Here is an 83,349-nt window from a genome sequence, read left to right on the forward strand (position 1 = left end):
AGAGAACTCCATGATCTACAAGCGCCGTGCCCGCTCTGCGTCCGGAGCCCACCACATGATCAAATCGGGCGAACGCGACTCTCCCCGGGGCCTTGGTCGGAGCTCGCAGACCGATCCCATGGTCTTGGTGACTTCGGCCGGTGTTGTAGTGCTCGATAGAGGTCTGCAGCACGTGGCCGCGAAGCAGCTTGGGTATGACCCGACTTGGGCCGTGATGTGGATCTTGGAGGATGCGGGTAGCGTTGACCTGCGGTTCTGCGTCCGAGACGTGCGAAATCTGCGCACTAAATCCGGGGCTCGTAGGGTGAGTCGGTGTCTCCGTACCTGCGCATAGTGAAGACCGCCTCGGGCGCGCGGGCGGTGCAGATCGTGCACTCGTCGCGGCGCGGCTCGCGCGATATCGAGCACATCGGTTCGGCGCACGACGACGCTGAACTGGGGGTGCTCAAGGCAGTCGCCCGGCAGCGCCTGGCTGCCGGGCAGGGTGAGCTGGACCTCGATCTGGCGCCCGCCGGCGACGCCGGTGGCGGGCCGCTGCCGATCATGTCGTCGAGGATGAATCACTGTGGGACGCCTTGACGGATGCCTACGACGTACTGGGCCTGCGCGACGCCGCACGCGGAGATGACGTGTTCCGGCAGTTGTTGCTCGCACGGATCATCGAGCCGACCAGCAAGCTGGATTCGTTGCGGGTGCTGGAAGAAGCCGGCATCAACCCACCGGCCTACCGCACCCTGAAGCGGCGGCTGCCGGTCTTCGCCAAGGACGCGGATGGCAGCTCTCGGCTGGACGCGGTGCGAAGGGGCAGCGGTTCTACGACTGGGCCGTCATCGATCTCACCGAGGCGGCGCCCGGCAGCCGCCAACTCCTGATCCGCCGCAACAGCACCACCGGCGAACTCGCCTACTACCGCTGCTTCTCGCCCCAGCCGGTGCCGCTGACCGAGCTGGTGCGGATCGCCGGATCCAGATGGCGTGTGGAAGAGACCTTCCAGAGTGAGACAGGGCTGGCCGGACTCGATGAGCACCAAGTCCGCCGCTACCACTCCTGGACCCGCTGGGTCACCCTCGCGATGCTCGCCCACGCTTTCCTGGCCGTCGTCCGCGCTGACGAACACGCCCGCAACCCCGCCCCGGACGCGCTGGTCCCGCTGTCCTGCAACGAGATCCAGCGCCTGTTCATCACGCTCGTCGTCCAGCCCCTCCACGACATCGCCCACCGACTCGGCTGGTCCGACTGGCGACGCCGCCATCAGCAGCGATCACGCACCAGCCATTACCAGCGACAAGCCGCATCCCAGACATGAAGATCACGATCTACAGCTGGAGTATTAGCCATGTTCGCCACCCGCACACCGACGTACTGGGCAGTGGGCGAGTCTCGTGCTGGGTGGTGAACTACCAGCCGCACGCGGCGTGCCCCGCGGACAGACCCGCACCATAGTCCGCGACGGACGCGGGTCCGGCTGGCCGGGCTTGGGCAGCCTGCGGCCCTGGCTGAGCGCCGGGCCGGCGAGGTGCGGGTGTCGACGTGGAGGGCGACATCGCCCGCGCCGCCCTCGCCCTCAACGGCCAGTAAAAATGATCCCCGGTCAGAGACCCTCACCGGCTGGCCCGTTCTTCCCAAGCCTCGGCGGACGAGCCGGCTAGCGCGCCACGCGGTAGCGGAGGTAGACGACTCTCGAGCTGAAGGTGCGGGTCTCGACGAGTTCGAGATCCACCCGGCGCTCGCGCTGGGGAAAGAACGGAATGCCACCGCCAACCAGCACCGGGTAGACCCTGGCCCGGTACTCGTCGATCAGCCCCAACGCGGCCGCCTCGGCGGCGAGAGTCGCGCCGCCGATCGCGATGTCGCCCTCCCCCGGCTCGGCTCGCAACCGCTCGATCTCCTCCGCCAGGCCGCCGGAGGCCAGGCGGGCATGGCCCTGTACCGCCGACAGCGTGGTGGAGAACACCACCCTCGGAAGCGGCTTCCAGAGCGCGGTCCACTCGAGCATTGAGTTGTCGAGCGAGGGATCCTGGTCGGCGGTCTCCCAGTACAGCATCGTCTCGTACAGCCGTCGTCCCAACAGGTGGACGTCGACCTCTCGGATCTCGTCGATCCAGGAGCGAAAGACCTCCTCGCCGGGCGCCGTCCAGTCGAAGCCGCCGTCCGGCCCGACGATGTAGCCGTCAAGGGAGACGCTCATCGAATAGGTCACGCTGCGCATCCGAAGTCCTCCTCAGTAACGGGTTCGACAGTACGACCGCCGCACGCCGCAGGACTCATCGCGACTCGCGGGATCCCCTGGGCCGAGTCACCTCATGAGATTCCCGCGGCGCTTCGCGGTTTGCCGCACGCGACGGACGTATCAGCGTGACGCCGCCGGCGGTCGAGGATGTCCGGAAACCGACTCGGTCACGTGGAGCCGGTGCCCGTACGAGCGTGCGACGACGTCCTGCGGCCCCCGTCCGGCGCCGGGTCGGCCGGTCCGGGTAGCCCGCTGGGACCGGCTTCTGGGACCGGGCGTCCGAGGGCCGACTCGGTGCTCTCGCCGAGGAAGCCGCCCGACTGATGCTGCCACAGTTTGGCGTAGGCACCGTCCGCCGCGAGCAGTTCCTCGTGGGCGCCCTGCTCGACGACGCTTCCGCGGTCGAGGACGACGAGACGGTCCATGCCGGCGACGGTACTCAGGCGGTGGGCGACCACGAGGGCCGTACGTCCGTCCATCAACCGCCACAGTGCGTCCTGGACGAGGAGCTCACTCTCCGAGTCCAGCGCACTGGTCGCCTCGTCGAGCAGCAGGATGGGGGCGTCGCGCAGGATGGCCCTGGCGAGGGCGACGCGCTGGCGCTGGCCGCCCGAGAGTTTGACTCCCCGCTCCCCCACCAGAGTGCTGAAGCCGTCGGGGAGTTGGTCGGCGAACTCCGTGACGTGCGCTGCCGCGGCCGCCACGTGGATCTCCTCGTCGGTGGCGCTGGGCCGGGCGAAGGCGATGTTGTCCCGCAGGCTGCGGTGGAACATGGCGGGTTCCTGCGGGACGTAGGCAATCAGTGAGCGCAGGTCGGTCTGGCGCAGCCGGCTGATGTCCTGACCACCGATCAGGATGCGTCCGTCGTCAATGTCCGACATCCGCAGCAGGAGCCGGGTGAGCGTGGTCTTGCCGCCGCCGGACCTGCCGACCAGACCGATCCGTGCGCCGGCGGGCACGTCCAGGTCGAGTCCCTGGAAAATCGGCTTCGCACCCGTGTGGGCGAAGGTCACCGCCTCGAAGCGGATGCCTGTGTCCCGCGGCGCGAGCGGTTCGGGTTTCGTCGGGTCGAGCACAGTGGGCGGATCCAGCAGCAGCTTCGTGAACTGCGCGGCCTCGGTCATCGAGCTTTCCAGACGCCGGTAGATCTGGTTGAACTCGAACATGATCTGTGTGGCGTTGGAGTAGTAGGTGAAAGCGACGACGATCTCCTCGACTCCCTGGCCCGAGCCACCGAAGGCGATGGCGACCAACAGACCCAGCACGTTGGTCAGCACGGACATGGGGGCGACCAGGATGTCGACGCGCAGATTGCCGTAGTCCCATGACCTCAGCGTCAGGCGCCGGGAGTCCGCGACACGGCTGCGGTGTTCGTCGGCCTCCCGCCGCTCGGCCGCGAACGCCCGGATGGTCTCCATGTTCATGAGGCTGTCGGCGACGTGGCCGGAGACCCGGGCGATCGCCGCCTCACGGTCGTTGACGAGCCTCTGCCGACGACGAACCAGAGGCGTCGCGGCCACCACGGTCAGCGCGATCATCACAAGAAGGCCGACGACGAGCATCGGTTCGTAGCTCCACAGCACCACGGCACCGAACACCAGGGGGACGAGACTGCCCACGATCCGGTACGTCACCGTGTCGACGAAGTCCTCGAAGCGCTTGCCGAAGCTGAGCACCCGTTTGGTCAGGGAGCCGGCGAAGTTGTCGTGGAAGAATGCCGCGTCCTTGGCGAGGAGTTCGTCCATGCCGCTCACGTACAGGTGTTCCATGCCGAGAGCGTCCACGCGGTTCAGGCAGTGCTGCCCGATCCGCCACACGGCCTCGGCGAGCAGCAGCGTCACGCCGAAGCCCAGCACGTACGGCAGCGCCGAGTTGAGGGTGAGACCGCCGTTGTCGGCGGCCTGTCCTGCCAGTTTGGCGATCAGCAGGGGAGCGACGTACCGGATGCCGATGTTGCCCACGGCCGGTAACAGCAGCGCGGGCAGGGCCAGCAGTCGTAGTCGCAGCAGTTCCCGACCGTAGCGGCGTAGTGCCAGAACGACCGCGCTCCTGCCCGGCGTCGGCCCTCGCGTATCTGTTGTCCCCATCACACTCCCGGAGGTTCGGAAGTCGGAAGTCTCCCGTCCGCAGGGTTTCTCAGTCCAGGCATTTACCGCGGACTAGCGAGAACCGGACACCGCTGCGTTCAGGACACTGCTCCCGAACTGCTGGAGCGGGGCCGGCGAATTCTGGCACGCCTGCGCACCATCCAACACAGCTCACTCACCTCGGCGACAGGGGGACCTCGTCGAGTGCCACACGGCGCCAGCCGCCACGGCCGGCCCGCAGGATGGCGCCGGCCTGCCGCCCGTGCGCGCGGCCACGGCCGACGATGTCCAGGCCATGACCCGAGGTCCCTCAGGCCCTCAACGATGTTCACCAGGTCGATGAGCGGGCCGTCTCAACCGCCTTCCGTAATCTTGCGCAGTCCCTAACCTATTGCGCATGGGTGCAGGGGGAGACCTGGTGGACGGACGCTTCCAGCTGATCGAACGGCTCGGAAGCGGCGGAATGGGCACGGTGTGGCGGGCAAGGGACACGGTGCTGCAGCGGGAGGTCGCGCTCAAGGCCGTACGGTCGGACGCGGAGGTGTCGGACGTCTCGCGTGAGCGCGTGCTGCGCGAAGCCCGGGCGCTGGCCCGGCTCAATCACCCGAACGTCGTGACCATCCATCACATCGTCGATATGGATCCCCACCCATGGCTCGTGATAGAGCTGGTGCCCGGACCCTCCCTCCAGGAACGGCTCTCGGCCGGCCCGCTGACGCCCGTGGAGGCGGCCGGCCTGGGACGTCAGGTGCTGTCCGCGTTGCGGGCCGCCCATGCGGTCGGTATCCACCACCGGGACGTCAAACCGGCCAACGTTCTGCTGCGCGCCGACGGAACGGCCGTGCTCACCGACTTCGGCATCGCGGGGATGCGGGGCTCGACCTCGCTGACAGCGACGGACGAACTCGTCGGATCACCCGAGTACATCGCTCCTGAGCGCATCCGCGGCCAGGACGACGATCCCGCGTCCGACCTGTGGTCGCTCGGTCTGCTGCTGTATGTGAGCGTCGAGGGCGTCAGCCCGCTGCGGCGTGCCACGACACTCGCCACCCTCGCCGCGGTGCTCGAAGAGCCCGTGCCGCCGCCGGTGCGCTCCGGCGCCCTTGCCCCCGTGCTCCAGGCTCTGCTGGTACGCGACCCGGCGGCCCGGCCGGATGCCGAGCAGCTGGACGCGATGCTCGCGCGGGTGGAGTCCGGCTCGCCGCCTCGCTGGGAGCAGCCGACGGTCACCGCGTCGGTGCAGCCAGCTCCGGCGCTTCCTCCCGGGTATCCGCCCACCCAGGTGGACACCCCGAGATCCGCCCTCGCGCCTGGCCTTCCGCAAAATCGAAAGCCGGCCGTCATCGCGGTGGCCGCGGCGGTGCTGGCGGCCGCCACGGCCGTGACGACCGCGCTGGTGCTCACACTTCGCGGTCCGGGTAACGACGGGGCGAGCAGTGTGGTGGGCACCTCGCCGAGCACGACGCCCACACAGCCGACGACCACCGCGGCGAGTTTCCCGCCCGAGCGGACTGCCGAGGCATCGGCGGCCCCGACAAAGGACGCAACATCGGGCGCGACGACGGATCCGACGGGACAGCCAACCGCTGAAGCGACGCGGTCGGCCACGCCGGTCGAACAGCAGCCTCCCCTGCCTGACGGTCGCTGGATCGCCCAGCTCTACTCCGATCCCGTCAGCGCGGGCATCGCCGACCGTGACAAAAGGCTCGCCACGATTCGGCGGTCGGTGCCCGAAGCGGAGGTGCTCCGCAGCGACGACTATGCGTCGTGTGATGTGGGAGGCCGTTATTGCGGTGCCCCCGACATTGCCCGCAGTCGCCGCGAACAGCGTGCCGTGTGGTGGGGGCGCACCGATTCCCTGATTCGTTACCTGTCGGGGTGTGGGTCTGTCGCGGGTAGCTCCACAGTGACGCGGATCCCGCCGGCGGAGCGCGGGGTGAGGGTGAGTGTTCCGTCGTGCGCGTGGGTGATGGTTTTGACGATGGCCAGGCCGAGGCCGATGCCTGCGTGGTCGGTGCGTATGCGTTCGGTGCCGCGCTGGAATGGTTCGGTGAGCGTCGAGACCAGCTCTGGGGTGAGCTTCTCGCCGGTGTTTTCGACAGTGAGCACCACAGTCTTGGGGCGGACGCTGGTGTTGACCCACACGGTGCCCTGCGCAGGCAGGTTGTGGACGATCGCGTTGTGCACGAGATTCGTGGTCAGCTGCAGGAGGAGCGCTTGCGATCCGCTCGTGGGGGTGATGTCGCCGCAGGTATCGATGGTGACGCCATGCTTTTCCGTGAGGGGGAGGAGTGTTTCGGTGGCTTCTTCCGCCATGAGGGACAGGTCGACGTGTTCTCGGGTGAAGGACCGCTGCTCAGCGCGGCTGAGTAGGAGCAGCGCCTCGGTAAGGTCGATCGCCCGGGTGTTGACGGCGTGGAGGCGGTCGATGACTTCGCCGGTGTCGCAGTTCGGATCGGTGCGGGCCACGTCGAGAAGTGCCTTCGAGATCGCCAGCGGGGTGCGCAGTTCGTGAGAGGCGTTGGCTGCGAATCTCTGCTGTTCGGCGACGTGCGCTTCGAGCCGTGCCAGCATCGTGTCGAAGGCGTCGGCGAGTTCGCGGAACTCGTCTTTGCGGCCCGGTAGCCGGATTCGGTGGGAGAGCGATCCGGTCGAGGCCAGGCGGGTGGCGCCCGTGATGCGAGTCAGCGGGCCGAGCATCCGGCCGGCGAGGATCCACCCTCCCACGGCGCCGAACACCAGCAGGAATGCCAACACTGCGGCTGCCCTCGGGGCGAAAACGTGCAGAAGGTTGGACCGGACGGGAAAAACACCATGAGTGGAGGTGCCAGTGGAGCCGGGGACGATGAGCGCGCGCTCGGGCACGTAACGCAGGAGGAACAACCACACCGCCGCGAGCAGCAGGACGCCGGCAAGCATGAGGAACCCGGTGTAGCTGAGGGTGAGTTTGAGGCGAACGCTCAACCCAGGTGCTCTATCCACGCTCGCCTCCCGAGTGACCGGCCTCTGATTGCGTGTCGATGCGGTAGCCGACGCCTGGCACGGTGGCGATGATCCAGGGTTCTCCGAGACGCTTGCGCAGTGCCGAGACGGTGATGCGTACGGCGTTGGTGAACGGGTCGGCGTTCTCGTCCCACGCGCGTTCCAGGAGTGCTTCGGCACTGACGACACCGCCGTCGGCGGCGACGAGGACTTCGAGCACTGCGAACTGCTTCCTGGTCAGCGCGACGTAATGGCCGCCCCGGTAGACCTGTCTACGGAACGGGTCAAGGCGCAGACCTGCGATCTCTCGCACGGGAGGCGTGCTGTGGGCGCGCCTGCGGTCGAGTGCTCTGAGCCTGAGCGCGAGCTCTTGCAGTTCGAACGGCTTGGTGAGGTAGTCGTCGGCGCCGAGTCCGAACCCGGAGGCCTTGTCGTCGAGACGGTCGGCCGCGGTGAGCATGAGGATCGGCATGCCGCTGCCGGAGGCGACGATGCGTGTGGCGACCTCGTCACCGGACGGTCCGGGGATGTCGCGGTCGAGGACGGCGATGTCGTAGGCGTTGACGCTCAGCAGTTCCAGAGCGGTGTCGCCGTCACCTGCGATGTCGGCCGCGATCGCTTCCAGGCGCAGGCCGTCGCGGATGGCTTCTGCCAGCAAGGGTTCGTCCTCGACGATCAACACGCGCATGCTCTCGATGCTACGAGCCGGCGCATATCGTCGGCGTATCGAAAATCCCATACGTGCCGACAACACCGTGCTGCGTTGACTGGCGGAATGAACCACACCCGCCGACGCCACCCAGGACCCGAGGATGCAGCAGTGACCAGCACTTTTCGTACGGGCAGCACCGACGGTGGGCGAGGACGGACGATGACGCAGGCGGACACGGCGGCGCCTGGACAGGCCGCCGGCCACCGGGATGCCGGCTCCACCACCTGGCGCGCGGGCATCCGCCGGGCGATCCGCATCGCCTCCCGGCCGGGCCCGTGGAAGCGCGGCCCGGTGCTCGCGGCGCTGGCGCTGCTGCTCGGCCTGGTCATGCCGCTGCACGCGCAGATCACGGACCGCGGGGGCCTCGGCAGCCTGGTGGAGACCTTCCTGCCGTGGTTCGGCCTGTTCATCCCGGTGCTGCTGGCCGGGGCGCTGTGGCGCCGCTCCCCCTCCGCGGTGGCCGCGCTGCTGCTGCCGGTCACGGTGTGGCTGAGCCTCTTCGGCGGGCTGCTCGGTGACAAGTCCCACCCGGGCAGCGACCTCACTGTGGTCAGCCACAACGTCGGCGCCGACAACCCCGACCCGGCCGGCACCGCGCGTGACCTGGCCGCCTCCGGGGCGGACGTGCTGGCGCTGCAGGAGCTGACCCAGCAGGCCCGGGGCACGTACGAAAAGGGGCTGGCGAGGGCGTACCCGTACCACACAGTGCAGGGCACGGTCGGGCTGTGGAGCAGGCTGCCGCTGTCGGACACCCGGCCGGTCGACATCAAGATGGACTACGGGCCGCTGGCGGACACCAAGCCGGTCGAGATCAAGATGACCTACACCCGGGCGCTGCGCACCACGGTGGCCACGGACCACGGGCCGCTGACGGTGTATGTGGCCCACCTGGGGTCCGTACGACTGTTGCCCAGGAACGGCTTTTGGACGGCCTCACGGGACAGAGGCGCACAGGCGCTCGGTGAGGCCATCGCCGCCGATCAGAGTGAGCGGGTGGTGCTGCTCGGCGACCTGAACGGCACCGTGGACGACCGCGCGTTCTCCGAGATCACCTCGCGGCTGCACTCGGTCCAGGACGCGGCCGGGGACGGCTTCGGCTTCAGCTGGCCGGCGAAGTTCCCGGTGGCGCGGATCGACCAGATCCTGGTCCGCGGCGTGAAGCCGGAGAGCTCGTGGGTGCTTCCCGCCACCGGCAGCGACCATCTGCCGGTGGCGGCCGGAATCAGCTGGTGAACAGCGTGTCACGCCTGCAGATCCGCCCCCTGCGGGATCTGCTGTCGCAGATCAAGGCGCGTCCCGACAACGTCAGCCCGAACTCGCCGCTGGACGAGATCGCCGTACCTGAGAGGCTCTGCCCGTCAGCGTCGCCCACACGTCAGCCAACGCCCCCCAATAGGTCACTGACCTGCGACAACTCCAGTTTCAGTTCAGTCAACACACCCCGTACCCTCGCAACGCTCTGGTGCACGATCGTGCGTTCGTCCTCGCTCAGGGTGCAGTCCGGCAGACCGGAGACGGTGCGGTTGGCGGCCGCGACGCAGGCGTGGCAAGAGGTGACCAGGTCCAGGAACTCCACCGTCCGGTCGATGTGCCGGACGGCCGGGGCCATGGGGCTGGTACGGTCGGCATCCTCGTCCTCGCGGGCCTGCCGGCTGCGTTCGTCCTGGGCCTGGTTGACCTGGAAGCGGGCGGCATCGTCGGCCATCGCCTGGAACGCGACGTCCGGACGGCGCAGCAGACCCGTGACGGCCGTGGTCGCCACCGACTCGTCCCGGGTGAGGTCCTCCACCACCCAGACCTTCTCCTGCTCCAGCACCTTCGCTGCGACCGTCGGCCGCTTCAGGAAGTCCGAGGTCACCGCCGCGGCGACCTCTTCGGCCCGGGCCAGCGAGTGGATCGCGGTGATCTTCTCCTCCGGCGAGACGGGGTTCGCGACCTGACGTCCGACCCTCCGCCTGGCGTCGTCGACCGTCCACCGGCTCTTGCCCACGGGCAAGGTCTTGATCGCCGCGAACCGCTCTGCCTCGTCAGGAATGCTGCCCAGGACCCGGTGAACGGTGAAGGACACCCCCGCCCGACGATGTTTCTTCGGCCACCGCGCCGCTGTCCAGCGGACGTTCACCACCGTACTGCGGCACAGGCCGATGTCCTCCGCGAGCCGGGCCAGGGTCTGGCGGACGCTGAACAGGTCCCGGCCAGACGGGGCCGCCCCGTCGTCGGGCAGACGCATCGGCTCGATCTCCAGCGCACGGTCACCGATCGTGAACTGCCCCTGCGCCTGCTGTTCAAGGACCTGACGGAGCTCGGTCACAATCTCGTCATAACGGAACCGGCTGACAGCTCCGACTCTCTCGGACTCCTCGGACACGCCTTTCACCCCCCAAGCGCGGGCCGGGCACAGCATTTCAAGCCGTGACAGGACAGGGCCCGCTTCCATCATCCAGAGTCAGACCGAAACTCCGAAGAATGGAGTAAATGGCCACAATTGGCCAATCCATGATCGAAGTTGGATTCCAGGTATGTTCAGTCAGTGGTCATTGTGAATGTTTGGCGCACGATTCCTTCCGGCATCTCCATGCCCGTACCACACATCACACCGGCTACCGCTCCCCCATCCGTTGTCAGCCGGACAGCGTCTTGTGCAGGGCGTCGAGGCCGTCGCGGTAGATCTCGGTGAACAGGTCGACCACCTCGTCATCACTGACGCCGTCGGGGCGAAGCGTCCGGACCACTGCACCTCGGCGATGTCCTCATGGCCGGGAACCGCGTGGACCCGGATGGTGGAGACGTAACCGGTAACGGGGAAGGGTGCTTCGACAATGGCGTGGCTGTAGTGGCGTTCGGTCTCGTTGAAGTCCACCAGGCGCTCGACGATGACCTCGCCGTCCGGGTTCTTCAACTGACGGACCCGGCCGCCTTCGAGCGCGGTGCTCTCAAGGATGTACGGGAGCCAGTCGGGCAGGGCGTCGAAGCCGCCAACGAGGCTCCACACCTTCTGGGGCGAGGCCGGCACTACGCGGCTGACCGAGGTCGATGCCATGGTCGTTCTCCTGATTCTGGGGTGGGGGGTTGGGACGGTCAGGCGCCGTTGGGGAGCGGGGCAGCGGGGCTGACCAGGCCGCTGGCGCGCAGGTCGTGCCAGAACGCGGCCGGGACGGTCTCGTTCAGGGCGGCAGTGTCCTCGGCGATGCGGCTGGGCCGGGTGGCGCCGGGGACGGCGGCGGCGGCCACGGGGTGAGCGAGGGAGAACTGCAGGGCGGCGGCCTTGATGCCGACGCCGTGCTTCTCGGCGAGGGCCTTGAGCTTGCGGACGCGCTCGATGATCTCCGGCGGGGCCTGCTGGTACTCGAAGTGGGCACCGCCGGCGAGGATGCCGGAACTGTAGGGGCCGCCGACGACCATGCCGACGTTCTGCTCTTGGGCCATGGGCAGCAGCCGCTGCAGGGCGTGCTCGTGGTCAAGGAGGGTGTAGCGGCCCGCGAGGAGGAAGCCGTCGGGCTGGGGCTCGTCGAGGGCCAGGGTCAGCTCGATCGGTTCAGTGCGGTTGACGCCCAGGCCCCAGGCCTGGATGACGCCCTCGTCGCGCAGCCGCGACAGCACCCGGAAGGCTCCGGTGCGAGCCTCTTCGAACTTCTGCAGCCACAGGTCGCCGTGGAAGTCCTGGGAGACGTCGTGGACCCAGACGATGTCGAGGCGGTCGACGCCCAGGCGCTTGAGACTGTCCTCGATGGAGCGTTCGGTGGCCGCGGCGGTCCACTCGTGGAGCATCTTGTTGGGGTTGCCGTGCTCGAAGATCCCGCCCTTCTCGCCGAGTTCGCGGACGGCGGTCTCCGGCTCGTCGAGGATGACGCGGCCGACCTTGGTGGACAGCACGTAGGAGTCGCGGGGCTTGACCGAGAGCACCTTGCCCAGGCGCTCCTCGGCGAGGCCGGCTCCGTAGAAGGGGGCGGTGTCGTAGTAGCGGATGCCCTGGTCCCAGGCAGCCTCCACGGTGGCGAGGGCCTCCTCGTCGGGGATCGCGCGGAACATGTTGCCGAGCGGGGCGGTGCCGAAGCCGAGACGGCCGGGGAGGATTTCCTTGAGGGACATGATGATGCCTTCTCGATCGATGTCGCCGCGTCGGGGACATCCCTGACGCAGGGAACGAGGCATGGGACGGCTCTGCCGGCGGAGCCGTGGCACTGGGTGCACGGCGGCACCCCGCCAGAGCCGGAGGCGTAGCACAGGCCGCCGCCGGGCGATCCATCAGATTCAGGTACAGGCGGACGCCGGGGCCCACGAGAAAACGGCCTTCCCTGCTACCAGCCTCACTGCGGTACGCGCGGCCTCGCAAGTCGGGCTGAACCGGAACCAATATGACGTCAACGGCCGTTTTCACCCGGAGGCGTCGCGGGCATCATTCCTTCAGAGTTCCACTCAGCTGCGTCGGCGTGGCGCAGGGCCCGCCGCACGGTGCGGATGACGCGGCGGGTGGTGATGGCGGCGATCTGCGGCCGTCTGGTGTAGGCGCGGGGCAAGGTGTAGGCCCACGCCGAGACCGGCGGTGCCAGGCCGGACATGTCCAGGATGCAGGCAGTGGAAGTGAGCAGCCTGGGAGGTGCGCCATGCACCGTCGCGAGGCATTCGATCAGGCGGCCGGGATACGCGCCGGGGGCCGTCTGTGGCCGGACGAATTACTGGTGGCCGGAGTGCGGGTGGATGCCCTGGGCCGCATCGCTTACTGGGATGCGGGAGCTGAGGCCCTGCTCGGTTACCCGGCGGAGGAGGTGCTGGGCAGCCGGGGGGAGCGGCTCGTCCCGGTGGAGGGCCGTCCAGGGGCCCGGTCGCTGCTGGAGCGGCTCACCCTAGGTCGTGCAGCGACGAGGCCGTGCAGGGTGCGGCACCGGGACGGGCACCTGGTGGACCTCGCAGTGTGCGCCCACCGGGTCCCTGAACCGCCCGGCGCCGACGGTCACGTGCTCGCATTCCTCGTGGACGTTTCCGCAGCGCTGGAGATGCGGGTGTCCCGCGCCATCATGGAAGGCCTGCGCGGCCAGTCGCCGGTCGGGCTGTCCGCCCTCGACAGCGAACTGCGCTTTCTGCGGGTCAACAGCGCCCTGCAAGCGATCAACGGCGTACCCGAGGCCGAGCACCTCGGCCGGCGGGTATCCGACCTGCTGCCCGATATAGACACCGCTGAGGTGGAGTCTGTGATGCAGCGGGTGCTGGACACCGGCGAGCCCGTGGTCGCCCTCCGTGTGACGGGCCGCACCCCGGCGGCCCCGTGTGAGGACCGGGTGTGGTCCTGCTCCTACTTCCGCCTGGAAGACACCCGGGGACGTCCGTTCGGCGTCGGCGCCTCGGTGATCGACGTCACCGCACAGGACCGGGCCGAGCACGCGGCCGCGGAGAGCCACCGGCGGCTCGACCTGCTCAACGAGGCCGGCACCCGTATCGGCACCATCCTGGACATGCGGCAGACCGCGCAGGAACTGGCCGATGTGGCGCTGCGCGGACTCGCCGACATCGCCACCGTGGACCTGTTGGCGGCGGTCGCCGACGACGCCGCGGAGCCCGGCAGCGACCTGACCGACGGCATCGCGGTACGGCGGCTCGGCAAGTCCGCGGCCCCGGGTTCGCCGGCGGCCGAGGTCCTCGCCCCGCTGGGCGCGACCCTGTACTTCCCGCTGGACTCACCGTATGTGCAGGCCATAGCACGTCGGGACCCGTTCGTGGTCGTGGAGGTGGACGAGCGAGCCATCGGCGCCTCCTCCTGCCACACCGACGTCGTCCGGCGGCTTCGCGAGCTGGGGGTGCACTCCCTGCTGATGGTCCCGCTGCTCGCCCGCGGCAGGGTGCTGGGGGCGGCCGGCTTCTTCCGGTCGGTCCCCTCCCGGCCCTTCTCGCCCGACGACGTGACGCTCGCCCGCGACATGGCCTCCCGCGCGGCGGTCTACCTCGACAACGCCCGCCTGTACACCCGCGAGCACGACACCGCCGTGACGCTGCAACGCACCCTGCTGCCGCACCGGCTGACGCCCCCGCCCGGAATCGAGGTCGCCCACTGCTATCGGCCTGCGAGCGACGTCAACGAGGTCGGCGGTGACTGGTACGACGTCGTGGAGATGCCCGGCGGACGGGCCGCCCTGGTGGTCGGGGACGTTATGGGGCACGGCATCGAGGCCGCTGCCGCCATGGGGCAGTTGCGCAGCACCATGCGTGCGCTCACCCGCCTGGCGCTGCCCCCGGAACAGCTGCTGCGGCAGCTCGGCACCAGCCTGCTCGACACCAGTCCGACGGACCTTCCTGACGCACTCCTGGCCACTTGCGTCTACGCGGTCTGCGACCCGGTGGCCGGCCGCTGCTCGATCACCCGGGCAGGCCATCCCCCGCCTGCCGTCGTCCACCCTGACGGCACCGCCGAACTGCTGGAACTGCCCGCCGGGGCGCCGCTGGGAGTCGACGGCACCGACTTCGTACCGACCGAGCTGCCGCTGCCCCCAGGCAGCATTCTCACCCTTTACACCGACGGCCTCGTCGAGACCCGCTACACGGACCTCGACCAGCGCCTGGCCCAGCTTTGCGACGTATTGACCGCCAACTCCACGCTGCCGCTGGAAGCCCTCAGCCGAACCGTAATGAACCAACTCGCGCCCCACCCCGACGACGACGTCGCCCTCCTGCTCGCCCGGATCAACCGCCCGGAGCCGTAGGGTCAGCCGGGCTGCCGCTGGGGACGGCAGCCCGAGATGGACATCCAGCTCACCTCGGTCTCGCGCAGGCCCACGCCGGCACCCGCCGCCGCGACACCCGCGACGGGACCGCCCGGCACGGTGGCGGTGAGCTTACGGCGCGCGAGTGAACACAGTCGGTCACCAACAGCCGAGTAGTGCTTCGTCGAGTTCCAGCTAGACGACTTCGAAGTTGGCCATCATCGCCATGTCCTCGTGCTCCAGGTTGTGACAGTGGAAGACGAAACGCCCCCGGTAGCCGGTGAATCTGGTGATGATCGAGACCGCTTCGCCCGGGCTCAGGTCGATGGTGTCCTTCCAGCCCGCGTCGTAGGGGCCGGGGGCCTCGCCGTTGCGGGAGAGCACCTGGAAGTGCACCAGGTGCAGGTGGACCGGGTGGTGGAAGTCGCTGGTGAATCGCCAGACCTCCAGCCCGCCCAGCCGGGGGGTGGCGTCCGCCCGCATCGGGTCGAAGGGCCGGCCGTTGATCGTCCAGCCCTCGTCGCCCTGGTCACGGAAGGCGAAGGTACGGGTCGCCGTCGCGCGCGCCGGGTCCAGGCGCTCGATGCCCGACAGCAGCGCGGGCACGGTGCTGTCGTCGGTGGCGCGCCGGGCGATCCGGAAGCGCATGACCGCGGCGGTGGTGCCGCTGCCGAGCCGATTGACCAGGGTGACCTCCTCGCCGACCCGGTAGCGGGAGAAGTCGACGACGACGTCGAAGCGTTGCGCGGGCGCCAGCACGATCGCGTCGTGCGCTCTCGGGGCCGCCAGCAGGCCGCCGTCGGAGCCGATCTGCACCAGGGCGCCGCCGCCCGCGGGCTGGGGGTCCAGCTCCAGCCGGTAGCGGCGTGCGTTGGAGGCGTTGAGGATGCGCAGCCGGTAGCGGGCGGCGTCGACTTCCAGGACGGGCCACGGCGCGCCGTTGACCAGGATCACGTCGCCCAGGACCCCTTCGACGTAGTCCGACTGCACGCCCGGGGTGTGCAGCAGGGTCGGGTCGGTCGCGGGGTAACGGAAGGAGCCGTCGGCGTCGAAGGCGCGGTCGGTGATCATGAGGGGGATGTCCCGGTCCCCGCGCGGCAGGGGCAGGGCCTCCTCCTCGTCGTCGTGTACGAGATGAAACCCGGCCAGTCCGCGCCAGACGGCGGCGCCGGTGAAGTCCATGCGGTGGTCGTGATACCAGAGCGTGGCAGCCCGCTGCTGGAGCGGGTACTCGTAGACGCGTGAGCCGTGGGCCAGGCTGGCCCGGTGGTCGTGGTGCGGGAGCGGGCCGGTGAACCCGTCCGGCACGATCAGGTCGGTGGGGTAGCCGTCGCTGGCAGACGGGGTGCGGCCGCCGTGCAGGTGCACGACTGCGGGCACAGGAAGCGCGTTGCGGTGGCGGACGACGGTCCGCCGGCCGCTGCGGGAGACAAGGGTGGGCCCGGGGAAGATCCCCTCGTACCCCCAGATCGCGGTGGTGTGGCCGGGCAGGATCTCCTGGGTGGCGACCTTCTGCGTCACCTCGTAGTAGTCGGTGGTGGCGTCCCGGCGCGGGGTCAGCACCGGCGGTACCGGCAGCGGCACCTGGTACGGGGCGGGCAGCGGCAGCAGGCTGCGGAGCAGTTCCCCGGTCTGGACGCCGGCGGCCAGCCGAGGGATCTGTGTGCCCACCGCCGCCAGGGCGGCCGCGCCGCCCAGGACGCCGAGGAGACGGCGGCGCGGTATCGCCGGCCTCACGAGACCTCCCGCGCGGACCGCGACGCCTCCGGGGACGATCCGGGCGGCGGCACCCTCCCGGACACTGACCCGGCGTCACCGGGCGCGGCCGTGACAGGGCCCGGGGGCAGGGGGCGCCACACCTGGACCAGGAGCAGCAGCCCGGCGGCGATGAGCGTCACGCCCAGCGGGACGTGCACCCCCAGGGTCCGCTGGTAACCGAGGACGGCCTGCCCGGCCTCGGCCACGAGCAGCACGGCGCTGACCACGGCGGGCCAGCCCGGACCGCGGCCCGGGCGCCAGTACAGCACCGCCACCACGACCTGCACGAGGCCGACGGCGACGATGACATTGGCGTTGACCGCGTGCGCGGTGAGCATGTCGTAGTCGCCGGACAAGAACCGCCCGGCGAGGACGGCCTGGGTGAACAGGGTCGCCGCGTGCACCGTCGTCACCGCGCGCAGTGCCCCGCGAGCCCACGCGGGGTGCCGTCGCGGGTCTGGCGACTCACGTGTGCCGGAGCCGCCCGGCTCGTCGGCGGCCAACGACGACTGCATGGACGTCCCCCCTCACCAGTGGATGATCAGCACGCAACCGTAATCGGCCCCCTCATGCGCGTCTACACCTGGACACAAAGGACCGAGCCACCCGCTCCCCGGACCGGCCCCTACGGGGCATACGGCGGGCACGAGCGGTGGCTGCGTGACCGCCGAATCGTCCATCGGTAAGGCCGCGACTTGTGGAGATGAAGGAGCGTGGCCAGAAGCCGGTCAATGAACACCACCGTCAGCGGCAAAAGGAGCGCCCCTCGCCTGCGGGGTTCCTTCACCCCATCGCGGCTTGCGTTGAATCGGAGATCGGAAAAACCTGGTCCAAGCTCGTAACGGTGAAGATCTGCCGGATGTTCGGGTTCACGATGACCAGCCGCAGGGCGCCGGCGCGTGTACGGATCCGCTTGTGGATGCCGACGAGGAGCCCAAGGCCGGTCGAGTCCATGAATGTCGTCCCCGTCAGGTCGACGATGAGGCGGTGCCGGCCCGCCTGAATCCTTTTGCCCAAGTGTTCGCGGATGCGGGGCACGGTGTACACGTCGACCTCTCCGCGGATCTCGACGACGGTCCAGTCGTTCTCGTCATGGTGACAGATGTGGAGCTCGGGATGCATGCCTCACCTAACGGCGCAACCTTGGGGAGAGGTTGCGGGTAGTGCCTGACGCACGCCCGTTCTGCATATGCAGCCCCGGCGAGAGGCGGATGGCCTGAGGCCAGGCCAGGGGAGCTCCCGGAGCGCAGTTTCCCCTTCGCGCAAGAACCCGGGCTCCCAAGCCACGCGATGCTAGAAAAGAAAGATGGTGGGACTTTCGAGGCGATGGCCGGTCTCATGGTCACTGCGCAGGCGGCACGCATGTGCCTCAGCCCCCGGCCCTGAGCTCGCCCATCACGAGTGCCCCCAGGGGTCTCCCCACCGCGCCCCGTCCCTGTGGTCGCGTCTCCGGGGGCTTGGGCGCAGCGTCGCCGGACAGGTGTTCGTGCTGCAGGCGGCGGTCGTGGTCGCCCTGGTCATTGCCGCCGTCGTAGCCTTGGTGCTCCAGGCCCGGCGCGACAGCCTGCAGGACGCCCGTGCTCGCACACTGGCGGTGGCCCACACGTTCGCGAGCGCACCGGGAACGGCGCAGGCGCTGACCAGCCGCAATCCCACCACGATCCTGCAGCCGCGTGCCGAGCAGGTCCGTAAGCAGACCGGCGTCGCCTTCGTCGTCGTCTTCGACCGCGACGGGATCCGTCTCACCCACCCCGATCCCTCCTTGATCGGGAAACGCGTCATCGGCCCGTATCAGCAGCAGACGGTCCAGGGCCTCACCGTCACGAGGACCTTCGCCACCTCCCGCGGTCCGGCCGTGGACTCTGGCGTGCCCGTCATCCGGGCAGACGGGAAGATCGTCGGTGCGGTGTCCGTCGCGATCACCGTCCAGCATGTGAACGCGGTGGTGAACCGGCAGGTGCCGGTGGTATTGGGGGCGGCCGCCGTCGCGCTCGCCCTGGGCACGGGCGGATCGGCGCTGGTGAGCCGACGACTGCGTCGGCAGACTCACGGCCTCGGCCCGACGGAGGTGACTCGCATGTACGAGCACCACGACGCCGTGCTGCACGCCGTCCGGGAAGGCGTGCTGATCACCGCCGGAGACGGGCGGCTGATGCTGGCCAACGACGAGGCCCGGCGGCTGCTGGATCTGCCCCCGGACGTGGAGCGGCGCCCCATCGCCGCCCTGGGCCTGGATCCGGGGATGGTCGACCTGCTGACGGCGGACCGTCCGGTCACCGACCAGATGCACCTCGCGGGGGAACGGCTGCTGGCCGTCAACGTAAGGCCCACCGCTCCCTACAGCGGACAGCCGGGCAGTGCGGTGACGCTGCGGGACGCCACCGAGTTGCGGACGCTCGCGGGCAGGGCCGAGCGGGCCCAGCAGCGGTTGCGGCTGCTGTACGAAGCGGGCATGCGGATAGGCACCACCCTGGACGTGACGCGCACTGCGGAGGAGGTCGCCGAGGTCGCGACGTCCCGCTTCGCCGACTACGCCACCGTCGAGCTGCTGGAACCCGTGCTGCACGGCGCCGAGCCCGAGGACACGGCGGGTCTGCTCCGTATCGCGTGCCGCGGCGTGAGGCAGGGTCCTCCGTTGCCCGCAGCCGGCGAGCGCGTCGACTGGGACGCGGCCACCCCGATGGCGATGGCCCTGGCCGGCGGGCACGCGGTACTGGAACGGGATCTGACTGTCTCCCCCAGTTGGCTTGCCCAGGTACCGGAGCTTGCCCGCCTGGTACCCGACCTGGGGCTCCGTTCGCTGATCAGCGTGCCACTCAAGGCCCGCGGCGTGGTGCTGGGCCTGGTCACCTTCTGGCGCTCGGAGCACAGCGGCCCGTTCGAGGAAGAGGATCTCCCGGTCACCGAGGAGCTGGCCGCCCGCGCCGCGGTGTGCATCGACAACGCCCGCCGCTACACCCAGGAACACGCCGTGGCCGTCGCCTTGCAGCGCAGCCTGCTCCCCCGCGTTCTGCCCCAGCAGAACGCGCTGGAGGTCGCCCACCGCTACCTGCCCGCCCAGGCCGGGGTGGGCGGCGACTGGTTCGACGTCATCCCCCTGTCCGGAGCCCGCGTTGCCCTGGTGGTCGGTGACGTCGTCGGCCACGGCCTGCACGCCGCCGCCACCATGGGGCGCCTGCGCACCGCGGTGCACAACTTCTCGGCCCTCGACCTGCCTCCCGACGAACTGCTCGGCCGTCTCGACGAGCTGGTCACCCGGATCGACGCGGACGGACCAGAGGGTGAGCAGGACGTCACCGGGGCTACGTGTCTCTACGCCATCTACGATCCGGTGGCCGAACAGGTCACCCTGGCCAGGGCCGGCCATCTGGGACCCGCCCTGGTCCATCCGGACGGCACGGTCGTCCTCCCCGACATACCCGGCTCCCCACCCCTGGGCCTGGGCGGCGGCCTGCCCATCGAAACCGTCGACCTGCGGCTGCCGGAAGGGTCCAGCCTGGTGCTGTTCACCGACGGCCTGATCGAGACACGTGAACGGGACATCGACACCGGCCTCGCCCTGCTACGGCAGGCCCTCACCGAACCCCCGCACACCCCGGCCCGCGATCCGGAGCACACCTGCCAGGCAGTCTTCGACGCCCTGCAACCGGACCACCCCCGCGACGACGTCGCCCTGCTGGTAGCCCGCACCTGCCTGCTCGACCCCGCCCAGGTCGCGGCCTGGGACGTACCACGGGACCCCGCGGCCGTGCGCCGTATCCGCGCCGGTGCCAGCCGCCAGCTTGAGGTGTGGGGCCTGGAGGAGATCGCCTTCACCACCGAGCTGATCATCAGCGAACTGATCACCAACGCGATCCGCTACGGAACCGAGCCCATCCGCCTGCGCCTGCTGCGCGACCGCACCCTGATCTGCGAGGTCGCCGACGGCAGCAGCACCTCCCCTCGCCTGTGCAGGGCCACCACCACCGACGAGGGCGGACGCGGCCTGTTCCTTGTGGCCCAACTCGCCCAGCGCTGGGGAACCCGCTACACCCACCGCGGCAAGATCATCTGGACCGAACAGGCCCTCTCCGGCGCGCCGGACGGCGCCGGCCCCCTCCTGGCCGACGCGGCACCCGTGCTGTGAGGACTTCGAGAAGCTGACCGAGTTAACGCCCGGCCGATCATGTGCCGGACCGGCTCGACGCCGTCCGGCAGCCAGTTGCTCCGCAAGCGTGTACCGCTCGCCTGAGCCAGGTGGAGAAGCTACTTCAAGAGCCGGAAGCCGGGCTGTTGGGCCCATGCTCGGAGCGTTGCAGAAGGCGATGACGTCGACGGCGCAGGTCGGGCTGAAGCCGATAAGAGGCGCGCGCCACACACATCTGGACCGTCAGCGTGCACAAGCGAACCGGACCCGTCCGACCTCCACAACAGCTGACGCTCGGCGGTGAACCATTCGAGTACGCGCGACCTGCTCGCCAGAATCGCCAGGGCATGGCCTGGCCATGCCGTCACACTTCCGAGTGGTAGGCCTGACGCACCCGAAATAAGGTAGAAGGTCACTGTCCGACCGATGGAGAACGTCGTCATGACCGACAAGGCCCATCCGGACGAAGAATGGAGCGGAGCAGGCTGCCCGATGGGTGCGTTCGCGCGGCGGACGCTCCTGCAAGGCACCGCTGCCGGCCTCGCTGTCGGAGCGGCAGGCTGGACCACCCTCAGAGACGGTACGACCGTCGCAGGAACGCCGTCCGGGGCCACGACGGAACCCAAGTCTCGGACGATTCCCTTCCATGGCTACTACCAGGCGGGCATCGCCACTCCTCCCCAACAGGACGCTGTTTTCGTTTCGCTGGACGTCACCGCGGCCAACCGCAGGGAACTCACCGAGTTGTTCCGCACGCTGACCGCACGAGCCCGCTTCCTCACCGCGGGGGGCAGGCCGCCGAAGACGTCTTCGACCGCGGCACCGTCCAGCACCGGCATCCTGGGACCCACGGTCGTCGCGGACGGCCTCACGCTGACCGTCGGGGTGGGCGCCTCCCTCTTCGACGACCGCTACGGTCTGCGGGCCCGGAAGCCGGTCCAACTCGTCACGATGACACCGTTCCGGCATGACGACCTGGATCCCGCGCTCAGCCAAGGGGACCTGCTGGTCCAGATATGCGCCGATCACCGGGACACAACGGTGAACGCACTGCTCGACATCCTGACTCACACCAAGTCGGCGGCAAAGCTGCGCTGGCGCATCGACGGCCAGCGCAATCCGGAACGCCCCGTCGGTGTCCGGCGCGACTGGTTCGGTTTCAAGGACGGCATCGCGAACCCGGACACCACCAACGCCGCCAAGATGGACCAGGTGGTCTGGGTCCAGCCGAAGAGCGCCGAACCGGTCTGGGCCACGGGCGGCACCTATTACGTGGTGCGTATCGTGCACTTCTTCATCGAGGCATGGCAGAAGGTGCCTGTCGCCCAGCAGGAACGCATCTTCGGCCGTCGCAAGGCGAGCGGCGCCCCCATTTACGCGCAGGGAGAGAACGACTCCGATCTGCTCGACCCCATTTACACCAACGACCCGCAGGGCCTGATCACCCCGCTCGACAGTCACATCCGGCTCGCCAATCCCCAGACCCCGCAGACCGCGGCGACCAGCACCATCTTGCGCCGCAGCTACGACTACGACCGCAGTCCCAACCTTCCTGAACTCGACATGGGACACGCGTTCATCTGCTTCCAGCAGGAACTCGAAACCTACATCGCCATGCAAACCCGGCTGGAGAGCGAAGCCCTGGTGCCGTACATCAGCCCTCGGGGCGGAGGCTACTTCTTCGCGCTCCCAGGCGTCCGGGACGACAGCGACTACTACGCCCGCGGGCTGTTGACCTGACCCCAGGCCGGACCATCCGGACCGAACCACGGCACTGTGCACAGGAGGCGCGATGTTGTCTGCCTCGCGGACCCCAGCAGCGGGCCGCCGACGCCGCGGCAGTACGTTCCGGCCGGCCCTCGCGGTGGGCGTCGCCGCGCTGCTGGTCTCCTGTCTGCCGACCGCCTCCGCGCACCCGACGGCCGCGGGCCGGTCGCCGGCGCCTGCCGACGCCGACAGCCGCATCTACGTCACCAACCAGCAGGACGACACCGTCTCGGTGATCGACGCCCACACCCACAAGGTGGTCGCGACGGTGCCGGCCGGCACGGCACCCGAGGGGGTGGCCATCGCCAAGGACGGCAGGCGCCTTTACGTCGCCGACAGCGGCTCGGCCCGCGTCTCGGTCCTCGACACCCGCACCTACAAGACCGTGGCCACGGTACCCGTCGGCAAGAGCCCCAGCGGAGTCGCCCTGAGCCCGGACGGCGGGTCCCTCTACGTCACCAACGGCACCTCGAACACCGTTTCCGTGATCGACACCCATAACCGGCGGGCCTTGGCCACCATCCCCGTCGGCAGGTCCCCGGTGAACGTGGCGTTCAGCGGCGACGGTGCCCAGGCGTACGTGGCGAATGCGGGATCGGGCAGCCTGTCGGTCGTCGACACCCGCACCCACCGGGTCGTCCGGCAGATCGCCGCGGGGCGATCGCCGGTCGCCGTCGCCGTGACCAAGGACGGCAAGGCGGCCTACGTCGCCGACGAGGTCGGAACGCGGGTCCTCGCCATCGCCACCGACAGCGGCAAGGCCACCGCCGTGAACGTCGGCACAGGCCCCTTCGACGTGGCCATCGGCCCGGACGGCCGCTACGCGTACTCCGCCGATCTCGGGCCCGGCAACGTCTCAGTGATCGACACTGGAAGCAAGCATGTCTCAGCGACCATCGCCCTAGGCCCGCCCGGCACCGACCCGTTCAATCTGGAGGTCACCGATCACGCGATCTACGTCACCAACCAGGGAGCAGGCACCCTTGCCGTCATCGATTCCGCATCCCTCAAGGTCATCTCGACGGTTGCCGTCGGTGCTCAGCCGTACGGCGTGGCGGTGAGCTGAGGCAGTCGCCCCTCGATCGGGGGCGCAGTTCGTTTCCGCTCGCCGAGTTCCTCAGCTGACAAGGACCCGACGTCCGCTGTCGCGCCACTATTGGGCAATGTCTCCCTCGCCATACTGGCCGGCCTCCGCCGGAACGAGGAGCCCGAAGCGTCAGCTCTCTTCGACCAGGTGCTGGAGGAACTGGGGCTGCTCTTCCATCCGCCCGCCGACCCTCGGGCCGCAAAATGGGCGATGGCCTACTGGGTAGCCGGTCAGATCGCCGACGGAACCCTGGATCCCACCACCGGCACCCACTTCATCTGGGCAGACATCGCCTACGACCTCAGCTATCCCGAAGAGCTGGAACCACTTGTCCACTGCGCACACAACCTGGACGGCTGGGAAGAGAGCTGGGGAGTCTCCTTCGAGGAACTCAACAGGGAAGCAGTCGAGGCGGCGAAGCAGTTCGTGAGCAAGAAGTCGGCAGCAGAGGCGGGAAGTTGACCGATCGTATCTGGCTCGCTGCGGTTCGGCCGCCCCCTACGATCCCGTGCATGCCGGCTCCCGAGTTGCTGGAACGGATCACCGCGCGCCGTGTGGGACTGAACGAACTCAGCACAAGAGGGCAGTTGATCCTGCCGACCTGACGGTCTCGCCTGGCCTTGTGAAGGCAGGCGGCGCATGTGCTCGGTACGGCCTGCGGTGATTTCCGACTGGTACGTTGACCCCCATGACGGTGGCATTGATCGACTCAGGATTTGGCCTCCTCTCTACCGCCGGCTGGCTTCGGCACCTCGCCCCGGAACTCGATCTGCTTCTGCTTCTGGATCCCGAGGGCGCCCCTTGGGGTCCGACGACCTCTTCCTTCGTCACGGACCGTCTGCTCACCGCCGCCCACCTGGCTGCACAGCGCGGGGCGGAGGCCATCGTGGTCCCCTGCAATACCGCCACCGTCACCGCGATCGACGCCCTGCGCGAGAGGTTCGAGCCCCGCATTCCCGTGATCGGAACCGTCCCCGCCGTGAAGCCGGCCGCGGCAACCAGCCAAAACCTCGCCGTGTGGGCGACCGTCCGGACCACCGCAAGTGACTACCAGGATCGTCTGATCGCGGACTTCGCGAACGGCATGCCAGTCGCGCGGGTCGCGTGTCCCGGCCTGGCCGAAGCGATCGACCACGGTGACATGGCTGCCGCAGCGGAGGCGATCGCCGATGCGACCGAGCGAACCCCCCGGAATTGCGACGCCGTGGTGCTGGGATGCACGCACTACCCCCTGGTGGCTCCACAGATTCTGCGGAGCCTGCCCGTCGGAACCATCCTGTACGACAGCGCGGAAGCAGTCGCCCACCAAGCACTGCGACGACTGAACCGCACCAGGGACGCAGGCAGCGTCCTGGGCTCCATCGACGTGGTACTCAGCGGTCGCCCCGGCCACCTCCCGGCCAGCGCGCACGCCTATCCGGTGGGCCGCGCCCTGGCTGCCGCAGCGCGAGTACCTCGCGAAGCTCTCATCTCCGCCACCACCCGAGCCTCAGTGACTGCCCCGGCTGTCTGAGCGAACCCCCGTCCCCCTCCGCAACACGCCTATCTGCGCGAGCTCCTAGTAACTCCAGCTGTAGATCGTGACCTTCCGGCTTGAGCGATCAGCCTGTCGGCTACGGTGCAGGACATGGACGGCAGCGTGTACGTGCCCTGGTTCTCAGTCGGGGAAGCTGACGCGGACGCATTCGAGACGCTGGATGGTGCATGGCGCAGGTTCGTGTCCGTACTACGCGAGCGGGCCGTTACCTGGCCGTGCGACCCCGACGACACCCTCATCCTGCGCCCGGAGGAGACCGGATTCGCGCATCTGCTGGCTCTGCTCTATGCGGTGAGGCCTGGAACCAATGCCATTTCCCACGTCTTCGGTGCGTTCTACGACGGGCAGGGCGTGCTCGGCACTGAACTCCACAACCAGATGTACATTCCCCTCCACGGGCCTGTGGTCGGGACGTTCCGCGTGGCCGGTTCGCCCGGTCGATGCGCGGAACTGACTGCGGACTGGTTCGAACGTATCCTGCGGGGCCAGGCTGGCGACCTGGCTGCTCCGATGTCGTGATCTTCATGTCCGAGCTGCGGCTCGTCGCCGGTAAAGACTGGCGCGTGATCGCTGCTGATGGCGTCGTCGCCGGTTGGACCAGCCGAGTCGGTGGCCTTGTCGCGGAGAGGCTGGACGGCGACGTGTGCACGTTGTGCAGCGGGTCCCGTTCGTCCGGCGTAACAAGCCGTACGCGGGCAAGGGGACTTGAGTTGAGGCGCTGACGTGGGCGGCGAACCCTGCCCGGGCTGTCGGTGTGTCACCGCCCGACTGTGCGTGAGCTCCTCAGCTTGGGCGCGGGCGTGACCTGCGCCGGCGCCGCGTGTGCTGGGCGGTTCTCCCACGCATGGAGGAATTCGGCGTGAGCGGGTCGGCGGGGTGAGGGGGCGTCATGGGGCGCGGCCTCAAGCCCTCGTCCGCGTGGTTACGGGACGGTTGCGTGGTGCACGCCGGATGGCGGTCGGCTTGGGCACAGAACCCCTGGTGGGGCAGGGTTGCCGTGGTCCGGTCCGTGGCCCTCCCGTCCCGGTATCTCTGAGCCCTTCGCTGAGGCTTTTCCAGGCGACCCGCTGCCGCACGGGTGATCAGGCGTCAGAGATCACCTTGAAGGCCTAATGCCTCATCAATCTTCCCGCGATTGGCAGATGATTGACGTGCCGTCAGCAGTTGGGCGGCCGGGTCTGCGGGTGCTCTGGGTACCCCGTTCGGCTCCCCCACACCAGCACTTCCGATACGCCCGAAATGACAGCTCTGGGGGTGGTCATTACGTTCAATCACACGTCGGCTGTCACAGCCGGCCCCTCAGAGAGAGGAGCAAGGCATCATGATCATGACCCGTTCCACCGCCGTCACCGCGGCCATCGCCGCCGCTTCCGCACTCGCCGCGACCGGCATCACCTACGCCGCCGCCACTCCCGCATCGCAGCCCGAGACGGTCCCGGCCGTCGCCCAGCAGGCGCCCGCTCCGGCCTACGCCCCGATGGGCGGCGAGGGCGGACAGGGCAAGGGCAACGAGGGCGGCGGCCGCGGCGGCGAAGGCGGCGAGCGCGGAGAGCGCGGCGGGCACGGCAAGCGCCGCCACCACGAGATCGGCAGGATCCACATCAACGAGCGGACGTACTCCGCCACCCCGGACGGCTGCATCACCATCGTGAGCGGCCTCGGCTCCAGGAGCCTCAACATCCGCAACGACAGCCGCAGGGGCGTCGAGGTCTTCCGTGGCGCGACCTGCGACAACGGCGCCCCCATCGCCACGGTCGGCCCCCGCAGCGAAGCCAACGGCATCAAGCCCGGGAGGGTGCACGGAGGCGTGTTCGTCAAGGACGGAGTAGTGGCCAGCTTCCGGGTGGTCGGTCACCACAAGGGCGACTTCGACTTCGACTTCGACGACTTCGGTTTCGACGACTTCTAAGCCCAGACGCAACATTCGAACCAGCTAGAACCCCGGCCCGCCGCAATCGGGCCGGGATTCTGGTCTCAGCCCCCGAGCGTCGGCACGTGGCGCCCACACCTGACCAGTGCTTCACGGTCCACGCGCCTCGCACGCCACACTAAACCCGGCCAGAAGGCGCCGCCCGGCTGCCCGCGCCGACGCCCTCCTGCTCCACCGGTTCACCGCCAAGCAGATTCCCGCTGAAACACCCCCAGTTGGCGGTGTTCCCCAGTAACGGCCGCTGATCTCCCCCGCGGCAGCCGGGTGAGCCCGAACGGGTGACGAAAGCGAAAAACCGCACACCCGGTGCCCCTCCCCCGGCCCGGCCGCGCGGGCGACGACAACCACGCCATGGACGTCCTCGACATCACGTTGGCTTTTGTATGCCGCCGCCGACGGGGAGCCGGCCCCAGCCGGTCCTGATCCAGCGGACCACATGGCGAGGCCGCGGGACGCGCCGGGGCGGCGCGGCTGCAGCTCTACCGCTCGAGGAACTCGATCCGCGTGACATGCCCCCGGCCCGTCCCGAACCACAGGAGCCGGACGCCCTCACGCCAGCCCCCAGACGAAGACCGCACCCGAAGCATGACAGACCACCAACTCTCCATGCAGCAACCCTGTTTGCTCTAGCTGGGCGGGTACGCGATCTGTAGGTTCAGGCCCCGAAGACGCAGGATGCGGCGCGGGCGATCAGCAAGTTCAGTGACCACCTCGGCCTGGCCGACCTGGAGGTCCACCAGGCCCTCGATACCCGTGGCGCCCACCGTCGGTCCCGGCCGGCGGCTCCTCCACCGGCAAGACCCACGCCCTCGCGGGAGGCAGTACGCAAACTTGTGGCCTTCTGGCGGCTGTGGCATCCCATCAGCCCCTGCCGTTCCGACGCGGCTCTGGCCGACATGACGACCCTCGCCCCGCACACCGTGCCCTCACTACCCCGGCCCGGACCTGCTCCGGGGAAGGAGGTTGCAGCAGGTCTGCGCAGCTGCCCCACCAGCCGGGCCCCGACTCCGACGCCGACCCACCTTGCGGCCCGAGCACTGGCAGACCCTGACGACCCTCGCCCCGGCCGTTGGACGCGGCCGACCCCAGGGTGCCCGCGAGGTGCGGTCCAGCCCAAGGCATCGCAACCCTTGGGCTGCGGCCATGACGGAATGTCGGACTCCCACCGGCGGACCTGCCGAACGCCGACGCCCACCGGGTGAGGGGTCGTCACAGACTAGGCCTCGCGCCCTCACCCCCTTGACCACAGGACGGCGGCCCGGTCCACACCGGACGGCAGACGGCGGACGGCGGACGGCGGACGGCGGACGGCGCGAGCACAAGGCCCCGACGGGCGGGGTCTACGTGATCGGGCCTGAGACCCGCCCGTCCCGGAATCTGGTGAGCCTTTCGCACCGGCATTTCCAGGCGACTCGCCGCCGCACGGGTGATCAGGCATCAGAGATCACCTTGAAGGCCTAATCCCTCATCAATCTGCCCGGGAACTGCGACGGATTGACGTGCCGTCAGCAGCCGGAGAGACGGTCCGCGGGCGCTCTGGGTACCCCGTTCGGCCCCCCACACCAGCCATTCCGATATTTCCGAAATGACAGCTTTGTGGGCGATCAGTACCTTCAATCACACACCGGCTTCCAAAGCCGGCCTCTCTGAGAAGGAGCAAGACATCATGATCATGACCCGTTCCAAGGTCGTCACCGCGGCCGTCTCCGCCGCTGCCGCACTCGCCGTGACCGGCATCACCTACGCCACCGCCGCCCCCGCGCCGGCGCCCCAGGCGGCCCCGGCCACCCCGGCCGTCGTCCAGCAGGCGCCCGCCCCGGCCCAGGCGCCGATGGGCGGCGAGGGCGGACAGGGCGGACAGGGCGGACAGGGCAAGGGCAACGAGGGCGGCGGCGGCCGCGGCGGCGAAGGCGGCGAAGGCGGCGAGGGCTTCAAGGGCAAGCGCCACCACGAGATCGGCCGGATCTTCATCAACGAGCGGTCGTTCTCCGCCCACCCCGACGGCTGCATCACCGTGGTGAGCGGCCTGGGCTCCAAGAGCTTCAACATCCGCAACGACAGCAAGCGGACCGTCGAGTTCTTCCGCGGGGCGACCTGCGACAACGGCGCCCCCGTCGCCACCGTCGGCCCTCACAGCGAAGCCAACGGCGTCAAGGTGCACCACACCAAGGGCGTCCACGTCAGAGACGGAGTGGTGGGCAGCTTCCGGGTGGTCAAGCGCCACCACGGCGAAGACTTCGACTTCTAAACCCAACCGCACCATGCGAACCGCATAGAACCCCGGCCCGCCGTAATCGGGCCGGGGTTCCGGTCTCCCCCGGGACACCCGGCACGTGCTACCGCACCCGCCCCATGCCCGACGGTCCACACACCTTGCACGCCACACCAAAACCCGCCGGCGCGCGCTGCGAGACCGCCCACAGCGACATCCTCCACTTCACCGGCCCACCCCCAAACAGATTCCCGCTGGGACACCCCCGTCGCCGGTGCACACGCCCCCAGGACACAGCGGCAAGCCACGCGACCACAGGGCACATTCCCACCCAAGAAAATCCGCGTCCGCCCAGCCCAGCACCGCTCGACTCAGTGAGGTCGAGCGGGCGGCACTCGCTCTGGACGAGGCCGCCACCCGTAGCCGTTCCGATCGTCGGTGGCCTGCCGCCATCGGTTCGCAGCGGTCAGCAGGCGTGCGACTTCGAGCGCGTGCTGGTTCCCAGGCGTCCCGGTCTCGTACCGCTCGTCGGCCTGAACAGGACGGGTTCGCCCTGGATGTGCCTGCCCGTCGAGTCCCGCTTTCCTTCGTCGGTCCCGTCCGGAGATCCGGCTGGGTCGCGCGAGTCTCGCAGCCACCGTCGAGCCCAAAAATTACACAAGTAACTTGGCAAAGTTGCTTGTGGAGTTTTACGGTATGGCCATGGACACGGACCCCGGACCGCAGCAGTCCGCTGCAACCGCGCAGCGCCTCAACGATGTGATCAAGCGACTGCGCGCACGTCTGCGCGCGGAATCGGGGCAGCATTCGACCGGCCTGACCGTCACGCAGCTCGCCGTACTGGCGAGCGTGGTGCGGGAGGGCCCGGTCACCGCGGCCCGGCTCGCCTCGCTGGAGCACGTCAGTCCGCAGTCCATCGCACAGAGCCTGGCGGTGCTCAAGGCCGCCGGGCTGGTCCTCAGCGAGCCCGACCCGCAGGACGGCCGCAGGAAGCTGATGAGCGCCGATCCCTCCGCGACCGAACTGGTCGACAGACTGCTCGGGGGGCGCGCCTCCTTCCTGGCGCGGGCCATCGACCGCGTCGTCGCTCCTGAGGAGCGCAAGGACATGGAGAAGGCCATCGAGTTGCTGGAGCGTCTCGCTGCGGCCGACCTCAGCGATGGCGGCATATGAGGGCCGCCACCACCCAGGCCGACACCGACATGCGCGGCCTCTCGCGCAAGCCCTTCGCGTGGACGTTCACCACCCCGCTCTACGTGGGCTCCAGTCTCAACCCGATCAACAGCGCCATCATCGCGACCGCTCTGGTGGCCATTGCCACTGAACTGCACGTCTCGGTGGGCAGCACCGCCGTGCTGGTCTCCTCGCTCTACCTGGCCAGCGCCGTCGCACAGCCCACTGCGGGCAGGCTGGCGGAGGTACTCGGCGCACGCCGGATCTTCCTCTCCGGCATCGTGCTGGTAATGCTCGGCGGCCTGGTCGGCGGTCTCGGCCAGAACCTGGCGATGCTGACCGTCGCCCGGGTGCTGGTCGGCATCGGTACCTCGGCTGCCTTCCCCTGCGCCATGGTGCTGATCCGGCGGCGTGCCGAGGACGCCGGTCTTGACGCTCCGCCGGGCGGGGTGCTCGGCGGCATCGCGATCGCGGGCATGGCCACTTCCGCCGTCGGGCCCCCGATCGGCGGGTTGCTGGTGGGTGCCGCGGGCTGGCGCTGGGCCTTCCTGATCAACATCCCGGTCACCGTGATCGCCCTGGCGATGGCCGTGCGCTGGCTGCCCCGGGACCCTGTACGCCAGCGCGGGCACAGCGGTTTCCGGCAAGTCGCCGACCGCATCGACCTGCCCGGTGCCCTCGGCTTCGCCGTGTCGATGACTGGGCTGGTCATCTTCCTGATGGGCCTGCCGCATGTCGAATGGTTCGCGCTCGCCGCGTTCGTGCTGACCGCCGTGCCGACCGTCGTGTGGGAACTGCGGAAGAGCGCGCCGTTCTTCGACTTCCGCGCTCTCGCCGCCAACGGCCCTCTCGCCCACACCTACCTGCGCCAGGCACTCACCCTGCTCGGCGTCTATTCCGTGCTGTACGGCATGGCCCAGTGGATGGAGTCCGCACACGGGATGTCCACCGTGACGGTGGGACTTCTGCTGCTGCCGATGGGGGCTGTCTCCGCGCTGCTCTCGCGGCCGCTTGCCAGCCGCAACCTGGTGCGCGGACCGCTGATCGCCTCGGCGGTGACCATGCTGATCGGCTCCGCCGGCATCATGCTGCTCACCTCGCACAGTCCGGCGATCGCAATCATGCTGGTCTCCCTGGTCTTCGGCGTCACATCCGCCGCCAGCACGATCGGCAACCAGACCGCCCTCTATCTCGCGGCGCCGCCCGACCAGATCGGCACCGCTGCAGGGCTGTTCAGGACTTTCGGATACCTCGGAAGCATCGCCTCCGCCGTGATCTGCAGCATCGTCTTCCGTGACGGGGTGAGCGACCACGGCCTGCACATCCTCGGAATCGCGCTGGTCGCGGCAGGCCTCGTGGTCCTCCTGCTGACTGTTCCCCGCCGTCTGATGAGCCGCGACACGAGCCGGCGGACCGACATTCCCCAGCCCCCGGCACTCGCCACAACCCCGGCAGCCGAGAACCCCACCCCCGACACCCCCGACACCCCCGACACCCCCGACAACAGAGAACCCGACCAAGGAGAACCTCTCTTGAGCACCACTCCCCTCCCCGCGATCGCCCCCGAGCGGACCGCCCTGCTGGCCATGGACTTCCAGAACGGGATCGTCCCCATGGCCGCCGACGCGGACGCGCTCGTCGAGCGGGTCAAGGGCGCCATGGCCGACGTTCGCGCCGCCGGCGGCACCATCGCCTACGTCCGCGTTGCCTTCACCGAGGACGACTGGGCTGCAATCCCTGAGACCAACAAGGCCTTCGCCGCCGTCGGCACGGCGAAGATGCTGCACCACGAGGACCCCGCCACCCAGATCGACGAGAGGGTCACGCCCGAGGAAGGCGACATCGTCGTACGCAAGATCCGCTTCGGCTCGGTCTCTACCACCGATCTCCACCAACAACTGAGCGACCGCGGCATCGACACCCTGGTACTCACCGGGATCAGCACCAGCGGCGTCGTCCTGTCCACCCTCATCGACGCCGCCGACCGCGACTACCGCGTCTACGTGCTGTCCGACGGCGTCGCCGACCCCGACCCCGAGGCCCACCAGGTGCTGGTCGACAAGGTGTTCCCGTCCCGGGGCCACCTCATCGACACCGCTCAGCTCCGCGAGTTGCTGCAGTCCGCCTGACACGCAGTGGCCGCTGACCCTGGTGGCGATGGGAGCAGCCGACTGCCGAACGACGGCGCTATTTCGCGCTGGGTTCGTTGCTGTGTGCGGCAAGTCCCACGGCGGCGCAGGTTGCGGCGATCACCCAGGCGATCGGGCCTTGGAGTCCCGGCCACAGCGGGGCATACCCGGGCACGATGACGAACAGGATGAACGGGATGTCCAGCAGGGACACCAGGGTCAGGTTGATCCAGAAGCCGGTTCTGGAGTTCCTCCAGTTCATGGTCACAGCGATGATGACCACGATGATGGCGCCCATCAGGATGTTCCATGCGTCCTGGAAGATGCGGGCCTGCACCATGCCCGGGTGGAGGGACTGGCCGAGCTTGAGCAGGTCGTAGGCCGCGTTGATGTGCACGATTCCCAGATCACGAAGAAGACCGCTCCCATCTTCGCGGCAAGCTGGTTCATGCCGGTCACTCCTCACCTGTGTTGTACGGGCGACCTGTCCCGATGGAGTGGTCGACGTTCGTATTGCTCGTCGACGTGCGTCCGTACCACCTGGCAACGCCAGGGAGGAGGTCTTCTGCGGCTCAATGCCCACGAGACCGGGAAGCCGTTCACGCTCCCTGGTGGTCCACCGGGCCCAGCCACTGCGTCAGGGCATTGCACACCTCGTCCGGGTCGGGGTCCTCGGCCGCCCACGCGGCATAGCCGTCGGGCCGGACCAGGAGCGTCGGGCGCAGGCTGGTCGCCGGGGAGACTGTCACCACTCGCCCCGCCCACGGCGCGGCAACCGCAGCGACATCGCGGCCCACCAGCACGAACTTGCCCTCCCGCAGTGCCTCATAGAGCCGGGCCGGTTTCTCCGCCAGGCGGAGGTCTGGTATCCGGCGTCCGACGAGCGGATGAGAGCCGCGGGGTGCCCGGTAGGTGATCCCGATGCCGGAAATGCCGCGTGATGCGCGCGCCTCCACCACGACCAACTGGTGCACGACGGTAGCCAGTGCGGCCCGCAACGCGCGGATCAGAGGTGACCCGGTGGTGACGGCCGTGAGGAGTGCGTGACTGACGCGCAGGACCATGCGCCCCACCGGGTGACGTTCCGCGTGGTAGGTGTCCAGCAGTGCGTCACCAGCCCAGCCGTGCAGGACGGCTGCCAGTTTCCAGCCGAGGTTGGCGGCGTCCTGGATCCCGGTGTTCATGCCCATGCCGCCGGCGGGCGAGTGGACATGTGCGGCGTCGCCCGCGAGGAACACTCGTCCCTGCCGGTAGTGGGGTACCTGCCGCTCGTCGCTGCGGAAGCGGGAAAGCCACCGAGGGTCGTGCATCCCGAGGTCGCTGCCGATCGTACGCTTGGTGATGTCCCGGACGTCCTCCAAAGTGACCGGCGCATCGTCAGGCACCTGTTCGCGCCGGTCCCAGGCGACGATCCGGTACCAGCCGTCCCCGAACGGCGCGAAGAACGTGAAACCTTCTTCATTCGAACTGAATTTGAAGATGTCATCAGGGGCGCGGTCGAGCAGTACATCAGCCAACATCACGGAGCGAATGGCCGACTTACCGGGGAACGGCATGCCCAGGCTCTGCCGGACGGTGCTGCCCGCCCCGTCCGTACCGACGACGTAACGGGCCCGAAGCGTGGCCCTGGTGCCGTCGGAATGGCGCACGTCCACGTCAACACCGTCCGGGTCCTGCCGTAGCCCGGTGACCCGAGCCCCACGGAGGATGGTGGCTCCCGCTTCCTCGGTCCGGCGCAGCAGGGCCCGCTCGACCTGCCACTGAGGAATGGTGAGGATGAAAGGGAAGCGCGTTCGCAGCCTGGAGAAGTCGATACTGAGACGGCCGAACGGATGCAGCGCCCGGGTCGGCGTGCCGATACGGAGGAGTCCGTCGGCCAGGCCTCGGGCGTCGAACTGCTCCAGGGTTCGCGCATGGAGGCTGAAGGCGCGGCTCAGATTGGATTCGTGGTCGCGTCGCTCCAGCAGCGTGACATCGACTCCGGACTTGGCGAGGTCACCCGCGAGCAGGAGGCCGGTCGGACCGGCTCCGACCACCAGAACGTCGGCGTCCGGTGCCCCGTGTGGGTTCGAAGAGTCACTCGGTGACATGTCCGTCGTGTTCATATTTCCGAGTGTCAGCCCTGCTCGAGGGCGCCGCACGGCGAGATCCGTATCGTCGGCGCAGCCGCAGGCAGGCCGGCTGTGAGTGTTGCCACCGCCTCCGCCAGTGCCCCGTAACCGCGTGGTCAGCGGCTGCCGGATGCATGCCTGAACCACCTCGCCTAGCGCAGGGGTGATCGGCGAAGTCTCCCTCCCGACCGTAGTCATGCGATGACGGTCCGATCGCGCCGGCATCAGCCCGTCCTGGGCCCGCTGTCCTCGTCCGCCGCCCCACAGCGAGGACCGCAGCACTGCCCGAGAACACCGACCAGCCCCGGCGCCAAGCCTGGGGACGCACCATGTCCACGGCCTCGCCGTCGTTTCGGCTCTGGCGCGTCCGGGGTGCGCTGCCATGTCGGCGGTTACCTGCCCTGTGTCCGACGCGGCCGAAGCGCCCTGGCGGCCTTGGCACGGAAGGACGCCCCGCATGACGAATGCCATCGTCGCGCGATCGCGCCCCTCCTGGTCGTCGCGCTGGTAACTGGCCTGCCGGCCGTTCCAGTCTCGTCGTCGGCCGACACGAAACGGACCGGCAGCCGGACCCGGACGTCAATGCCCGCCGGCCGGCCCGCACGCGACAGCGTGGCGCTCGCGGTGGTCGACCAAGTCGAACTTGGGTGGTCGACTGCCCTGGCGGCCAAGCGTCTTACGGTTAGAAGAACTCGGAGGTCGCCGCGGTGCTGCGGGCCAGCGTGCGGTCGGTGGAACGGTGGCGCCGTGCCTGCCCCGAGCCGCCGTCCGTCGGTCCGGCCACGATGACCGGGCGGCATTCAGCGTGGAAGTACCCAGCCCGGCGTCCAGGTCCCGGCGGCGTCGTGGCCGGCCGCTGTGGCGGCGAGGTGGGCGCGGAGACTGGCCAGTGCCGGGTGGGGGTTGTCGCGGTGCCACAGGAGCGAGTGCGGGTAGACGGGCATCGGGTCGGTGACCGGGATGCGGCGCAGGCCGTGGCCGGAGGGCCAGACGAGGCGGGTGTGCTCGCCCATGAAGGTGGCCAGGGCCGGGGTGTCGGCGATGGTGTCGAGGAGCGCGTCGGAGCCGAAGTTGGGGCCGGTCGCCTCGATGGTGAGGCCGAACTCGGCGACGAGGTCGTCGTAGTAGGCGGCCCACTCGGTGCCGGGGACGATGCCGGGCATCCAGATCCGGTGCCCGGCGAGCCGAGCGAGAGGCACCGACCGGGCGCCCGCCAGCGCGTGGGCGGGGCCGGTGAGGAGCTGAAGCGGCTCGTCGAGCACCCGGACGGACTCGATGTCCTCGGGGAGGGACCGGCCGGGCGCGGCGACGGCGCGGAAGGACGCGTCGATCTCACCGGACCGGATGGCGGCGATGGCCGTCTCGATGTCGAACAGCCACATCACGTCGAGTTCGGTCTCGGGGTGCGCGCGGTGGAAGTCGCGCATCAGGCCCGACGCCGCGCCGCGCGAGGCGATCACGTCGACGCGCAGCGGACGGCGGCCGGGGCGCACGGACCCGACCGCGCGCTCGGCGACGCGCAGCAACTCACGGGCGTGGGGCAGGAACGCCTGCCCATCGATGGTGAGCTCGGCGCCGCGCGCGGTGCGGGTGAACAACCGCACGCCGAGGTTGCGCTCCAGCGCGGCGATGCGCTTGGAGACAGCCTGCTGGGTGACCGCCAGCTCGGCGGCAGCCTCCTGGAACTGCCCCGCGTCGGCGGCTGCGACGAAGGTCCGGACGGTGTCGAGGTCCATGCCCACCTACTCTACGGGCACAACCAATGGTTGTGGGCGGGCGGCCCGGCGGTTGTTTGATCCCTGCTTGTGGTGCTCGCTTTGATGCTTCCGATCGTAGATCGGTTGTGCGGATGCATGGCGGCAAGTCCGACGCGATGGGGTCCTTACAGAAATCCGGGGGCGATCCCATCGTGTACGACTATGGGGCAGGCGGGGCTGATGGGCGCTGGATGTCCAGAACGACCGCCGTTCCAGCGACATACAACAACCCTTTAGCGCCGGCTTTCGTTCCGATGTGCCTACCGACGCCAATTGCATCGGATGCGAACAGGCGACACCTGTCCTGGACGCCGGGGCGAGGCTGAGGATGAGGCTCCCACCAGCGCAGTCGAGCCCTGCATCGTACGGAGCCACGGCAGGGTCCTCAACGACGACTCGCTGCCCCTGCGGAGCCGGGCCGCGGCCGCGCTCGTTCTCCTCTACGCCCAGCGCGTCACCCGCATCATCCGCCTCGCCGTCGACGACGGCACCGACGACGGCACCACCGTCACGGTCGGGCTGGGCGATCCGCCTTCCCCGCTCCCCGAGCCCATCGCGGACCTGATGCGGGTCAGTACCGGCTCCACCGAGGGACTCGGTGCAGCCGGTCTCACCGTCCTTCATTCCGCGGCCGGACCTGCTTTGGGGAAGGACCTCCAGTACTGACGTCGCTTCTCGTCTCTCACCACGACACCAAGACAGGCCAGTTCCTCACGAAGTTCCCGAACATCGTCGTCGGAGGGACCCTTCTTCTCCAACGACTCCTGGCGGGCCTTGAGAATGGCGTTCGCACCCTCCGGGAGTCCGGGAGCACCCGGGACCCAGCGGCTGAACTCGTCCTGGTGCGGATCGACGTCCGCCCACGCATAGCCGTGCGCGGTGAAGGCCTCCGCAACGCGGCCGATGTCCAGGTCGCACTCCTGCCGAGTGAGTTCGCCACCATCGCGGCCGAGCAGGACGAGTTGCTTGCCGTCCCGGAACACCGTGGCGACGGCATCGTGCGGGAACTCCTGTTCCCGCCCCTTACTTGTGAGCACAACGCGCTCATCCGACAGGCGAATCACCAACTGCTCGTACTGGGCAACAAGTCCGAGGACCAGTCCCGCCACCGCACCCGCAGCGGGCAGCGCCGGGGCGGGGATGGACGTAACCAGCTCAGCCGGTCCCTGCAACGGTGCCCAGGGCAGTGCCACCAGCCAGTCGGCCAGGAAGTCGGCGAACCAACCGACACCCGCCCCTACCAGCACGAAAACGATGTAAACGCACACGATACTCAAAGTCGACTGTCCGAGCACGGTGAGCCGACCGCCCTGCGACTCCCGCCCGGTTCCCTTGCGCAGGCCTTTTGACGACGAGCAGTTCAGGTTCCATGGGGAGGCCTGTACGACCATGGTCTGACAACTGGAGCCGACCGGGCTGCACGGCAACGAACAGGCGACGTGTCCCGCGCCGACGGTGCGGATCGGGCAGCACGTAATAGGGCCCCGTACGTCACTCATACGGGGCCCTATCGCTTGCCCAATTGGGCAAGGTTGATCTTGGTTAGGGGTTGGCGGCAGCCCCCCGCTCGTCGTCGGTGAGGGGCGGCTTGGACAGGAACGGCCGCTTCGGTCCGAGCAGCATCGGGACGAGCATGTCCGGGGAGAACAGGCGGGTTGCCGGTTTCTCCATGCTCATCACGTCCAGGAGGGCGCCGAGCGCGCGCGGGTTGCGGGCGCCGGTGGCCACTGCCCGGTCGACGAACGCGGCGAGGTAGCGCTCCACGGCGGTGGGCGGGGTGGCGCTGGCGCCGGGGTAGAACGCGTCCTGGCCGACGGCCAGGTCCCAGGCGGCGGCGACGGGCCGGGCCGCGACGCGCTGGAGACGGCGCGCGAGCCCAGGAGCCGTGACCGGGGTGGTGCGCAGGACGTCGCGGACGGCGAGGGCGCCCTGCGCGGCGACGGTCAGGCCGTGGCCGTAGACGGGGTTGTATCCGGCGATGGCGTCGCCGAGGACGGTGAACCCGTCGGGCCAGCGGGCGAGTTTCTCGTAGTAACGGCGGTGGTTGGCGGTGCTGCGTGTGGTGGCGACGTCGCCGAGCGGCTCGGCCGTCTTGAGCAGTTCTCCGATGACGGGGTCGCCCAGGCCGAGCGCGAAGTCGACGAACGCATCGGGGTCGCTGGTGGGCTCCCCGCCGCGGGTGCCGGAGAGCGTGACGACCCAACGGCCGCCCTCCACGGGGAGGATGATTCCGCCCTGGCCGGGCGCCTTTGCCGGGTTCGCCTGGACGTTGACGAGGGGGAAGTCTGCGTCGGCGGTGGTGCCCGGCGCACGGTAGATGCGGGTGGCGTAGGCGACGCCGGCGTTGACTTCCCGCTCGGTGACGCGGGGCAGGCCGAGGTCCTCGAGCCACTGGGGGGCGCGGGATCCGCGGCCGGAGGCGTCGATGACGAGGTCGGCGGTGAGGACGGACGTGTCGTCGCCCGTGCGGACCTGGACGCCGGTGACTCGGCCGGCGTCGCCCACGAGGGCGAGAGCGGTGGTGTCCTGACGGAGGGTGATCCGCTCGTCGGCGAGGACGTGCCGGCGCAGTACGGCGTCGAGGAGGTCGCGGGAGCTGACGAGGTTGCGGTGGTGCGTCGACGTGAAACGGCGGAACCACACCTCGTTGGGGGCACGGGAGACCATGTCGCCCATGATGTGGACCAGGCGGCCGCCCTCGGCGACGACGCCGTCCACGACGCCGGGCACCAGGTCGTTGAAGGCGCGTACGCCGCCGCTCCACACCAGGTGAGCATGCCGGGCTTGGGGAACGCCGCGGCGGGGCTCGGGGCCGTCGGGCAGGGTGTCGCGCTCGAGGAGGGTGACATCGGCGTGTTCGGTGAGTGCGGCGGCGGCGAAAAGGCCCGCGGCGCTGGCGCCGATGACGATGGCGGTGGGTCTGCCGGTAGCTATGTCAGGCATGTGCGGTCACGCTCTCTGTGCTGGTCAGCCGCTGGCGGATGCTGCCGATGAGGCGGGGGCGGTACAGGGCCCGGGAGACGGCGTCGATGTGGTCGGCGATGTCGGTCGCGGCCTGCTGGGGTTGGCCGCTGCTGGTGGGAGTCTCGTTGCGGTACGCGTCGGTCGCGGCCTGGATGGCGACGGCCCCGGCGATCCCGTGGGCCTCGTCGGCGCCGTGGGCGGCCGCGGCCGCCTCGTACGCCTGCCGGTAGAGGCCCTGGTCGAGGTAAGGGGCGAGCAGGCGCAGCGCGTCATGGATGCGCTGCTGGCGCTGCATCAGCCGCAGATCGAGCGGGGCCCAGAAGCCGAGCCGGGCGGCGACCGCGGCGGGTTTGACGACGCGGACCACGCGCCACAGGGACCGCAGCCGCCAGTAGTCACGTTGGTCTCGGCTCCACCGTTGCAGGACAGGTCCGGTCTGCGGCGCGATGAACCCGAGGGCGACCAGAATGGCCTCGACCAACGCGAAGGGGGGCGCGGCCTTGGTGCTGAGAAGGTCGAGGTCGCCGCCGAACCAGCGGGCGCCCACCGCGATCAGCTTGGTGACGTCGAAGGCCAGCCCGGAGGCGAACCCGAGCTGTAGGAAGATCACGCCGGTCTTCAGCCACCGGTTGGTGACTTCGGGCAGCCACCGCCACAGCATGTAGGTGGCGACGAGGGACGACACCATGTGCGCGAGCAGGTACAGCAGGATGTGCTCGCGCATCCATGGCGTACTGGCGTAGTAGGTGTCGAGGTCGTAGATGCGGGGTTCGGGGGCGTGGGCCAGGAGGAACGTCGCCCAGAGGCCGACGCCGATGGCCGCGTAGATCCAGTAGATGCGGATCATCCGCCGCCGCCGGCCTTCGGAGGGTGCTTCCCGCCATCGAATGATCATGGTCAGGCCGGTCGCGTTGAACGCGGTGAGGAACGAGTACGCCCACGGCGCTGCGATGTTCGGGACGCCGGTCAGCACGTTGAGCCGGTGAATGTTGATCGGGGTGATCACGATGAGGACGGCCGTGGCCCAGGTCAGCAGCAGGGTGGTGGCCCTGACATCGGGGTCGTGCCAGGCCCGGAAGAAGGTCGGCGCCTTGAAGGCGAGCGCGATGGCGAGGAGAACGGTGGGGAGGAGGTACGGGACGTGGAAGTGAGGACTCATCAGAGAAGGCGTCCGCCCCGGTTCAGCAGGGACAGATTCAGGCGGCCCTCCACGGTGGTCGCGCTGACCGGACTCTCCGCGTACCGGCCGGTCACCCATGTGCGGACCTCGCGGCCGAAGAGCAGGCCGAAGGTCTCGGCGTCCACTTCGTGACTGTCGACCGAGTCGGATCGGGCTGCGACGGTCAGGAAGGCATCCCGTGGTACTTCCTCCGTGGTGAGGATCTGCTCGACCGCTCGCTGTACGGCTTCGGGCGCCTCGCTGGTGGTGGCGCGGGCCGCTGCGTTCATGCCGGCGACGTGGTGGCCGCAGTCGCCGTTCCCCTCGTGCCACAGTTCGTGCCCGAGGATGACGAGTTGGGCCTCGGGGTGCATGCCCTGCTCGACCACGATGACGGAGCGCTCGCCGAAGTCGATCCTCATGCCGGAGACCGGGACGGGAAGGTCTGCGGGGAACGCGCGGAAGGCCAGTTGGATGGGGCGGCCCGTGCGTGCGCTCATGGCCTGGCAGAACGCGTTCATGACGGCCCTCGGTTCGTCCGGCCGCTGGATGGCCTTGGAGGCTTCCCTGCCGAGGGCGGTGAGCAGAGACTTCATGGCGCGGGTACTCATCGGCCGTTGTCCTCCTGTGGGGGCATGACGGACTTGATGACGCCGGCAAGGAGCGTCTCGAGCTGCTCGGCGGTCAGGCTTCCGTGGTGGCGCATGTCCGTGGCGACCACGCCGTACTTCTTCAGCAGGGCCTGGACGGGGTCCTGTTCGGGGTTCTCGTACTTGTCCAGGATCGGCAGCAGTGCCCGGTTGAGGGCGTCGGGGGACTCGTCGGTGAAGAACGCTTCTCTCGCGTCCTTGAGGTCGAAGAACTTCACCAGGCCGTGGAGGAGTTCGACGGAGGGAACCTTCTTGCCGTCGATGATCTGTCGGGCCCAGACCTCGGAGATGCCGCACTGCCGGTGCACGGCGGCGACCAATTCCGGCTTTCGTCTCCCTGTCCGGGCCAGGTAGGCGTCGGCGAGGGTTTTCACACGTGCGCAGACCCGTTCACCGACCTCCTCTCGGGGTGGTGTTCCGCCGGCGAGGAGCGTGCGGACGGTGCTTTCCGGCAGGGCCGTCTTCTCTGCCAGCAGGCGCGGGTCGAGGAGTTCCGCACGGTTCAGCTGCTGATTATCGATGAGCGCGTCTAATCGCTGAAGCGTCTCGGGGAGGGATGACATGGGCTTCACCGGTGCTCTCCCGGTTCTCATCAGTTGTGGTGTGGCGTGCAGCCTACGCGGGCGACGTCCGTCGTACAAACGATCGTTTCAGTGCGGATAAGGATCGTTGACTGCCGACGCGGGAGCCTCGTAACAGGCTATTGATCCGGTCGGCACGAGAACCTGTGCCGCTTCCGACGCCTGATCCTCAGCCGGTTTGCTTGGCCATGACGACCAGACCCGGCCCGCTTTGCTCGTCTGCGGGGAGCCGGAGTTCGGCGACCGGGCGCAGTCCAGCCTGCTCGATCAGGTCCACGAGTTGTTCCGGCCGCCATTTGTGTGTCGTCCAGCGAACGGGTACACATCCGTAGGCCTCGGTGCGCACCGCGTCTTCGTCGCCGACGTGTGTTGCGGTGATGAAGTGTCCGCCTGGCTTCAAGGCGACACCGTTGCGGGTCCCGCTCGACCCGCCCCAGTTGCCGGGCGGGAGACGAGGGTCGGCGCGCTCGCGTCTGCGACCGCCACCACACCAACTGAGGCGACCGCATATTGGTTTGCCGCCGGCCAGCCCGGTCGGATAGGAAGATCGCATGCTAAAGGGCAGCAAGGTCGGACTCAGGGCCCGGCACGAGGACGACATCCCAATCCTGCGGGCCGAGCTCTACGACGACGTGGTCAACGCCTCGCGAGCCGAAGGCGGGCCCTGGCGGCCGATCACGCCCGGCTCGAAGGATCCGCGGCTCGTGGTGGACGACAAGGAGCAGGGACACGTCCCGTTCTCCGTGGTCGAGCTGGAGGGCGGCACGCTGGTCGGCACCGCGACGCTGTGGGGCATCGACAACCACAACCGGTCCGCGCACATCGGGCTGGGGCTGCTGCCGTCCTCCCGCGGCAAGGGCTACGGCACCGACGTGGTCGCGACGCTGTGCCACTACGGTTTCATCGTGCGCGGCCTGCAGCGGCTGCAGATCGAGACGCTGTCGGACAACACCGCGATGCTGCGCTCCGCCGAGCGCAACGGCTTCGTCCGTGAGGGCGTGCTGCGCTCCTCGGCCTGGGTGATGGGCGAGTTCCTGGACGAGGTACTGCTCGGACTCCTCGCCCAGGACTGGAAGCCGGACTCGAAGGGCTAGGCTGCCGCCCGACGGTCAAGGGCGGGGCGCGGAGCCGACATGGGCGGCCGAAGGCCAGGACAGTGCCGTTGTCCCGCGCGGGCCGTGGGTCCTGTTCGCCGACCGACCAGCGATACGCCCAGGCCGAGGCCACCTGCTCACGGCCGGCGTCCGAAACCCCGGGCCGGGCGGCGGACGCAGCCACAGCGCCGTCCCTACAGCCTCCACCGCCGAGATGCGGCGCGTCCGCGGTGTCGGACGGTGAAGCAAGTGGCGTGAGCGATCAGGAGTACGTCGAGAGCCGGTACGGGTTCTTCGATACCGTCCGCCTCGCTCGGCCGACCCCTCAGCCGAAGACGACCCGGAACCTCCGGTTCGCCAGGCTGGGGTTTTTGGCGCGGACAGCCTCCACCCGCGCCGCGTCGACGACGGCGGACGCCACCCCGGGAGCCTCGCCCGCCGATGCCGCCACATGGCCCATCGGATCCACGATGAGGCTCTGGCCCGTGCAGTTGGGGCCGGTCTGACCGCAGGCCAGGACGTAGGCGGTGTTCTCGATCGCCCGGGCGCGGACCAGCGTGGTCCAGTGGTCCTCCTTGGCCGGGCCGACCACCCAGGCGGCGGGGACGACCAGGGCCGTGACACCCGCGTCGATCAGGAACCGGGCCATCTCCGGGAACCGGAGGTCGTAGCAGGTCATGACCCCGAAGGTGACCCCCTCCAGGGTGAAGAGCAAGGGCGAGGGCGTATGGGCCTGAACGTGGTCCGACTCGCGGTACCCGAAGGCGTCGTAGAGGTGGACCTTGCGGTACACCCCGAGCGGATCGCCCTTCTGGTCCACCGCGAGGACGGTGTTGCTGGGCCGTTCGCCCTGAGCTGCCGGTGTCTCGGTCATGCCCGCCACGACGGTGATGCTGTGCCGACTGGCCAGCGTGCCGATCGCGGTGGCGAACGGGCCGTCGATCCGCTCGGCGTGCGGGACGATGTCCGCCTCAGGGTCAGGGTTGAAGTACATGGCGTTCTCGGGCAGTACGACAAGCCGCGATCCCTGGGCGGCCGCCTGCCCGATCAGGACTGCGACGGCCTCGAGGTTTGCGGCCTTGTCGGTGGTGGCGTTGAACTGGCCGACAGTGGTGAGCATGGTCTGTCTCCTAGCGGTGCTGGTACAGAGCGGTGGTCAGTGCGGTCGTCTCGGCGAGGGGCCGCCCCGAAGCCGGCCGTGAGGGAGCCAGGGGCTGGCGTGGCCCTCCCCCGGCTTCCCTTGCCATGGTCACAGGGCGAGCAGCGCGTGGTCTGCGATACCGGCGTTCTTCAGCGGCCTGAGCGCGAGACGGACCAGGGCCAATGCATTGTCGTCGTCGACGATGCGGTTGGCGCTGAGCTCGCCGCAAGGCTGGCACTGGGGGATGATCTCCATTCGCCGTCCGGCCGAACCGGCATGCTCAGTGTTTCCATCCGGCCGCGGCAGTCCGAGGCCCAGTCGCCGAGGTTGTTGCAGGCGTCGAATCGGGCCGGGTCCGCGCGAGTTGGTGTGTCGTGGCATGTGTGCGTCTCCCCTTCCGGGGCGGTCAGAAGGTGCCGAACCCTTCGAGCGGGAACGGCGGTTGGGCCAGCGGCCGTACAGCCATCCGCATCAGGATGAGCTGACTATCGTCCGTGCACGTTGGGTTCGAGGTCAGTTCGACGCGCCATACACAGTGGTGGTGGACTCCACGATCGTGTGGGCTCACCAGCCCGCGGCCGGGGTCCGTAAAAAGGGGGCCCCGGCCGGAAAACCAGGCACACACGCCATCGACCGGTCCCGTGGCGGGATGGCCACGAAGATCCATCTAGGGCCTGTCCGGCGGACCATGCCGGACAGGCCCGTGGTCCCGAGGAGGGCTCAGCGCTTGAGCGTGAAGGTGAAGTCGCCGGAGAGCTTGCCGCTCAGCCGGACTGCCGAAACGAGTTTCCCCTCCGTGATCAGTCTCTCGGCCTCGGTCCGCGAAAGGCCGCAGCCTTCAGCGATCAGGCGCACCGGCCGGACAGGGATCCGCGCCGCAAAGCGGACCGAGACGTCGATCACCTCGCAGTCCAGGTGATCCGATCCGCCGGTGTCGAGGCGCCAGGCGTTGTCCCAGTCGAGAGCGATGCGATTACGGCGCTGCACGACCGGATCCTGGAGCAGCTCGGCTGTCAGGTCAGGGTCGTTGTCATGCAGCCGGTCCAGCAACTCAGGTCGTACGGAACGCACATTCATCCGCTCCAGGACCGTGAGCTTTGCAGTTTCCCCGCAAGCGGTGCAGAGCACGAGGAGCCAGGCGTCGATGAGCTTGTGGTTTGCGTTGACGCGAAATTTACCGCTTGCCCGGAAGCGCTCGGACGCGCACGCGTGGCAACGGCGGCGAACGAGCGGCAGGCAGGTGGGCACGACCACCCAGTTATTGAGCACAGAAGTACACCGGTTTCAGTGAGAAGTCCGCAGCAAAAAGCAGCGCGGCGCACATGCGCGACGCGCGACAAATCAGCGCTTGGGAGGTCTCACAGGGTGTACAACGGCATGTCCTTGACTAGACGACTCGGTTCGGCAGCACGGTAATGGCGCACAGCGGCGCTGCTCCACTGGTTTTCGAGCGCCTCACCGCCCGGTTCCATCCGGCGGATCATGGACGAAGCCAGAGCCAGATCGCGGCGACGGTGACGGTGCCGTGGGAGACGTAGGCCCGCTTGACGTACCTCGTGGCCACGGTGCCGGGAAGTTCTTGAGCCTGTTGGTCGTCCGCTCGACCTGGCTCCTACGCTTGTAGATCGTCTTGTCGAAGCCGGCGGGCCGACCGCCTTTGCTGCCCCGGCGCTTGCGGTTGGCCCGCTGCTCCCTCGGCTCGGGGATGGGGAGGATCGCGTCGATCACCCTGCGGTTGGTCTTTCAACGCCCGCCCCGCCGACCCGTCTTGGGCAAGTGCGGCTTCAGCCGGGTCCACTCGTCGCTCGTCGGATCTCCCCGACCTACGACGGGCGCAACGACCCCGGCCCAAACCAGTCACATGACCCGCCGCACGGACCCTAGGCCCAAGCGGACTCGGAGACCGGGCGCCACAACTCGTCGGATTCGGCAAGCGCCTTCGAGGCTTCCTGCCAGTAGCGCACCGCGTCGCGGCCGAGGAGGAGTCGGGTGGGAGCGTCGTCACGTCCGGCGAGGTCGACGATGATGCGCGCCACCTGAGCGGGGTCTGCGGAGTTCGCCGCCGCGACCTCGGGGTCCATGTTCTTGAACATGTCGGCGAAGGCGCCCACGGTCTGCTGGTACGGCTCACTGATGGGCGGGATGGTCATGGAGGAGCCGGCCCAGTCGGTGCGCATGGCGCCTGGCTCCAGGACGGTGACCTTGACGCCGAAGGGTGCGACCTCTTGGGCGAGGCCGAGAGAGAATCCGCCCACGGCCCACTTGGCGCTCTGGTAGGCGGTCAGACCTGCGGTGGTGATCCTGCCGCCGAGCGAGGAGACCTGCAGGATGTGCCCGTGGCCCTGCCGGCGCAGGATCGGCGTCACCGCCTTGCTGACATGGACGACCCCATAGAAATTGGTGTCGATCTGTGCGCGGAAGGCGTCGATCGTAGTGTCCTCGACGGAGGCGAGATCACCGTAGCCTGCGTTGTTGACGACGACGTCATAGCGACCGTAGACCTCCAGGCCCTCACGGACGGCGTCGCGGACGGCGCCGTCGTCGGTGACGTCGAGGCCGACCGGGTGCACACGGTCGCCGTACTCGGCGACGAGGTCGTCGAGGAGGGCCGGCTTGCGGGCCGTGGCCACCACGCGGTCACCTTCCTGCAGCGCGGCGGTGACGATGGCGCGGCCCAGGCCGCGGGAGCTTCCGGTAACGAACCAGACCTTGGACATGAGGATGCTCATTTCGTGTCGTGACGCGGGAACTGACGCCGGCTGCGCGGTGGAGGCGGCGAACCGCACCCCCTCCCACCTTTCAGACCGGCGGTCCGTTATGTTCGTAGCCAACGTAAGGGACCGTCGGTCTAATGTCAAAAGACCGGCAGTCTGTAATATGGGGGCATGACGAACTTCCAGCGCGCGCGCAGTGAGGAACAACGGGAGATCCGGCGGCAGGCCGTCCTCGACACCACCGCCTCCATGCTCGAGGAGATGCCTGTCGGTGACATCAGCCTGAACGAGCTGAGCCGCCGCGTCGGGCTGGCGAAGTCCAACGTGCTGCGGTACTTCGAATCCCGCGAGGCGATCCTGCTGGAGCTGCTGGACCGCGCCTGGCAGCAGTGGACGGCCGACCTGCCCGCACTCCTGGACGCCGGTATCGACGCGACCGCACCGGTGAGCCGGCGCGGGGACCAGTTCGCCGCCACCGTCACCGACTCCCTCGCCGAGCGCCGGGTCCTGTGCGACCTGCTGAGCTCGCAGGCGGGGGTGCTGGAACACAACGTCTCCCCGCAGGTCGCCGCCCGCTACAAGCGGGCAGCCGTGGCGAATGTCACCGAAATCGCCACCCTGGCCCGCCGTCACCTTCCTGAATTGGGCGACAGCGCACCGCAGTTGACCGTGGCCGTGATCATGGCGATCGGTGCCGTGTGGACGCATGCGCGACCGTCGAAGGCGATGCTCGCCGCCTACGAGGCCGACCCTTCGCTCGCCGCCTTCAAGATGGACTTCGCGACCGCGCTGCGGGAGATGCTGGCCACACTCACCGCGGGGGCACTCTCCCGCGCCTCGTCCTGACCCCACCCACCTTGGAGCAGCCGTGCGCGTCATCGTCTTCGGAGCGTCCGGAATGGTCGGGCACGGCGCGCTGCGCGCCTGCCTGCTCGACGACGAAGTCAGCGAAGCCCTCGCCGTGGTCCGCCGTCCGCTGTCCGTCACCCACCCGAAACTGCGCCAGATCGTCCATGGCGACTTCACCGACTACACCGCGATCCAGGACCAGCTGTCGGACCTGGACGCCTGCTTGTTCTGCCTCGGCGTCTCCTCCGTCGGCCTGGGCGAGGAGGAGTACACCCGCGTCACCTACGACTACACGCTCGCCGCCGCCCGCGCGCTCAACGCCGCGAGCCCGCCGCTGACCTTCGTGTACGTCTCCGGTGAGGGCACCGACAGCACCGGCACCAGCCGCCGGATGTGGGCCCGCGTCAAAGGCCGCGCGGAGAACGACCTCCTCGCCCTGCCCATGACGTCCTACATGTTCCGGCCCGGTTACATCCATCCCGTGAACGGAGCGACGTCTCGGACCCCCGCCTACCGCGCCCTGTGTCCCCTCACCACGGCGCTGTACCCGCTGCTGCGGCGCGCCCTCCCCCGCCACGTCACGACAACCGACGCCCTGGGCCGCGCCATGCTGGTCGTCGCACGTTCCGGCACGACCTCAGCCCGCGTACTGGACACCCCCGGCATCAACCGCCTGGCAGCGGCCTGACCGAGCCACCCGTCCCACGTCCCTGGCACGCAGGGCGTCACAGGGCGGTGATGGCACGTACGGCCGCCACGATCGCGCACCGCCGCGCGTCGTGAGCGGTGGGGGGTTGGACACTGGGGACACCTCAGAGCCCGGCGGCGAGATGTGGGCGACCAAGGCCGGCAGATCGGATTGAGCGCGACAGCCTGCGAGTCGGCGGCCGCGTTGGTTACCCATCGTGACGACGATGCGCCCCGATGCACCCGGGGCCTGTCCGAAGGACCAGGCTCCTGCAACGGCCATCGGTCCTCAGTGCCGGACCAGGCAGAACGGATGCCCTGCCGGGTCGGCGTAGATTCGCCAGCTTCGCCCGCCGGAACCGGCGTCCAGCAGCCTCGCCCCCAACGACAGCACCTGCGCTTGGGCCCGGTCCAAGTCCGCAACGCCGAAGTCCAGATGGAACTGCTGAGGTCGAGACGCATCAAGCCATCGGGGCGGCTGATAGTCCGCTGCCCGCTGAAAAGCGAGGACGAGACCGGACGGCGCGTGCAAGGTCGCCCAGCCTTCGCCGAGGGCCCATCGCCGATCTTGCTGGTTGACGGTCCCACCGAGCAACGACTGGTAGAACTCGGCGAGTTCCGTCGGATCAGAACAGTCCAGCACCACACACTGCAAGTCAGCGATCATGGGGCCGATCCTAAGCGGCCGCCGGATGGCCGGGCCTCACGAGCCAGGATCGCAACGACCGGCCTGCGCTGTATGCACCCGTGGGGCGATGTCAGAGGTTCTGGCCGCCGGACACTTCGATGTTCTGTCCGGTGATCCATCGTCCCTCTTCAGACACCAGGGTGGCGATCACCATCCCGATGTCATCGGGTTCCCCGACCCGGCCGAGCGCGAAGGTGCTCGCCAACTCGGGGATGATCTCCGGGTTCCTGGCGAACGCGTCATCGGCGAAACGGGTCCTGGTGGCGCCAGGGGCGACGGAGTTCACGCGGATGCGCCGGGCGCTGAATTCCTTGGCCATGTAGCGGGTCAGCACCACCACGGCGCCCTTCACCGACGCGTAGACCGAGTAGCCGGGTGTGGTCGCGGTGGGCAGCGTGGAGCTGCTGGTGACGTTGACGATCGCACCGCCGTCGGCCAGCAGCGGCAGCAAGGTCCGAGTGAGGAAGAAGGGGCCTTTGAACAGGCCACTGGTCAGCTTGTCGAACAGCTCCTCACTGGTGTCCTCGATCATCGCCATGCCGGCGAAGCCCGCGTTGTTGACGAGGTGGTCGAACGACTCCCGCTGCCAGGTCTCGCGCAGGGCATCGGCCACAGAGTCGCGGAAGGCCGCGAAACCCGCTGTGTCGCCGACGTCTAGGGGCAGCGCCACGGCGGTGCCGCCCAGTTGTTGGATGTGCGCGACAGTGCTCTTGGCTCCCTGCTCGTTGGAGCTGTACGTCAGGATGACGCCGACCCCGCGCTTGGCGATCTGGATGGACGCGCTCTGACCGATACCGGAGCTGGCGCCGGTGACGACGGCTACCTTCATGATGTGCCTCCTGCACACGTGGAGCCCGTAGTCCCCACACGGAATGTGACACCTCAAGGCAACCAATCCGATGCCCTGGCGGGAAAGCAGGATCCTCCCGACCTCTTGCCTGATCCTGCCGAGCTTCCCGCGGCGGACCAAAGACGATGTCACACCGCCGTCATGCAGCCATGACACGCGAGCAGCATCGCCGGGCAGAAGGCAGTCTGTCAGTGGAACGTCCGCCGTCCAGCACGCCAGAAGCACACCGTGAACATTAAGGACACAGAGTGACCACCCTGCCACCTCGTCATGTTGACCTCGGTACCTTCCCCACTCCTATCGAGCCACTCCCCCGCCTGGCCGCCGCCGTTGGCCTCCAGCCCGACGATCTGTGGGTCAAGCGTGATGATCTGACCGGACTCGGCGGCGGCGGAAACAAGATCCGCAAACTCGAATGGACCGTGGGCGCGGCTCTCGCAGAGGGGGCCACCACACTGGTGACCACCGGCGCCCCGCAGAGCAATCACGCCCGCCTCACGGCTGCGGCAGCCGCTCGCCTCGGCATGAACGCCGTGCTGGTCTTCCCGGGTTCCCCCGGAGCGTCGCACTCGGGCAACCTGGTACTGGACGGTCTGTTGGATGCGCGTATTGTCTGGGCTGGCGACGCCGACCGTCTGGCGCAGGAAGCCATAGCGGTGACCGAGCGACTGCGGCGTCAAGGCGAGCGGCCCGCTCTCATTCCCTTCGGGGGCTCGAGCCCGCTCGCCGCGCGCGGCTACCTGCGCTGTGCGGAGGAACTCATGGCACAAGTCGCCGATCTGCGCCATGCCGTGGTGGCTCTGGGATCCGGAGGCACGATGGCCGGCCTTGTCGCAGGACTCGGCGCGGAACGTGTTCTCGGCGTCGACACCGGTGCCCGCGCCGAAGTCGCGGCCGCTGTGTGCGAATTCGCCGCCCCCATCTCGGTGACCGCCCCGACCACCGAAGACCTCAGAATCCGTCACGACCAAGTCGGCAAGGGCTACGGAGTATTCACCGACCAAGTGGCTGCTGCGCTGTTGCTGGCAGCGCGCACCGAAGGACTCATCCTCGACCCCGTCTACACCGGCCGCGCCATGGCGGGGCTCGTCTCCGCCGTCCAGGACGGGGACATCAAGCCCGGTGAGAAGACCGTGTTCATCCACACGGGAGGCCTGCCGGGGCTCTTCGGTCATCAGGACGCAGTCGCCTTCGCCGAGCAACGCGTCAGGCATGGCTGGGATTCCTGACCGTGGAAGGTGTGCTCGATGCCGGAGCGCCGCAGGTAGACCTGCCACAGCCGGTCGGTACCTGCCGGGGTGGTGCCGGACCACCCCTGAGGCGGTGTCGTTGCCACTCAGATCGCCGAGTTGGAGCCTTGCTGCCTTCGCCGGTGGGCCAGGGCGGGAGTGCGCGCTCGGCCGCCCCGGCGGGTGCCAGTGCACGAACGGCCGGCCACAACTTCACTGTGAATAAGAACGGATGAGGCTCACTGCCCCTGACTCCCGCCCTCCCCGAAAGGCGTCACCGTACCCACTCAGCCGAGCCGGGTTCCCTCCCGGCATGCGATGTGCCCCGGTATGGGGGTGCCGGTAGGCAGTGCTGGATCGGGGACGGGCTCGCCCCATACAGCAGTCAGGGGCAGGATCCCGGCCCACAGCCCGAGTCCCGCATCGGGCCCGTCACCGTCCTCGGGTGCGCCGGTACGGATCTTGACGGAGGCTTCCTCCAGGGAGAGGGCGAGCAGGGTGGTGGCGGCGAGTTCTTTGCGGTTCGGGCGGCGGGCGTAGGACCACTGGCCAGGAGCCGAGTGCTCGGTGAGCCGGCGCAGTCCCGCTAGTTTTTCCTCGGGGTCGGTGACCTTGCGGGCGTCGCCGTGGATCACGGCGCTGCGGTAGTTCACACCATGCTCGAAGACGGACCGAGCGAGCACCAGCCCGTCGACGTGTGTGACGGTGACGCAGACGGGGAGATCGCCGGTCAGGCTGCGACTGGCCACGGACCCGTGCAGATACAGCCACTGCTCGTCCCGCCCGTACACGGTGGGTAGGACAAGTGGCCGCCCTTCGATCACCACCCCCATGTGACAGATGAACCCGGCGTCGAGAACCGCCTCCAGATCGGTCCGCTCCAGGCTGGCCTGTTCACGTAGGCGCCGATGCCGGGTGCGGTCGGTGACGGGGAGTCGGGGCGGGAGAGGTTTCGAGACCATACCGCCGAAGGTAGCGATATCGCACATTGCCGTCTAGACATCTACTGATCTCATCGAAGAATCGGCCACCGAACAACGAAATCCGCAGAAACGCCTCCTCAGCGGAGCCATTCCCCTCCCACGAGCGTCCACTGCAGTCTCGATGAGATCCATCAGCACAAACACTGTTTCCGTACTCAATTCGGCCCAGGCGAGCGCTATGGATGGCCCGCAGGGTAGCGGCGCCCGGGTCTACGTTCGGTGTCTTGGGAGGCGGCAACGGACGCGGTGTCAGTGCCCTCCGGCATAGTGCGCGCATGATCAACGACTTGAACAGCGTCGACTGGTCATCGATGAGCCATGCCTACGGTCCGGCCGTCGATGTTCCAGTGTGGCTGCGGGCGATGAACTCGCCCGACCCCGAGGTGCGGAAGAAGGCGCTCGGCGACTTCTACAGTGCGGCCCATCACCAGGGGGACGTGTATCCGTGTACGGCGGCCAGTCTGCCGTTCTTGTTCGACATGGCCGACGACCTCACGGCTCCTGACCGTGCCTCGATCGTCGAACTGTTGCTCAGCATCGGCCGCGAAGCCCTCGACCGCGGCGAAGGCATCCACGTCGCGCCGGACGGCACCGAGTCGACGGCCGGCGCGGACAGCGCCGCACTGATGCGCGAGCACGCCGACTCCTTCTTCGCCTACGCCTCGGACCCGGATCCGCAAGTGCGGAGGGCGGCGATCGAGGGGCTCGGCCTCTTCGTGGACGACGCCGACAGAGCGGTGGCGACACTGCGGGACCGGTTGCCGGTCGAGAACGGGATCGCGGAGCGGCTGCTGGTCGTCCAGACGATGGCCGACCTGGCGCTGCGGCTGCCCGCCGCGCGTGCCTCCGTCACGGCGCTGCTGGACACCTTGGCCGGCGAGACGACGGGCAACCCTGACATCCGCCTCGCCGCGCTCGTCCACCGTGCCCGCTGTGCCCCCGCGCACATCACCGAAGGTACCGTGACCACGGCGATCGGCCTGCTGCGCAAGCTCACTCCCGCGCTGCCGCCGGGGGCCGGCGACGAGGGACGCCGGGCCGGTTCCGGTTCGTGCGCGTGCACGGCCGATGCCGGGTCCGCGGCGGTCGAGGACGTCCCGCCCCAGATAGCCGCCGCGTTCGCCGGCCTCGAACGGTCCAACCGTGTCCACGCACCCACTACACCTCTGCTGCGCCCCTTCCACGCAATACTGGGCGCGCGCCTGTCCGAACGCACGGCCCTGCTCACAGAACAGCTCCGCAGCCCGGACCCTGCCACCCGCTACGACGCGATCCGCATGGCCCAGGAACTGATCACCTCCTGGCGGGGCGACCACACCGACCTCGTTCTGCTCCTCGCGGAGTGCCTGCTGCCCGAGGACCCGTACACCTCCGCCGCGGCGGGCGAGGGCCTCGGGTCCCTCGTGCCGGTCTCAGAGCCGGCGCGCGAAGCCCTCGCCGCGTACGTCACCGCACACGGACCTGACGTATGGGCGACACCGAAGCCGTTGCTGCGCCGCGCCCACCAGGAAGCCGTCATGGCGCTGGCCCGCCTCGCGGACGTACGAGCCCTGCCCAGCATGCTTACGGCGCTGGACACCGATGTCGACGCCTGGCGTGCTGTGCAGGTCTCCCGTCATCTGCGCGCGGCCGCAGCCGACCTGGTGCCCCGGCTGTCCCGACGTCTTGCCAAGGCCGACTTCTCGGGGCAGTGGCCCGACATGAGCACCGCCGCCCTGATGTCCGCCCTTGCCGCACTTGGCGACCCCGCCGCCATTCCCCAGCTCACCGACGCCGTCAGCACCGCAGTCCGGCACGAGCAATGGCGCACCGCCACCTCCGCCCTGGAGGCGCTCGCTTCCTTCGGCACCCGGGCCGCACCGGCTCTCGAGGTGGTCCGACCGCTGACCAACGCGGCGGAGGACGTGGACCTCCGCGCGGCTGCCACGGCCGCTGTGTGGGAGCTCGAACGCGACCCGGCCGCCGTCATGCCATTGCTGGAAGACCTACTCGACAGCTACCGGCATCACGAGGCGGCCGATGTCCTCGGCCGGATCGGCCCGGAGGCCAAGGCCGTGCTGCCGCGCCTGCGGCAGATGCTGGACGCCGGATACGAGTGGACCCGCGCCTTCGCAGCGGCGGCGCTGTGGAATATCGGAGGCGAGGCAGAGGCCGGTGTGGTCGTGCCGACACTGCTGACCGCGTGGGAGGAGAACGACGCGACCTCGAACCACGTCCTGGCCTGCCTGAACCGTATGGGACCGGCCGCCGCTCCGACCCTGCCCCGCCTCCGGGCGGAACTCGCACTGCCCCGCCGCAGCGGTCGCTTCCAAAGCATCGCCAACGACGAGGAGTTGCAGCGCGACTGCCGCGCCATCCTGACGCGCCTCTCCTGACCTCTCAAGCCACAACGCACCAAGCCAGTAGACGCGCAGCGACCTGGTCTGCTCGCCGCCTGAGGCGTCGGCATCGATGCGGCTCAGTTCGGGGACAGGAGCCTGGCGAGCCAGTCGGTGCGGGTTCGACGGGCTGTGGCCGAGATGTGTGCGTGGGGGTAGAGGGCGTCGAAGCCATGGAAGCCACCTGCCCAGACGTGGAGTTCGGCCTGGCCGCCGGCCGCCCAGATACGGGTGGCGTAGTCGGTGTCCTCATCTCGGAAGACTTCGGCGGAGCCGGTGTCGATGTAAGTGGTCGGCAGGCCCGAGAGATCGTCGGCCAGCGTGGGCGAGACGTACGCGGGCACCTCGTTGTCGGTGAGATCGCCGAGGACGGCGTGCCATCCGAACGCGTTCATCTCGCCGGTCCAGATGCCTGGCACGCCGGAGTACTGGCGGCTGGAGGTGCTGGTGTTGCGGTGGTCGAGCATGGGGCAGATCAGCACCTGCGCGGCGATGGACGGGGCGCCGAGGTCGCGTGCCATCAGGGTAAGGCCGGCGGCGAGGCCACCGCCCGCGCTGGCGCCCGCGACGATGATCCGGGCCGGGTCGATGCCCAGTTCGGCGGCGTGTTCGGCGGTCCAGAGCAGTCCCTCGTAGCAGTCGTCGACGAGGGTGGTACCGGTGGCCTCCGGCGCGAGCCGGTAGTCCACGGAGACGACGACCGCGCCGAACTCGTCCAGCCACTCCAGCGGGATGTCGAGTTGCGAGAAGCGGTCGCCCATGACCATCCCGCCACCGTGGATCCAGTAGATGCAGGGTGCGACGGCGGCGGTGCCATCGGCGTGCGCGGGGCTGAAGACCGACAAGCGGATCTGGGCACCGTCCTTGGCCGGCACGGTGATCTCGCGCCGGTCGACCCGCCGTTGTGCGAGGAGGGGCTCGATGGGTGTCGAGGGGAGCTGACGCAGTTGCGCGAGGATCTCCGGGGTGAGCTGGGACATGAGGGGCATGTCGGCCAGGAGCTCGCGCAGTTCGGGGTCCAGGTTGGGTCGTGCCGTGGTCATGATCGTTGCCTTTCGCGGGGTCGTGCTGGGCGGAAGGTCGAGAAGGGGTCGTACCGGCGGATGCCGAGGCAGCATGCCGGGATTCCTTCCGGGAGCTTCAGAAGGCGGCCTTGCCGCGGACCGGGACGTAGTCGGTGTACTCGGGCTCCTTGGCCAGCAGTCCGCCGATCTGCGCCACGAGGGCCTGGGCGGCCTCACCGGCGAAGAGCCGGTGGTGATCCTCCTCACTGGTCCAGCCCTCGGTGACGTGGACGACGTCGGGATCGGACGCAGAACGAGAGACGAGGTAGTCCACGCAGTGTTCGCTCGCGCCGGGGCTGCCCTCGTTCAGGCCGGTGAGCAGCAGGTCGACCAGCCCGTCGCCCATTCCGAGCCTGGCGGTCAGGGTGGCGTTGAAGCCATAGGTGGCGATCATGGATGCCTTCTTCTCGGTGATGGAGTGAAGCAGAACCCATTCAACCGAGATGACCTGCGGAAATGTTAGAACGATGGTCGCTCCGACTTGCACAATCCCCGCGATCACGAGAGTCCAGGTGCGGAGTGGTGCTGCAATGGACGCATGTACCTCGACGAGCTCCGCCCCCTGCTGGCCCGCCATGCACGCCCCGGCTGGACCACCGTCATCGACGGCGTCCTCATCTCCAAGGTCGACCGGTCGGATCCACCGGCGCCCTCCATGTCCGGCATGGTGCTCGCGGTCATCGCCCAGGGCGCCAAACGCCTCGCGCTGGGCGACCGGGTCTATGAGTACGGCCCCGGGCAGTACCTGGTCGCATCCGTCGACCTGCCTGTCACGGGACAGTTCACCCGGGCCGAACCCGAACAGCCGGCCCTCGGCTTCGGTCTCGTGCTGGAACCGTCCGCCGTCGCCGAGCTGCTGCTGCAGGCCGGTCCCGGAGACATCCCCCACGCCGGCGGAGGCGTTCCGTCGGGAATCGCCGTCAGCGACGCCACGCCCCCGCTGCTCGACGCGGTGGTCCGGCTGCTGCGCCTGCTCGACGAGCCCCGCGACCGGGCCGTGCTGGCGCCGCTGGTCAAGCGCGAAATCCTGTGGCGTGTGATCACCGGCGAGCAGGGCGCGACGGTTCGCCAACTCGGCCTGGCCGACAGCGGCCTCAGCCATGTCTCGCGGGCCGTGCGCTGGATCCGCGAGCACTACGCGCAGCCGTTCCGGGTCGAGGACGTGGCGCGCATGTCCGGCATGAGTGTCTCCGCCTTCTACCGCAACTTCCAGGCGGTGACCGCGATGAGCCCCATCCAGTTCCAGAAGCAGATCCGGCTGCAGGAGGCCCGGCTGCTGCTCGCCACCCACCCGAACGACGTGACCGGGGTCGGCCAGCGCGTCGGCTATGACAACCCGTCGCAGTTCAGCCGGGAGTACCGCCGCCAGTTCGGCGCACCGCCGAGCCGGGACGCGGCCCGCCTGCGGAACACCGTAGGCACCCCACTGGGTGTTCTGACCTGAACTGGACCGCAGTAGAGGATCGTGCAAGAGAAAGCGAGGAAAGCTCTACTGTTTCAGCAGGTCAGAGCGATTCAATGGGATCACCGTTTCTCCTGCGGGGCAGGAAAATGCCTGCCCATCCGCGGATCCCTCGACATCGCAAGGACCACATCATGAAGACAGTGCTGATCACTGGTGCCTCCTCCGGATACGGGCGGGAGACCGCCCTCCACTTCCACACCCAGGGCTGGAACGTCATCGCCACGATGCGCACCCCGCGTCCGGACGCCCTTCCCGAGTCGAAGCGGCTCCGCGTCGTCGAGCTCGACGTGACCAAGCCCGAGAGCATCACCGCCGCCTTCGAGGCAGCGGGGCCCATCGACGTCCTGGTCAACAACGCGGGCGTCCCCTCAATCAGCGTGTTCGAGGGCACACCCATGGCCCGCGTGCGGGAGGTCTTCGAGACCAACACCTTCGGCGTGATGGCGACGACTCAGGCGGTGCTGCCCCAGTTCCGCGAGCGCGGCTCCGGCGTGGTGGTCAACGTGACCTCCAGCGTGGTGCTGGGACACATGCCGCTCTCAGCCGTCTACAAGGCGAGCAAGATGGCCGTCGAGGGATTCACCGCTTCCCTCGCGCTCGAACTCGCACCGTTCGGTGTGCTGGCGAAGACGGTCGAGCCGGGCGCCTGCCTGACGACGAACTTCGCAGCCAGGGCGACGAACGGCGGTTCGCTGGACGAACTGGTCCCGGCGCCCTACGCACCGTGGGCGAAGAAGGCCATGGACCACTTCACGGGCCAGGACCTGTTCACCAAGGAAAGCGACGTCGCCGAGGCGGTGTGGCGAGCCGCGCACGACACGACCGGCCAACTCCGGTTCCCGGCCGGCCCCGACGCGGTCTTGCTCGCCCAAGCGAAGTGACCAACCAGCGGGCGGTGGCTCCTGCATCCCGCGAGTGTCATGATCGGCGGTGTGTGGCGTGGGGACGCCATGTAGAGGAGGCGCGAGGGATGTTGGAATACCTGCTGCTCAGCGTGGCCGGGGTGCTTGTGGCAGGCTCGGCGGTACTCGCCGTCGTGGCGATCCGTACGGGGTGGGTGTTGCCATGGCTGCGGCGTCGTATGTTCCGTCCCCGGCTGTGGGGCTACGGGACGCTGCTTGGTGACGCCGGACTGTTCGTCAGCTTCCTGACGTTCAGGGTTCTCCACTCTTCCCTGATGGGCGAGGTGGTGTTCTTCACAGCGATGGCCCTGATTATCTCGGGCGGTGTCCTGTCCTTCCTTTCCTCCCGCCCTGGCAGCGATGTCACCGCCGGTTCAAATCCCACCACCTCCGCTCCATGAGCTGCAGGAACGGCCCCTGAACAGGTGAGATGATCGCGGGCCGTTCGGCTGCGTGGCGCCCGATCGCCACCGAGCTTGCCCGCAGTTCCCCCGATCGTGGCTTCAGGGCCGCCCCAGACAGCAACAGCCGAGGCCTTCGTGGGTGACGTGGGCGGTGCGCTTTTCCAACGCCGGGATGCCGCAGGCGCGCCAGCGTCCCACGGCGGCAAAGCACTGCGCCAGGCACCTTCTTCACCGAGGATGGTCGCATGACGATCACCTCTCAGGCCCGTTCCTTCGACGAGGCCGCAGCCAGCTATGCCGCAAACCGCCCTTCCTATCCGCCTGCTTTGCTCGAAGCGGTCGAAGAACTCGCCCACCGCCCCTTAACGGGAGCACGCATAGCAGACATCGGCGCCGGCACCGGACTGGCGACCGCCCTCCTCCATGACCGTGGTGCACACGTCATCGCGGTGGAGCCCGGTCCCGGAATGGCTCGTCAGTTCCGCCTCAGGCTGCCCGAGATCCCTCTCGTGCTCGGGGACGGCAACAACCTGCCGCTTGCGTCCGCCTCCCTCGACATCCTCACCTACGCCCAAGCCTGGCACTGGACCGACCAACGCAAATCCGTCCCGGAAGCCCTCCGAGTACTTCGCTGCGGGGGTGCACTCGCCCTTTGGTGGAACGACTCGGACAACACGGTCTCCTGGATTGCCGACCAGGATGCCCGTCTCCGCCGCCTCTTTGGTGCCGACGACAGCGAACCCGATCCAATGGCCCGATTCCGCAGCCTACCCCCCGATCTCAAGTTCACCACCCGCCAGGTGACGTGGGTCCGGAGCGTCCCGCTCGATACACACCTCGCGAACCTCGCCAGCTACTCCGACTTCCTGGTCCTCGGACAGAAGGCCACCAAGGCGTTCCTGGCCGCTGAGCGCGACCTCCTGATTGAAACCTTCCCCAGCGGGACGGTCGAGGAGCGCTACGTCGTCAGCTTGGCTGTTGCTCGCTGCTGACGCCGCGCTACGGCACAGATCTGCCCCGGGTTCGGATTGGTCCTTCCAACGCATCGAGCCCAACCCGGGTCCTCTGGGCATCCGGCGGAGCCGCCGGCAGCACTACAGATCGTTCAACGAGACCAGGTAGCGAAACGACTGCTTTCTCTACAGGTTCGCGGAGGCAGTGCGCGAGGTTCAGTCGGCCGCGCCGCAGACCCGCAGTCCCACGGGTGTTCCACACGGGAGATGGCCGTGGGTGGCGACCACGCCCTTGCCGGTTCCGTTGTCGACGGCGTATGCGAGGAAGCTGGAGGCCAGCGAATCGGCGGGGGGATGGCCGTAGGTGTACGCGTACTCGATTTCGCGGTACGGGTAGCCGCTCGACTCGAGGCGGTCCAGGTCGGGGGCGTGCCCGTCCAGATTGAGACGGTGCAACCCCTTCGGCCGCTCTGGAGCGGAGGCGGCGCGCAGCTCGCTGTAGCCGATCGCGCCCGGTGTGCGGGCCACGGTGGCGAGGACCTGCTCCGTCGAGTCGAGCTCGCAGCGCAGCACCGGCGTGCTGCGAACCGTGCGGTTGACGCAGTCGTCCGATGACGCCGGCGGTTCGTCTGCGCCGCCGAGGACGCGGCCGATCAGGGCGGAGCGGGTGCCGGAGCCAGAGGTGCGGCTGACCAGGATGACGGGCAGATCGGGGCCGTCGAGCTGCGACCAGTTGCGGATCTCGCCCCGGTAGATACGGCGTACGTCGGCCACGGACAAGTTCGTCAGGTGCACGTCGTCGTGCACGACCAGCGTGAACAGGGAGACCGCGATGCGGCTCTCGCTGAGCTGGGTGTAGCTCGCCGGGCGCGGGCCGTCCGAGAAGGCGATCACCGGCGCACCCTGCCGGTGCCGGCCCCCGGACAGGGCAAGTTCACGTACTCCGGTGCGGCTGCCGTAGGTGGCGACCGTGATGTCCGGCTTTCCGCCGCAGTGGCCCCGGTACTTCTGCGCCAACTCGTTCATCACCGGTGCGAACGCCGTCGAACCCGTGAGCCTGAGGCTGCCCGTCTCGCAGTCGTCGGGCAGCGGGCCCGGCACAACAAGCGGCAGGGTGGCCGCCGCGATCAGCGCAAGGCCGAGGACGACGGTGGTCCAGCGGGCCTGCTTGCTGAACGCCGGTGGCTTCTCATCGGGCGTCAGGCTGTGGTTCTCGTGGAGCGTGCCGTCCTTGATGTCGCCGGTGACGACGACCGGAGCGCCCTCCTCGCCGCCCGTCAGGAGCACCAGGATCTTGTAGTAGGCACCCGGCTTGAGCGGGACGCGCGGGATGCGCAGGGTGCTCGGGCCTGCGACGAACAGGCCGGGCTGGTTCTCGAAGTAGCCCATCAGGTTGGCATGTTCATCGGGCAGCGTGACGTCCTGCGCCTGAATACGCCGCCCCGGGAACTCCGCAGTGAGCCCGTACTGTGCCGAAGGGTCGATGTAGTCGGATTCTTCGACGTGCCGCGATCCGTCGTTCTCGATGCGCAGCAGGACGAGGGTGGCATCGCGCATCGTGGGCAGGTCGTTGAAGAGGCCGAGGCGCGGGTCCACCCCGCCTGCCTGGCCGTTGTGGCCTATCGCGATGTCCATCTGCTTGCGGAAGCCGATGCGTCTACTGCGCCGGGCCCGCCGGTCGGCGATGAACGGCGTGACGATGGAGACGACGCCAAGCACCAGGCCGGCGGCCGTGAAGGTGATTTCGAGCCATCCCACGAGGTCGACAGTACGGACCCGCCGAGCGATTCGGTGGGTCGGGCGGCGATGGTCTCCGACTGTTCGTCAGATGTTCAGGTCCGACGTGCGGGTGGCACGGGATCGCGGTAAGCCCGGCCGCCGACCCGAGGCAGCATCAGGAGGCCGGCTTAGGTGACGGGCCGAACTGCGTGCGGCAAGTCAGCGGCCCGGCAAGCCCGTTGAGGGCAAGGGGCACTTCGGGGTGCTCCGCGTGCGGCCGCCCCTCAGTCGCACGTCGGGTCCCGATGCATCGGGTACCCGCCGGGTTGCGGTACTGGGCGTCGACCCCGAACGCTTCCCCCGCCCTGGCCCACTTCGCCCGCGAGCGTCCGCCCTCTCGGGGCAGGCCGCCGCGCCGCGTTCGACGAGATCCTCGCCGCCCAACTCGCCCACATCGAGGCCGCAATCCGCCGTCGGCCGCCTGAACAGCGGTGACGCACTGACCGCTTGAGCCCGTCAAGGTCCCTTGATCCCGACAGCTCAACGAACGCATAATCGGTTGCCTGTCGGCGCTGGTGGTGGATGCAATGTCCGGCATGGTCACCCAGGTGCGCCCGCCACGGCGAGATGAGATGAACGCGTACTACCGGGCCTTGCCACTCTGCGATCCGGACACACTGCAGCCGAATCGCCCGAATCGTCACTTGGGAGACGTCAGCGCATGAATACGCCACCTTCGCCACCTGGAGCGGAGCGGACTGACGGATCATCCGTGCGGATCGGCGCTCTCGTTCCGCTCACTCGGCCTGGCTGGGTCGGGGCAGGCCGGCACTTGCTCGCTGGACTCGAGTTGGCCGTTCGCGAAGTCAATGACGCAGGCGGGATCGTCGGAAGACCACTGGAGTTGGTGGTCCGAGACACTGCGGCCGATCCGCAGAGGGCCGCGGCGGCCGTAGAGGAATTGGCTCGCCTGGGCGTGGCTGCCTTGGCGGGGGAATATCACAGCGTCGTCGCTCGAGCCGCTGCCGCCAGGGCCGACGCACTCGGCCTGCCGTTCCTCTGCTCGTCAGCGGTTCTCGACGCGCTCACCGAACAGCCGACGCAATGGGTCGCGCGCCTGGCCCCGGAGCAGTCCCGCGGCTGGCAGATCTACGCGGACTTCCTCCTCAGCACGGGCCACAGTCGAATCGCGGTAGCAGCCCAGTCGAGTGTCTACTGGGCATCCGGGACCCGCATTCTGCGGGACTACCTCGCTCCGCGCGGGGGCACCGTCATCGAACTCGACCTGAGCGCGCTCGCCCCCGCGGACGTGTGCGACGAACTCGCCGGCAATCGCGCGACAGCCCTCCTTCTTCTGGTCGGCCACCCGGAGCCGGCCGTGTCGATCGTCAAGTCCGTCCGCCGCGACCAGCGCCTCGCCGAGATCATGATCGGCGCCCCGGCCGGGCAACCGGAGTTCACCGAATGGGCGACGCTGCTGGGTGACGACGGCGCCGCGATCCCGTTCCTGCGCTATCTGCCCGAGCGCCTCAGACCGCTCGGTGCACGGGTCGAGACGGCCCTGCGTGAACGGCTGGCCGAAGCGCCCTCCTTCGTCGCCTTCGAGGGCTACGACACGATCGCCGTCCTCGCCGACGTGCTGCGTTCTCACGGCACGGACCGGGCGCGCACTGCCGAATCCTGGCCGCACGTTGCAGTCGAAGGCACCCGCGGGCAGATTCAGTTCTCCCGCACGCCGGGCATCAGCGTGTGGCAATGGGCTGGGACGCCCATCCAAGTCGTTGATCGAGATCCGGCGGAACCCGATCGCTTTCGGATCCTCCACACCAGCTGAGAGAGCACGAAGGTGACTCAAGATCAATCTCAGTGCCAGCCACGGATCCATTGATCCCCGACGCCGTGGAGTCGGCCTTCCGTCCGCCCTGTAGAAAGCGCTTTCCGTCGGCTGATAGGGCATGTTCATGACTCCGAACCGCCGTACGTTCCTGATCGCCGCGGCCGTGGCTGCCGGCGCGGCTTCCTCGCTCACCGTCCCCGGTCCGGCGACCGCCGCACCGCAGACCGACGAGTACGACACGCTGCGGCAGCGCTGGCTGGAGATCGCCCTCGGTACCGGCTACGACGCGACCGCCGAGCCCTACGCATCCCGGCTGCGAGAGACCGGCGCCCTCGCGAGCGACTTCCGCGGCACCATGGCGCCCGCCGCGAACTCCCTGTGGCCCGGCTATGCCTTCGACCCGCCCGCCGGCATCACCCAGAGCTACAGCAGGCTGTGGACCATGGCCCAGGCCTATGCACAGCAGGGCACCGGCCTGACCGGCGACGCCGGGCTCCTCGCGGACATCCTGCGCGGCCTCGACCACCTCGCGGCCACGGTCTACAACTCCGCGACCACCCGCTACGGCAACTGGTGGGAGTGGCAGATCGGCAGCCCGCGCCTTCTGATGGACATCGTGGCCACGCTGTACGACCACCTCACCGACGCCCAGCGCGGCGCCGCCGTCGACCACTTCGTCCCCGACTCCATGCTCGGCGACTACACCGGCACCTCCACCGGCGCCAACCGAGTCGACCTGTGCCGCTCCGTGGCGCTGCGCGGCATCCTCGGCCGAGCCCCGGAGAAGATCGCGCTCGCCCGCGACGCGCTCTCGCCGGTCTTCCCGTACGTCACCAAGGGCGACGGGCTGTACACCGACGGATCGTTCATTCAGCACACCTGGATCGCGTACTCGGGCACCTACGGACAGGTCATGCTCGACGGCCTCGGGCGGCTCTTCGCGCTGCTCGCCGGGTCGACCTGGGCCGTCACCGACCCGGGCCGTCAGATCATCCTCGACAGCGTCGAGCACGCCTACGCACCGCTGATCTTCGACGGCCTGGCGATGGACAGCGTCAACGGCCGTGCCATCAGCCGGGGTTATCTGCTGAGCGACGACCAGCACATCATGCGCAGCGACCACTTCCACGGGCAGGGCATCATCGCCGCGATGGCGCTGCTCGCGGGTGGCGCGAGCGCGGCCGAGCGCGAGCGCTGGTACGGGCGCATCAAGGGCTGGATCGCCCGGGACACGGTCACCCCGCTCCTCAGCGCGCCGCAGTTCGGCGTCGCGGACCTGTCCCGGCTGCACGCGGTCGCCGACTCGGCGGTCGCGGCGGCTCCGGAGCCCGTCGAGCACCGCCTCTTCGCCGCCATGGACCGCGCCGTCCACCGCAGGCCCGCCTTCGCCGCGAACATCTCGATGTCCTCCGAGCGGATCGCGTACTACGAGTGCGGAAACGGCGAGAACCCGCGCGGCTGGCACACCGGCGCCGGGATGCTCACCTGGTGGGCCACGGGCGCCCGCAGCGACCAGTACACGGACTGGTTCTGGCCGACCGTCGACTGGTACCGGCTGCCCGGAACCACCGTCTCCACCAAGCGACTTGCCGATCTGGCGGGCGGCGAGTGGGGCGCGTCCCGGCCCGCCGTGCAGTGGGTCGGCGGCGTCACCGACGGCGAGTTCGCCGCCCTGGGCCAGCACGTCAAGGGCCTCGGCTCCACGCTTCAGGCCCGCAAGGCGTGGTTCTGCGCCGACGACGCGATCGTCTGCCTCGGGGCCGGAATCACCGCCACGGACGGCGTGCCCGTCGAGACGATCGTCGACAACCGCAACCTGGGCGAGGGCGGCACCCAGGCCTTCGCCGTCGACGACCGGCCGCGGCCCCGTTGGGTCCACCTCGAAGGGCACGGAGGCTGGGTCCTGCCGGGCGGCGCCGAACTGCGCACTCTGCGGGAGGACCGCACCGGCGCCTGGTCAGACATCAACACCACCAGCTCCACGGAGCGCCGCACCCGCCGCTGGCAGACCCTGTGGCTCGACCACGGCACCGACCCGGTGGCGGGTTCGTACGCCTACGTCCTGATGCCGGGCGCCACCCGACGCGCCGTGGCCGAGCGCGCGGCCGAGCGCGACTGGCTGCGGATCCTCGCGAACGACAGCACCCGCCAGGCCGTCGCCATCGGCCGCCTCGGGCTGACCGCCGCCACCTTCTGGCAGGCCGGCACGGCGGGCCCGCTCACCGTCTCCGCGCCCGCCGCGGTCCTGTTGCGCCGTCGGGGGCGCAGCGCCACACTGTGCGTCAGCGAGCCGCACCGCTCCGGCGCCCCGGTGGAGATCGTCTGGGACCGGCCGGTGCGTCGCGTCGTCGAGAGCGACCCGTCCGTTCAGGTCCTCGAAACCGGCCGTAGGCTGCGGCTCAGGGTCACCCCGGGGACGGCGTGCGAAAGCCATCGGTGCGAGGTGACTCTCAGTTGACGAACGGCAGGACGCGGTTCAGGCCGGCCGCTGCGTTCCAGGCGAGCGCGTCGGAGATCTCGCGCGCGGAGAGTTAACTTTCTCCCCTGTACGCCGAGTTGGCTGAGCACCAACAGTGTGCTGCACGGAGCGAGAAGCCACGTCGTAGCGCCGTGAACTCGGCCAGAGGCAGGACCCGGATCCGGTGTGACGAGCGTCCGCGTCACCGCGTAGGTAGCAACCCCTGTTTCGCTGGGCCATCGGCACATCCGTCTTGGGAGCGGCCGGGGTGGAGACGGTCCGGTGCCCCGTGCCGGAACGCCCATTCAGCGTATATTGGGGAGAAAGGCGGATGTATTGACATCAAAAGGTCGATCCCGCCTTTCGTGGCGCCTGACGAACCAACTCACCGGATCCGCCCTCAGGAGGGGCTTGAGTCGTATCCGACCCGTCCGGAGGAGGACGCGATGAGGGACGTGGCGAGCGAACGGGACGTGGACGAGCGTCCCGTGGTCACCGAGCGGGTCGTGACACTCACAGTCAATGGCCGGTCGTACACCCTGCGCCTGGACACCCGGGTCACCTTGCTGGACGCCCTGCGGGACCGGCTGGGCCTGGTGGGCACGAAGAAGGGCTGCGACCAGGGTGCCTGCGGCGCGTGCACGGTCCACCTGGACGGTAGGAGAGTGCTGTCCTGCCTGACCCTGGCGGCGCAGGCCGAGGGCCGGGAGATCACCACGATCGAGGGCGTCTCCGGCGCCGACGGGCCGCATCCGGTGCAGAAGGCGTTCATGGAACACGACGGCTTCCAGTGCGGCTTCTGCACGCCGGGACAGATCATGTCCGCGGTGGCGCTGATGGCCGAGGGTCGGGCCGGCTCCGACGAGGAGATCCGGGAGTTCATGAGCGGCAACCTGTGCCGCTGCGGTGCCTATCCCAACATCGTGGCCGCGATACGCGAGGCGGCGTCCGGGGGAGGTCCCGATGCGCGGCTTTGACTACGTACGGGCCACCGACACCCGGGAGGCGGTACAACTGCTGGCGGACGACCCGGCGGCGTCCTGCCTGGCGGGCGGCACGACGCAGCTCGACCTGATGAAGGACGGGGTCCTGGAGCCGCCGCGGTTGATCGACATCACCCGGCTCCCGCTGCACGGCATCGAGCGCCGCGGCGAGTCCCTCCACGTGGGGGCGCTCGCCACGATGGAGGAGCTGGCCGCCGACGCCACGGTGGTCGAGCGGCTGCCCATGGTGCGGGAGTCCCTGCTGCTGGGCGCGTCGGTGCAGCTGCGGAACATGGCCACCATCGGGGGCAACCTGCTGCAGCGCACCCGCTGCCGCTACTTCCGCGACCCGACGGTCGTCGAGTGCAACAAGCGCACGCCCGGCTCCGGCTGTGCCGCGGTGGAGGGCGTGGCGCGCATGCACGCCGTGCTCGGCGTGAGCGAGCGGTGCATCGCGCTGCACGCCTCCGACCTCGCCGTCGCCTTGGTGGCGCTCGACGCGGTCGTGCACATCCAGGGGGTCTCGCAGCGTCGCACCGTCCCGCTGACGGAGTTCTACCTGACGGCCGACGAGAGCCCCGAGCGCGAGAACGTCCTGGAGCACGCCGAGCTGATCACCGAGGTCGAGATCCCGCTGCCGCCGCCGGCCGCCCGGTCGGGCTACCTCAAGGTCCGCGACCGGATGTCGTACGAGTTCGCCCTCACCTCGGCCGCGGTGCTGCTCGTCGTGGACGACGGGACGATCCGCCAGGCCCGGGTCGGGCTGGGCGGGGTGGGGTCGAAGCCCTGGCGGGCCTACGAGGCCGAGCACGTGTTGACCGACGCGCCGGCCACGACGGCCACGTTCCAGGACGCGGCCGAGGCCACGATGCGCGAGGCCTGGACCGTCCCGGGTACGGCGTTCAAGGTGCCGCTCGCCCGGCGCACACTGATGCGCCAGCTGCAGACAGTGTCAGGAGTGACCGCATGAGCACCGTCGAGAGCAGGCCGCTGGTCGGCGCGGGCATCAGCCGGGTCGACGGCCCGCGCAAGGTCACCGGCACCGCCCCGTACCCCATGGACTTCAGCGTCCCCGGCCAGGCCTACGGCGCCGTGGTGCAGAGCACCATCGCGGCGGGCCGGATCGTCCGCATGCACACCGAGGCCGCCGAAAGCTCCCCGGGAGTGATCTCCGTACTCACCCACGAGAACGCCCCGGAGGTCGCAACGGGACCGACGACGGTGCTCGGGGAGCCGACGCCCGCACCGCTGCGGAGCGAGCGGGTCCTCCACCACGGACAGCACATCGCCTTCGTGGTGGCCGAGACCCCGGAACAGGCCGCCGCCGCGGCACGCCTGGTACGAGCCGACTACGAGGCCTCGGAGCCACTGCTGGACCTCCAGGACCCCCGGGCCGAGCAACTCGTCGACCCGTGGAGGATGGACCACTCGCGCGGCGACGCCGCCGCGGCACTGGAGACCGCAGAGGTGACCCTCCGCGCCACGTACACCACGGCGGACAACACCCACAACCCGCTCGGGCTGTTCGCCACCCTCGCCGTGTGGGAAGGCGACACCCTCACTGTCCACGACACCAGCCAGTGGCCGTCGATGGTCCGCACCACCCTCGCCATGGTCTTCGGTATCCCCGAGAGTGCCGTGCGGGTCCTGGTGCCCTATGTCGGCGGGGGCTTCGGCGCCGGACTGCGCGTGTGGCCGCACGTGATCCTGACCGCCATGGCCGCCCGGGTGCTCAACCGCCCGGTCAAGCTGGTCCTGACCCGACCGCAGATGTTCACCTCGGTCGGGCACCGCCCCAGCGGCGTGCAGTGGCTCGGTGTCGGTGCCACGCGCGAGGGCGAACTGGTCGCCCTCGACCACCGCAGCCTCAGCTCCCTGAGCATGGAGGGCGACGACTTCGAGCCGTTCGCCTCGGCAACCGCCTACGCCTACCGGTGCCCCAACGTGATCACGCGGGACCGGCAGGCGCGGATCAACGTCGCCATGCCGACGTCCATGCGCGCCCCGGCCGAGGCGCAGGGCAACTTCGCGCTGGAGTCGGCGCTCGACGAACTGGCCTACGCCCTGCGCATGGACCCCCTGGAGCTGCGGTTGCGCAACTACACGGACGTCGATCCGCGCAACGGGCTGCCCTGGTCCGGCAAAGCGCTCCTGGAGTGCTACGAGGCCGGTGCCCGGCGCTTCGGCTGGTCCGACCGGAACCCCGAGCCGCACTCCATGCGCGACGGGAACTGGCTTGTCGGCTACGGCATGGCGAGCGCCCTGTTCCCCTACTTCGCGCAGCCCTGCGCGGCGCAGGCCACCGTCAACAGCGATGGCAGCGCGCTGGTGCGCAGCGCGGCGACCGACATCGGCACCGGCACGTACACCGTGATGACCCAACTGGCCGCCGAGGAACTGGGTCTGCCTCTGGACCTGGTCCGCTTCGACCTGGGCGACTCGGACATGCCCAACTCGATGATGGCGGGCGGCTCCGGCCTGACCGGTGCGCTGGGCAACGCCGTGCACGACGCCTGCCGGCGGCTGGTGCGCTCAGTCGCGGAACTCGCGCGTGGCGACGCCGACTCGCCCCTGCTGGGCGCGTCCCCGGACGACGTGGAGTCCACCGGTGGGCGGGTCCACCTCTCAGGCTGCCCGGACCGCGGGGAGTCGTACGTCGACATCCTCGCCCGGCACGGTCTGTCCGAGCTCACGGCGAACGGGAGCAGCACTCCCCCGGTCGCCACCGAGCTGGGCATGTCTCTCGCCGGCGCGTACGGCGCGAAGTTCGTGGAGGTCCGGGTCGACGCCGACCTCGGCCTCATCCGGGTCGCACGGGTGGTCTCCGCGATCGACGGTGGCCGCATCCTCAACGCGAAGACGGCCAGAAGCCAGATCATCGGCGGGACGGTCGGCGGCATCGGCATGGCCCTGTACGAGGACACCGCCATCGATCCGCGCACCGGGCGCGTCGCCAACGGTACGTTCGCCGACTACCTCGTCGCCGTGAACGCCGACGTACCCGAGCTCGACGTGGTCTTCGTCGGCGAACCCGACCGCGGCACCGCAACCGGCACCAAGGGCGTGGGCGAGGTCGGCCTGGTCGGCATCGCCTCCGCGATCTCCAACGCCGTGTACCACGCCACCGGAAAGCGCCTCCGCGAACTGCCGATCACCCTCGACGCCCTCCTCTGAGCCACCGCCGGCTGCCGGTGCGTCAGTCGGCTGAGCGCTTCAGTTGGTTGTGACCGCGCTTTCGTGATGGCTACGACCGCAGACAGAATCATGTCGGCTATTCACGGTGATAGAAGCCGTCACGCAGACGGGACCGGAGTCTCCGGCGGGGCGGGAAGCGTCCGTCCCAGGCGGGCGAGCGGGGACAAAACCATCAGTGCCGGCGACAGCAGCATGCCTGCGGCTGTGACCAGAAGGCTGGTGCGCGTCCCCCACACTTCTGCGAGAAAGCCGCCGAGCAGCGAGCCGAGCGGCGTCAGTCCCATGCCGACAAAGTTGATCGTCGCGGCCGCGCGGCCTTGCATCCCGTCCGGAGTGAGGGACTGACGGACGGCCATGACCGTGACATTCACCAACTGGCTGAAGGTCCCGAAGACGAAGTTGACCGTGAGGAGCGCGGGAACCGTCACCACGGAGGAGCCGTGCAGTGCGGGTACAAACAGGAACACGCCGTCGCCGAGGGCTGCCGCGGACACGAGCACAGCGCCGTATCCGAAGCGGCTCGGCAGGCGGGCGGCCAGCAGCGAGCCCAGGAGCGCGCCCGGCCCCGTCGCCGCGAGTGCCAGCCCAACGGCGGTGCCCGACAGGTGCAGGTCCCGTGGCAGGAGCAGCAGATAGACAGTCATCACAGCCGCGAAGAAGAACTGGAAAGCGGCTGATGCGAGGCACACAGTCCGCAGTGAGGTGTCGCCTGCGACAAAGCGGAGGCCCTCATGGATCCGCCGCCAGACCCGAGGAGGACGTTCCGAGCGTTCCGGGGTGGATTCTCGGCGACCGATGCGTCGGATCGACAGGAACGACAGCGCGAAGAACACCGCGCTGGAGGCGGCGGCGATCGGCGCCGACAGCACAGACACCAACGCACCGCCGAGGGCGGGACCGCCGATCTGCGCCGCGGACCGGCTGCCCTCGAGCGCGCTGTTGCCCCGCACCAACTGATCGCGTTTCACCAGCCGTACGAGAGACGCCTGGTATGCCACGTCGAAGAACACGGACAGAGCTCCGACGGCGAAGGCAACCACGAGCAGCGCCGGCAGGCCAAGCCAACCGAGGAGACCGGCCACGGCGGCGGCGCCCAGTGCCAGGGCCCGACCGGCGTCCGTCAGCACCATCAGCGTGCGGGTCCGCCACCTGTCCACCCACGCGCCGGCGAAGAGTGACAGCAGCAGGATCGGCGCCTGCCCCACCGCGCGCAGGGCGCCCAACTGGCCGGCACTGGCGTTGAGCGTCAGGACGGCGAAGAGCGGCAGAACCACCAGACTTGTGTGTTCGCCCAGTTGGGAGGCTGTCTGGCCCACCCAGAGCCTGCGGAAGTCGCCGTCCCGCCACAGGCTTGACGGAACAGGGCCACCGGAATCGGATACAGCGGAGGAAGAGGACGGCACGGGGACCCCTCGGAGGACCGAAGACGAGACCCGCCAACCGGTGCACGACAGGTGCACCGACCATTTCAGGCAGCGGGAAAGGAAGGCTCGCTATGCCGCGCATCAAGGGCAGCACGCGATGACAGGCCGCTCACGGCCTCAAACGTCAACGCGTGCTCGGACGACCGACCATGTCTTCGCTCCTCTTGAGTCACTCGCTGCGCGAACACTAGCTCCCACTCGACGGGGCACGAAAGGCGATTAAGAGATCGTCTCAACTGGCTTGATCGCTGGCTTCGGTGCGTCCGGGCCGACCTCCCATCCGCTCCCGGCGCGCGCCCCGCCGACGGCGGCCCGTCAAGTTCCATGGCGACAAGGGCTATGCCTGCGACTACCTGCGCCGATGGCTGCGGCTGGGCCGCCACCATTGGACCGTGGAGTGGACGGTGGCGTGGCTGTCCGGGTGCCGCCGCCTGCACCGCCGCTACGAGCGCAAAGCCGATCATTTCCTGGCCTTCGCCAGTATCTCCGCAGCCCTCATCTGCTACCGCCGATGCGCTCACCAGCGAACATGCTCGTCAAAAGAGAGCCCGACCCGATCTTGCGGCGCCACGGGTCGGGCGATGAGTTTCGCGGATGTCGGAAGTCCACACACGTGGGTTGCAGCTATTCGGCCGGCCCTTGCCGGGGGCTACGTCCCTGGGGATGCGAGAGAAGGGAACGAGGGGCACCGCCCCATCATGGAGGCGGCCCGCAGTCGCCCAGGCTGCCCCGACTTGTCCATCTCGCCCGACCCGGTCGAGCTGTGAACAACTTCGAGCACTGGGAGTCGCAGGAGGCCCTCGACGCCTTCCGCGCGGTGGCACCGCGCCCCTCCGTATCCGTCGACATCAAGGACGACCAGGTACTCAAGCACCAGATCTCGCATACCGGGCCGTCCTTCGACTGACGGGTTCCGCCGGAGACGTCGCCCTCGCCTGTAGTGCAATCCTGAGATCGGCTCTAAGGACTCCTAGCAAAAAGAGGTCTTCAGGCGACGCCAGCAGATGATGCTGGAGCCGAGGGTGGGGAGGGCCTTGACTGGCTGAGGGCGGGCGAGTTGTGCCGCCGCGTCGGGTTCGTCTCCTCGGCGACCGCGCAGAAGTATCTGAGCTGTCGATGTTCCATGTGCCTCACCCGTCGCCGTGGGAGGGGACGGCCGTGGCGAGCCCGGCGAAGTCGGCCATCACCAGCATCTGGTGCTCGAAGTACTCCCGCCGTCCCTCGATCAGGTCGGCGAGCCGTCCGAAGACCTCGAAGCTGACCAGGCCGAACAGTTGGGTCCACAGCGTGAACGCGGTGGCGAGGGCCACCTCGGGTGCCGGTTCGGTCCGCGTGGGCTTCGGCATGGGGCTGTGGTCCAGCAGTCGGCGCAGCTCCGCGCGGGTCGTGGCGGGCAGTGGCCGGGGCGGGGTCGCCGGGTGCAGCCCGCGTCCGGCGCCGTCGAACAGGAGGGTGATCAGGGTCATCACGACCTCGGATGCCGGCCCCACGGTCTCCGGCGGAGCCGCATACCTCGGTACCGGGCTGCCGTAGATCAGGGCGTATTCGGCGGGGTGGTCCAGGGCCCACGAGCGCACCCCGTGGCCGAGTGCCACGAGCCGGGCCGTCAGGTCGTGGCGGGGGACGGCGGCTTCCGCGGCCTTCGCGGACGCGGCGAGCGCCGCGTAGGCATCCGTGATCAGCGCGGTCAGCAGGGCGTCACGGTTCGGGAAGTAGCGGTAGAGCGCCGAGGGGACCAGTCCGGCGTCTCTCGCCACGGCCCGCAGGGACAGGTTCGCGCCGTCCGTGGCCAGGTGGCGCTTGGCGATCGCGCGGATCTCCTCGGCGGTCTCGGCGCGGACCCGGGCCCGCAGTGATGGCACCGACATGACTGCATTCTCGCACAGCGGGGAGAACGGCCGACCGAAGAGTGAACGGTGTTCTTGACAGGCGGTCCGCCGGTGGTGCAAATAGATGAGAGAACACTGTTCTTGCAAGAGAACGCCGTACACGCATCCGGGGTCAGCTCATGTCTTTGCACGTCATCGTCGGTGCCGGGCCGGTCGGATCAGCCACCGCGCGCCTGCTCGCCGACCAAGGGGAACAGGTCCGCGTGGTGACACGGCGCGGAACCGGTCCCGACCATGTGGCCGTCGAGCGGGTGGCAGCCGACGCGACCGACGCATCAGCACTCGCCCGGCTCTGTGCGGGCGCGACCGCGCTCTACAACTGCGCCGGCCCGCCCTACCACCGGTGGCCCGTCGAGTGGCCGCCGCTGGCGGCGGCCTTCCTCGAAGCCGCCCGTACCAGCGGCGCCATCCTGGTGACCGCGGGCAACCTCTACGGCTACGGTCCGGTGACCGGCGCCATGACCGAACGGCACCCGCTACCGGCGAGAGGCGCGAAGGCCCGCGTGCGGGCTCAGATGTGGGCCGACGCGCTCGCCGCGTACGAAGCAGGCCACGTCCGCACCGCGGAGGTCCGTTCCTCGGACTACCTCGGGGCCGGTACCCAGTCGCTGCTTACCATGGCTGTCCTGCCCAAGGCGCTGGCGGGAGCGCGCGCGAGTGTGCCCGCGGACTTGGACGCGCCGCACAGTTGGACCTACGTCGGCGACGTGGCGCGCACACTGGTCGCCGTCGCGGCGGACGAAAAAGCGTGGGGTCGCGCCTGGCACGCGCCGACCGCCGCGCCGGTCTCCATCCGCGACATCACCATTCGCGCCTGCGCATTGGCCGACGCGCCGCCACCGCGGTTGTCCACCATGCCCGCGGCAGTGCTCTGGCTCGGCGGACTGGTCAATCCGACCGTTCGCGAACTCCGCGAGACCCAGTACCAGTTCCGCAAGCCGTTCGTGGTGGATTCCTCCGCCGCGACCGAGGCCTTCGGGATAGAGCCGGCCCCGCTCGATGTCTCGCTGGAGGAGACCATCGCCACATGCTCCAGGGAAGACCGGTGAGGCGCGCGCTATCGTGCGCCACCCCGCACCCCTAGCCCCTCGGCCTCGGCCTCGGAGTGATCCAACCACCTCCAAGATCACTTCGTTAGGAGTCCTAAGCAGTTGATCCCGAGATCCCTGTCGGGCCGACAGTGCATGCAGGCGCTGGTGCCGGCGGCGAGCAGGCTCCGGGCCTCCTCACGGCCGATCGGGCGGTGTCGCTTGCCTGCCATGTAGCAGGAGCCCCGGTGGACCTGCGTGGGCGGCCGGCCGGCCCCGATGCCGAGTTCGACGATCCACTCGGACGGCCGCGGCTTCGCACGGCGGCCACGGTCCTGCTCGGCCTGCCGCTGCACCACCTGGGTGATCTTGCGGTCGATGCGGCGCAGCCACATCGCATGCCAGACCCGCAGAGTGCGCAATCGCTCCAGGTCAGGGGGCAGATCATCGAACACATTTGTGATTCTAGGGGCGTAATCCGATGCCGTCGCACTCGCGTGTTCGATTTTCTGTTCGATTGCCTGAGGAGTGGGGGTGAGCACGTGAACCACGAGATCGAGGGGCAGTCGACGGTGCTGCATGTGAGCTGTCCGGACCGGCTCCCGGAGCAGGCCTACCGGCAGGCGCTGGACCTGCTGGCCGACCTGTCACACCGGCCGTCCAGGCGCCGCCTCCCACCTGCGCACTGGCCGAACTCAAGGGCGCCCTGCGCTAGCTCGGTCCTCGACCTCTTCGCCCACGGCTCCTCGATCACGGCGGGCTGGAACACCAGCGACACCGCCACCAACACCATCTCAGGTACGTCGCGGGCGCGGCCGCGGTCTACCTCGCGAACCACACGCGGTCACCAGCCCGGGCACCGGCTCGCCGAACAAGCTCCTCAGGATCCTGCCCTGAGCCCCCTGGGCCCCTCAGTCTCTGAGTCTCTGAGTCTCTGAGTCTCTGAGTCTCAGAGACTCTGAGTCTCTGAGTCTCTGACCGAGTGTTTCCCGGAGCCGTCCGCGGCTCCGGGAAACACCTGTCCGCCGCGACTCACCGAAGAAATGGCTTGGCGGCGTACGGATTCCCCGCCTAGGGTGCTGCACATGGGTTCCCTGTGACAGTCCCCGTGCGGCCGCGTTGAGCTCGGCTCCGCCGTCGCGCGTTCTCATCCGTGCTTCCGCTCCTCCCGTGATACCGCCTGTCTGGCGTGCCGTGGAGGGTTCTGGCGTGCGCGGATGCGTCCATCCACCGATGCCGATCGGCCCGGCCGAGAACAGGGGACTCCGTGCCTACCTCACAGCTATCTCTTCAGAACGTCACCCGCCGCTACGACGATCAAGTCGTTCTGGACGACGTGTCCCTCAGCATCAAGCCCGGCGAGAGGGCCGGCATCATCGGGGACAACGGAGCTGGTAAATCAACCCTGTTGCGACTGATCGCCGGACATGACCGGTCCGATAACGGCGAGTTGACCGTGGTCGCGCCTGGCGGCTTGGGCTATCTCGCTCAGTCGTTGGCTCTGCCTCCCGAGGCCGACGTCCAGGACGCGGTGGATGTGGCTCTTTCCGAACTGCGTGATCTGGAAGCGCGGATGCGCCACGCCGAAGCCGGACTCAAGGGCTTGGCGGGGGCGGAGCTCACCGCGGCGCTGGACGCCTACGCCGACCTGGTCGCCCGGTACGAGGCGCGCGCCGGCTACGAGGCCGATGCCCGGGTTGACATCGCCCTGCACGGACTCGGCCTGCCGGGCCTGGCCCGGAAAAGACCGCTCGGCACATTGTCGGGCGGTGAGCGGTCACGGCTGGCGCTGGCCGCGACCTTGGCGTCCCAGCCGGAACTGTTGCTGCTGGACGAGCCGACCAATGATCTGGACGACCAGGCGGTGGGCTGGCTGGAGGCACACCTGCGGGCGCATCGCGGCACGGTGCTCGCGGTCACCCACGACCGGGTGTTCCTGGAACGGGTCACCACCACGATCCTGGAGGTCGGCGAGGGCAAGGTGACGCGTTATGGAGACGGCTACGACGGCTACCTTGCCGCCAAGGCCGCTGAGCGACGGCGCCGTCTGCAGGAGTACGCGGACTGGCGCACGGAGCTGGCCCGCAACCAGAAGTTGGCCGCCACGAACGTGGCACGGTTGGACGCGATCCCTCGCAAGCTGCCGTTTGCCGTGTTCGGCCACGGCGGCTTCCGCACCCGCGGCCGTGGTCACGGGGCGATGGTCCGTATCCGCAACGCGAAGGAGCGTGTCGAACGGCTCACGGACAATCCTGTCGCGCCGCCGCCCGAACCGCTGGTGTTCGCCGCCCGAATGACCACCGCCGACGGTAGGACGTCGCAGGCCGCGGCGGAACTCACCGGCATCCGTGTCGAGGCCCGGCTGCAGGTGCCGTCGCTGCGGATCGACGGCGAGGAGCGGCTGTTGGTCACCGGGCCCAACGGGGCCGGCAAGACGACGCTGCTGCGGGTGTTGGCGGGTGAGCTGCAACCCGATGAGGGGACGGTGCGCACGCGGGGCCGGGTCGGGCACTTGAGGCAGGAGGAGACCCCGTGGCCGACCGGCCTGACCGTCCCGCAATCGTTCGCCTACGGCCGCGGGGGCGACCTGGACGAGCACACTGACCATCTCCTGTCCCTGGGCCTGTTCAGCCCCGTCGACCTGCGCCTGAAAGTGAGCGAACTGTCGTATGGACAACGGCGCCGGATCGAACTGGCCCGCCTTGTCAGCGAACCCGTCGACCTGTTGCTGCTGGACGAGCCGACCAACCATCTCTCCCCCGCCTTGGTCGAGGAACTGGAAGGAGCCCTTGCCTGCTACCGAGGCGCGGTCGTCGTCGTCACTCACGACCGCCGCATGCGGAGCCGCTTCACCGGCAGGCACATGGAACTGAACGCCGGCCACGTCGCACAGTTCCATGAGGCCCCAGCGCACTGAATGAGACGCTGCCAACTTGAACGTGCTGGTCAGGGTCCTGGCGTGGCAGGGTTCGTGGATTCTCGTGCTGTTGGTGGGCGGTTGTCTGCGTTCTAGATCGTCTGTCAGCGGCTCGTTTCGAGGTTGGTCAGGACGAGCAGGGCGCGCAGCAGGTTCGTGGCCCGTGCGGGGTCGAGGCGCAGTCGCGTCAGGATGCGCCAGTTTTTGAGCGCGGCGAAGCCGTGTTCGACGGGGGCGCGGGCGGCGGCGATGAGCTGGTTGTTCTGCTTCCGTGCCGCGGTGAGCTTCTTCTTGCGGGTCCGCTTGGCCCCGGTGGTGATCACCGGTCGTTGGGGTCCTGATCGAGGCCGACGAAGCCGAGGTCGGCCAGGGCGCCCAGACCGGCGATGCGCAGGTGCTCGCAGATCTTGTCGTGCCGGGCGGTCTTGACCTCGCTGGCCGCGCCCCGTCAGGCCGAGGAGATCCAGGCCAGGTTGCCGCGCTCGTCGGTGAGGGCGAGGAACAGCAGGCCGTGGGACTTGTGCTTGCCGCTGTAGTTTTTGCGGTTGGCTTTGCCGGTGCGGCGGCGGGTGCGGATCAGGGTGCCGTCCAGCAGCACGACCTCGCCGCCGCCTCGGGCGATCTTCTTCAGGGCGCGGTCCAGGCGCGGGGCTTTGGCCGCAAGCAGAGCGATCACCTCGTCGCACCAGCGGCGGATCGTGGTGGCGGAGATGTCGTTGCCGCCGACCTGGCCGCCGGAGCGGGACCGCCAGCGGGAGTCGATCGCCTTCAAGTGGGCGCGCAGCAGGTCAGCGACGTAGTTGACGGTGTTCGTGGACAGCGGCAGGCGGCACTGGTAGACAAGGGATCCGGCACCCTCGGAGGGTTTGTTGGTATTCGTCACACAATCCCAACCGCCACCGAGGGTGCCTCGTCACGACCCAGCGCTTACGCACCCGCTGCGCGACCACCCGTCGAGCCAGTGGGCACCTTTGACGCCCGCTAATTTCGTTGAGCCCGCACCTGTGATCGTGTTGGCTATCGGCATCGAACTGTCAGTGCCGCTGGTGTCCGCTTGGCTGTAAGCAGGGAGTTAAACGTGCAGGACATTGTCGTCGACCCCGGTGTCCATAATCGGGCAGCCTGGGACAAGTATGTCCAGGAGGGCAACGAGTGGACGAGGCCGGTGAGTACTGAGGATGTCGAGCGCGCCCGCATGGGCGACTGGTCGATTGTCCTCATCGGGCGTGAGCCAGTCGACCGCTCCTGGCTGCCGACGGACCTGACCGGCAAGGACGTGTTGTGCCTGGCCTCCGGCGGTGGCCAGCAGGGTCCGATCCTCGCCGCCGCAGGGGCGCGGGTCACCGTGTTCGACAACTCGCCCCGCCAGCTCGGCCAGGACCAGATGGTGGCGGCGCGCGACGGACTTGAGCTGCGCACCGTCCTGGGTGACATGTGCGACCTCAGCGCCTTCGGCAACGCAGCATTCGACGTTGTGTTCCACCCGGTCTCGAACGTATTTGTACCCGACTTGGCGCCGGTGTGGCGTGAGTGCTTCCGCGTCCTGCGACCGGGCGGAACTCTGCTCGTGGGCTTCCTCAACCCTGATGTGTACTTGTTCGACCACGAGGCCCTCGACGAGCGCGGCGAGCTGGTCGTCGTGCACAAGCTGCCCTACAGCGATGTCACGCAGTACTCCGCCGAGGAACGCGCCACGAAGTTCGGCGCGGATGCCCCTCTTGAATATAGTCACACCCTCACCGACCAGATCGGCGGGCAACTCGCCGCGGGGTTCGTCCTCACCGGCTTCGCAGAAGCACCGCACCAATCCAACGCATCCGCCCAATACATGTCGAACTATTTTGCGACGCTGGCGGTAAAGCCAGGCTGACCCAGCCGCGGCGCCGGCCCCTGCATCCGCATCAACACGCGGTGGCCTTCCAGCGGACCCTCTCCCGCGGGAAGGCCACCACAGCGGGACAAGTACCTGCATCGGCGGCTCAGAAATCCAGGTCGAGGTAGTCAATTTCGTTGATGGCCACGTCCGACAGTCCCATAGCGCGTACTCCGCCGTCCTGGAAATAGATCTCTTTGAATCCTTCGGCGATGATTTGGCGCATCTGCTGGTCGCCGGCTCCCATGTCGCGGGCGTCGAACAGGCGCTGTGCGTAAGACGGAGGAAGGTGCACGGTAAGGCGGCGGAGGCGGCCGTCGTCGGTGGTGCCGACCGGCGCGGTGAACCCGAAACGGGCTCGCGTCTCCACCGTGATCCCGCCCGTGGCGGCGGCCTGCTTGCGCCGGCGCTTGCGGACCTGCGGCTGCCAGCGCGACCGCACGGCCGCGTCGATCTTCTGCTGGATCTCCTTCGGCGGGTGCTTGCGGGCGCCGCGCCGGTAACGGTTGACGGAGTCGGCAGTGACGCCGAGTTCCGCGGCGACGGCCTTCGCGGACTTCAACTGCTTGAGCAGGAAACCGATCTGGCCCTTCAACGTCTTGGGTGGCTCCCGCGTGAAAGCCTCTCGGTCGGCACGCTCGATCGCGTCCTCGATCTCTCCCACAGCGTCAGTTCCCTTCGGAGACAAGGTCCTTGCCCTCGAAGCGGATCAGTGTCCGCTCCACTTCGGTGTCGGCTTCGAGGCGCGGGGCGACGATGCTGGTGCCGGCCACGGCCTACTCGCCTTCGTCCAGGACGGCGTCGCCACCCTTGATGTGCCGGGCGGGGTTCAGGCCCTGCTCCATCAGGTCGACCGCCCAGGCCATCTCCTGCACTCCTTCGACCTTGGCCAGGCCCGGGGTGGATCCGAGGCGGAAGGCGCCGGGGATCGGCTTGCCGCTGGTGCTGTAGGGCAGGAAGTCCAGCGGGCTGCGGCCCGGGCTGGGGTAGACGACGCAGTCGGACAGTACCGCGAGCGGGTACAGACCGGTGAACTCCGCCATCCTGACCAACTTGCGGTGCATGTTGACCCGGGCCTTGCTGATGACGGCGGCGCGGATGTCCGGTCGCCAGGTCGGGCGTTCAAGGGCCGGCCAGCGGTCGCCGTCCTTGTAGTGCCGTCCCTGCGGGCGCTCGCGCAGGTTGCCCACGCCGCCCTTGACGGTCGCCTTGATGGCCGCGAGGACGGCCGCCAAACCGGGGTCGGCCTGCTTGTGCCGCTCCATTGCCGCGAGGAATTCGGTGTCGCTGAGGTCCTTGGTGACGCCCAGGTCGGCGAGAGTGTCGACGTAGGCGGTCTTGAGCCGGTCGTGCCACGGGTCCAGGTACGCGCCGGTCGCGCGGCGCAGATACGCCTCGGTGGGCTGGACGTTGTAGCCGAGTTCCTGGGCATAGGCGACGGTGTGGGTCTGGTACCAGGCGGGTCCCGTTGGCCGGAGGCCGGAAGGGGTGAACGGTGAGGGCAGGCGCGGGTCCAATTCGATGGGGGACAGGTCCACGAGCCATGCGCCGGGGATGCGCTTGTCGAAGTGCGGGTGCCGGACGTGCTCCGGGCCGGACAGGCCGACCATCAGACGGGCCGCGGCCGCGAGGAAGGCGGTGTTCAGGTCCAGGCCGACCACCCACGGAAGGGCTGCCTCCTCGGCGGTGAGCAGGTCGAGGTCCCGCACCCACTGGTACGCCTCCTCATCCAGGAAGCCGTCCTTCCAGCCGGAGTTGACGACGACGGGGTGCTCCTGGGTGGCCTCCGGCGGTGCCGGGTCGACCGGCTCCGTCCCGAGCGATCCGGGGTTGTGGCCGGAGACCCAGTTTCCGGTCGCGCGGTCCTGCACTGCCCTCGTGGGCGGGCGCAGCGCAGTCATCAGCTCCAGCCCGGACACGGCCGTAGAGCCGCGAGGGGTGATGACGCGCTGGGCGTAGACGCCCAGGACGCGTGCGATGTCGGCAGGCTCCATCTCCGCGACTCCCGGCCAGGCCCGGGTGTCGAGCGCGTCCCACGACAGGACGGCGAGCTGAACGCACTGCCGCTGCCCGGCCTGCGCGGGGCGGTAGATCCGCGCCCACGGCCCGAACCCGCGCTGTGTCAGCTTCCACTTCGCACGGGTGACCTGCTTGACCACGGGATGGTCGTCCGGCAGGCGCAGGGAGCGGCGCTGCTCGTGGCCCTCCAGGCGCTCCGGCAGCCCGAGCTTCGCGGCGGCCGCCGCGGTGAGCACGATCAGCGGGTCGCTTTCCTTGCCGTTGCGGTGCAGCTTCGGCGCACCGAGCCCGGACTCGCGCAGCGTCCACTCCACCAGCTGAGGGATGGTGGTCGCCGGGCAGTCCAGTACGATCCCGTTCACGCCGAACGCGGAGCCGTCACCGTCCAGCACGGCGAGCGGCCCATGCGGGAACCGCGGGTCCAGCGCGGGCTGAGTGGCCTTCTTCGCGGCCGGACGGTGTGACGATGTGACCGGGCGGCGGGCGGCCGGACGTTCCGGCGCGGCCGGGGCAGCGGGCGCCTGCTCCGGTGCGGTGGTTTCCGCCTCGACCTCAACCGGGCCGCTGAACGCCTCCGGAACCAGTGCCGACTGGGGCACGGTGGCCGGGGCGGGAGTGGGAGTAGCGCTGTGGGCGGGGTGGGCGGGGTGCTTCGTCGCCCAGCCCGTCAGGAGCCGCTGGTAGGCGGACAGGCGTGGCTCCTTCGGTTCGGAGCGGCCGTTCTCCCAGTTCTTGACCGTCTGCGTCGACGTCTTCAACGCGACCGCGAGGCGGGCCTGCGTGATCCCGGCGGCCTCACGCAACCGGGCGCGCTCCGGCGGAGGCGGGAGCTGCGGCTCCTCCTCCAGCAGCGCGTCGACCGACGCGAACAGCTCTTCCTCGGTTGCCATCTCCATACCTCCATCCCGACACTAGCATCATTTAGCCCTGCTTTTAACCAAGTTGTTTAACTCGATCTGATGATGTCGTGCCGTCGAAGGTTGAGTGCAGCAACGCCGCTCCCCTCACAATGGCCGTATGGCATTCGTCTTCTTCATGACCCTGCCCGGGCTGGTCGTTGCCCTGACCTTGGTTGCCTTTGTCGACCAGCTGCTGTTGCGCGCGGGGCGGGCCGGGGTGTTGCCGTGGCGAAACGGCGCGCGACAGGGCCAGATCTCGGCGACCGGGTTCGAGCAGCTCCACGCGAGTCTTTCGCCGGGCAAGCAGAACGAGCTGAAGGAGCGGCAGTCGGCACTGGTCATGCCGGACAACGAGGACGACGGGGCACCGCCGAACAGGACAACGGTGGACCTGGACGGAGGAACTGCGGTCGTCCGGATGCCTCGCCTCGGTCACTAGAAGGCTCGCTCGAACTTCGATGGCACGAGCTCACGTCATCTGGCGCTGTGAGACGGGAGAGAACCGCACGAATGCCCGACATCCACCTCCGGGACCACCAGGTCGAGGCCGTCAACGCGATCGTTCGCGGCCTGGACGTACCACCCCACGGGATCCCGGCGAACGGACTGCGCGGCCAGGTCCACGCCGCATGCGGCACCGGCAAGACACTCGTCGCGGCCGCCTCCGCACGCCGGATCGCTCCCAAGGGACGCACGCTGGTCCTGGTGCCGACGCTGGATCTGCTGGCCCAGACCGTGCAGGCCGGGCACAAAGGCCCGTCGGTCGCGGTGTGTTCACTCCAGGACGACCCGCAGCTGTGGTCGTTGAAGGTGCGGTGCACGACCAACCCGATCCAGCTGGCGCTGTGGCACGGCACAGGGCCGGTCACCATCTACGCCACGTACGCCAGCCTCGGGGTGCTGGCGGAGGCGTTCGAGGGAGCCTACGGCCAGCAACTGGTCCCGAGTCGATCGGTACGGCACCGGGCGAAGGCGAGGAAGAGTCCCGTCTCTTGCTGCGCTTTGCGTCTCCGCGTGACCCGGTGATGATCGCGGACTGGGTGTCCTTCAACGTGATCGACACGGAGAAGCAGGACTGGGCGCGCGGCTGGACGAAGCTGAAGGCGTACATGGAGCGTGAGGGTCACGCCCGAGTTCCGTACGGACACCGGGAGGATGCGTACCCCCTTGGGAAGTGGGTCGCGGAGCAGCGACGCGTGTACGGGGCCGGACAGATGATTGGCCGGCGCGCCCGGCGACTGGAGAAGCTGGGCATGGTGTGGAGCCCGGCGGATGAGCGGTTCCAGGAGAACCTGGCGGCGGCCCGCGCGTACTACGAGGAACACTGGACGTTGTGCGTGCCCCGGACCGCGACCGCGCTGGACAGGCCGATCGGGCAGTGGCTGTCCAATCTGCGCCGTCCCGAAGCGTTGGAAGGGCACCCGGAGTGGGAGACTGCGCTCCGCGAGGTCGACGAGGACTGGAACCCGGCGTGGCCGGCGGACTGGCAACGGCACTACGCCGCCGTACGCGAGCTGCCGCGCGAGGAGCACCAGACGGAGGTCCTGCCGGGAGTCATGGTCCACGGGATGGACGTCGGGAAGTGGCTGGCGCGACAGAGGCAGCAGACCATCTGGCAGAGACTGCTGGACGGACAGCGCGAGCGTCTGGAGCAGCTTGGCATCGTGCCGCTGCCCCCGCAGCAGGAAGCGCCCCCGAAGCCGTCCAAGAGCCGGACCGGGGCATTCGAGCGGGGCGTTGCGGCCCTCGCACACTACAAGGCCCGCACCGGATCCGTGACAGTCCCCAGGGGCCACGTGGAAACCGTCGTGATCGACGGCCAGGAGCACGCCGTGAAGCTCGGGATCTTCCTGTCGAACACCAAGACAAGACGGGGGAAGTTGACGGAAGACAAGCTCCAGCAACTGGCAGACCTCGGTTTGGAGTGGGCAACAGCCTAGTAGTGTGTCGCTGCTTAGCTGTGGGTTTTTTGGTCGGGATGCTGGTGTGTGGCAGATTCCCCTTCCGTTCTGCCGGACAGGGCTGGTGCGATGGGTTCGCAGAAGAAGAGGCCGGTGGTGCTG

68 protein-coding genes and 10 pseudogenes are annotated in these 83,349 nt (G+C 68.9%); 40 read left to right on the forward strand and 38 right to left on the reverse strand.

Annotated elements, in window-relative coordinates; genetic code table 11:
- The first annotated feature begins 312 nt into the window (after nucleotides 1-312).
- Nucleotides 313-579 (forward strand): hypothetical protein, encoded by a 267-nt coding sequence (locus tag ACIQFZ_RS30070; RefSeq protein ID WP_376654749.1) that lies wholly within the window; start codon nucleotides 313-315, stop codon nucleotides 577-579.
- Between the two features lie 112 nt (nucleotides 580-691).
- Nucleotides 692-1,306: pseudogene (locus tag ACIQFZ_RS30075) on the forward strand (IS701 family transposase); the annotation flags it as partial.
- 339 nt (nucleotides 1,307-1,645) lie between these two features.
- Here the strand turns inward: ACIQFZ_RS30075 and ACIQFZ_RS30080 are convergent.
- Complete coding sequence (locus tag ACIQFZ_RS30080) at nucleotides 1,646-2,209, reverse strand: dihydrofolate reductase family protein (protein ID WP_402692665.1); 564 nt, start codon at nucleotides 2,207-2,209, stop codon at nucleotides 1,646-1,648.
- A 188-nt stretch (nucleotides 2,210-2,397) separates the two neighbouring features.
- On the reverse strand, nucleotides 2,398-4,317 hold the full coding sequence (locus tag ACIQFZ_RS30085; RefSeq protein WP_402692666.1) for an ABC transporter ATP-binding protein: 1,920 nt from the start codon (nucleotides 4,315-4,317) through the stop codon (nucleotides 2,398-2,400).
- Nucleotides 4,318-4,780: 463 nt separating this feature from the next.
- Here ACIQFZ_RS30085 and ACIQFZ_RS30090 point away from each other — a divergent pair.
- Nucleotides 4,781-5,431, forward strand: a pseudogene (locus ACIQFZ_RS30090) (serine/threonine-protein kinase); the annotation flags it as partial.
- Between the two features lie 752 nt (nucleotides 5,432-6,183).
- Here the strand turns inward: ACIQFZ_RS30090 and ACIQFZ_RS30095 are convergent.
- Both ACIQFZ_RS30095 and ACIQFZ_RS30100 read right to left on the reverse strand, forming a co-directional pair.
- Nucleotides 6,184-7,299, reverse strand: coding sequence for a sensor histidine kinase (locus ACIQFZ_RS30095; protein ID WP_402692667.1), 1,116 nt, complete (start codon nucleotides 7,297-7,299; stop codon nucleotides 6,184-6,186).
- Nucleotides 7,292-7,987, reverse strand: a complete 696-nt coding sequence (locus ACIQFZ_RS30100) for a response regulator transcription factor (protein WP_402692668.1) — start codon at nucleotides 7,985-7,987, stop codon at nucleotides 7,292-7,294. Before ACIQFZ_RS30100 ends, ACIQFZ_RS30095 begins: the two co-directional genes overlap by 8 nt.
- A gap of 183 nt (nucleotides 7,988-8,170) precedes the next feature.
- On the opposite strand from ACIQFZ_RS30100, the gene ACIQFZ_RS30105 reads away from it, so the two are divergent.
- A complete protein-coding gene (locus tag ACIQFZ_RS30105) occupies nucleotides 8,171-9,244 on the forward strand; it encodes an endonuclease/exonuclease/phosphatase family protein (protein ID WP_402692669.1) in 1,074 nt (357 codons plus the stop codon).
- A 142-nt stretch (nucleotides 9,245-9,386) separates the two neighbouring features.
- Here the strand turns inward: ACIQFZ_RS30105 and ACIQFZ_RS30110 are convergent, their stop codons facing one another.
- The 3 genes and pseudogenes from ACIQFZ_RS30110 to ACIQFZ_RS30120 form a co-directional block, all read right to left on the reverse strand.
- Nucleotides 9,387-10,379: a DUF6192 family protein gene (locus tag ACIQFZ_RS30110; protein ID WP_365425845.1), complete on the reverse strand. Its 993-nt coding sequence runs from the start codon at nucleotides 10,377-10,379 to the stop codon at nucleotides 9,387-9,389.
- A 253-nt stretch (nucleotides 10,380-10,632) separates the two neighbouring features.
- Nucleotides 10,633-11,051, reverse strand: a pseudogene (locus tag ACIQFZ_RS30115) (SRPBCC family protein).
- Nucleotides 11,052-11,089: 38 nt separating this feature from the next.
- Nucleotides 11,090-12,100, reverse strand: coding sequence for an aldo/keto reductase (locus ACIQFZ_RS30120; protein WP_376654455.1), 1,011 nt, complete (start codon nucleotides 12,098-12,100; stop codon nucleotides 11,090-11,092).
- 515 nt (nucleotides 12,101-12,615) lie between these two features.
- Here ACIQFZ_RS30120 and ACIQFZ_RS30125 point away from each other — a divergent pair.
- Nucleotides 12,616-14,703 (forward strand): SpoIIE family protein phosphatase, encoded by a 2,088-nt coding sequence (locus tag ACIQFZ_RS30125; RefSeq protein ID WP_383060965.1) that lies wholly within the window; start codon nucleotides 12,616-12,618, stop codon nucleotides 14,701-14,703.
- A 195-nt stretch (nucleotides 14,704-14,898) separates the two neighbouring features.
- Here the strand turns inward: ACIQFZ_RS30125 and ACIQFZ_RS30130 are convergent, their stop codons facing one another.
- The 3 genes from ACIQFZ_RS30130 to ACIQFZ_RS30140 form a co-directional block, all read right to left on the reverse strand.
- Nucleotides 14,899-16,440, reverse strand: a complete 1,542-nt coding sequence (locus ACIQFZ_RS30130) for a multicopper oxidase family protein (RefSeq protein WP_402692670.1) — start codon at nucleotides 16,438-16,440, stop codon at nucleotides 14,899-14,901.
- Complete coding sequence (locus ACIQFZ_RS30135) at nucleotides 16,437-16,976, reverse strand: hypothetical protein (protein WP_383060962.1); 540 nt, start codon at nucleotides 16,974-16,976, stop codon at nucleotides 16,437-16,439. The genes ACIQFZ_RS30130 and ACIQFZ_RS30135 overlap by 4 nt, the downstream gene beginning before the upstream one ends.
- A gap of 268 nt (nucleotides 16,977-17,244) precedes the next feature.
- Complete coding sequence (locus ACIQFZ_RS30140; protein WP_402692671.1) at nucleotides 17,245-17,583, reverse strand: STAS domain-containing protein; 339 nt, start codon at nucleotides 17,581-17,583, stop codon at nucleotides 17,245-17,247.
- Between the two features lie 184 nt (nucleotides 17,584-17,767).
- Here ACIQFZ_RS30140 and ACIQFZ_RS30145 point away from each other — a divergent pair, with 184 nt between their 5' ends.
- The 10 genes from ACIQFZ_RS30145 to ACIQFZ_RS30190 all read left to right on the forward strand — a co-directional run bounded on the left by ACIQFZ_RS30145 (nucleotide 17,768) and on the right by ACIQFZ_RS30190 (nucleotide 32,422).
- Nucleotides 17,768-20,587: a SpoIIE family protein phosphatase gene (locus ACIQFZ_RS30145; RefSeq protein WP_402692672.1), complete on the forward strand. Its 2,820-nt coding sequence runs from the start codon at nucleotides 17,768-17,770 to the stop codon at nucleotides 20,585-20,587.
- A gap of 426 nt (nucleotides 20,588-21,013) precedes the next feature.
- Complete coding sequence (locus ACIQFZ_RS30150; RefSeq protein ID WP_376654458.1) at nucleotides 21,014-22,327, forward strand: Dyp-type peroxidase; 1,314 nt, start codon at nucleotides 21,014-21,016, stop codon at nucleotides 22,325-22,327.
- A gap of 52 nt (nucleotides 22,328-22,379) precedes the next feature.
- Entirely contained in the window at nucleotides 22,380-23,420 is a 1,041-nt protein-coding gene (locus ACIQFZ_RS30155) for a beta-propeller fold lactonase family protein (RefSeq protein ID WP_402692673.1), read from the forward strand.
- 90 nt (nucleotides 23,421-23,510) lie between these two features.
- Complete coding sequence (locus ACIQFZ_RS30160; protein ID WP_402692674.1) at nucleotides 23,511-23,903, forward strand: hypothetical protein; 393 nt, start codon at nucleotides 23,511-23,513, stop codon at nucleotides 23,901-23,903.
- Nucleotides 23,904-24,129: 226 nt separating this feature from the next.
- Nucleotides 24,130-24,954 (forward strand): glutamate racemase, encoded by an 825-nt coding sequence (locus tag ACIQFZ_RS30165; RefSeq protein WP_402692675.1) that lies wholly within the window; start codon nucleotides 24,130-24,132, stop codon nucleotides 24,952-24,954.
- A 114-nt stretch (nucleotides 24,955-25,068) separates the two neighbouring features.
- Nucleotides 25,069-25,497, forward strand: coding sequence for a hypothetical protein (locus tag ACIQFZ_RS30170; protein WP_402692676.1), 429 nt, complete (start codon nucleotides 25,069-25,071; stop codon nucleotides 25,495-25,497).
- A gap of 802 nt (nucleotides 25,498-26,299) precedes the next feature.
- Nucleotides 26,300-26,887 (forward strand): hypothetical protein, encoded by a 588-nt coding sequence (locus tag ACIQFZ_RS30175; RefSeq protein WP_402692677.1) that lies wholly within the window; start codon nucleotides 26,300-26,302, stop codon nucleotides 26,885-26,887.
- A 1,687-nt stretch (nucleotides 26,888-28,574) separates the two neighbouring features.
- Nucleotides 28,575-29,156, forward strand: coding sequence for a hypothetical protein (locus ACIQFZ_RS30180; RefSeq protein WP_402692678.1), 582 nt, complete (start codon nucleotides 28,575-28,577; stop codon nucleotides 29,154-29,156).
- A 666-nt stretch (nucleotides 29,157-29,822) separates the two neighbouring features.
- Complete coding sequence (locus tag ACIQFZ_RS30185) at nucleotides 29,823-30,293, forward strand: MarR family winged helix-turn-helix transcriptional regulator (RefSeq protein WP_402692679.1); 471 nt, start codon at nucleotides 29,823-29,825, stop codon at nucleotides 30,291-30,293.
- Nucleotides 30,290-32,422: an MFS transporter gene (locus tag ACIQFZ_RS30190; protein WP_402692680.1), complete on the forward strand. Its 2,133-nt coding sequence runs from the start codon at nucleotides 30,290-30,292 to the stop codon at nucleotides 32,420-32,422. The genes ACIQFZ_RS30185 and ACIQFZ_RS30190 overlap by 4 nt, the downstream gene beginning before the upstream one ends.
- Before the next feature lie 58 nt (nucleotides 32,423-32,480).
- Here ACIQFZ_RS30190 and ACIQFZ_RS30195 read toward each other — a convergent pair whose 3' ends face one another.
- The 3 genes from ACIQFZ_RS30195 to ACIQFZ_RS30205 all read right to left on the reverse strand — a co-directional run bounded on the left by ACIQFZ_RS30195 (nucleotide 32,481) and on the right by ACIQFZ_RS30205 (nucleotide 36,269).
- The gene (locus ACIQFZ_RS30195) at nucleotides 32,481-32,819 is read right to left on the reverse strand and encodes a hypothetical protein (RefSeq protein WP_383061911.1); all 339 of its coding nucleotides are present in this window, start codon (nucleotides 32,817-32,819) and stop codon (nucleotides 32,481-32,483) included.
- 202 nt (nucleotides 32,820-33,021) lie between these two features.
- Nucleotides 33,022-34,731, reverse strand: a complete 1,710-nt coding sequence (locus ACIQFZ_RS30200) for an FAD-dependent oxidoreductase (RefSeq protein WP_402692681.1) — start codon at nucleotides 34,729-34,731, stop codon at nucleotides 33,022-33,024.
- 602 nt (nucleotides 34,732-35,333) lie between these two features.
- Nucleotides 35,334-36,269 (reverse strand): LysR family transcriptional regulator, encoded by a 936-nt coding sequence (locus ACIQFZ_RS30205; protein WP_376652960.1) that lies wholly within the window; start codon nucleotides 36,267-36,269, stop codon nucleotides 35,334-35,336.
- 303 nt (nucleotides 36,270-36,572) lie between these two features.
- Here ACIQFZ_RS30205 and ACIQFZ_RS30210 point away from each other — a divergent pair, with 303 nt between their 5' ends.
- Nucleotides 36,573-36,956 carry a hypothetical protein gene (locus ACIQFZ_RS30210; protein ID WP_402692682.1) on the forward strand — a complete coding sequence of 128 codons (384 nt, stop codon included), beginning with the start codon at nucleotides 36,573-36,575 and terminating at the stop codon, nucleotides 36,954-36,956.
- Here ACIQFZ_RS30210 and ACIQFZ_RS30215 read toward each other — a convergent pair.
- The 6 genes and pseudogenes from ACIQFZ_RS30215 to ACIQFZ_RS30240 all read right to left on the reverse strand — a co-directional run.
- Nucleotides 36,911-37,681, reverse strand: a complete 771-nt coding sequence (locus tag ACIQFZ_RS30215; protein ID WP_402692683.1) for a hypothetical protein — start codon at nucleotides 37,679-37,681, stop codon at nucleotides 36,911-36,913. The genes ACIQFZ_RS30210 and ACIQFZ_RS30215 overlap by 46 nt on opposite strands.
- A 151-nt stretch (nucleotides 37,682-37,832) precedes the next feature.
- Nucleotides 37,833-39,233 carry an NAD(P)/FAD-dependent oxidoreductase gene (locus ACIQFZ_RS30220; RefSeq protein ID WP_402692684.1) on the reverse strand — a complete coding sequence of 467 codons (1,401 nt, stop codon included), beginning with the start codon at nucleotides 39,231-39,233 and terminating at the stop codon, nucleotides 37,833-37,835.
- Nucleotides 39,226-40,413 (reverse strand): MAB_1171c family putative transporter, encoded by a 1,188-nt coding sequence (locus tag ACIQFZ_RS30225; protein ID WP_376652957.1) that lies wholly within the window; start codon nucleotides 40,411-40,413, stop codon nucleotides 39,226-39,228. The genes ACIQFZ_RS30220 and ACIQFZ_RS30225 overlap by 8 nt, the downstream gene beginning before the upstream one ends.
- Nucleotides 40,413-41,024, reverse strand: coding sequence for a toxin (locus ACIQFZ_RS30230; protein ID WP_365424966.1), 612 nt, complete (start codon nucleotides 41,022-41,024; stop codon nucleotides 40,413-40,415). The genes ACIQFZ_RS30225 and ACIQFZ_RS30230 overlap by 1 nt, the downstream gene beginning before the upstream one ends.
- Nucleotides 41,021-41,626: a hypothetical protein gene (locus ACIQFZ_RS30235; RefSeq protein WP_365424968.1), complete on the reverse strand. Its 606-nt coding sequence runs from the start codon at nucleotides 41,624-41,626 to the stop codon at nucleotides 41,021-41,023. Before ACIQFZ_RS30235 ends, ACIQFZ_RS30230 begins: the two co-directional genes overlap by 4 nt.
- A 187-nt stretch (nucleotides 41,627-41,813) precedes the next feature.
- A pseudogene (locus ACIQFZ_RS30240) lies at nucleotides 41,814-42,047 on the reverse strand (SAM-dependent methyltransferase); the annotation flags it as partial.
- Between the two features lie 148 nt (nucleotides 42,048-42,195).
- Here ACIQFZ_RS30240 and ACIQFZ_RS30245 point away from each other — a divergent pair.
- The gene (locus tag ACIQFZ_RS30245; RefSeq protein WP_365424970.1) at nucleotides 42,196-42,738 is read left to right on the forward strand and encodes a GNAT family protein; all 543 of its coding nucleotides are present in this window, start codon (nucleotides 42,196-42,198) and stop codon (nucleotides 42,736-42,738) included.
- 325 nt (nucleotides 42,739-43,063) lie between these two features.
- Here ACIQFZ_RS30245 and ACIQFZ_RS30250 read toward each other — a convergent pair whose 3' ends face one another.
- The 6 genes and pseudogenes from ACIQFZ_RS30250 to ACIQFZ_RS30275 form a co-directional block, all read right to left on the reverse strand.
- Nucleotides 43,064-43,858, reverse strand: a complete 795-nt coding sequence (locus tag ACIQFZ_RS30250) for a carbon-nitrogen hydrolase family protein (RefSeq protein WP_365424972.1) — start codon at nucleotides 43,856-43,858, stop codon at nucleotides 43,064-43,066.
- Between the two features lie 129 nt (nucleotides 43,859-43,987).
- A pseudogene (locus ACIQFZ_RS30255) lies at nucleotides 43,988-44,289 on the reverse strand (RNHCP domain-containing protein).
- Nucleotides 44,286-44,426: pseudogene (locus ACIQFZ_RS30260) on the reverse strand (RNHCP domain protein); the annotation flags it as partial. The pseudogenes ACIQFZ_RS30255 and ACIQFZ_RS30260, both read right to left, overlap by 4 nt.
- Before the next feature lie 173 nt (nucleotides 44,427-44,599).
- Nucleotides 44,600-45,148 (reverse strand): DUF1062 domain-containing protein, encoded by a 549-nt coding sequence (locus ACIQFZ_RS30265; protein ID WP_365422345.1) that lies wholly within the window; start codon nucleotides 45,146-45,148, stop codon nucleotides 44,600-44,602.
- Between the two features lie 211 nt (nucleotides 45,149-45,359).
- Nucleotides 45,360-45,586: pseudogene (locus ACIQFZ_RS30270) on the reverse strand (IS5/IS1182 family transposase); the annotation flags it as partial.
- Nucleotides 45,587-45,759: 173 nt separating this feature from the next.
- Nucleotides 45,760-46,596: an SDR family NAD(P)-dependent oxidoreductase gene (locus ACIQFZ_RS30275; RefSeq protein ID WP_365422344.1), complete on the reverse strand. Its 837-nt coding sequence runs from the start codon at nucleotides 46,594-46,596 to the stop codon at nucleotides 45,760-45,762.
- A 168-nt stretch (nucleotides 46,597-46,764) separates the two neighbouring features.
- Between ACIQFZ_RS30275 and ACIQFZ_RS30280 the strand changes: the two genes are divergently transcribed.
- Entirely contained in the window at nucleotides 46,765-47,439 is a 675-nt protein-coding gene (locus ACIQFZ_RS30280) for a TetR/AcrR family transcriptional regulator (protein WP_365422341.1), read from the forward strand.
- 22 nt (nucleotides 47,440-47,461) lie between these two features.
- Nucleotides 47,462-48,130, forward strand: coding sequence for an NAD-dependent epimerase/dehydratase family protein (locus tag ACIQFZ_RS30285; RefSeq protein WP_402692685.1), 669 nt, complete (start codon nucleotides 47,462-47,464; stop codon nucleotides 48,128-48,130).
- 288 nt (nucleotides 48,131-48,418) lie between these two features.
- Here ACIQFZ_RS30285 and ACIQFZ_RS30290 read toward each other — a convergent pair whose 3' ends face one another.
- Both ACIQFZ_RS30290 and ACIQFZ_RS30295 read right to left on the reverse strand, forming a co-directional pair.
- Nucleotides 48,419-48,796: a VOC family protein gene (locus tag ACIQFZ_RS30290; RefSeq protein WP_365422336.1), complete on the reverse strand. Its 378-nt coding sequence runs from the start codon at nucleotides 48,794-48,796 to the stop codon at nucleotides 48,419-48,421.
- Between the two features lie 91 nt (nucleotides 48,797-48,887).
- Complete coding sequence (locus ACIQFZ_RS30295) at nucleotides 48,888-49,646, reverse strand: SDR family NAD(P)-dependent oxidoreductase (RefSeq protein ID WP_383061924.1); 759 nt, start codon at nucleotides 49,644-49,646, stop codon at nucleotides 48,888-48,890.
- A gap of 269 nt (nucleotides 49,647-49,915) precedes the next feature.
- On the opposite strand from ACIQFZ_RS30295, the gene ACIQFZ_RS30300 reads away from it, so the two are divergent.
- Complete coding sequence (locus tag ACIQFZ_RS30300; RefSeq protein ID WP_365422331.1) at nucleotides 49,916-50,896, forward strand: D-cysteine desulfhydrase family protein; 981 nt, start codon at nucleotides 49,916-49,918, stop codon at nucleotides 50,894-50,896.
- 287 nt (nucleotides 50,897-51,183) lie between these two features.
- Here ACIQFZ_RS30300 and ACIQFZ_RS30305 read toward each other — a convergent pair whose 3' ends face one another.
- Nucleotides 51,184-51,858, reverse strand: coding sequence for a pyridoxamine 5'-phosphate oxidase family protein (locus ACIQFZ_RS30305; RefSeq protein ID WP_402692686.1), 675 nt, complete (start codon nucleotides 51,856-51,858; stop codon nucleotides 51,184-51,186).
- Between the two features lie 296 nt (nucleotides 51,859-52,154).
- On the opposite strand from ACIQFZ_RS30305, the gene ACIQFZ_RS30310 reads away from it, so the two are divergent.
- Nucleotides 52,155-54,254: a HEAT repeat domain-containing protein gene (locus tag ACIQFZ_RS30310; RefSeq protein WP_402692687.1), complete on the forward strand. Its 2,100-nt coding sequence runs from the start codon at nucleotides 52,155-52,157 to the stop codon at nucleotides 54,252-54,254.
- An 83-nt stretch (nucleotides 54,255-54,337) separates the two neighbouring features.
- On the opposite strand, the gene ACIQFZ_RS30315 is transcribed toward ACIQFZ_RS30310, so the two are convergent.
- Both ACIQFZ_RS30315 and ACIQFZ_RS30320 read right to left on the reverse strand, forming a co-directional pair.
- Complete coding sequence (locus ACIQFZ_RS30315; RefSeq protein ID WP_402692688.1) at nucleotides 54,338-55,300, reverse strand: alpha/beta hydrolase; 963 nt, start codon at nucleotides 55,298-55,300, stop codon at nucleotides 54,338-54,340.
- 97 nt (nucleotides 55,301-55,397) lie between these two features.
- Entirely contained in the window at nucleotides 55,398-55,715 is a 318-nt protein-coding gene (locus ACIQFZ_RS30320; RefSeq protein ID WP_402692689.1) for a putative quinol monooxygenase, read from the reverse strand.
- A 144-nt stretch (nucleotides 55,716-55,859) separates the two neighbouring features.
- On the opposite strand from ACIQFZ_RS30320, the gene ACIQFZ_RS30325 reads away from it, so the two are divergent.
- From ACIQFZ_RS30325 to ACIQFZ_RS30340, 4 genes are all read left to right on the forward strand, one after another.
- Nucleotides 55,860-56,765, forward strand: coding sequence for an AraC family transcriptional regulator N-terminal domain-containing protein (locus ACIQFZ_RS30325; RefSeq protein ID WP_402692690.1), 906 nt, complete (start codon nucleotides 55,860-55,862; stop codon nucleotides 56,763-56,765).
- A gap of 152 nt (nucleotides 56,766-56,917) precedes the next feature.
- The gene (locus ACIQFZ_RS30330; protein WP_402692691.1) at nucleotides 56,918-57,667 is read left to right on the forward strand and encodes an SDR family oxidoreductase; all 750 of its coding nucleotides are present in this window, start codon (nucleotides 56,918-56,920) and stop codon (nucleotides 57,665-57,667) included.
- 89 nt (nucleotides 57,668-57,756) lie between these two features.
- Nucleotides 57,757-58,089 (forward strand): hypothetical protein, encoded by a 333-nt coding sequence (locus tag ACIQFZ_RS30335; protein ID WP_383062376.1) that lies wholly within the window; start codon nucleotides 57,757-57,759, stop codon nucleotides 58,087-58,089.
- Between the two features lie 248 nt (nucleotides 58,090-58,337).
- Nucleotides 58,338-59,084, forward strand: coding sequence for a class I SAM-dependent methyltransferase (locus tag ACIQFZ_RS30340; RefSeq protein WP_365422311.1), 747 nt, complete (start codon nucleotides 58,338-58,340; stop codon nucleotides 59,082-59,084).
- 177 nt (nucleotides 59,085-59,261) lie between these two features.
- Here ACIQFZ_RS30340 and ACIQFZ_RS30345 read toward each other — a convergent pair whose 3' ends face one another.
- Nucleotides 59,262-60,803, reverse strand: coding sequence for a substrate-binding domain-containing protein (locus ACIQFZ_RS30345; RefSeq protein WP_365422308.1), 1,542 nt, complete (start codon nucleotides 60,801-60,803; stop codon nucleotides 59,262-59,264).
- A 283-nt stretch (nucleotides 60,804-61,086) separates the two neighbouring features.
- On the opposite strand from ACIQFZ_RS30345, the pseudogene ACIQFZ_RS30350 reads away from it, so the two are divergent.
- From ACIQFZ_RS30350 to ACIQFZ_RS30375, 6 genes and pseudogenes are all read left to right on the forward strand, one after another.
- A pseudogene (locus ACIQFZ_RS30350) lies at nucleotides 61,087-61,259 on the forward strand (TetR/AcrR family transcriptional regulator); the annotation flags it as partial.
- Between the two features lie 226 nt (nucleotides 61,260-61,485).
- The gene (locus ACIQFZ_RS30355; RefSeq protein ID WP_402692692.1) at nucleotides 61,486-62,598 is read left to right on the forward strand and encodes an ABC transporter substrate-binding protein; all 1,113 of its coding nucleotides are present in this window, start codon (nucleotides 61,486-61,488) and stop codon (nucleotides 62,596-62,598) included.
- A 127-nt stretch (nucleotides 62,599-62,725) separates the two neighbouring features.
- Nucleotides 62,726-65,059 carry a polysaccharide lyase 8 family protein gene (locus ACIQFZ_RS30360; RefSeq protein WP_402692693.1) on the forward strand — a complete coding sequence of 778 codons (2,334 nt, stop codon included), beginning with the start codon at nucleotides 62,726-62,728 and terminating at the stop codon, nucleotides 65,057-65,059.
- A 446-nt stretch (nucleotides 65,060-65,505) separates the two neighbouring features.
- The gene (locus ACIQFZ_RS30365; protein WP_365422299.1) at nucleotides 65,506-66,036 is read left to right on the forward strand and encodes a (2Fe-2S)-binding protein; all 531 of its coding nucleotides are present in this window, start codon (nucleotides 65,506-65,508) and stop codon (nucleotides 66,034-66,036) included.
- Nucleotides 66,023-67,012 (forward strand): FAD binding domain-containing protein, encoded by a 990-nt coding sequence (locus ACIQFZ_RS30370; RefSeq protein WP_402692694.1) that lies wholly within the window; start codon nucleotides 66,023-66,025, stop codon nucleotides 67,010-67,012. The genes ACIQFZ_RS30365 and ACIQFZ_RS30370 overlap by 14 nt, the downstream gene beginning before the upstream one ends.
- Nucleotides 67,009-69,216, forward strand: a complete 2,208-nt coding sequence (locus ACIQFZ_RS30375; RefSeq protein ID WP_402692695.1) for a xanthine dehydrogenase family protein molybdopterin-binding subunit — start codon at nucleotides 67,009-67,011, stop codon at nucleotides 69,214-69,216. The genes ACIQFZ_RS30370 and ACIQFZ_RS30375 overlap by 4 nt, the downstream gene beginning before the upstream one ends.
- Nucleotides 69,217-69,335: 119 nt before the next feature.
- Here the strand turns inward: ACIQFZ_RS30375 and ACIQFZ_RS30380 are convergent, their stop codons facing one another.
- On the reverse strand, nucleotides 69,336-70,640 hold the full coding sequence (locus ACIQFZ_RS30380; RefSeq protein ID WP_402692696.1) for an MFS transporter: 1,305 nt from the start codon (nucleotides 70,638-70,640) through the stop codon (nucleotides 69,336-69,338).
- A gap of 287 nt (nucleotides 70,641-70,927) precedes the next feature.
- Here ACIQFZ_RS30380 and ACIQFZ_RS30385 point away from each other — a divergent pair.
- A pseudogene (locus ACIQFZ_RS30385) lies at nucleotides 70,928-71,182 on the forward strand (IS5/IS1182 family transposase); the annotation flags it as partial.
- Between the two features lie 242 nt (nucleotides 71,183-71,424).
- Nucleotides 71,425-71,568 carry a hypothetical protein gene (locus ACIQFZ_RS30390; protein WP_402692697.1) on the forward strand — a complete coding sequence of 48 codons (144 nt, stop codon included), beginning with the start codon at nucleotides 71,425-71,427 and terminating at the stop codon, nucleotides 71,566-71,568.
- 223 nt (nucleotides 71,569-71,791) lie between these two features.
- Here the strand turns inward: ACIQFZ_RS30390 and ACIQFZ_RS30395 are convergent, their stop codons facing one another.
- Entirely contained in the window at nucleotides 71,792-72,529 is a 738-nt protein-coding gene (locus ACIQFZ_RS30395) for a TetR/AcrR family transcriptional regulator (protein ID WP_402692698.1), read from the reverse strand.
- A 140-nt stretch (nucleotides 72,530-72,669) separates the two neighbouring features.
- Here ACIQFZ_RS30395 and ACIQFZ_RS30400 point away from each other — a divergent pair, with 140 nt between their 5' ends.
- Nucleotides 72,670-73,599: an NAD-dependent epimerase/dehydratase family protein gene (locus tag ACIQFZ_RS30400; RefSeq protein ID WP_402692699.1), complete on the forward strand. Its 930-nt coding sequence runs from the start codon at nucleotides 72,670-72,672 to the stop codon at nucleotides 73,597-73,599.
- A 77-nt stretch (nucleotides 73,600-73,676) separates the two neighbouring features.
- On the opposite strand, the gene ACIQFZ_RS30405 is transcribed toward ACIQFZ_RS30400, so the two are convergent.
- Nucleotides 73,677-74,033: a DUF6233 domain-containing protein gene (locus ACIQFZ_RS30405; RefSeq protein ID WP_402692700.1), complete on the reverse strand. Its 357-nt coding sequence runs from the start codon at nucleotides 74,031-74,033 to the stop codon at nucleotides 73,677-73,679.
- A 261-nt stretch (nucleotides 74,034-74,294) separates the two neighbouring features.
- On the opposite strand from ACIQFZ_RS30405, the pseudogene ACIQFZ_RS30410 reads away from it, so the two are divergent.
- Nucleotides 74,295-74,475 (forward strand): annotated as a pseudogene (locus tag ACIQFZ_RS30410) (S8 family peptidase); the annotation flags it as partial.
- A gap of 370 nt (nucleotides 74,476-74,845) precedes the next feature.
- Nucleotides 74,846-76,495 (forward strand): TlrC/CarA/OleB/SrmB family ABC-F type ribosomal protection protein, encoded by a 1,650-nt coding sequence (locus tag ACIQFZ_RS30415; RefSeq protein ID WP_402692701.1) that lies wholly within the window; start codon nucleotides 74,846-74,848, stop codon nucleotides 76,493-76,495.
- Nucleotides 76,496-76,599: 104 nt separating this feature from the next.
- On the opposite strand, the gene ACIQFZ_RS30420 is transcribed toward ACIQFZ_RS30415, so the two are convergent.
- Nucleotides 76,600-76,818 (reverse strand): transposase family protein, encoded by a 219-nt coding sequence (locus ACIQFZ_RS30420; RefSeq protein ID WP_402692702.1) that lies wholly within the window; start codon nucleotides 76,816-76,818, stop codon nucleotides 76,600-76,602.
- 125 nt (nucleotides 76,819-76,943) lie between these two features.
- Nucleotides 76,944-77,378 (reverse strand): hypothetical protein, encoded by a 435-nt coding sequence (locus ACIQFZ_RS30425; RefSeq protein WP_383063246.1) that lies wholly within the window; start codon nucleotides 77,376-77,378, stop codon nucleotides 76,944-76,946.
- A 195-nt stretch (nucleotides 77,379-77,573) separates the two neighbouring features.
- Here ACIQFZ_RS30425 and ACIQFZ_RS30430 point away from each other — a divergent pair, with 195 nt between their 5' ends.
- Nucleotides 77,574-78,365, forward strand: coding sequence for a class I SAM-dependent methyltransferase (locus ACIQFZ_RS30430; protein WP_365432461.1), 792 nt, complete (start codon nucleotides 77,574-77,576; stop codon nucleotides 78,363-78,365).
- A gap of 109 nt (nucleotides 78,366-78,474) precedes the next feature.
- Here ACIQFZ_RS30430 and tpg read toward each other — a convergent pair whose 3' ends face one another.
- Nucleotides 78,475-79,032, reverse strand: coding sequence for a telomere-protecting terminal protein Tpg (tpg, locus tag ACIQFZ_RS30435; protein WP_402692703.1), 558 nt, complete (start codon nucleotides 79,030-79,032; stop codon nucleotides 78,475-78,477).
- A 112-nt stretch (nucleotides 79,033-79,144) separates the two neighbouring features.
- Nucleotides 79,145-81,277, reverse strand: coding sequence for a telomere-associated protein Tap (tap, locus tag ACIQFZ_RS30440; RefSeq protein ID WP_402692704.1), 2,133 nt, complete (start codon nucleotides 81,275-81,277; stop codon nucleotides 79,145-79,147).
- A 127-nt stretch (nucleotides 81,278-81,404) separates the two neighbouring features.
- Here tap and ACIQFZ_RS30445 point away from each other — a divergent pair, with 127 nt between their 5' ends.
- The 3 genes from ACIQFZ_RS30445 to ACIQFZ_RS30455 all read left to right on the forward strand — a co-directional run bounded on the left by ACIQFZ_RS30445 (nucleotide 81,405) and on the right by ACIQFZ_RS30455 (nucleotide 83,226).
- Nucleotides 81,405-81,725, forward strand: a complete 321-nt coding sequence (locus ACIQFZ_RS30445) for a DUF6191 domain-containing protein (protein WP_376541851.1) — start codon at nucleotides 81,405-81,407, stop codon at nucleotides 81,723-81,725.
- A 71-nt stretch (nucleotides 81,726-81,796) separates the two neighbouring features.
- Nucleotides 81,797-82,312, forward strand: coding sequence for a DEAD/DEAH box helicase family protein (locus tag ACIQFZ_RS30450; protein ID WP_383063257.1), 516 nt, complete (start codon nucleotides 81,797-81,799; stop codon nucleotides 82,310-82,312).
- Complete coding sequence (locus ACIQFZ_RS30455; protein ID WP_383063260.1) at nucleotides 82,279-83,226, forward strand: helicase associated domain-containing protein; 948 nt, start codon at nucleotides 82,279-82,281, stop codon at nucleotides 83,224-83,226. The genes ACIQFZ_RS30450 and ACIQFZ_RS30455 overlap by 34 nt, the downstream gene beginning before the upstream one ends.
- Nucleotides 83,227-83,349: the final 123 nt, after the last annotated feature.

Source organism: Streptomyces sp. NPDC093064, assembly GCF_044754605.1.
Classification (GTDB): domain Bacteria; phylum Actinomycetota; class Actinomycetes; order Streptomycetales; family Streptomycetaceae; genus Streptomyces.

Bases quoted from the DNA above. Each gene is read 5' to 3' on its own strand.
- ACIQFZ_RS30080 (WP_402692665.1), bottom strand. From the start codon at position 2,209: ATGCGCAGCGTGACCTATTCGATGAGCGTCTCCCTTGACGGCTACATC.
- ACIQFZ_RS30085 (WP_402692666.1), bottom strand. From the start codon at position 4,317: ATGGGGACAACAGATACGCGAGGGCCGACGCCGGGCAGGAGCGCGGTC.
- ACIQFZ_RS30100 (WP_402692668.1), bottom strand. From the start codon at position 7,987: ATGCGCGTGTTGATCGTCGAGGACGAACCCTTGCTGGCAGAAGCCATC.
- ACIQFZ_RS30105 (WP_402692669.1), top strand. From the start codon at position 8,171: ATGACGCAGGCGGACACGGCGGCGCCTGGACAGGCCGCCGGCCACCGG.
- ACIQFZ_RS30120 (WP_376654455.1), bottom strand. From the start codon at position 12,100: ATGTCCCTCAAGGAAATCCTCCCCGGCCGTCTCGGCTTCGGCACCGCC.
- ACIQFZ_RS30125 (WP_383060965.1), top strand. From the start codon at position 12,616: ATGCACCGTCGCGAGGCATTCGATCAGGCGGCCGGGATACGCGCCGGG.
- ACIQFZ_RS30135 (WP_383060962.1), bottom strand. From the start codon at position 16,976: ATGCAGTCGTCGTTGGCCGCCGACGAGCCGGGCGGCTCCGGCACACGT.
- ACIQFZ_RS30140 (WP_402692671.1), bottom strand. From the start codon at position 17,583: ATGCATCCCGAGCTCCACATCTGTCACCATGACGAGAACGACTGGACC.
- ACIQFZ_RS30145 (WP_402692672.1), top strand. From the start codon at position 17,768: ATGGTGGGACTTTCGAGGCGATGGCCGGTCTCATGGTCACTGCGCAGG.
- ACIQFZ_RS30150 (WP_376654458.1), top strand. From the start codon at position 21,014: ATGGAGAACGTCGTCATGACCGACAAGGCCCATCCGGACGAAGAATGG.
- ACIQFZ_RS30155 (WP_402692673.1), top strand. From the start codon at position 22,380: ATGTTGTCTGCCTCGCGGACCCCAGCAGCGGGCCGCCGACGCCGCGGC.
- ACIQFZ_RS30165 (WP_402692675.1), top strand. From the start codon at position 24,130: ATGACGGTGGCATTGATCGACTCAGGATTTGGCCTCCTCTCTACCGCC.
- ACIQFZ_RS30170 (WP_402692676.1), top strand. From the start codon at position 25,069: ATGGACGGCAGCGTGTACGTGCCCTGGTTCTCAGTCGGGGAAGCTGAC.
- ACIQFZ_RS30175 (WP_402692677.1), top strand. From the start codon at position 26,300: ATGATCATGACCCGTTCCACCGCCGTCACCGCGGCCATCGCCGCCGCT.
- ACIQFZ_RS30180 (WP_402692678.1), top strand. From the start codon at position 28,575: ATGATCATGACCCGTTCCAAGGTCGTCACCGCGGCCGTCTCCGCCGCT.
- ACIQFZ_RS30185 (WP_402692679.1), top strand. From the start codon at position 29,823: ATGGACACGGACCCCGGACCGCAGCAGTCCGCTGCAACCGCGCAGCGC.
- ACIQFZ_RS30190 (WP_402692680.1), top strand. From the start codon at position 30,290: ATGAGGGCCGCCACCACCCAGGCCGACACCGACATGCGCGGCCTCTCG.
- ACIQFZ_RS30200 (WP_402692681.1), bottom strand. From the start codon at position 34,731: ATGACTACGGTCGGGAGGGAGACTTCGCCGATCACCCCTGCGCTAGGC.
- ACIQFZ_RS30205 (WP_376652960.1), bottom strand. From the start codon at position 36,269: ATGGACCTCGACACCGTCCGGACCTTCGTCGCAGCCGCCGACGCGGGG.
- ACIQFZ_RS30210 (WP_402692682.1), top strand. From the start codon at position 36,573: ATGCGAACAGGCGACACCTGTCCTGGACGCCGGGGCGAGGCTGAGGAT.
- ACIQFZ_RS30215 (WP_402692683.1), bottom strand. From the start codon at position 37,681: ATGGTCGTACAGGCCTCCCCATGGAACCTGAACTGCTCGTCGTCAAAA.
- ACIQFZ_RS30220 (WP_402692684.1), bottom strand. From the start codon at position 39,233: ATGCCTGACATAGCTACCGGCAGACCCACCGCCATCGTCATCGGCGCC.
- ACIQFZ_RS30225 (WP_376652957.1), bottom strand. From the start codon at position 40,413: ATGAGTCCTCACTTCCACGTCCCGTACCTCCTCCCCACCGTTCTCCTC.
- ACIQFZ_RS30230 (WP_365424966.1), bottom strand. From the start codon at position 41,024: ATGAGTACCCGCGCCATGAAGTCTCTGCTCACCGCCCTCGGCAGGGAA.
- ACIQFZ_RS30235 (WP_365424968.1), bottom strand. From the start codon at position 41,626: ATGTCATCCCTCCCCGAGACGCTTCAGCGATTAGACGCGCTCATCGAT.
- ACIQFZ_RS30245 (WP_365424970.1), top strand. From the start codon at position 42,196: ATGCTAAAGGGCAGCAAGGTCGGACTCAGGGCCCGGCACGAGGACGAC.
- ACIQFZ_RS30250 (WP_365424972.1), bottom strand. From the start codon at position 43,858: ATGCTCACCACTGTCGGCCAGTTCAACGCCACCACCGACAAGGCCGCA.
- ACIQFZ_RS30275 (WP_365422344.1), bottom strand. From the start codon at position 46,596: ATGTCCAAGGTCTGGTTCGTTACCGGAAGCTCCCGCGGCCTGGGCCGC.
- ACIQFZ_RS30280 (WP_365422341.1), top strand. From the start codon at position 46,765: ATGACGAACTTCCAGCGCGCGCGCAGTGAGGAACAACGGGAGATCCGG.
- ACIQFZ_RS30290 (WP_365422336.1), bottom strand. From the start codon at position 48,796: ATGATCGCTGACTTGCAGTGTGTGGTGCTGGACTGTTCTGATCCGACG.
- ACIQFZ_RS30295 (WP_383061924.1), bottom strand. From the start codon at position 49,646: ATGAAGGTAGCCGTCGTCACCGGCGCCAGCTCCGGTATCGGTCAGAGC.
- ACIQFZ_RS30305 (WP_402692686.1), bottom strand. From the start codon at position 51,858: ATGGTCTCGAAACCTCTCCCGCCCCGACTCCCCGTCACCGACCGCACC.
- ACIQFZ_RS30310 (WP_402692687.1), top strand. From the start codon at position 52,155: ATGATCAACGACTTGAACAGCGTCGACTGGTCATCGATGAGCCATGCC.
- ACIQFZ_RS30315 (WP_402692688.1), bottom strand. From the start codon at position 55,300: ATGACCACGGCACGACCCAACCTGGACCCCGAACTGCGCGAGCTCCTG.
- ACIQFZ_RS30320 (WP_402692689.1), bottom strand. From the start codon at position 55,715: ATGATCGCCACCTATGGCTTCAACGCCACCCTGACCGCCAGGCTCGGA.
- ACIQFZ_RS30325 (WP_402692690.1), top strand. From the start codon at position 55,860: ATGTACCTCGACGAGCTCCGCCCCCTGCTGGCCCGCCATGCACGCCCC.
- ACIQFZ_RS30330 (WP_402692691.1), top strand. From the start codon at position 56,918: ATGAAGACAGTGCTGATCACTGGTGCCTCCTCCGGATACGGGCGGGAG.
- ACIQFZ_RS30335 (WP_383062376.1), top strand. From the start codon at position 57,757: ATGTTGGAATACCTGCTGCTCAGCGTGGCCGGGGTGCTTGTGGCAGGC.
- ACIQFZ_RS30340 (WP_365422311.1), top strand. From the start codon at position 58,338: ATGACGATCACCTCTCAGGCCCGTTCCTTCGACGAGGCCGCAGCCAGC.
- ACIQFZ_RS30355 (WP_402692692.1), top strand. From the start codon at position 61,486: ATGAATACGCCACCTTCGCCACCTGGAGCGGAGCGGACTGACGGATCA.
- ACIQFZ_RS30360 (WP_402692693.1), top strand. From the start codon at position 62,726: ATGACTCCGAACCGCCGTACGTTCCTGATCGCCGCGGCCGTGGCTGCC.
- ACIQFZ_RS30365 (WP_365422299.1), top strand. From the start codon at position 65,506: ATGAGGGACGTGGCGAGCGAACGGGACGTGGACGAGCGTCCCGTGGTC.
- ACIQFZ_RS30370 (WP_402692694.1), top strand. From the start codon at position 66,023: ATGCGCGGCTTTGACTACGTACGGGCCACCGACACCCGGGAGGCGGTA.
- ACIQFZ_RS30375 (WP_402692695.1), top strand. From the start codon at position 67,009: ATGAGCACCGTCGAGAGCAGGCCGCTGGTCGGCGCGGGCATCAGCCGG.
- ACIQFZ_RS30395 (WP_402692698.1), bottom strand. From the start codon at position 72,529: ATGTCGGTGCCATCACTGCGGGCCCGGGTCCGCGCCGAGACCGCCGAG.
- ACIQFZ_RS30400 (WP_402692699.1), top strand. From the start codon at position 72,670: ATGTCTTTGCACGTCATCGTCGGTGCCGGGCCGGTCGGATCAGCCACC.
- tap (WP_402692704.1), bottom strand. From the start codon at position 81,277: ATGGCAACCGAGGAAGAGCTGTTCGCGTCGGTCGACGCGCTGCTGGAG.
- ACIQFZ_RS30445 (WP_376541851.1), top strand. From the start codon at position 81,405: ATGGCATTCGTCTTCTTCATGACCCTGCCCGGGCTGGTCGTTGCCCTG.
- ACIQFZ_RS30450 (WP_383063257.1), top strand. From the start codon at position 81,797: ATGCCCGACATCCACCTCCGGGACCACCAGGTCGAGGCCGTCAACGCG.